Genomic DNA, 110180 nt, shown 5'->3' on the forward strand with positions numbered 1-110180 from the left:
CCCCCCCCCCCCCCCCCCCCCCCCCCCCCCCCCCCCCCCCCCCCCCCCCCCCCCCCCCCCCCCCCCCCCCCCCCCCCCCCCCCCCCCCACCCCCCCCACCCCCCCCCCCCCCCCCCCCCCCCCCCGGGCGCCGCCAGGCTGCGGCCCGGCGCAGTGTTTAGCACGTAGGGTGTGTGAAACGAGCGCCGGAAACCGACCCTAGGAGGAGAATGCGCGCCTACGTCCTCCTCCTGCTGGTGGTCATCTTCTATGCCGGCAATATCCTGACCGGCAAAGCGCTCAGCGACCTGCCACCTTTAACCATCGCGTTCTTCCGGGTCTTCATTGCCTTCCTGGTGCTGCTCCCGCTGGGATACCGCAGCGCCTGGCAGTCCCGTCGACTGTTCCTCCAGCATCGCAAACCGCTGCTGCTGCTGACGCTCACGGGAGTCGCCCTCTTTAATACGCTGATCTACAGCGCCCTCCAATTCACCTCGGCCACCAACGTTTCCGTGCTGGAGGCATCGGTTCCGGCGGCAACGGTGGCCCTGAGCTTCTGGCTGCTGCGCGAACGGCTAAGGGCGATCCAGTGGTTCGGCGTCGTGCTCTCCATGTGCGGGGCGCTGTGGGTGGTGACCAACGGGCAGCTGATGAGCCTCGCAGACCTGTCCTGGAACATCGGCGACGCCATCATGGCAGCGGCCGCGGTGTCCTGGGCGGTCTATTCGATCGCGGTGAAGAAGTATCTGCATCTGTTCCCGTCCTACGGGGCGGTCCTGGTCATGACCGGACTGTCGGTCATGATCCTGCTGCCCGTCATGGCGGCGGAGTGGCTGATCGTGGGAGTCCCGCAGATCGGCGGAGGCCACTGGTCCGGGCTGGTGTATCTCGGCGTCTTCCCGTCGGTGATTGCCCTGATGCTGTACAACCGGGCCGTTGCCGTGCTGGGGGCGTCCGAGACGTCCGTGTTCCTGAACTTCGTGCCGGTCTTCACCATGCTCGGTGCGTATCTGCTGCTGAACGAGAGCATCAGCGGCATGCAGCTGCTCGGCGCGGCCCTGGTGATGTGCGGCGTGTTTTTCACCACCCGGGACACGAGGACCGCCGGGCGCAAAGACTCGCGGCACACCCTCGAACCTCGCAAAGATTCGGCCGCCGAGGAGATTCCCTGAGCCGACATTTCGGCGGAAGCGCCCGCCGCCCATCGGCGTAGGGTGATTTTAAGGCGGCATGATGCGCTGTAAGGCGGCGCGTGCGGTGAGTGTGCGCATGAGCCTTGACGGTTAACCGAGGGAAGGATGGATATGGAACCCGAGGATTTCGACCTGCTGGTGATCGGCGGCGGGAAGGCCGGCAAGTCGCTGGCGATGGACCTGGCCAAGTCCGGCCAGAAGGTGGCGATGGTGGAGCGGGCGATGGTAGGCGGCACCTGCATCAATGTGGCGTGCATTCCCACCAAGACCCTCATCCAGTCCGGCCGGGTGCTGGACACCGTGCGCCGGGCGGCCGAGTTCGGCGTGGCAGGCGCGGAGCAGCCACGGATGGACCTCGAGCTGCTGCGCCGCCGCAAGGAGGACGTGGTGGACACGATGGTCGCCGGGCAGCAGAAGCTGTTCACGGGGTCGGGCATGGACTTTATCCTGGGCGAGGCCAAGTTCGTGGCCGAAAAAACCGTGGAAGTCGCACTGAACGACGGCGGCGCCCGGCTCCTGCGCGGCACCGACGTCGTTCTCAATCTGGGCACCGAGCCGGCCCTGCCCAACATCGACGGCTTGGCCGAATCCAGGGTGCAGACCAGCAACACCCTGCTGCACCTTGAGCAGCTGCCGACGAGCATGGTGATCCTGGGCGGCGGCTACATCGGCTGCGAGTTCGCCGACCTGCTGAACACCATCGGCGTGCAGGTCACGGTCATCCAGCGCGCCGGGCAGCTGCTGCCGCGGGAGGACGCCGACGTGGCCGAGCTGGTGGCCCGGAAGTTCGCCGACGCCGGGATCACGCTGAAGCTCGAGGCGTCCGCGGAGAAGATCGAGCGCGCCGCCGACGGGAGCGCGACCGTGACGCTGTCCACCGGGGAGACCGTCACCGCGGACGACGTGCTGGTGGCGCTGGGACGCCGGCCGATGACGGACGGGATGGGGCTGGAGAAGGCCGGGGTCGAGCTGACGGACAAGGGCTTCGTCCAGGTGGACACGCAGCTGCGCACCACGGCCGACGGCGTCTGGGCCGCCGGCGACGCGGCTGGCTCGCCGCAGTTCACCCACGCTTCCTACGACGACTACCGGATCCTGAAAACCAACCTGGCTGCCGCCCGGGGCGAGGGCGAGCCCCGGTCCGCCCAGGGACGGCTGATCCCCTACACCGTCTTTACGACGCCGGAGCTCGCCAGGGTGGGGATGACGGAGGCACAGGCCCGGGACGCCGGCCACGAGGTGCGTATCGCGAGGATGCCCGTGAGCGCGATCCCCCGCGCCCGGACCCTCGGTCAGCTGGACGGTGAATGGAAGGCCGTGCTGGACCGGAAGACCGGCAAGATCCTGGGTGCCGCGCTGCTGGGAACTGGGGCCAGCGAGGCGATCGCGGTGCTGCAGATGGCGATGATCGGCGGGATGGACTTCACCGCGGTGCGCGATGCCATCATCACGCACCCCACCATCTCCGAGGGGTTAAACCTGTTGTTCACACCTGCGTGGCTGGAGGACTAGGCGCCAAGGCGGCTTCCCCTGTCAGCGTCTTCCACGGCCGCGTCCCGGACCTCAAGCTCCGCGGTAAGTACGTAGTACTGGACCAGCGCGTCCCGTGCCGGATGTTCGCAGTCCAGCTGTTCGAAGCATTGGTTGCTGAGCGTCAGCAGCTGGTCCGTGGAAAGAACCGACAGATCGCGCGGAAACGGTGAAGGCTCGGACGTTGACTTGATGCTGTTCATGCCGCTCCTTGGAATCGTGCCCGGGCCATGGGCAAGGCGGGGCACTCGGGAAGATTTGCGGGGACGGCGATCGCCAACGTGCGGTGAAAGGCGCGGCCTGCGTCGCATCAACTGCTTCTCCGGCGCTGAACCGTTCGAGCATTTCCAGGCCGCGGCGCTCAATGTGCTGCGCCTCGGACAGATCGACCGTGACCACCATTCCGTGGGCCAGGCGATCCATGCGTTGGACAAGAGGTAAAAGCGCTGTGCAGCTGTCGGCGGTCAGGCAACCGCCCACCTCGATGACCGCTGAGACACGGTCCATATCAATCCTGACAAGCACACGCAGTTTGTGAACCAATGATCGGCGCTCCATAAGAGTGGATCGATGGCCAACTGCTTAACCGGACCCAACGGTACAAGAACATCACCCGCTGCTCAAGGGCTTGGGCGATGCGGTCGCCGGCTATTTATCGAAGTGGGTTTCGGCGGAGGGGGCTCCGGTAGAGGCTACGATGTCGGACGCCAGATCACGGAGTTTGATGTTGCGCGTATTGGAGGCAGACTTCAGCATCGCGAACGCCTCGTCCTGGCTGCAGCGGCTTTGGCCCATGATGATCCCGACGGCCACGGCAATGGTCGTTCGGGATTCCAGCGCCGCTTTCAGGTCCGCTTCGGTCTCGCGGTGGCGGGCCAGCCGGACGGCCAGGGACAGCGCCTGGGAGGCTTGGTGCGCGTACTGCTCGGCAGCCTTGAGGGCGTCCGCATCGAATCTCCGCGGCAGGTCGGAGTAGAGGTTCAGCCCGGCGCTGTCCCCGGTTTCGAGCGGGATCGGCACGGCCAGGATGGACCGAATGCCCTGGGCCAAAACGACCTTGGTGTACGCAGGCCAAGTGGTCTCTACCTGCAGGTCGGCGATATGGACAACCGTGTGCTCACGGGCTGCGCGCAGGCAGGGTCCGTCCGAATAGGCGTACTGGATTTCGTCCATCTTCTGCGCACGATCGCTGCTGCTGGCGACCGTGCCGGCCTTCTTGTGGCGCAGCAGCGTGATACCGCTCAGGAGCTCCTCGCCGGGTCGGGACAGATTGTGCACCGCCAAACGGGCGACTGCGTTCAGGAACGCCTCGATGTCCGCACTGTCGGCAGCCAGTCCGTGAAGAAAATCTTTGACCGTCGTCTCGGAATCATCATAAAATTCGCGTGCCATGATGCCCTCCACTGATGCTCCGGCGTACGCTCCACGCTACACCTCGTGAGGTGGGTCACAGCTAGGGCAGTATGCGATTCGGCTGCTGCTCGGGACGGCCGCCGGCGCCGGATCTGCTTCGCCCGGGCCTATGCCGCCGCCTGCCGCAGGGCGTCGCGCATTGCCACGGTCTCCGGATGCCGACGGGCGTACCACCACAGGCAGGCCAGCAGCACCAAATAGACCAGGACGAGGCCACCCGCCACACCAACCAGGAGGTCAGCCCAGTCCATTTCTGCTCCGTTCCCGGCACGGGCGCGCCGTCGTACTTTGCCTTGGCCGCGCTACGGCAACTGTAGGGCAGACAGGGACGTCGATGTGCGGTAGCGTCCAACCATCACAGCGGTCCGGGCGTGTGGGGCGGCTTCGGCAATCCTTCGGAGGGAGACTCATGCTGCGGGGAATGAGTACGGTCAGCTACTACACCCCCGACCTGCCGGCGGCGGTCGAGTGGTACTCCGACCTGCTGGGCAAGAAGCCCTACTTTGAGCAGCCGGGTTATGCGGAGTTCCGGGTCGGCGACTACGAGCATGAGCTGGGGCTGATCGACACCATGCACGCTCCGCCTGGACACGCCATCGACCCGGGCGGCGCGATCCTCTACTGGCATGTGGACGATGTGAGGGCCGTGCGGCAGCGCCTGCTGGAGAAGGGCGCAAAAGAGTTGGAGCCCGTCACGGAACGCGGACACGGATTTGTCACGGCCTCGGTCGTTGATCCGTTCGGCAACGTGCTCGGCATCATGCAGAACCCGCACTATCTGGAGATGCTGCACTCCTCCGCTCCGGAGGCCTGAAGCGTAGGCGCTGCCGCCAACGCTGCCCGGGTGGCTGGACCGCCCAGTTCACCGTGAGGGTGGTGGAAGCCCACCGGAAGCGCTTGGTGAACGCGGCCCTGCCGGCGAAGATCCGCCCGGCGGCGCCGACGCTCAGCCGCCGGTCGAACCGGATCCGCGCCCACGGCGCCAGCTGGAAGCTCAGGTCCAGGTCGTCGTGGATGTCCGGCCGGTCGCGGTGGATGCCTGCCTTCGCCCGTTCCCAGGCGGTCCGTCGCATGGCGAAGTTCGATCCCCATACCGGCAGGGCCGCCATCGCGAGGCCGGCGCCGAACCGATAGCCGGAGCCATAGGCGGCGGAGGCGAGCCGGGCCACCGGCCGCGGCAGGTCGTAGAACACGCCCGGCCCGGTCAGCGCGTCGAGGCCGGGATCGGCGTCGAAGGCCGCACCGATCCGCGCCAGCCAGTCGGCGGGGGGACGGGTGTCGGCGTCGCAGCGGACGATGACACCGTATGTGGCAGCGTCGTGGCCCGCGGTGGCGGCCTCGAAGCCCGCGGTGGCGGCGTCGTAGCCCGCAGCCGATGCGGCCGGGATGCCGGGACGTGGTTCGACGACGACGCGCGCCCCGGCCGCCCGTGCCACGTGGGCCGAGGAATCGGTGCAGTTGTTGTCCACGACGACGACCTCGAAGGCCGGACGAGTTTGCCGCCCCAGCAGCGCGAGGCATTCGGCGAGCGCCGCGGCGTCGTCGAGCACCGGGATCACCACGATCATGATGGTTTGATGGCGACCCTCGGGACGGACCTGAGCGGCGCCGTCGCCCCGCGGTCTCACCGGACTCCCGCGTACCAGATCAGCAGCATCGTGACCAGGAAACCGACCACGTAGTTCAGCCACAGGAACCGTTTCCACCCCGCGTTCGCGGCCGGCGAGCCGGCGTCGTCGATCCCGGCGAAGCGCAGCACGTTGCCCAGGTAGGGCAGGGCAAGGAGCCCGGCCAACGGGCCCGGCCAATCGGTGGCCAGCATCAGCAGTCCGGCGGCCGCATAGGCAGCGGCGGAGACCAGCACGGTACGGCGGGCACCCAGCACCGTGCCGATCGACCCGAGCCCGGCCTCGCGGTCCGGGACCACATCCTGCACCGCGCCGAAGGCATGGCTGGCCACGCCCCAGAGGAAGTACGCGGCCAACAGCGCCCACAGCCCCGGGGTGAAGCCGGCGCCGGCCAGGACCAGCCCGTAGACCGCGGGCGAGACGAAGTGCGTGCTGGAGGTCAGCGAATCCAGGAACGGCCGTTCCTTGAACCGCAGCCCCGGCGCACTGTACGCGTAGACCGCGGCCAGCGAGACCAGCAGCACCAGGTTGGACGCCACGCTGCCGGCTACCGCCAGGACCGCGATGAACGGCACTGTGGCCACGGCACTGGCCTGCAGGATCGCGCGGTGACGGGCCTTGTCCACCACCGCGCCCTCGGCCCCGCCCTTGCGCGGGTTGAGCAGGTCCGATTCGTAGTCGAAGACGTCGTTGATGCCGTACATCGCCAGGTTGTACGGGACCAGGAAGAAGACGGTGCCCACCAACAGCAGCCAGTCGATGCCGCCGGAGGCCAGCAGGTAGCCGGCGGCGAAGGGGTAGGCGGTGTTGACCCAAGACACCGGCCGGGAGGTGATGACCAGTTCGCGGATCACGGCGACTCCCCTCCCCCGTCGGCCCGGTCGGCTGCGCGGTCGGGACCGTGTCGGGTATCGAGACCGTTGGCGCGGTCGGCGCGGCCGCTGGCCCCGTCATCGGCACGACGGCGGCGATCCCCTCCGGTGAGCATCAGCCACAGCGCGGGCAGCAGCAGCGCCGCGCCCAGCGGATAGGCAAAGTCCTCGATCGGCGCCAGGCCGATCCGGAGTCCGGCCAGCGTGTGTCCGCCGTAGTCGAACAGCCCGGAGGCGATCATGACGTTGTCGAACACGGCGGTGAGCACCCACAGCGCCGCGACGGACAGGCCGGCCGCCGCCGCAGCCCCGCGGGGCACCCGCCTGGCCAGCACCGCGGCCACTGCCGCGGCAGCCGCGACGCCGAGGAAGACCCAGTTCAGCTCCAGAAAACTCACGCCGTACCACCGCCCGCCGACGTGCCGTCGTCGTGGCTGACCAATTGCGGTCCAGCCGTGCCGACACCCCGCCGGTGCCGGCCCCACGCCAGCAGACCGGTGAACAGGATCATGGTTTGGTAGCAGAGGAAGGCCAGGAAGAAGGCCTCCTCCAGCGGCAGTTCCGGGCCCAGCATGATGCCGGTCATCAGCGGCGAGTCGCGGTACACGAAGATTCCCAGCGCGATCGCCCAGACGTCCCAGGCCAGGAAGTAGGCCAGCCCGATGGTTAGGGTGACGGCGGCCGCGATCGGCCGGGCGAAGAAGAACAGCCTGTAGCGCGCGTCCAGCAGGGTCATGCAGCCCAGCAGCGCCACCAGCACGGCCAGGTAGATCATGCGCTCCTCCCCGCACCATCCGACGACGGCGCCTGGCCGGGCGCCGCCAGGTCCGGTTCCGGCAGTGCCCCGGGCGTCCCGATCCCCTGCACGGCCTTGAGCACCAGCTCGGCACTGATCAGGCACATGGGCACGCCGATGCCCGGCCGGACCGAACTGCCGGCGTAGTGCAGCCCGTCCACCAGGCGGCTCCTGTTGCCCGGCCGCAGGAAGGCGCTCTGCCGCAGGGTATGCGCCGGACCCAGCGCACCGCCGCGCCAGGCGTTGAAGCCGTCCGCGAAGTCCGCCGGGCCGTAGGTGCGGCGGACGACGATCCGGCCACGCAGGTCAGCCGCGCCCGTCCAGGCGGCCAGCTGGTCGATGGCAGCTTCCGCGACCGCTTCCACGACGGCCGCCCCGGAACCGTCGTCCCCGCCCGAGCCCCAGGCCGGCGCCGCCGGTGCGGGAACCAGGATGAACAGGTTCTCGTCCCCGGCCGGCGCCACGCCTGCGTCGGTGGTGCTGGGTTTGCAGACATAGATGGAGGTCTCCCGTGCCAACGCCCGCCCGGCGCGGATTCGGCTGAAGTTCTCCCTCCAGTCCCGGGTGAAGAGCAGGTTGTGGTGGGCCAGCTGCGGCAGCGCCCCGCGCACGCCCAGGCAGACCAGCACGGCGCTGGGTCCGGGGTCGCGGCGCCGCCACACCCGTTCCGGGTGGCTGCGCACGTGCGCCGGCAGCAGCGCGGTCTCCACGTGGTGCAGATCCGCCGCGGCGACGACGACGCCCGCCGCCGTCCGGTGTTCGGCGCCGTCGGCATCCGACCAGAGCACCGCCTCGCAGCGGGCCTTCGCGCCGGACTGCGCGGTGAGAATCCGCCGGGCGGTGGCCCGGGTTTCGATCCGGACGCCGGCCTCCCGCGCCAGCCGCTCCATCGCATCGACCAAGGCGGCGAACCCGCCCATCGGGTAGTACACGCCGTCGTCCAGGTCCAGGTGGCTCATCAGGTGGTACATCGCCGGCGCACGGTACGGGCTGGTTCCCAGGAACACCGCCGGGTACCCCAGCACCTGGTGCAGCCGCGGGTCCGTGAACCGTTCACGGACGTAGCGGTCCAGGCTCCAGCCCAGCAGCTTGGTCAGCCGGGGCGCCCGGCGCAGCACGTGCGGGTGGGCCAGGTTGCGCAGGCTGGCGAAGTCGTCGTACAGGAAGTGCTCCTTGGCCAGCCGGTACGTTTCCGCTGCCTCATCGAGGTAGCGGTGCAAGGCCGGCCCGGACCCCGGCTGCAGGCCTTCGAAGAGTCCCGCCACGTTGTCGCGGCCCGAGCGCACTTCCGTGGCCGCCGGATACCCCTCGAACCAGATGCGGTAGCCGGGGTCCAGTCTCACCAGCTCCAGCTGGTCCGCGGCGCTGGTGCCCATCAGCTTGAACCAGTGGTCGATCACCTCCGGCATCAGGTACCAGGACGGGCCGGTGTCGAAACGGAAGCCGTCACGCTCGTGCCGTCCCGCCCGGCCGCCCAGCCCGGAGCGTTGCTCCAGCAGGGTGACGCGGTGCCCGGCCCGGGCCAGCAGCCCGGCCGTTGCCAGTCCCGAGACCCCGCCGCCGATCACCACCACCGGTTGGCCTGCGGCGCCGCCGGCCTGCGGAGCCGTTCCCGCTGCCCGTGGGCGAGGGGTCAGCCTGTGCATGAACGACGCCGGGCCCATCAGGCGGCGCTCCTTCCGCGCAGCCGCTGGCGGGTAAGGATCCGCAGGGCGATCGCCGCCTTCTGCGGCGTGCCGACACGCACCCGGCGGGAGAGCATCTCGTCCGCCGGTATCCGCTCCAGCCGGTCCACCAGCGCGCTGAACAAGGCATGGGCCAGTGCGACGGCGGTGCAGGCGCCGGGCGGGAGCAGCCCGATGCCCCGCTGTGCGGCAGCAAGATCCGCGCGGATGTCGGCCACCAGCGCGAGCTTCCGTTCCTCGTCCAATGCCTCGGCGCCCGACAGCGGGAAGTAGCAGCGGCCCAGTTCGGCCCGGTCGGCGGCGAGGTCGCGCAGGAAGTTGACCTTCTGGAAGGCGGAGCCGAGCCGGCGGGCGGCGGCGGCGAGCTCGTCGTCCCGGCCGGGCATCGCACCCGGCATCGTTTGGAACACCCGCAGGCACATCAACCCCACCACTTCGGCGGAGCCGTAGATGTAGTCCACCAGCGAATCGGCGGTGTGTTCGGCCACCGTAATGTCCGCGCGCATCGAGGCGAAAAACGGCCGGGTCAGGTCGACGCCAATGCCGCAGGCGCGGGCCGTCCCCGCGAACGCGTGCACCACCATGTTGGTGCTGTAACCGGTCAGCAGCGCGGTTTCGGTCTCGTGTTCCAGCCGGTCCAGCTGGTCGCGCACGGCCACGGCGTCGAGCCCCGCCGCCGCAGCCGCACCGTCCACCGCTTCGTCGGCCACCCGGACCAGCGCATAGATGTTGGCGATGTGCCGGCGTTCCTCCGGCCCGAGCAGCCGGCACGCCAGGCCGAAGGACGTGGAATAGCGGGCAATCACGACGCCGGCACTCCGGCCGGCGGCGTCGGTATAGCGGAGCAGCGGGTTCGGTTCCATGGCCGCTAGTTCCCCCTCGTCAACACGTGGTTGCAGACCCGTGCCAGTTCGCTCCACGCGCCGGCGTCCAGCGGCAGGCTGCGGGACTCCTCGAGCGCTTCGTCCACCAGGCTGCGGGCCAGCCCCATTGCCTGCGTGTCGGCCCCGCAGTCCTTGAGCGCCGCGCGGACCTCGCCGACCCCCGCCGCGCCGCGCCGAAACGCAGCCAGCAGGCCGTCGAACCCATCCGCCTCTGCCGCATACGCGGTCAGCACGGTGCGTTTACCTTCGCGCAGGTCGGATTCGGCAGACTTGCCCGTGGTACCGAGCTCCCCGAATGTCCCCAGAACGTCGTCCACGATCTGGTAGGCCAGGCCGATGCGGCGACCCACCGCGGCGAGCGCTTCGGCCGGCTGCTCGTCGGCGCCGGCCAACAGCGCCCCGGCTTTCAGCGGCGCCTCGAACGAGTAGGCCGCCGTCTTCAAACTTTCCATGCCGAGGACGTCACCCAGGAGCGGGCTCCCCGTCGCGGCGGACAGCAGGACATCGTCGAGTTCGCCCGCCGCGGAGGCAAAGACGGCGTCGTGGACCGTATCCATCAGGACGTCGGCGCACGGCAGCCCCGCGCCGGAGCTGCCGGCCATCCGCAGGGCACCGGTCAGCAGGAGGTCGCCGGCAATGATCGACGCCGAGTGGCCCAGATGTTCGGCCTCGGCACGGGACAGCCCGAGACCCACGGCGTCGTCCCGGTAACGGGCTCCGATGGTCGGCAAGCCGCGGCGGAGGAAGTCCCTGTCAATGACGTCGTCGTGCACTACCAGCGCCGTGTGCAGCAGCTCGAACGCCGCCGCAAGCCTGGCACAGCGGCGCGGATCCTCGCCGCCGAAGGATCTATAGGCGAGGTGCACCATCCTGGGCCGCATCCGCTTGCCGCCACCCAGCGCAGCATTAATGCGGTCCCACAGCACGGGGAAGGAACGCGAAAGCGTGCCGGCCCGGGCGCGATTCCCTGCCGCGAAACGCTGAAGTTCCGACTCGACGAGGGGACCTAGGCGTTGCCAGTCACAGGAGTCCGACGCTGCCCCGGCGCTCGCGCGGCTTTCGGCGTCCAGAGTCATGACTGACCTTCTCCCCAAGGTGGGGACGCGATGGCTGCCCCCGTCAGTTCTGCAAATTCGTTGTTCCATAGTGTGCGTCACTCCGCCCCAGTACGCGACCATTGCCACCGGTTGGCGGGGCCCGGATCCCCAAGTAGCTGGTCGTTTTGGCGGGCCGGGCGCCAATGTCGGCCAAAGGCTTGCCAGCGGCTGTCCCATCATGGAAAGTGGTAAGCACACTTAGCATCGTTGGGGTATATCGTCCGGACCCCGGCGCCATGTGAGGCCGGTCAAGGCTTCCTCGCGAAAAGGAAAAAACCATGACACCGACACCGCAACAACCTGTCACCGACGACAGCATCAAGGTCCGCCAGCTCAGCCATTACCAGTTCACCTGGGTGGCCGGCGAGCCGGGCGCCCCGGGCACCTGGACCCTGCAGCTGGTCCTCGACCAGGGCGCGTGGGAAGAGGTGCTGACGCTGGACGCCGACGACGCCGACAACCTTCAGGACCTCCTCTCCACCGCGGAGACCGTGTACTACGACATCAAGCGCCGCACGCTGATGTTCGGCACCGCCAAGGCCGGCCACCACTAGCCGTCGCTGGTGGAACCAGCCGGGCACTAAGCCGACAACGGTTTCCGCGCGGGCGGCTGTGCTGCCATGCTGGTTGCGTGACAACAATCTCGACCGAACCGCCCCGGACCGCGCTGAGCTGGAAACTGGTGCCGGCGGTGTTCCTCTCGGCGTCTGGCGTGCTGCTTTTTGCCGTCGAGAACGGCCCCCTTGGCTACAGCCTGCTCGCGCTAAGCATTGCTACGGCGGCGCTGGTCGACCTGGAGTTTGTGCGGCACCTCGGGCTGATCGCCGCGGGAATGCTGATCATCAGCCTGGTCCCGCTGAACGCCGACCTGAGCATCGGGCACATGGCCCTGATGGGCGGCGCCCTCGCGTTGGCCGTCCTGGTGCCGTGGCTGGTGTCCAGGTTCGTCTACCGCGAGAAGATCATCAGATTCCCGATCAACACCGGCCGCAAATGGCCGCTGTCTGCCAAGCTGTACCTCATCGGCGTCGTGGCGCTCGGCTATTTCATCCTGCCGGTGTACCTCGTCAGCACGGGCGTTTACCAAAACTGGCCGGATGCCTCCGACCCCACGATCTTCTGGCGGCTCTTCCTCGGCGTGAACGCCGTGGGCATCTGGGACGAACTGTTCTTCATCTGCACCACCTTCACGCTGCTGCGCCGGCACTTTCCCGACTGGCTGGCCAACATCCTGCAGGCCGTCGTGTTCTCGTCCTTCCTGTGGGAAATCGGATACCAGGCCTGGGGGCCGCTGCTGACCTTCCCGTTCGCGCTGCTGCAGGGCTACACCTTCAAGCTGACGAAGTCGTTCACCTACGTGGTATCCGTGCACCTGATCTTCGACTTCGTGCTGTTCCTGGCGCTGGTCCACGCGCACAACCGCGACTGGCTGCCGATCTTCTTGTACTGACCCCTCTGCTCCCGCCCGCACCCAGGATGCAAAGGGCCCGGCGACACTCCCTGCAGTGGGAGTGTCGCCGGGCCCTGGTGCGGCTTGGCGCGCGGGTAGGCCGCCGCCGGGCTACTTCGTCTTCTTGGCCGCACCCTTTTCGGTCTTGGCGCCTTCGGTAGCAAGTTCACCGGCGCTGTTTTCCAAGTGTGCGCGCATGAACCACTGGAAAAGCTCTAGCTCGGCGGTCTGGCCGATCAGCATATCCTCCGTGACCGGATCGATCTCGCCGACGGTTTCGATGGCCTCGCGGTGGTCGGAGATCACGCCGTTGTACACGAGGTCCAGGGCGGCCAGATGCTCGGCAGTCCCGGCACGGTGGATGTCGTAGTCATCCCAGCTGCGTTCCTTGACCAGGGCGCCGGGCAAACCGTTCGGCGAGACGCCCAAGGTGGCGATGCGCTCGGCGGTCGCGTCGATCATGGCGCGGACCTTTTCGATCTGCGGGTCCAGCATTTCGTGGACGCCGATGAAGTCGCGGCCCACCACGTTCCAATGTGCGTGCTTGAGCGTCAGCTGCAGGTCATTGAGGGCGTGAAGCCGCATCTGCAAGAGGTCCGCGACCTTGACACCCTCTTCAATTTCGAGCCCCGGTACGGTGTAGCTTGCCTTCGATCGGTTCGTTTCCGCCATGAGAAACCTCCTTGTGTAGGTGCTGCCGCTTGTCGGCGTGCTGCTATTTCCAACCTAGCCACGGCCGGCGGTTTCGTCCCGTCGGAGCCGCTTCCGTCAGCCAAGGGCGAAATTCAGCACGCTTACTAATCTCCCGGGGCTCCCCTGGCAATGAACCGAATAACGACGGCGGAGACCAGCACCACCGCCGCGCAGATGCCGGCCGCAATCGCGGTGCCCTCGTCGACCAGCCCGCCATCCAGTCGTCCGACGGCGATCCACGCCAGGCCCCAGGTGGTGGCCAGGGCCGGGGCCATCCGGCCGCGGCTGTACAGGGCGGTTCCGACGCCGATCGCCGCCGCGACGGCGAGCACGATGGAAGATAGCAAGGTCACCGGCAGCTCCATGCCGTCCAGCCCGGACGCCGCGAGGACGGCCGAGGTGTTGGCGACCGTGGCCACCGTGACCCAGCCCAGGTACAGCCCGAAGGTGCCGTCGGTGATCAGGGTGTCCAGCCACGCGCCGGAAGTCGACCAGACCAGCAGCACGAGGATGCGCGCCAGCACCGCCAGCAGGACAACGATCACCGTCAGGCTGAACACCAACAGGCCCGCCTGCACCACCCAGATCCAGGCCGCGTTCAGGAGCATGGCCGCCACGGCCCAGGGCCGCAAGGCCGCGTGCCGTTCCGACTGCCGCTGCGCCGGCAGCAGTTGCCACACCGCGTAGGCCAGCAGGCCCAGGTAAATGACCGACCAGATACGGAAGGCCGCCGAGGCAGGGGCCAGCGGCGTCGAGTCTTCGTTCAACCAACCCCCTGCCGCCTCCTGAATCGGCGTCCCCAGGAGCGCCCCGCTGCCCAGGAAGGCGGCGGCTATGGCCACCAGGGAACTGACCAACACCAGGATCGGCACGGCCGGTCCGGTCCTCGTCTCCGTTTGCTGCTGCATGATTCCTCCGGCTGTCGACGAATGTTAGGTGCGCTGCGAGACTTTCCTGTCTTGACCGGAGGGACAGCTAGGTGTCGAGGGTGCCGCGGACGATGCTGACGCTGGAGTGCTCGGGGTTACCGTCCAACGGTTCGTCCGAAATATCGACGATGGGGAACTGCGACAGGTCCAGCCCTTCCGGGATGGCGAACCTACCGGTGTCCGACTCCATCACGCCGAGGCTGACCAGGGCGGACAAATCCGGCGCTATGAGCCACACCTCCTGATATCCCTGCGCCTCGTTCTCACTCAGCCGGATCTCAAGTTCCCTGATGCCGTTGGCTTCCACCACCCGGGCCGTTCCGGTGGCCGCGTATTGCTCCAGCGGCTCCAGCGCCGCCTGCGCCAGGGTGGCGGCGTCGCGGGTGACGCCCCAGGAGATGCCGATGGCGGCAATGATCGCCACCGCCGCCGCGGCGGCCAGCCAGGCGGGCAGGTGCCGGGAGGGCCGGCGCCGGGAGGAGGGAGGTCCGGCCGGGAGGCGTCGGGCAGCCTGGGGCTTGGCAGGCACCCCCTGGGATGACGGGGTCCGGAACGGCCGGCGCCCCGCCGGGGCGGTTTCTGCACGGCCCTGCAAAGGGTCCGCGGCCAGTTCGGGGGAAAGCGCCAGCTCCCGGTGAATGGTTTCCCAGACCGCCGGGCCGGGTGAGTCCAGGGTCGGTTCGGGGTCGGCCCTCACTGCCTCCACCGCCCGGCGGAGCGCCTGGTACTCGTCCGAGCACTGGCTGCAGTGGCGCAGATGGTCCCTGTCGGACTGGTTGCCGACGGCGTCGTCCAGCGCCAGCAGGCTGATCAGTTCCGGATCAAGATGCTGCATGGCCGACCTCCAAACGGCTCCTCAGGTGGTGCAAACTGCGATGAATATGGCTCTTGACGGTACCAACGGGAAGGTCCAGCCGGTGGGAGATCTGCTCGTGGGTCAGATCCTCGTAGAACGCCAAGCGCATGATGGAGCCCTTGGGTTCGCCCAGCCGCTCCAGCTCGTCGTCCAGCAGCAGGCGGTCTGCGAGGACTTCCGGCGACTGTGCGTCCCGGGCGAATTCGGGGTCAGGCATTACCGCCGAAACGGCCCGGAGTTTGTGCTGCTCCCGGGCGGCGGAGGAATACGCATCAGCGATGGCGCGGCGGGTGATTCCCACGATCCACGCCGGCAACCGGCCGAGCGCGGGATCAAATCCTTCCCGGGCTCGCCAGGCCCGGATAAATACTTCCTGCGTGATGTCGTCCGCCGAGGACTTGTCCCGCAGTGCCCTGGCGGCCAGCGTGTGGACGAGCGGGGCCAGGTGCCGGTAAGCATCGGCGATGGCAGACTCCTCGCCGGCAGCGAAGGCCGCATCGATGTCCGTGTCCCACGCATCGAAAGGATGAGGTACCAAGCCTGCGTCCTTCCTGGTGGTGGGAGGAAACGCCACGCAAACAGGTGTTGAAGGACCGGAGAAGTCAGTCAGGAACTGCCGTGACAACCACATTGTGGCTGTAATCCTTTCGTGCGTCCAGCCATTGGCCACCGCAGGTGACCAGCTTGAGCAGCGGTTTTCCATCACGGCGAAAGATCCCCTGTCCGTCGAAATCGTCCTTGTCCATCAGCGACACCTCGGTGACTCGGTAGGTAACGGGCTCGGCCGCCTCCCGTTCGACCGTGATGAGGGTGCCCGGCTCGAGCTGCCTCAGTTCGGAGAAGGGAGCCAGGCCCGTCAGGGTGTCGACATGGGCCGCCAGCACCGCGGTCCCCGTCCGGTCACCCGGCGCGGCACCGTAGCGGTACCAACCCGCCTGCTTAACCGACTCGGGGATTTCCATGGCGTTATCAGTATTGACGCCGACGTCGACGACGCTCACATCGATTGACGTACCGGCCACGAGCAGCCGGGTGGGCGGTGTCTCGTCGCTGGCGGTGGTCAGTGGTGCGGCGGGCTGCACCGGGATATCCGCAGGATCCGGGATCTTTTCGACCAGCGGGACCGCGGTATCCACGGGCCCGGCTGGGGTTTTTTCAGCTGCCGGGGAAGCGGCCGGTACCAGTTGCCGGCTCGCGGCCGGCTGCAGCGGTGCGGCACAGCCGGTAGCGGCGATCAAGACACCGCAGCACAGGAGCCCTGCGCGGGTGCCCATCGTCGTCGTCAGTACGGTCATGATTCTTTCCTCAAGGGGTGGTTGCCTGGTGCCGGAGCGATGGAAGCCGGCGGCGCCCCGGGCTGGCGCCGCCGGCTTCTTCAGACCCGTCGCAGTCAGTCGGTGGTGCGAACCGCCAGCCTGCGACGGGCGACTGCGCCGGTGCCGAGGAGCATCAGCACTGCTCCGCCGGCAACCGCGGCGATGGTGTAGTCCGGGCCGGCCTCCGCGGCGGCGCCCGACATGCCGCCCGGCACGGCGCCCGGCGCGGAATGCAGTCCTTCAATGTTCTGCACCGCAAGAGCCAGGTTGCCGTCCTCCAGGCTGCCCCAGGCGTAGACGACCGTGTGGGTGCCCTCCGCCACCGGCACGTCGGCCGGCCCGATCACCGGTTCGGTGGTGCCCGCCGCAGCCACAGCCGCGGAGATCGTGCCCGGGTCCAGGGTGAGGGTCTGTTCGTTCGGGTTGGACAGGCCTTCGATCACCGGTGATCCGCCCGCCAGCACATCGACGGCGGGGGCGGCGGCCGTGTGGCGCACGGTCAGCTTGCCCTTGCCGGCGTCGATGGCCGAGACGTCGTTGGCGAACAGGTTGGCGGTGGGATTGCCCTCGGCGTCCAGGTTGGCCACGGCCGTGTAGTTGCCGCCGCCCTCCAGTTGGACATCCACCGGGCCGATGGCGGGGCTGTCGGCGTTCTCGGCGTCCGAGGCGGTGATGGCCAGCGAGTACGCGCCGGCAGGCAGGGCCAGCGGGCCGGCCAGGTCGCCGGGAGCGAAATCATCCAGCGTCCGCTCGCCGTTGACCCACACGTCCACGGTCATATCCGGGACGCCGTGCAGGACCGAAAGCTGGGCTTCCTGTTCCGCTGCTTGGGCGGGACTTGCCGCGCCGAGTGCCAGAAGCCCCAGGGCTGAAACGGTAACGATGCTCTTGCGCATTTCCTTCTCCTTCAACGGCCCGGATGCTCCGGGCTGGTCGGTGCTTACATCCCTACTACTGTCCGGGCAGGGTATTTGGATGCACTTTCATGAAAGTTTTTTTTAGCCATCGCCAGCGGTGGCGAGCACCGCCGTCGTCGTCCGTTCCATGCAGAGCCGCGGAAGAGGCTAAGTTTTTCCTATGGCTACGGAAGATCGCGTTAACGAACACTCAAAAGGCCGGACCGAGACCTTCGAGGAGAAGCTGGACCGGAACTGGAACGAACTGCTGCAGGAACTGCGGGTGATGCAGACCGGCGCGCAGATCATCACGGCGTTCCTGATGACGCTTCCGTTCCAGAGCCGCTTCAGCGATCTGGCCCCGTACCAGGTGGGTCTGTACATTGCGCTGCTGGTGCTCGCGGCGCTCATGACCGGGGTGATCCTGACGCCGGTGGCGATCCACCGCAAGCTGTTCGGGCTGCACCTCAAAGACGCGACCGTGGCGCACGGGCACCGGATCGTGAAGGTCGCGGTGCTGGGCATCGGGCTGCTGGCCACCGGCTGCGTGGCGTTCATCGTGGACGTGGTCGCCGGGGACGTCCCTGCCCTGGCGGTGGGCGGCAGCGTCCTGGTGGCGATGTTCTTCCTGCTGTGGATCCTGCCGTACCTGCTGCAGCGCGGGCTGCGGGGTTCAGAGGCGCGCTCCAGCGACTGACGTGTTGCGGCGCTTTCCGGGCCATTGACCCCGTGACAGGGTCCGGCGCGAGTGGAAGCATGGCGGCATGGCCACTGAACCGGAACCGACGCCGCAGCTGGTGCTGGTCACCGGTGCCACCGGCTACATTGGCGGGCGGCTGGTTCCGCGCCTGCTGGCCCGCGGCTACGCCGTCCGCGTCCTGGTCCGCTCACCGGGCAAGCTCGCGGCGGTTCCGTGGCACGACGACGTGGACATCGTTGCCGGCGACCTCGCCGACCCCGACGATGCCAAGCGGGCCTGCGCCGGCGTGCAGACCGTGTTCTACCTGGTGCACTCCATGGCCTCCGGAACGGACTTCGAAGGACGCGAACTGGCCATAGCCCGCACGGTCGCCGCCGCCGCTGCGGCGGCCGGGGCGCAACGGGTCGTCTATCTGGGCGGGCTGCATCCGGAAAACGTCGAACTCTCCCGCCACATGCGCTCGCGGGCTGCCGTGGGCCGGGCCCTGCTGGAAGGCGAGGTGCCGGCGGCGGTCTTCCAGGCCGGCGTCGTGATCGGCTCCGGTTCCGCCTCCTTCGAGATGATCCGGCATCTGGCGGAGAACCTGCCGGTGATGCCGGCGCCCAGCTGGGTGGAGCGCATCGTGGAGCCGATCGCCATCAGCGACGTGCTGCACTACCTGGAACGGGCGCCGGAGCTGCCGGCCGGACTGAACCGCACGTTCGACATCGGCTCCCGGGAGCGGATCACCTACGCGGGACTGATGTACGGGTACGCGCGCGAGGCCGGACTGGCGCGGCGGCTGATTTATGCACTGCCGATTCCGGCTCCCGCGCTGGCCGGCTGGTGGGTGGCGCTGACAACCCCGATCCCGCACGCCATGGCCGTGCCGCTGGTGCAGTCCCTCCAGCACGACGCCGTCTCCGCGGAGCACGACATCGACCGCTATATTCCCCCGCCCGAGGGCGGGCTGACCGGCTATCGCCGCGCGGTGCAACTGGCTCTGGGCAAGATGGCCAGCGGCGAGGTGGAGACCAGCTGGACCAATGCTTCCAACAGCCCGCCGTCGGACCCGCTGCCCAGCGACCCGGAGTGGGCCGGCCGGACCGTCTTCGTGGACGCGCGGGAACGCGGGTCCACCGTTCCGGCCGAGGACGTCTGGCGGGTGATCCAGGGGATCGGCGGGGACAGCGGCTGGTACTCGTGGCCCGCCGCCTGGGCCATCCGCGGCGTGCTGGACAAGCTGGTGGGCGGCGCCGGGCTCAACCGCGGCCGCTGGCATGCCGACCGGCTCAGCGTCGGCGACGCGGTGGACTGGTGGCGGGTGGAGGCCATCGAGGACGCACCGGAGCGCCGGCTGCTGCGGCTGCACGCGGAGATGAAGGTGCCGGGCCAGGCCTGGCTGGAGCTGTCGGTGGTTCCCGAGGAAGGCGGCAGCGTGTACCGGCAGCGTGCGATCTACTTCCCTACCGGCCTTTCGGGCAAGCTCTACTGGTGGCTGGTGCTCCCCTTCCACGGGCTGATCTTCCCCTCCATGGCCCGCAACATCATCCGCCGGGCCGCCGGGCTCCGGACGGCCGGTGACGCGACCGTTGGTGACGCCGCCGGGCGCGGGGCTGCCGGTGACGCGATGGCCGGCAAGGGCTAGAGTGCCCAGCATGAACGAGCGACCGGACGACGGGCCCGCGGAAAAGTACCGACGCCCCGAGGGCCTCGACGACGCCACCCTTGAGGCCCTGGGCAAGATCTCCGAGGCGCTGGAGGCGGTGGAACACGCCCGCGGCCTGCTGTACGGCTTTCACCGGCTCACCGGTACGGCCGACCTGGCGCTGGGCGAGGCCGTGGAGCTGCTGCGCAAGGCAGGACACCATCAGCTGGCCGAGACGGTCGACCGGGAGATCGTGGGCCGCAACGTCATCGAGGGACATTGGACGTTCCAGATCATCGACGAGTACGACGAAATTTACTACGGCCCCTTCAAGGAGCTGGAGCGGCAAGCACGCGAGGCGCTGGCTGGCGGCCGCAAGCACCTGTTCGAGGCCGGTATGAAAGAGGACCGGCGCACTCACGGGCTCCGGAACCACGAGGCAAACGCCCCCGGCCAGCGGGACGCGGGCACGTGATCCCGGTCGGCGGGACCCCGGCGGCTGACCTTGGCCGGCGCGGTCCCGTCGCCTGATCCCGGCAAGCACGACCCCGGACCCCCGGCCTTCCCGGGAAGGTCTTCGAGCCAGGACCGCCTGCGGCGGTTCCGGGCCTAAGCCTGCGGGTAGACAACCGCCAGCGGCAGCCGGCCGCAGGCCAGCACGACGAGCTCCCGGCCGGCGTACCGGTCGCCGCGGGGCGCCACGGTCCGGGGCCGGGTCGGACGACCGGCCGGGCTTCCCGGCTCGCCGCCATCCCCTTCCTCCGGACCGGACGCTGACACGGCACCCGGTGCCAGCAGCGTGCCGGCGGCCAACTGGGCGTCGGCGGAGACCACCACGCGGCCGGCACGGTTGACCAGGGCCGCGGCCGGGTGCAGGCTCTTCAGCGCCGGCAGCAGCAGCGGTTCCAGCGATTCGACAAAGACGTCGGCTCCCGCCACGCCGACGCGCCGCTCCCCCGCTGCGACCGGGACCGTCATGGTCATGGTGTATTCGTCGGTGCAGAGGAAGTCCACGTAGGGTCCGGTGACATGCGGCAGGCCGGTTTCCATCGGCCGGCTGAACCACTCACGCCGCATGTAGGCGTCGGACGCCGATGCCAGGGCGGGCAAGACCAGCCGCTCCATGCTTTCGCCCTGCCACCACGCCATGTGCCAGGAAGCGTCGGCCACGACGTGGGCGGCGGCAACAAAGCCGGCGCCGACCACGGGCCATTCCGCCCTCCCCACCAGCTCAGCGGCCAGCGGCTGCATGGTCGTGGTGATCTGCCTGCCGCCCGGCGGCCTCGCCGGGTCCCCAAACAGCCCGGCCAGGACCGGTACCCAGGCGTTGACTTCGGCCAGGATGTCTTCGAAGAATCCGGTGACCTCGGCGAGCGGATCCGCGGCACGCGCCGCTTCCGGTTCGGTCATGGAACTCATCCCGTCCTCCTTTGGGCGGTAGCGGGCGTCGGGCCGGAGGGCCGGTCGGTCAGCCGGGCATGTTCATCGATCAGCGCCGCCAATCCGGCCTGGATCTGCGCGGTCACTGTTTCACGCGCCGTCGCGGCATCGGCTGCGGCAACCGCGTCGGCAATGTGGTCGCACAACTGCACCATCTTGGCGTCGAACTCTGCGTCCTCGTGCAGCAGCGACATCAACGGACCAAAGTCCTTGTAGAGCCGGACGAACTCACGCGTCAGCCGCGCGGACTGGCTCAACGCTGCCAGCTCCAACAGGAAATCACCGACGACGGCCCCGCCGGTGCCTGACGGACGGGAGCCCTGCAGGATCCGGCGCAGCATTTCGGCGTCGTCGGGGTCCGCAAAATCCGCCGCCAGTTCGGCGGCGGTTGCGGCAATGGCACGGTAATGGATGGCCAGGTCGCGCAGCTCCACCCGGCTCATCCGGCCCAAGCGGTCACGGACCAGTTCCGCACGCCGTCCGGTGGGGACGGTGACGAAGGTACCCCCTTCGCGGCCCCGCCGGGTGGCCACCAGCCCGCGGGAACGCAGGCCCACCAAGGCTTCCCGGGCCGTCACGGTAGCCACCCCCATCGAGGAAGCCAGCTCGGCCTCGCTGGGCAGCCGGTCGCCGTCGGCCAGCACACCCGCGGCGATCCCTTCCAGAATCCGGTCCTCCACGCGCTGCGCCTTGCCGCCCTCACCCAGCGGGGCGAAGACCGCGGCGAGCAAGCGCTGGCGTGGCGGGGAATCCGTGGGCATGCGTCGATCCTTCCAGACGGACCGCCCGCAGGACGGCAGGACGCGGCGGAGGGCCGCCACCGGAACAGCCCGTAACAAAAAATCTACACGATGTGACCCGCTTTACATTTAACCTCTGGTTTCATAGGTTAACGCATGACGATGTAGTCCACGCCACATCAGCCTCTTGAAAGGACCCAGCCGTGCACGCCACAGCCACCTCCGCATCCACTGCCCCGGACAGCGCGGCGGCCACCGCTACGCCTGCCATCTCCCTGCAGCAGGTCGTGAAGACCTTCGGCGACTTCACCGCCGTGAAGGGTCTGGACCTGGACATCCGCCAGGGCGAGTTCTTCTCGCTGCTCGGCCCCTCCGGCTCCGGCAAGACCACCGTGCTGCGGATGATCGCGGGCTTCGAGCTGCCCAGCTCCGGCCGCATCGACCTGGCCGGCCGCGACGTCACGTCCAAGGCGCCGTTCGAACGCGACGTCAACACCGTTTTCCAGGACTACGCCCTCTTCCCGCACCTCAGCGTGGCGCAGAACGTGGAGTACGGGCTCAAGCTGCGCAAGACGCCGCGGACCGAGCGCCGCAAGCTCGTGAACGAGGCACTGGAGATGATCCGCCTGCCCCAAGTGGCCGACCGGCTGCCCTCCCAGCTCTCCGGCGGCCAGCGCCAGCGCGTTGCCCTGGCCCGGGCGCTGGTTTTGCGTCCGCAGGTGCTGCTCCTGGACGAACCCCTCGGCGCACTGGACAAGCAGCTGCGCGAACAGATGCAGGTGGAGCTGAAGCAGATCCAGCGCACCGTGGGAATCACGTTCGTCTTCGTCACCCACGACCAGGAAGAAGCGCTCACGCTCTCGGACCGCGTCGCCGTGTTCAACGAAGGAGTGGTGGAGCAGGTGGGCACGCCGGAGGATCTGTACGAACGCCCCGGCAGCCGGTTCGTTGCGTCCTTCCTCGGCAACACCAACCTGGTGGAGGGCGCACTGGCCCAGCAGCTCACCGGTTCCGAGGCGCTGCTGAGCATTCGGCCGGAGCGAATCCACATCCGCCCCGCGGACGAGCCCGCGGCGGCCGATGGCCTCTCCACCGTGGATGCGGTGATCGAGGAGGTCATCTACACCGGTCCCGCCACCCGCTTCGTGGCGCGCACCGCCGTCGGCCAGACCCTGATTGTCCAGGAGCCGAACGATTCCCGTGCCTCCGGCGCCCGGCGCGGCGACCGGGTCCGGCTGCAGTGGTCCTCGCGCTTCAACTACACCGTCTAGTCCCGCACCAACTACATCACTACGCACCCGAAGGAAAGGCACCCCATGAAGATCACCAAGGCACTGCCGCTGGCGGCACTCGCCTCGCTCTCGCTGGTCCTGGCCGGCTGCGGCGGCTCCGCTCCCGCTTCGTCCGCCGGCGGCATCCAAGTCCCGGACTTACCTGTGGCCACCGAGGTGGGCGACTCCGAGGGCGAAGTCAACATCATCGCCTGGGCCGGCTTCGTCGAGGACGGCTCCACCAATCCCGACGCCGACTGGGTCACCGAGTTCGAAAAAGAGACCCAGTGCAAGGTCAACCGCAAGGTCGGCGCCACCAGCGACGAGATGGTCCAGCTGATGCGCACCGGCGAGTACGACCTGGTCTCGGCCTCCGGCGACGCCTCGCTGCGCCTGATTGCCGGCGGCGACGTGGCCCCGATCAACACCGACCTGATCCCGAACTTCGGCCACATCGTGGACGGCCTGAAGGGCCAGATCTACGACACGCTCAACGGCAAGACCTACGGCGTTCCCATCGGCCGCGGCGCCAACGTCCTGATGTACAACACCGAGGCGGTGCCCGAAGCCCCGGACTCGTGGGAAGCCACTTGGGACCCGAACAGCGAATACGCCGGCGAGATCATGGCCTACGATTCGCCGATCTTCATTGCCGACGCGGCCCTCTACCTGATGGCCACGCAGCCGGATCTGGGGATCACCAACCCCTACGCGCTGGATCAGGAGCAGCTTGCCGCAGCGGTGGAACTGCTCAAGGCCCAGAACGACATCGCCGGCGAGTACTGGAACGATGCGCTGAAGGCCGTCTCCTCCATCTCCTCCGGGACCGCGTCCCTGGGCACCGGCTGGCAGGTCATCGTGAACATCGCCCAGGCCGACGGCGGAAAGGTCGAGTCCGTGCTGCCGAAGGAAGGCGCCACCGGCTGGTCCGACACGTGGATGCTCTCCGCGCAGTCCAAGAACCCCAACTGCGCCTACCAGTGGATGGACTGGGCCTCCTCCGCCGAGGTGAACGCCAAGATGGCCCAGAACTTCGGCATGGCACCGGCCAACGCGCTGGCGTGCGAAGGCTCCAAGAAGAACGAGGAGCACTGCGCCACCTACCACGCCACGGACGAGGACTACTACAAGCAGGTGTGGATGTGGACCACCCCGGTGGAGCAGTGCATTGACGGCCGCACGGATGCCACCTGCACCAACTACCAGGAGTGGACCAAGGCCTGGACCGAGGTCAAGGGCTAACCCCTCCCTCCAGCACCCCTCCCCAGGCAGGGGTGCGGCGCGCGGTGAGCACCGTCGTCGTACCCCTGCCATGGAGGCACTCCCCCAGCACGACGCCGGTGCCCCGCCGGCCGTGCGCACCGCATCTTGATCAGCACCGCATCTGAAGGAGGAACGGCGGGCAAGCCCGCCGGAAACCACCATGGCAGCACCAACGATTGAACCGGAGGCCGCGGCCGGCACCGCCCCGGCGCCGGGCAGCCAGCGCGGCGGACTGGGCGACCGGATCTCCCGACTGCTGTACGGCCGCCCGAAACTGCGCTTGGCCGCACTCCTGACCCTGCCGCTGGCGTGGCTGGGCGTGCTGTACATCGGATCGCTGATCCTGTTGTTCATCACCGCGTTCTGGACCACCGACACCTTCACCTCCAAAGTGATCCCGGCGTTCACCGTGGAGAACTTCGTGGAGATCCTCACCGTGCCGGCCTACCAACTGACCGCGTTGCGGACCATCGGCATCGCACTGTCCGTGACGGTGCTGTGCGCCGTGCTGGCGCTGCCGCTGGGCCTCTACATGGCCAAGGTCGCCTCGCCGCGGATGCGGGCCGTGCTGGCCATCGGCATCACCTTGCCGCTGTGGGCCGGCTACCTGGTGAAGGTGTTCTCCTGGCGCATCACGTTCATGAGCGGCGGGCCGCTGGACTGGCTGCTGGCGCCGCTGGGCATGACCGGGCCGGGCTACGGCACCGCGACACTGATCATCACCCTGGCCTACCTGTGGTTCCCCTACATGGCCGTGCCGGTGTACTCGGCCTTCCGCCAAATCCCGGACAACCTGTTCGATGCCTCCTCGGACCTGGGCGCGAAGGCGTGGTCCACCGTGCGCACCGTGGCCGTCCCGCTGCTGAAGCCGGCGTTCATCGCCGGGTCCATCTTCACGTTCTCGCTGAGCCTGGGCGACTACATCGCCGCGCAGTTCGTGGGCGGCAAGACGCAGGTGATCGGCACCGTGATCGCCTCCAACATCAACCTCAATCCGCCGCTGGCCGCCGCATTCGGCACCGTGCCCATCGTGGTGGTTGTCCTGTATCTCTTCCTGGCCCGCAAGTCCGGCGCCCTCAAGCAGCTTTAGGAACAGACCGATGAGACTTTCCTCCTCCGCCAAGTTCACGCTGCGGCTTTTCGCCGGGCTGGTGATGGCCGCGATCTACCTGCCGTTGCTGCTGGTGATCCTCAACTCGTTCAACGCCACCACCTCCGGCGCCTTCCCCATCACGGAATTCACCACCCGCTGGTGGGAGGCCGCCTTCCACAATGAAGGCGTCCGCGAGGCCCTCTGGACGTCGCTTCGCGTGGCCGCGGTAGCCACGGTGATTGCGCTGCTGCTGGGCACGATGATCGCGTTCGCGCTTTCCCGGTACGACTTCTTCGGCAAGAACACCGTCAACCTGCTGGTGGTGCTGCCCATCGCCCTGCCCGGCATCGTCACCGGCGTGGCACTGAACAACACGTTCAAGACAGTGTTGGAGCCGCTCGGCATCGGCCTCGGGCTGTTCTCCGTGATCGTGGGTCACGCAACGTTCTGCATCGTCATGGTGTTCAACAACGTGCAGGCCAGGCTGGGCCGGATGAACAAGGGCCTGGAGGAGGCCGCGATGGACATGGGCGCCAACGTGGTCAGGACCTTCTTCCAGGTCACGTTCCCGGGTTTCCGCTCGGCGTTCGTGGCCGGCGGCCTCCTGGCCTTCGCGTTGAGCTTCGACGAGATCGTGGTGACCACGTTTACGGCACCGCCCGGAACGGAGACCCTGCCCATCTGGATCTTCAACAACATGGCCCGGCCCAACCAGGCACCGGTGGTAAACGTGATCGCCGCCGTGCTGATCATCGTGTCGATGATCCCTGTCTACCTCAGCCAGCGGATGACCGGAGACGACAAGAAATAGGCAACAGCAGGAACGGCGCGGGTTCCCGGTTTCCGGGGTCCGCGCCGTTCGTCTAGCTTCCCGCGGCGGGTTGTGCTTCCACGGATGCGGCCAGACCCAGTTCGTCCTCGCCGAGGTCCGCGAAGTAGGCCTCGACGGCGGCGCGGTCCACCTCCGCGAGCGTGGCCGGGTCCCAGCGCGGATTGCGGTCCTTGTCGATCACCTGGGCGCGCACGCCCTCGGCGAAGTCCGGAGCGGCGACCAGCCGGATGCCCAGGCGGTAGTCCTGGTCGAGCACCTCCTCCAGCGTCTCCATCCTGCCCGCCCGGCGGAGGGCCTCGAGCGTGAGCTTCACGGCCGTGGGCGACTTCATGGCGATCTCCTCGGCGGCGGCCCGCGCGGCCGGGACCGGAGAGTTCCGCAGGGCGGCGAGGATCTGCTCCGCGTCGTCGTACGCGTAGCACTCATCGATCCAGTGGCGTTCCTTTTCCAGGTCCGACGCCGGGATGTCCGTGTGGGAGAAGGCCGCCATGGCTTCGATGGCCGGGGCTTCGGCGAGCGCGGCCGCCAAGGCCGGGAGCTCGGCGCTGTCCACGAAATAGTCGGCCAGGCCCATCACGATGGCGTCTGCCCCGGTCCCGGTGCCTGCGGTCAGCGCGAGGTGGGTGCCCAGCTCCCCCGGTGCCCTCGAGTACAGGAAGCAGCCCCCGACGTCGGGGATGAAACCGATCCGGGTCTCCGGCATGCCCACGTTGGTCCGCTCGGTCACAACCCGGTGGGAGGCGTGTGCCGACACTCCGACGCCGCCGCCGAGCACCACGCCGTCCATGAACGCCACGATCGGCTTGGGGTAGCGGGAGATCAGCGAATTCATCCGGTACTCGTCTTCCCAGAAGACCTGGTCGCCGCCGTCCTTCATGTGCCGGTAGATGGCCACGATGTCGCCGCCGGCGCACAGTCCCCGTTCCCCGGCGCCGGAAATCAGGACGGTCTCCACGGCGTCGTCCTCGGCCCACTCGCGGAGGGCCGCCGTGATCGCCGTGATCATCGAGTCGTTGAGGGCGTTGATGGCCTTGGGGCGGTTCAGGACAATATGGCCCAGGCGGCCGGTGCGCTGCAGCAGTATCTCGTTGGTATTCATCGCAGGACAGCCTACCCGGCGGCGGCCGCCGCGTCAGCGGGCTTGGGGGCCGTTCGTCGGCGACAACCGGCCGGAGGCGGCAACCGTTGAAGGGCGGCCGTCGATGTTCAGCCTCTCGACGCCGGGAGGTGGGCGGCCTATCCTGCACGAATGACCCATCCCGACGCGGAACCGGGCACACAGCCGGCATCCGGACCATCGGAACCAAGCACGCAGCCGGCACCCGGACCTCCGGAACCGCCGCTGCGCCGGCTGCCGGTCTGGGCTGTTGCGGCCAGCTGCCTGCTGCTGGGGGCCGGGCTGTTGGCCGTGGGGCTTGCCGCCGGGGGCGCGGCGGCGCCGCCCTTGCGGGGTCTGCCCGCGGCGGGAGCAGTGACCGCTTGGGGACTGCCGGCGGCCACGCTGCTGGCCACCGTCAGCCTGGTCTTGGGTGCCGGCTTCGCCTGCGTGGCGCTGCTTAGCCTGCCTGCCGGGACGCAAGAGCTCTCAGTCGCCGGCCGGGGGCTGGTCGTCGTGGCGGCGGTCCTGGGAGCCGCCGCAGTGCCGGCCGTGTTGTTCCGCCTCTGGTTTACCGGGAGCGAACTGCTCGGCGTTCCCGTCGCCCAGTTGGACCCCGCGGAGTTGGTGCGGGTCGTTTTAGAGGTCAGGCCCGGCAGGGTCCTGCTCTTTCAGGCTGTACTGACGGTCGTGGCGGCGGTGACCGCATGGTTCTCGCGCACGGCCACGGGCGCGGGACTGGCGCTGATCCTCCTGGTGGCGGCCCTCGCCATGCCGCCGCTGACGGGCCATGCCTCCAGCCACGACGAACACTTCCTGGCGGTTGCCAGCCTGGGCGTCCATGTGTCGGCCGCGGGCCTCTGGGCGGGCGGATTGGCGGGCGTGGCGTATCTGGCGCGGCAGGCGCCCGACGACTTCCTGCGGACCATGCGGCGCTACAGCACGCTGGCGCTGGCCTGCGCCACCGCGGTGGCTGCCAGCGGCCTGGTCAATGCCCTGCTCCAGGTGCAGGCCCCGGCCGCGCTGGTGTCCGGCTACGGGCTCCTGGTGTTGGGCAAAGCGGCGGCGTTTGCGCTGTTGATCATCTGTGGCTGGCTGCACCGCCGCACGACGCTGCGCGCCATTGCTGCCCGGGGACGTGCTCCCGCCGGCCGCCAGGCCGCGGCGGCTCCCCGGCTGCCGGCCGAACCCGTGCCGCTGCGGCCGTTCCTGCGGCTGGCCGCCGCCGAGCTCATGGTCATGGCGGCGGCCTACGGCCTGGCGATAGCGCTGGCCCGCACACCCCTGCCCTAGCCGGTTCCGCCGCGCGGTCACGCGATGCGCGGGCGAGGGCTGGGAGCATACTTGGCTTAGGTCGTCCCGGGCGGGCGGGTCCATGGCTCCGGTCCCCCGTTGCCCGGCGGCGGTGTTCCCGGTGTCCCGGGTTCTTGCGGCCGGGCTGGCGGCACCTGCGGGTTGACGGGCCCTTGCCCCGGGGGCGCGGCCTCCGGGTTGACGGGCCCCTGCGCCGCGGCCGGGGCGGACGGGTCGACCGACCCTTGGTCCAGGCGGAAGGGCGGGTATTCGTCGCGCATCAGCAAAACGTAGGCCGCCACCCGGTAGGCCCAGCGGTTGATGCCGACGATCAGGGCGAACAGCTCCTGCCGGTATCGGCCGCTGAACAGCAGGATCACCGCGGTGATCAGCACGAGCAGGCCCAGCAGCGAGGGGCCCCACGTGGCGGGGGACGCATAGGCATCCTCACCCCAGCCTCTGCCCCAACCGCGGTCCCAGGCTGCACCGGTGCCGCTGGTGAAGATGCCGACGACGAGCAGGTGCGGGATGGCCAGCAGCCACCATTTCACTAGCACGAGCCAGTGCGAGAGGCGCTGAGGATAAGCCACGTCCAGGTCGGCCGGGTAGTCGGCGGTGGCCAGTGTAAACGGCGGATATCGATCGGTGCCCAGCGCGGAATACCCGTAGAAACCCACGCGCCAGGACCAGCGCAGCACACCGACGTTGTAGCGGAACCAGGACCTCGGATAGCGCCCGGTGAACAGGATCACGATCCCGGCCGCGATCGTGGTTACCAGCACGGCGAACCACAGCACGGCCAGGACGATGTAGTGCGGAATCGCCAACAACCACTTGACGAGCCACAGCCACCGGGACAACCGGTCGTCCAGGAAGCCGGTCACCAGCACCGGGTATACCTGCGTCGTCCTTCCCCACCCGGCGTTCCCGGCCGGCGCGGCTCCCGGGCCTTGGCCTGGGCGCCGGTACGGATCCAGGCCGTCCGGACCCGGACCCGGACCCTGGCCCGGACGGGAACGATCCTGATCGATGTCGCGGCCCAGGCCTGCGGAACCGAGCAACAGGAGGGGAATACCGATGACCAGGCCGATCAGCCCGGCGATCAACAGGCCGTTCCCGGCCGGTCCCAGCACATCGGATCGTGCCCCTGCCTGCGCCTCTACCCACACCGGGCGGGAAGCGTCCGCATTCATCACGACCAGTGACCATCGGCCGGGTTGCAGCTCCCAGGCAATTTGCTGCGGGCCGCTGCCGGAGGTCGATTCCGTCCAGAAGTCCTGCTCCCCGGGCGGGGCCGGAACGCGGTCCCCTTCCGAGGTCACCTCGTCGTCGTCATCGAACCACGACGAGCGCCCCGGCCGGTCCCCGGTGTCGAACCGGGAGGCCTCACCGAGCGAGGTGTAGGAAACGCCCTCCAGGTAGGCCGCCGCGTCGGACGCCTCGGCGATGCCCACGAACACCTCTTGGTCCGGAACCACCGGGGTGACGCGCACCTGGAAACTGGCCAGGTCCCCGAGCGCAGGAATATTGGGCATTCCGGCAGCCCCGGGGTCGACGTCCACGGAAGGGCCTACGAGGGCATACCCCGTGCTCTGGTACTGCTCCGTCGGCCCGGTCAGGTAGCGGCCGCCGCCCTGCACGGCGCTGGCACCAAGAATGACGGCGGCGCTGATGGTCAAGGCCAGCCCGGCGACGGTCAGCAGCACGCCGAGGACCAGCAGCACCCAGTGTCCGGGCTTCATGCGGGCCGCTGGAGGCGCCGGACCGGGCGCAGGAGGTGGGGCAGGTTGGGCGGTCATGACGGTCCTTTCGCGGCGCGTGCCGGAACCGTGCCCGGGCTAAGCGCCTACGGCTGGGTTGGCAGGATCCGGGCAGCCGCATCGGCGCCCAGCTACCGGGTTCTCTTGCGTCGGCGCGTGAGCGATCGGCTGAGCGGTCTCCGACGTCGCACCGTGGGGACTGGCAGAGGCAATCAAAACCCGCATCGTGCCACCTCCCCCTTGGTGCTTCCCCGTCACAGTGCACCTACAGCGCCCGGCCCTCGCTTCATGCAGCAGGAACGAGGCCCGTCTGGACGCAGCGCACTTCAGGCAGCCCCAGTCCGTTAAATGCCCGGCCGCGCTGGGCGCGTGGGGCTGCAGGCAACATGGTACTCAGCCCTCCCGACCGGCGATAGAGTCGCCAGCTCACCTGCCGGCCAAGGCCCGGCCGACAAGGCTTGGTTCGGGGTTCGTCAGGACCTCGCCGCCCAGCAGCACCGTGGGGACGGTTTCGTTTCCGTGGTTGTGCTGCCGGACGTACGCGGCGCCTTCCGGGTCCTGCCAGATGTTCACCCAGTGGGCGGCCCGGCCGCTGCGGCGCAGGCTCGCCCTGAGCCACAGACAGTAGACGCAGCCGGGCCGCCAGAAGATGACCACCCGGCCAGGGTCGTCGCCCTGGTCCCTTAGCGTGGTCCACGGGGTGGCCCGCCGGCTGCCAAAGAAAGGACTCACCGCCCACGCGCCGGCCAGCAGCAACGCGGCGTAGATGCTGCCGGGCAGCCAGTCGCCGTCCTGCCCCTTGAAGACCAGGGCAGCCACGGCCAGAGCGGCCAAGGCTGCTGCGGGAAACCAGCGCTCGAAGCGTTTCATGGACATAGCGTACGCGCGCCGTCCCCGCCGTCCGCCGCGGCCTCCCTCCGCTTTCGCCTAGGATTCTCCCAGCTTTCGCCACGGCAACACACATGGTTTCCCAGTAGTGTCGCTGACTTGTGCACCGAGATGGGAGAACAGTGTGACTAAGAAGTGGTTATTGAGCCTGGCCGTTGCCGGCTCCATCGCCGTCCTCACCGCCTGCGGAGGGGCGCCTGCGGAGAGCGGTTCGAGTCCGGCCGCTTCGGCGGAATCCAGCGCGGGCGCCGAAGGACAGGCCCAGCTGCCGGAGCCGGATCTCGAAGGCATCCCGGATGTGGTGGCCGAGGTCAACGGGACGGAGATCCCGAAGGACAAGTTCACCGCCGCTTACGAAGGGCAGTTCCAGCAGATGGCCATGCAGTCCCAGATGACGGGGCAGGAAGTGGACCAGGACGCGCTGAAGAAGCAGACGGCCGAGGCCATGGTCGGCACGCAGCTGCTGATCCAGGAAGCGGACAACCGCGGGATCAAGGCATCCGACAAGGACGTCCAGGCCTCACTGGAGGAGATGGCGAAGGCCAACCAGTTCAAGACCGTGGATGAGCTCATGGCCGCCATCAAGGAACAGGGCATGACCGAGGACGAGGTCAACGCCGAGATGGAGACCCAGGTCCGGGTGGACAAGCTGATTGCCGAGGAGACCGGCGACGCCAAGCCCACCGAGGACGAGCTGAAGGCCGCTTACGAGCAGGCCAAGAAGCAGCAGGAGCAGATGGGCGAACAGACCGGCCAGAAGGCCGAGGTCCCCTCGATGGAGGAAATGCGGCCGAACCTGGAACAGCAGATCCAGGCGCAGAAGGAGTCGGAAGCGACGCAGGCCCTGGTCACCGACCTGCGTGAGAAGGCGGACGTCAAGATCCACCTCTGATTTTCGCTGTCTCAAAACTACGACGACGGTGCCCGCCTCAGCGGGCACCGTCGTCGTTGTTGTGGGGCGGCTTACGAGACCGCCGCGCTACCCGCGCCTGACCTGTATTTTCTGCCGCGGCGTTTCCGTCCCTGACTGCGGAACCGGGGCCTTGATCTCAAGCACCCCGTCCCTGTAGGTGGCGGTGATGTCCTCGTCCTTGACGCCCTGGGGCAGCGGTACGCTGCGGGAGAAGGATCCGTAGCGGAACTCCGAGCGGTAGGTGCCCTTCTCCTTCTCCTCCTTCCGCTCGTGCCGCTCGGCGTGGATATGCAACTGCCCCTCGGAGACGGAAATCTCCGCATCCCTTTCCGGGTCGATGCCCGGCAGTTCAGCACGGATCGTCAGGACGTTGTCCTTGATCTCCTCCTCCACCCGGATCATGGATTTTTCGTGTTCACCTTCGAAGAAGCGGCGGAAAGGCTCCGCCAGTTCAAAGGGTGAGCGGCGCTCGAACGGCGACCACCTCGACACATCACTCATGGCTCACACTCCTGTGACAGAAACGGCAGGCTGGCGGCCAAGGGCCCCCGGCCCCAAATACCCTTCAGTTTTCCCAGGTGCAGGTCCTGGCATAACGCACCCGGTGCGTTCGGCACGGCAACATGGTATAGCTGCCCGGTATAAACAGGAATGGCTGCGAACCGCGGTCCGGGTATCCGGTTAGGTCCTTGGGCGGATCGCCGCATAGAGCAGCATGTCCCGGCGCACGCCACCAATGGTTTGATAGCTGCGCAGCAGGCCCTCGCGGCTGAAACCTGCGGACTCGGCGGTCCGGATCGAGGCGTTGTTCCAGGGCTCGATGTAAAGCTCCAGCCGGTGCAGTTCCGGGATGGTCCAGGCGAAGGCTGCGAGCGCCGCGAGCGCATCCGCTGCCCGGCCCTGCCCCCGGTGTGCCGGGGCCATCAGGTAGCCGGCGGTGGCCCGGCCTTCCGGCAGGTAGGTCAGCCACAGCCCGATCTGACCGACCGCCCGGTCCGATTCGGCGTCCGCCACCGCGAAGGAGTACCCCGCGCCGGAGGTGAAACGCCCGTTCTGGCGCAGGATCCACTCCACCGCATCGTCCTCCCGGCACGGCGCGGGAATGGAACTGATCAGCGGGATGTACGGATCCTGGGCCAGCTCGAGGGCCAGGTGGGCGTCTTCGCTGCGGAATTGGCGCAGCACCACGCTGCCCTGCGTCGGCGTGACTTCCGGCCATGCCAGCGGCAGGCGTGCATCCATGTCTGCGATTGTCCCAGTTGTCGTCCGCGTGGCCAGCACGGGCGGCGCCGAAGGGGGCTGCACCGGCGAAAAGTCCGGGCTCAAGTGGTTTCGGCCAGGACGTCCATGATGCCGGTGACGAACTGGTCCAGATCGCCCGGGTTGCGGGAAGTGACCAGGGTCCAGCCGTGTTCGCGGTCGATCACCACGGGCTCGTCGTCCCACTGGCCGCCGGAATTCATGATGTCCGCCTTGAGCGAGATGTAGGAGGTGAGGGTCTTGCCGCGGGTGCGCCCGGTTTCCACCAGGAGCCACGGGCCATGGCAGATGGCGGCGATCGGCCGGCCGGATTCCGAGAAGGACCGCACGATGCCCTGGGCGTCCGGGTCCAGTCGCAGCTGGTCTGCGTTCAGCGTCCCGCCCGGCAGGACCAGCAGGTCATAGTCGCCGTCGGAAACATCCGGCAAAGACTTGTCCACCGGAATCTTTTCGCCGCGGTCCCAGTCCCCGACCAGGGTTTCCACGTCGCCGGCTTCGGGCGCCGCGATCGTGACCTCGACGCCGGCCGCGCGCAGTTTTTCGACCGGGACTTTCAGTTCGTCCTGTTCAACACCGCGATTGCTCACCGCTACCAAGACCTTTTTGCCTGCGATTTCGGGCATGCTTTTTCCGTCCTTCCAGTGGAGATGTTCGGACAACTTCCACCTTGCCATTGCTGGGAAGCGAAGCCAAGGAGCTACCGGGCGGGGGCCCCCGCCGCCGGGCGCCTTGCGCTGCACCGACTCTTGACGTGTCCCGGGGGCCGGGGTCAACTGGAGATCACGAACCGGCGCGCCGTGCGCCGACCCAGTAAGGAGACGCCGTGAAGCTCCCCCACCCCCGGGGCCTTGTCAGCGAGACGTTGTTGGCCGCCCTGCCAAGCAGCCAGATTCCCGACGCGCTGCCGGAGCTGCAGGCCGCAGCCGAGAACAGGCTGGCAGTCACCGAGGACGTCCTGTTCGACGACGATCTGCAGCTTGCGCTGTTCTCCTTGTACGAACTTCACTACGGCGGGCTGGACGGCGTGGACGACCGGTGGGAGTGGAACCTGCCCCTCCTTCGGGTCCGCGCCCTGATCGAGCAGCGGATGGAGGCCCGGCTGCGGGAGTCCGTCTCCGTTCCGGTCCCGCAACAGCTTTCGCAGCAGGCGGTGGCGGACCGGCTCTTCGAGCTGGCGGCTGACGACGACGGGCCCAGCCTCGCCGCGTTCATGGCCCGCGAGGCCTCGCTGGAACAGGCCAAGGAATTTCTGGTCCTTCGCTCGGTGTACCAGCTGAAGGAAGCGGATCCGCACACCTGGGCCATCCCCCGGCTGGACGGCCGGGCCAAGTCGGCCATGGTCGAGATCCAGGCCGACGAATACGGCGGCGGAAAGCCCGGCCGGATGCACTCGGAGCTCTTCGCCCGCACCATGCGCGGACTGGGGCTGGACCCCTCGTTCGGAGCCTATGTGGACTCGGTCCCGGCCATCACGCTGGCGTCGGTGAACAGCATGTCGCTGTTCGGGCTGCAGCGGCGGCTGCGCGGAGCGATCTGCGGCCACCTGGCCATCTACGAGATGACCTCTTCGATTCCCAACGGCAAATACGCGCGCGGTTTCCGCCGGCTGGGGTTCGCCGGCGAGGTGACGGAGTACTTCGAGGAACACGTGGAGGCCGATGCTGTCCACGAACAGATCGCCGGACGGGACCTGGCCGGCGGACTGATCGCCGGGGATCCGACCTTGGCCGCCGATGTGTTCTTCGGTGCCGGCAGCGCGCTCTACCTGGACGGACTGGCCGGGGGCTGGCAGCTGGACGCCTGGACCTCCGGCCGTTCGGCGCTCCGCCAGCCGCTGGATGCGGGCCGGCAGGCACCGGTTGCCGCCGGCGCCTCGGTGTGAGGATCGAGTACGTCCTGCCGCTGAAATGGCAGGACAACGGCGGCGACGCCGAGCTCACCCGCTATCTGCTGTCTCTGCCGGAGTGGGTGGACGTGACGGTGGTGGACGGCTCCGCGGAGACTGTCTTCGCCGAGCATCACCGGCTCTGGCAGCGGCGCGTGCAGCATCTGCGCCCGGACGGACCGCCCACGCCCAACGGGAAGGTGCAGGGGGTGCTGACCGGATTGCGGCACGCGCGGCATGACCGGGTCATCATTGCCGACGACGACGTCCGTTACACCCCGGAGAACCTGTCCGCCGTGGCGGAATTGCTGGGGCATGCCGAACTGGTGCGCCCGCAGAACTACTTCGACCCGTTGCCGTGGCATGCCCGCTGGGACACCGCGCGGTCCCTGCTGAACCGGGCGTTCGCGTCCGACTACCCCGGCACGCTCGGCGTCCGCCGCTCGCTGCTGCTGAAGACCGGCGGTTACCGCGGCGACGTGTTGTTCGAGAACCTGGAACTGATCCGCACGGTCCGGGCCGCGGGCGGCCGCCAAGTCCGGGCCGACGGCATCTACGTCCGGCGGCTGCCGCCGACCTTCCGGCATTTCCTGGGCCAGCGGATTCGGCAGGCTTACGATTCCCAAACCCAGCCCGCGCGCTTGGCCGTCGAACTGCTGCTGGCCCCGCTCCTGCTGCTGCAGGCGCGCCGGCCCTCAGGCTATGGCGCGTGGGCCGCCGCCGCCGTCGTCCTTGCGGAAGCGGGGCGGCGGCGTGCCGGCGGTGCCCGGGTGTTCGGTGCGCGGGCCGCACTGTGGGCACCGCTGTGGGTGCTGGAGCGGGCCGTGACCTCATGGCTCGCCGTGGGCTGGCGCTGTACGGGCGGCATGCCGTATTCCGGCCGCCGCCTGCGGAGCGCGGCCAGCCGTCCGGCATCACTGCGGCGGCGGTTCAGCCACCTTAACGTCACGATAGGAGAAATTAATGACGAGCCAGGAACCGACCGAAATCGTCGTCTGCCCCGACGGGCCGCTGCTGGTACGCGGTGACTTTGACCTCGTGGACGGCGACGGCGAGGCGGTGCCCCGGACACGGGAGACCGTGGCCCTGTGCCGCTGCGGCGGATCGGGCATCAAACCGTACTGCGACGGAACCCACAAGCTGCTCGCGGCGAGGCGGAAGGCGGCGCAGTAGCGCGGCCGTACGGCGCAGTAGCGCGGCCGCACGGCCCGTGGCGCGGTTATGCGGCGCCAATGTTGAGGGGGCGCGGTGCCTGATGAATTGAACGACGACGACGCCGCGCCGTTCCGGCCGGGCGAGGGGACGAGTGAAGAGCGCTTCCTGGGCCGGCGGGACCTGACCCGGTGGCACACGCCACCGGGCAAATTCCTGGCGCAGTGCATGCACCGCCTCAGCAACATTCTGGGTCCACACGCCGCATTGATCCTCACCCTGGCCGCCGGAGCGCTGGTCGCGGTGTTGCTCACCGTCGCGTCGGCGGAGATCTATGAGGCGGTGACCGACGAAGACGGCGTAGCCGAATTCGATCAGCCGGTCCTGGATGCGGCGCAAACCGTCCGGTCCCCCTGGCTCAATACAACGGTTACCGCGTTTACGAACCTCGGCGGGCCCATCGGCATGCCGATCCTCGCGTTGCTGGTCATGGGTATACTGACCTTTCGCCGGCGGTCCTGGACACCGGCCATTCTCATCACCACCGCGGCTGCCGGGTCGCTGTTGATGACGGTTGCCGCCAAGCAGGTCATTGGACGGGCCCGCCCGGCGCTGCGGGAGGCAGTGCCGCCCTTCGAATATTCGGCGTCTTTTCCCAGCGGGCATTCCCTCAACGCGGTCGTCATCGCCGGCGTGGTCGCCTACCTGCTCATCCTCCGCCAGGCCAGGCGGCGATCCAAGATCCTCACGGTCACCGCCGCCGCCCTGTTTGCCGTGGCCATGGGATTAAGCAGGGTCTTCCTGGGTCATCACTGGTTTACCGACGTCCTGGTCGCGTGGACCCTTGGGGTCGCATGGCTGGCGCTGGTCATCACCGCCCACCGCCTGTACCTGACCGTCCGGCACCGCGGGGCCGGCCGGGTTCCCACCGAGAGGAGATCCCCGCCGGCGGCACCCTAGCCAGATGGTCTCAGGCGGGCTCGACCAGGACGCCGGCCAGGTTGTCCAGCGCCCCGGGGACCAACGAAAAGTACGCCCACACGCCGCGCTTTTCCCGGTGCAGGATCCCGGCGTCGACCAGGACCTTCAGATGGTGCGAGACGGTGGGCTGTCCCAACCCCAGCGGCTCGGTCAGATCGCAGACGCAGGCCTCAGATCCTTCGCTCGCGGAAATCATGGAGACCAGGCGCAGCCGGTTCGGGTCCGCCAGGGCCTTGAACTGGCCGGCCAGCGCGGCGGCTCGGTCGGCGCCCATGGGCGGCGCCCCGCTGGGCGTGCAGCACGAAACGAGATCGCCGTCGAGGTTGGTCGGCGCGAGGTCGGTAACGGACGTCATGTCATCCATTATGCCCAGAGATTGACAGTTGTCGATATGTCCACCCATACTCGGTATCGACGAACATCGATACGACTTCCGGCGGCGAAATCCCGCGCCAACGTCCCGTCACGAGGAGCCACGTGAGCACGCCCGTTGCAACACCCGACACCAGCCCGGTAGCCGCCCGGATGTCCACCCTCGACCGTTTCCTCCCGGTGTGGATTATCGCTGCCATGGTCGCCGGACTGCTGCTCGGGCGGTTCGTCCCGGGCATTGGGCCGGCGCTGGACTCGGTGCAGGTCGCCGACGTGTCGCTGCCCATCGCCGTCGGGCTCTTGGTGATGATGTACCCGGTGCTGGCCAAGGTCCGCTACGACGAGACCCACCGGGTGGTGGCGGACAAGAAGCTGATGGTCAGCTCGCTGGTGATCAACTGGCTGGCGGCGCCGGCGTTCATGTTCGCGCTGGCGTGGATCTTCCTGCCCGACCTGCCCGAATACCGCACGGGCCTGATCATCGTGGGGCTTGCCCGCTGCATCGCCATGGTGATGATCTGGAACGACCTGGCCTGCGGCGACCGCGAAGCCGCGGCGGTGCTGGTGGCCATCAACTCCGTGTTCCAGGTGATCGCGTTCGGCGCGCTGGGCTGGTTCTACCTGCAGCTGCTGCCGTCCATGCTCGGCCTGCCGACCACCAGCGCCGAGTTCTCCTTCTGGGCGATCACGGTCTCCGTGCTGGTGTTCCTCGGCATCCCGCTGCTGGCCGGATTCCTCACCCGCACACTCGGCGAAAAGGCCAAGGGGCGCGCCTGGTACGAGGGCAAGTTCCTGCCGAAGCTGGGGCCGTGGGCACTGTACGGCCTGCTGTTCACCATCGTGCTGTTGTTCGCGCTGCAGGGCGACGAAATTACCTCCAATCCGCTGGACGTGGCCCGCATTGCGCTGCCGCTGCTGATCTACTTCGTGGTGGTGTTCGTCGCCGGCATGGTGGTCGGCAAGCTGCTGCAGCTGGGCTACGAGCGCACCACCACGCTGGCGTTCACCGCCGCCGGCAACAACTTTGAACTGGCCATCGCCGTGGCGATCGGCACGTACGGCGTGACGTCGGGGCAGGCGCTGGCCGGCGTCGTCGGGCCTCTGATCGAGGTTCCGGTGCTCGTGGCCCTGGTCTACGTGGCCCTGTGGGCACGGCGGCGGTTCTTCACGGAGCCCGCGGAGGCGCCGCCGTCCGTCGTCTTCCGCTGATCCGACCCCGTCGGCACGCCGGCCCGACCCCACGGACAGGCCGACCCGACACCTAACCGACCCGAGCCGTACCGACTCTCTCAGCCAGCCCAGGAGCATTCCGCGCATGAGTACCGAAACCGCCAAGAAGCCCTCCGTCCTGTTCGTCTGCGTCCATAACGCCGGACGCTCGCAGATGGCCGCCGCCTTCCTCACGCACCTGGCGAAGGGCGCCATCGAGGTTCGCTCCGCCGGTTCCCAGCCCGCCGACCAGGTCAACCCGGCAGCCGTGGAGGCGATGCGGGAGGAGGGCATCGACATCTCCGCCGAGATGCCCAAGGTTCTCACCACCGAGGCCGTCAAGGATTCGGACGTGGTGGTGACCATGGGCTGCGGCGACGAGTGCCCGTTCTTCCCCGGCAAGCGCTACGAGGACTGGGTGCTGGAGGACCCGGCCGGCAAGGGCGTGGAGTCGGTACGACCGATCCGCGATGAGATCAAGGGCCGCATCCAGCAGTTGATCGCCGAGCTGCTGCCCGCGCGGCCCGGCGCGAACTGACCCGCCCTTCTACCGCGAGGAAGCCGACCATGAGCCAGGACAGGAACAGTGCGGGACTCCCCGTCGTCGTCATCGGTGCAGGGCCGGTCGGGCTGGCCGCGGCGGCCCACTTGTTGGAGCGCGGACTGACCCCGCGGGTCTTCGAAGCCGGAGAGGCTGCCGGTGCCGCGGTCGCCGACTGGGGCCACATCCGGCTGTTCTCCCCGTGGCGCTACAACATCGACGCCGCGTCCCGCCGGCTGCTGGAGGCTGCCGGCTGGGAAGAGCCGCGGCCGAGCGCACTCCCCTACGGTTCCGAACTGGTGGAGCGCTACATCCAGCCGCTGGCCGCCGTGCCGGCCCTCCGCAATGCCCTGCGCACCTCTTCACGGGTAGTGGCGGTCAGCCGCGCCGGCATGGACAAGACCCGTTCGCTGGGCCGGGCGGAGACGCCGTTCCTGGTCCGGGTGCAGGACGCTTCGGGGACGGTCACCGACCACCTCGCGTGCGCCGTGATCGATGCTTCCGGTACGTGGAGCCGGCCGAACCCGTTGGGCCAGGCCGGGCTGCCCGTTCCCGGTGAAGCCGCGGCCCTGGCCGCCGGCTTCATCACCGGGCCGCTGCCCGACGTCGTCGGCCGCGCCCGCGCGCGCTTTGCCGGCAAGCACATCCTGGTGGTCGGCGCCGGCCACTCGGCCGCCAACACCTTGCTCAACCTTGGCCAGCTGGCCAAGAACGAACCGGGCACGCGGGTCAGCTGGGCGGTCCGCGGTTCCAGTGTCACGCGGCTGTACGGCGGCGGGGAGCTGGACGGGCTGCCGGCGCGCGGCCAGCTGGGGACGCGGCTGCGCCGGCTGGTCGAGGACGGCCACGTGGACCTGTACACCTCGTTCACCATCACCGGCTTCAAGTGCGCGGACAGCCTCGCCGTCAGCGGCAGCACTCCCGACGGCGACGTGCAGCTCGACGTGGACCTGCTGGTTCCGGCCACCGGCTTCCGGCCCGACCTGGACATGCTGCGCGAGGTCCGGCTCGAGCTTGATCCGGCCGTGGAGGCGCCCCGCGTGCTTGGCCCGCTGATCGATCCGGAGTTCCACAGTTGCGGCACCGTTCCCCCGCACGGCGCCGGGCTGCTGGCCCACCCGGACCGCGACTTCTACCTGGCCGGCATGAAATCCTACGGCCGGGCACCGACCTTCCTGTTGGCCACCGGCTATGAGCAGGTTCGCTCGATCGCCGCCGCGTTGGCCGGGGACAGGGCGGCCGCCGACAACGTGGAACTGAACCTGCCGGAGACAGGCGTCTGCTCCACCGACATCGGCGCCGGCTGCGATGTCCCTGCGGCGGGAGCTGCGGGTGGGGTGGCGGCCGGCGAGGAATCCGCCGGTGGGGAAACGTCCGCACCCGAAGAAGCAGCCGAGCCGGAGCCAGCAGCCGCGAGCTGCTGTTCCGCGCCGGAGCCGGTCCAGCTGGGATTCCCCACCGGGTTCCGGCACGGCCGCTCGGGCGAGACCCTGGCGACGGGGCGGGGATAGGCTGGGAGTCCCGACGTCCAAGGAGATGCCCATGAGTTCTGTCCTCCCCACCCTGCTCACCAGCACCGGCCTGCTGGGCGGTTTTAAGACCGGCCAAGCGACCAAGAACCGTCCGCTGGCCGGCGCCGTGCTGGCCGCCGCGGGAGCCGGAGCCTTCGCGATGTGGCAGCGCAACGCCGGCACCGGCCGGGCGGCGGCGCTGACCGGTGGCTATCTGGCGGCCTTCGGCGTGTCCCATCCGCTGGCCAAGAAGATCGGCGCCTGGCCGGCGGTCTATACGGTGACGGCGGCGACGGCGCTGGCTTCGCTGGTTTTCGGCCGCAAGCGCTGACCGCTTACTGGGCGGCCGCGTCGCCGCGGGCTTGTTGCCGGGCGCCGCGGCGCGGTTCCCCCGGCGCCGCGGTCTATTGCGCGGCGACCCGGCTTGGTTCCCTGACGCTCCGGTTTACTTCGCGGGCGTCATGCCGCCGGCAGGTCCCAGTACAACCGGCCGGCTTCCGTTCTGGCACCTGCCGACGGCTCGTGCAATGATTTCTTGCCGCCGGGCAGCAGATGCACCACCTCAAAGGCGTGCAGCAACACCAGGACGTCCGAGATGAGCCGGCGGTGGCAGCGCCACCACACGCTCTCGCTGCACATGATCGCCACGTCGGCGGCCTCGGCGTCGGTCAGCAGGCGTCCCAGCCCGTTGGCGAATTCCGGGGTGCGCGTGTAGGCGGCATAGGCCCGGAACGCAGCGACTTGCCACCAGCTGTCGGGCTCGGGCTCGCCGGCGGGAATCCGCCGTCGTCCGCCCAGGTCTTCTTCCCAGCGGTAGCCGAGGCCGGCGGCGGGAAGCCATTCCGTGAGCGCCTCACGGCCCATGTCCGGGTGCTTGCGGCTGCCCGGGAAGCGGCGGACATCGACGACCTTCTGCACCCCGGCGCCATTGAGCAGTTCGGCCAGCTCTTCGGGCGTGCTGGTGCCGTGGCCTACGGTGAACAGCCGCCGGCGTACGTCCTGTGCCATCTGCGAACCCGAACTAACGCGGCGTCGAACCGTTCTTGCGGCTTACCCGTCCGCGGTAGCGCAACTGGATGATGCGGGCGGCCCCGGCGGCGGCGACGAAGATGCCGCCGGCGACCGACGCCACGAACAGCGCCAGCCCCAGTGCGACCTGCCCCTCGAAACCGAAATAGCGCAGCAGCACCTGGTCCTGGTTCTGCGCGATGAACACAATCAGCAGCACCAACAGGAGCAGCGCAACGACCACCGACGTCCAGATCATCCCCAGCCGGGTGCCTTGTTGCCTCGCGTCGTGCCCTTCTTGCGGGCCTGCCCCACCGGTTTTGGGTCCAAGGTCGTCGGATGCGCCCTGCCCGGACTTACCGGACGGCCCGGCTCCCGATCGGCCGGTGTTCGTGCCCCCGGTCTCGGCTCCGTCCCGTCCCGTGCTCTGCGGATTGGAAGTCATTGTTGTCCTGCCTTTCGCCGCTGCGCCGTTTCCCTCAGCGTAGACGATGCATCAGCGCAGGCATACCGATGCGCGAGCGGTCTGGTCGACGTCGTGCGCTACGACGTCATGCTCGAGGGGCCCTGCATCAGCCCGCGAGGTTGCTGCGCAGCAGCTTGAAGAAGCGCTTCTGGTATTCCGGCCATTCGTCGCCCGCCAGGACCCGTTCGATCCCCTGCCAAACCCACTCGGCGTCCCAGTAGCCCAGCTTGACCAGCTGGGGCAGCAGAACCGCCAGCTTGCGGTTCTCCCGGGGATTGCCCTCGTCGAACTGCATGGCGCTGGCGCCCTTGATCCCGGGTACGTGGAACAGTTCTTTCAGCGTCACGTCGATCAATCCCGGCCGCTGCCGCAGGAACTTCAGGAAGTCGATGCTTCCAACCTGCGTCTGGCTCAGCAACAGGAGCATGGCGCCGCGATGCGCCGGGGCGGGCACCAGTCCGTCGCGGACCCAGTCAAACATCGCGTCAGTGCCGCGGTTCCGGTCCCAGCCTTTGGGATTGCGCAGATAGCGGTCCGACCAGGACTCGACGAACAGCTCCAAGTGGCCGGGAAACAGCACCGGCGGCACGTCGCGCGCGACCTTGAAATCGGTGTAGGACAGGGCGGCGGACCGTTCCGCGCCGATGCAGGCCATGTGGGCGATGTCCGCCGCGGCCCAGTGGTCGGGCTGCAACGGGCCCCGCCACCACCCGTCCGGCGAGCGCTCACCGGTCGGCTCTGCCGAAACCACCATCCGTAACCGCCGGACCATCGACTTCTGGAGCCGCTTTTCGCTCTCCGGCATGGCTGCCCCGTAGGCAAGGACTCCGGCGCGATCACCAGCCGCCAGCAACGCGAACAGCGGATTGTCGGCGGCAGGCACCGGCCCGGGATCGGTCATACCGCCAATCTAACCCGCCGGGTTCCATCGGCTCGGCTTTCCGGCATGATCGGCGTCTCGGCGGCCCGGTCGCCGGGCGGTGCCTCTGGCCCCCGCTGGTTGTACGTTCCAGCCACCCCATAGGCTGGCATCATGGACTCCCCTATCCAAACCTATCTGCGCACCTTGCACGCCGAGCTCGCCGGCCTCAAGGACGGCAAGCCGTACGGCGGTATTCCCGCGATGGCCGGCGCGGACCCGGACAAGTTCGCCATCTGCCTTGCCACCGTGGACGGCTACGTGTACGAGGTCGGCGACTCAAGCGAAGAATTCACCATCCAGTCCATTTCCAAGCCCTTCACCTACGGACTCGCGCTCTCCGACCTGGGCCTCGACGCCGTGGACCAGAAGGTGGACGTGGAGCCATCGGGCAACGCCTTCAACGAAATTTCGCTGGCTCCGGGCACCGGCCGACCGGCCAACGCGATGATCAATGCCGGGGCGCTGACCGCCACCTCCCTGATCAAGGGCAGCGGCGGCAAGACCGGGTTCCGGCGCATCCTCGAGCACTATTCCGCCTTCGCTGGCCGCGACCTGTCGGTCAGCGAACGCACGTTCCAGTCGGAGGCGCGGCACGGGTACCGCAACCGGGCGCTGGCCCACCTGCTGCGCTCCTTCGAGGTCATCGAGCAGGATCCGGACCCGGTGGCCGAGGACTACTTCCGGCAATGCTCCGTGCTGGTCACCTGCCGCGACCTGTCGGTCATGGCGGCCACCCTGGCAAACGGCGGCACCAACCCGCTCACCGGCAAGCAGGTGCTGGACCTGGAGGTGGAGGAACGGGTCCTCTCCGTGATGGCTACCTGCGGAATGTACGACGACGCCGGCGCGTGGCTCTCGGACGTGGGCATGCCGGCAAAGTCCGGGGTCGGCGGCGGCCTGCTCGCGGTGCTGCCGGGTCAGTTGGGGCTGGCAGTTTATTCGCCGCCGCTGGACGACCACGGCAGCAGCGTGCGCGGGGTGGCGGCCAGCCGGCGGATCTCCCACGACATGGGGCTGCACTTCGTCCGGGCCGCGCGCACCGGCCGGAACGCCATCCGCGCCAGCTACGACATCACCGATGCCCCGTCCGGGATCCGCCGCAACGACGAGGCCGCAGAGGTGCTGCGCGCCAACGGGCACCGCGCCCGAGTCATCGAGCTGAACGGGGACCTGTTGTTCGCCGGCACGGAATCCATGGTGCGCGAGGTCAGCGACCTGGACGAGTCGGTGGAACTTGTCATCCTGGACATGCGCCGGGTGGATGAAACCGCCCCGGTCGCCCTGGACATGCTGGAGCAGCTTCGGGCCTCGCTCGCGGACGCCGGGCGCGAACTGGTGATGATCGACGGCGAGGGCGCCCTGGCGCAGCGGTTCGAAGACTCCGGGCGGCCGGTGCCGTCGTTCGCCACCCGCAGCACCGCCGTCGAATTCGCCGAAAACCGGTTGATCGCCGCCTATGGCGACGAGCTCTGCAGGCCCGCCACGGTGGACGTGGCCGATTCCCCTGCGCTCAGCCCGCTGGACCCCGAGGACTCCGCCGCGCTCGCGGAGTTGATGGAAGAACGCAGCTATGACGACGGCGAGCTCATTCGCCGGGTCGGCCAGCGCTTCGCCGGGGTCTATTTCATCCTGTCCGGCCGCGTTACCACCACCTCCACCGGGCCGGGGAACACCAGGGTCAAACTCACCACCCTCAGCGCCGGCATGACGTTCGGCGAAATGGCGCTGGGCAGCGCGGACCGGCAGGAAACCACCGTGCGCGCCGATGGTCCGGTTCGGGTCAGGCTCCTCCCGGCCGAAACCATGAGCCGCCTGGAGAGCGAAAACCCGCGCCTCGCCGTCGAACTTTGGAAAGCCCTGACCCGCGACGCCTACGCGCACGTGGACCGCTACATGCGCGAAACGGCCGTGCGCATCCGCGACTAAAGGCTCAGAACGGGTACTGCGCGTGCCCGTTCTGCTGGATGGTGATCCAGCGCTCCTCGGTGAACGAATTGATGCCGGCCTGCCCGCCGAACTTGCCGTAGCCCGACTCCTGGATGCCGCCGAACGGGGCCATCGGTTCATCCAGCACCGGTTGGTCGTTGACGTGGCCAATGCCGGTCTTGAGCCGCTGCGCCACCTCGATGCCCTCGGCCAGGTTCTCCGTGATGACACCGGAGGTCAGGCCGTAGTTCGTGTCGTTCGCCAGCTTCACCGCCTGTTCCGGGCCGTCCACCTCCATGATGGTGGTCGCGGAACCGAAGATCTCCTCGTCGTAGATCCGCATCTCCTCGGTGATCCCGGAGAGCACCGTCGCGGGCACCACGGCTTGGGCCGCCTTCCCGCCGCCGGCCAGCACCGTTGCGCCCTTGGACACGGCGTCGTCGATCAGTGCGTACTGCCGGTCCGCCGAGGCCTGGGTGACCTGCGGTCCGATCACCGTGTCCTGCTTCATCGGGTCCCCGGTGGGCAGCGTGGCGACTTTCTCCGCGAACCGGCTCGAGAACTCCTCGGAAATGCTGCGGTCCACAATCACGCGGTCCACCGACATGCAGATCTGCCCGGCGTTCATGAACGCGCCGAAGGTCGCCGCCTGCACGGCGTAGTCGACGTCCGCGTCTTTGAGCACCATCAGGGAGTTCTTGCCGCCGAGCTCAAGCACCGCAGGCTTCAGGTTCTGCGCCGCCAGCGTGCCGATGATGCGTCCCACCTTGGTGGAACCAGTGAAGTTCACGTTGCGCACGCGGGGGTCGGAGATCAGGGTGCTCACCACATCGTTCGCGTCCGCCCGGTCATTCGTGATGACGTTCAGCACCCCAGCGGGCAGGCCCGCGTCCAGCAATGCGTCCGCCAGGAACAGGCCGCAGGCCAGCGGCGCGTCCTCGCTGGGCTTGAGCACCACGGTGTTTCCGACGGCCATCGGGATGGCCATGGCCCGCATGCCCAGGATGAACGGCGCGTTCCACGGAGACAGCGCCGCCACCACGCCGTAGGGCTGCCGGACGGAGAACGAGAACTTGCCGGGCAGGTCGGTGGCCAGCACGTCGCCACGAGGTGCGGTGGTGGCTGCCGCTGCCGCGCGCAGGATGTTGGCGGCCAACTGGACGTTGAAACCGGCCCAGACCGCCACACCACCCACTTCGCCAGCCATCAACTCGATGCCCTGCTGCATCCGGTCTTCAAACAGGTCGGCAGCTTTCAGGAAGATCTTCGCCCGCTGGGTGGGAGGCGTCGCGGCCCACGCGTCGAAGGCCGCCGACGCCGCGTCGACCGCTCGCGTGACATCTTCCGGCCCGGCGGCCGCAACGGTGGCGAAGGCTTCGCCGTGTAGGGGTTGATGTCCTCGGTGGTCCTGCCGGAGGCTGCCGGGACGTGCTCGCCGTTGATGATCAACTCACGCGTGATGGGCATGGCGCTCATTCCTTTCCGAAGTGGCTGGGCCACGCCGCCGGCCACAGCCGAAGCGCCGGCCGTCCCCGCGGCCCGGATAAGGCGGAGCCTACTCCCGCCGTCGTGCTCGGACAATGGCCGCCCTGTTGCAGGGGAGAGCGGCCCGGATCAACGACGGCCGTGATGCTCCCCACTCTTCAAGGCGCCAGGGCACAAGAAAGCGGTGCGAACGAGGCCATTTTGTTCCCGCCGATGTACTCCCCACCGCCCTCGACTGCGCCTGAATCCGGAGCAGGAAGCCGGTGTCATTCGGTGACTCTCAGGTTATCCACAGGTAAATTTCAGGGCTTGGACAGTTATCGAACCGTTATGTACTGTTTTCAACACATCGGCGATCATCCGCTGATGTCCTCGGAGGGTATTGCCTAGCTCTGCCAGCCTTTCCGGGTTCGTTCGCTAGACATCTGGCAGAGGCGGGGGACCCACTTTCCGGGCCCCTCTTGGGGCTCTTGGGGTTAAGCCGTACGGAGTGCACACCGCGCTGCCGCACGGCCGGGTGACTCCCACCCGAACCCGACAGCTTACCTCGCAGGCATTGGGAGAGGTATCTTCTTGCTGCTCAAAAACAATCGCGCACGCCACCGTGCCACCCCGGTCCGCAACACCACCGTGGCCGGTCTGTCCCACGCCGTCTCATCCCGCGCCGGCACCGTCGGCCGCGGCGCCGCCGTGGTCACGGCCGCCGGTGGCCTGATGCTGGGTGCCGGCCTGCCGGCCAACGCTGCCGCCGATGTCACCGTCCCGACCTACGGTGCCGCCGACGCAACCGGCACCGTTGCCGCTCCGGCCAACGCCGGCTTCGAGGTGGAGCGCGCTTCGGTTACCAGCTCCACTGCCGACGCCGGTGCTGCTTCCGGTGCCACCACGCACACCGTGGTCGCGGGCGACACCGTCGGCACGATTGCCGCCCAGTACGGCAAAAATGTGCAGGACGTGCTGGCCATCAACGGCCTGGGCGTTTACTCCATCATTTACCCGGGCGACCAGATCGCGCTGACCGGATCCGCGCAGGGCACTCAGTCCGGTGGCGGCCAGGCAGCCCAGGGTAACGGCGGGGCCGCTACGACCCTGGCTGCGTCGACAGACGCCGCGACGGTCTCGCTGGCCAGCGCCGACATCAAGCCCGCCTCCACCAGCGGCAACCAGAGCATCGTGGACATCGCCATGTCCGGTCAGGGCACGCCGTACGTCTGGGGCGGCACCTCCACCGCCGGCTGGGACTGCTCCGGCTTCACCCAGTGGGTCTACGCCCAGGCTGGCGTCGACCTGCCCCGCCTCAGCCAGCACCAGGGCAGCGCCCTGACCCCGACCAGCAACCCGAAGCCGGGCGACCTGGTGGTGCAGAACGGCGGCGGCCACACGGGTATCTACTTGGGCGACGGCAAGATGATCAGCGCCCTGAACCCGAGCCAGGGCACCATGGTGCACGACGTGAACGCCATGCCCGTTACCGGTTACTACACGATGTAACCACCCCTCATGCCCCTGGAACGGCTATTCCCCCCAACGGCCGTTCCAGGATCACAGGGAAGCCTCGTCGGCCATGCGCCGGCGGGGCTTCTCCTCTCTTAACGCGCAGCAGGACTTCGCCTCCTCTCGTATCACGCGGCGGGGCTTCTCCTCTTTAAGGGGACCCGATTGAGAACTCTTCACGCTGCGCCCTCCCCCGCCGGTCGGAGGTTTTCTCCCGGCGGCGAGCATCGGCGTCGTTGTTTATTTGCGGTTGCCGCGCTCTGGGAATAGGAGTCAGCGGGGGCAGGTTAAGCTACTACTCTGCCGTAGACTCGGCGTTCTAGGGCTATTTTCGGCCGCCCGCAACAGCACGAACTCCCCCCGAGGATTCTCCCGTGAATAAAGAACCGTCGACGAAAAGAGCCTCGGCGCGGCCCGGATCCTCCAACGGCCGAGGGTTGACGGCTGATGAATCGCGCCGGAACCGCCGCGTGATTGGCATCCTGTTGGTCTCTGCGTTCGTGGTGATCCTGAACGAAACCATCATGTCTGTGGCGCTGACCGAGTTGATGGATGACCTCGGCATCAGCGCCCGCGCGGCCCAGTGGCTGACCACGGCGTTCATGCTGACAATGGCGGTGGTCATTCCGGTGACCGGATTCCTCCTGCAGCGTTTCACCACGCGTCAGGTTTTCACTGCTTCGATGGCGCTGTTCTCCGCGGGAACCCTGCTGGCCGCGCTGGCCCCGGGGTTCGAGGTGCTGCTGGTGGCCCGCGTGGTCCAGGCATCGGGCACGGCGATCATGATGCCGCTGCTGATGACCACGCTGATGAACCTGGTGCCGGCCGAAGACCGCGGCAAGACCATGGGCAACGTCTCGATTGTCATTTCGGTGGCGCCGGCCATCGGTCCAACCATTTCCGGCATCATCCTCAACACCCTGTCCTGGCGCTGGATGTTCTGGTTGGTGCTGCCGATCGCGCTGGGCATGCTGGCGGTCGGCAACCGGCGGATCCAGAACGTGACCGAGCCCCGGCCGGTGCCGCTGGACCTGCCGTCCGTGGCGCTCTCCGCCATCGGTTTCGGCGGGCTGATCTACGGCCTCAGCCAGGTCGGCTCCGGGCACGGAACAACGACGGCGGGGCCTGCTTCGGGTGCCGCCATGTGGGCTGCATTCGCGGTCGGCGGCGTGGGACTGCTCGTTTTCCTGCTGCGCCAGGTTCGCCTGCAGCGCTCGGACAAGGCGTTGCTGGACCTGCGGACGTTCCGCTCCGGCAACTTCTCCGTGTCCGTCGGGCTGATGGCTGTCAGCATGGCCGCACTGTTCGGCACCATCATTTTGCTCCCTATATATATGCAGCAGGTCCTGGGGCTCGAGCCGCTGCAGATCGGGTTGATGCTGCTGCCGGGCGGGCTGTTGATGGGCCTGCTGGCCCCGCCCGTTGGACGGCTCTATGACAGGTTCGGCCCCAGGGTGCTGCTGGTGCCGGGGACGACGGTGGTCAGCGCCGTGCTCTGGTTCTTGTCCACGGTCAGCGAGAACACCACCCCGCTGACACTGCTGGCGGCACACATCGTGCTCAGTGTGGGCCTGGCGCTGCTGTTCACGCCGCTGTTTTCCGCTGGTCTTGGGTCGGTGCGGCGGCAGCTGTACTCGCACGGAAGCGCCGTCATCGGCACCGTGCAGCAAGTGGCCGGGGCAGCAGGCACCGCCATGTTCGTCACCGTCATGTCCATGCAGGCAGGTGTTCTTTCCGCCGAAGGCGCGGCATCGACGACGGCGGTGGCGGGCGGAGTGCGGATGGCTTTCCTGACCGGCGCCTTCATCTCGATCGTGGCCGTGGTGGCCGCGTTCTTCATCCGGAAACCGGTGGAGGAGCCCGCCGAGGATGCGGCGGCCCTGGAAGGCGCGCCCGTCGCCGGCTGAAAGCGGAGGTTCTTCGGCCGGGATCTGAAGCGGGAGGCCCGCCGCGCTGGAGCGTGAGGCCCGGGCACGCCTTGAGAACGCCTGGTTCTCGACACCCTTGCCCGAGTGCCGTCCACTTCTTCTCCACAGAAAGCCCCACGAACTTTTCATCCACATACCGGCACCTGCTTCTCCTACCCTGTTCGGGGGCTTCATAGGCTGTATTTATGACGATCGACGCGCTCGATGAGGCTCCGGGAGCAGGGCAGGATGATTCCGTCCTGCTGGCCCGGATCCGCGCCGAGATCAGTGAACTGAATAATCGTCTGAGGAACGGCGGGCTGACACGCAGTACCAGGTCGGTGGCCCAGACGGCGGCACAGGTAGAAGAGCTGGCCAACATCGTTGGCCAAACCCAGCTGATCATGGCGGGCATCATCAAGGCGCAAAACATCGCCGCCGTCGGAGAGACGGACAAGCCGCATGACCCCGAAGAACCGAATCATCGTATGCGCGGCGCCTACAAAACGAACGAAGACTATCTGCGGGCGAAGCTCGGCATTCCACGGCAGGAGGCCGCTCGACGGTTCCAACTCGCGGAAGCCACCGAAGCCCGCCCGGCTCCTCAGGGCAAGCCTGTTGCGCCGCCCAGGCTGCCGGTGCTCGCACGTGCAATGGAGGAAGGAATGGTCTCCGGCCAGGCCGCAACTCTGATCCGGAAGGCTGTCGACGGGCTGCGTCGCACCGCCGACCCGGAACAGCTCCGCGAGATGGAAGAGGCACTGGTTCAGCATGCCTCCGATTACGACACCGATTCGCTGAGGCTGCTGATCCGGCACTGGGAGGGCGGCCTCAACCCAGCCGGAGCCGACCTCGGGCCTGCCGAGCTCAAAGCACGCCAGGGCCTGTTCTACCGCGGGCGGCGCAACGGCCTGCACTGCTACGAAATTAACGCCACCGATGAGCAGAACGAGGTTCTTGCAACCGTTTACAACACCGCCACAAACCCCCGCTTGAGGGAAGGGACGGCCACAGCCGGGACAGTAGGGTTTGAAGCGGTTGACGCACCCGGCACAGACTCTCAGTTGAACGGCGCCACCGATAACGCCGATGACTTCGTCACCACAGGCGCTCAGGACAACGGACCGGACGCTTTAGTTAGCCAGACGGCAGAGGACGGGCGTACCCGCCAGCAGAAGCAGCTCGACGGACTCATTGGTGCTTGCAAAGTCGCTCTCACCACGGACCTGCTGCCAGCCGCTGGCGGTCGCCGCCCACAGCTTCTGGTCACCATCGACTACAAGGACCTGGCAGCCGAAGTTGGACGTCCGGGCACCAGCACCTTCTCCGGACCGCTGAGCGCCAAGACCATTAGGCGGATAGCCTGCGATGCCGACATCATCCCGGTGATCCTCTCCGGCACGGGTGCGATTTTGGATGTTGGCCAATCCCAGCGGCTGTTTCCGAAGTACATGCGGCTGGCGATCACTGCCAGGGACGGAGGTTGTGCCTTCCCCGGCTGTACAGCGCCCTCTCCTTGGACGGAAGTGCATCACATCCAGTGGTTTGAGAAGGGTGGTCCGACCTCCGTCGACAATGGCGTCTTGGTCTGCGGGTACCACCATCATTTGCTGCATCAAGGAGATTGGCGGGTCGAGGTGAGCAAGGGCGTGGCTTGGTTCGTACCGCCGCTCAGTGTCGACCCGGCTCAAAAGCCGCTCCGCAACCACGTGTGGTTAAAGGACGCGCGGCTGCCCGAACGCCTGCCGGAGCCGGCGGCGGTGGGCTCAGGCTCCGGTCAGTGGAGCGGCCCTTCACCTGGTGGAGGCCTATTAGACTCTGACGCGGCGGTCCTCAGGACGCCGGTCCGCCCTTCGGGTCCGCTGAAGGTCCCGTTGCAGTCGGAACTCGATATCGGGATGGACAGCACCGCGGGAGCCATTGCGCCCGGCAGAAGTTCCAGTCCATTTGACGGTTGGCCGGCCCAGCCTGAAACTCCCCCGTTCTGATAGCTGGCGTTGTCGCCGGCCCCCGCGCCGCAGCCGGCCTAAGGCTTTCCCATTCCGCGCAAGAGCGGTTGGGAGTAGCCAGGCGGTTGTCTAACTACCCAGCGCCGTTGTTGTCGCAGGCTTGCTGCATGGAGGCCATGGCGTCTGCCGGGATCTGGTCGCCGGATTCGGCGATCTGCGACATCGGGCCGATGATCTCGGCGGGAACGCCGGCTGCTCCTGCTGCGGAAACCAGGCCCGCGAGCATCTCCTGTTCCTCTGCACCGATGCTGCCGTCCTGAATCGGGGCGCACACCTGCTTGACTGCTTCCCCGACCGCTGCGTTGGCCATGTTGGACGCGGCTTGGTTCACGGCCTCGGAAGCAGAGCTGGCGGCTTGGTCGATGGCGTCGGAGGCGGCCTGTTCGACCTGTGCACACCCGGTAGCAAGCAGAGCGACGAGTGGCAGCATGAGCAGTGCGGAGTTTCGACGAATCACCCTGCAACTTTACTATGCCGCGGTTGGGTTCCTGTGCGGGGTCAGGGCTGGGGGGTAGCCCCGTGCGGACAACACCGGGCGCAAACTTGGCGCGGGCAAGAGCGGGCGTGGACCGGGCGAGACGACTGACCACATAGCGCGGACTGCAGATCTGGCTCGTGCGTCGACGACGCGATCAGCGTCGCCGGGTTGCCCCCTAGCAGTCCGCCGTGTACTTGCCGGCGTGCTTAAACAGCTCCGCCGATCCGTGCCTAGCCCAAGCGATCATCTGCGGCGCGACCGCACTCACCGGGGCCTGCGTCAAGGGTAGTCAGCCAGCGGGGCCGTGGCTACGCTGGCAAAGAGGCACAACCTCACGGAGGAATCCAGATGGGCTTTGACCAGTATCACGAACCCGCCGCTGAGCTCTCCGCCGAGACGCGGACCTTTGCGCGGATGTGCGCCAACCTGACAGAGGAAGCCGAGGCCATCGGCTGGTACGAACAACGGATGTCGCTGGAGAAAGACCCGGAATCTGTCGCCATCATGGAGGATTCCCTGGCCGAGGAGTTCAAACATTTCAGCATGGACTTGGAGTTCCTGCTTCGGCGGAAGCCTAAATGGCGCCAAATTGCCCAGGGCACCTTGTTCCAAGGCGGCGATATCGTGACCAACGGCGGAGCGGCCGAGGCGGCAGCGGCGGCCGGTACAGGCCCGGAGCTGCCGATTCCAGTCTCTGCCCATGGGCCCGCTGGCCGCTCTCCGTCGGGGGCGGAAACTCGTACATACCCTCGCCGCGGGCCGGCCGGTTCTGATTCGTCGCTGGGAATCGGCAGCCTTAAGGAGGACTTCTCATGACCATCAATCACCTGCTGCGCGAGCATGCCCCAATTTCCGACGGTGGATGGACGCTGTTGGACCGGGAAGCCAAGGAGCGACTCACCGTGGCCCTCGGCGCCCGCAAGATGGTGGATTTCGCTGGTCCATTCGGCTGGGAGTATTCAGCCACAAACCTCGGACGCACCGAAAGCATCACGGGGCCGGCATTGGCCGACGGCGTGACGACGCGACGGCGCGGGGTGCTTCCCTTGGTAGAGGTGCGGGCACCTTTCAAGGTTTCCCGGTTGGAACTGCTTGACCATGACCGCGGTGCGGCCGATGTGGACCTGACGGACTTGGCCGAGGCGGCAATGCAAATTGCCATCGCAGAGAACGCGGCCGTATTTCACGGCTGGAGACAGGTGGGCATTGAGGGGGTCACGAGCGCCACCCCGCATTCGCCGGTGCCTCGCGTGGCTGACTTCAATGACTACCCCAAGCGCATTGCCAAGGCTGTCTCGGCCCTGCTCCAGGCCGGCATTGGAGGTCCGTTCGGCCTGGCACTCGGCCCCGGGCATTACACCGCCGTAGTAGAGGCGACCGAGCGCGGTGGCTATCTGCTGTCCGAGCACCTGCGCAAGTTGCTGGGTGGTCCGATTGTCTGGGCGCCCGGAGTCCGCGGGGCCATAGTGATGAGCCTGCGCGGCGGAGACTTCCTGTTTGAATCCGGCCAGGACCTCTCGGTTGGCTACGACCGGCACGATGAGGAGTTCGTCTACCTGTACATCGAGCAGTCCTTCAGTTTCCGGGTGGCCACGCCGGAAGCCGGGATCCATCTCACCGGCAGTGACGGCTAGGGCAGCGGAACCGGACCGCATTCCGCCGAGGCCTGAACGGGTGCACCCGCCCGACGGAACCGGGGCAAGGCCCTGCGGAGACCAGACCATCGCACGAGCCCTGCGGAAGGGCGTCCACAGGAGTCAGCGCAGCGACAAGCGGTCACCGAACAAGCGCGCAGCCAGCCGATGGGTTACGGCGGCCGTTGAAGATGCCAGCCATTGGCCGTCACCCGACTCCATGCCTAGATTGGGATGGACCACACCGAAAGGAACCCCATGTCACGCATTGCCATTTTCGGAGGCCACGGCAGGGTCGCGCTGCACCTGTCCCGCATCCTCACCGCGCAGGGCCACGAAGTCAGCTCCATCATCCGCAATCCGGACCACGTCTCCGACGTCCGGGACACTGGAGCGGTGCCGGTGATCGCCGACGTCGAGAAGACGACTACCGACGATCTAACAGACCAGCTGCGCGGCCACGACGCCTTCGTTTGGTCCGCGGGCGCAGGCGGAGGCAATCCTGCGCGGACTTATGCGGTGGACCGGGACGCGGCCATCCGGTCGATGGACGCAGCCGTGGCGGCCGGGGTGCAGCGCTACATCATGGTGTCTTATCTCGGCGCCGGCAAGAACCACGGAGTGCCGGAGGACCATGCGTTCTTCCCGTACGCAGATGCCAAGGCCGCCGCGGACGACTACCTGAAGTCCACGTCGCTGGATTGGACAATCCTGGGTCCGAGCTCGTTGACGTTGCAGCCCGCGACCGGGAAGATCCAAGCCGGACCGGGCACTCCTGGCGGTGAAGTGAGCCGCGAAGACGTGGCAATGGTGGCGGCCGAAGTACTGGCGGTGCCTGCGACGGCAGGCAAGGTAATCGAGTTCATTAACGGCGGCACGCCGATCAGCGAGGCCGTCCGAAGCGTGTGAATTAACCACAGAACCCCGCGCCGGTCTCGGCGCGGGGTTCGGAAGGTTGAGGATTTAGCCTTCGCAGTCGCGGCAGTACTTCTCGCCGTTCTTTTCGCGGGCTACTTGACTGCGGTGACGGACGAGGAAGCAGGAGCCACAGGTGAATTCGTCCTCACGGGGAGGAACAACCTGGACCACCAGTTCTTCACCGGAGAGGTCGGCACCGGGCAGATCGATGCCCTCGGCGGTGTCCGAATCTTCGACGTCGATCAGCGCCGTCTTCGCACCGCCGGAGCGCTGAGCCTGAAGGGCTTCGAGCGACTCATTATTGTTGTCGTCGTCCTTGTTGCGCGGTGCGTCGTAATCGGTTGCCATGCGGGTTTAAAACTCCTGAAGCTCTCGTTGTTTTGACCTATCTGCGAGCGCCCATCATAGCCGCTCTTCCAAAGATTTCAACATCGATCAACAACGTCTCACACACGGCCATAATTCCCGTTCCCCCGCGCCGTTGCTCGCGGGCCCCCGAGCCGAATGACACCGTTGTGAGTAAGGCCACTGCCTGAGGTCGAGGGGCGCCAATTGCGAGGGTATTAACCAGCCACCGGCAGTAGTCCGCTCAGTTACTGCCAGCAAGCCGCCCGCAAGGGGCAATCAGCCGGTGCCACAGATCCCTCATCAGGGACTGTCAAGGACTCCGTTAGAGAACCGCCAGCGGGCCAACAGCGGCCACGGTCGCCACGGCAGCCGCCCAGCAAAGCAGGATGACCACAGCGAACCCGGCCAGCCAGAGCGCGGCCGGCACGCCGGTCCGCCGCGCCATGATGAACGCGTCGGAATTGGCCAGTTGGTGCCGGCGCCGGGTGTGCACGCTCAGCAGATTCAGCCAGTCCCGCACAGCTCCCACCAGAAGCCCGACACCGATGGCGAGCGTCAGGTGCCCGAGCAATTCCACCGGTGCGAACCACACCAGCAGCTGAGCGCCCACCGCCAAGCCCACGGCGATGACGACCCCCTCGAGGTTCCGGATGAACAAGAGCGTGGCCAGCAGCAGCGCGCTGACGGACAGGGCGGCACCGGACCAACCGACGAACGCGGTCCACACCAACACCGCCCCGACCAGCGCGGGCACCGGGTATCCCCAGAAGCCGGTCCAGGCAGCCGATGCCCTGCCCGCCCCGCGGCTGATCATGGCGCCGGATTGGTCGAACCGCAAATGGATGCCGCGCACCAGCCGCCCCGTGGCCAGCGCCGCGAACGCGTGCCCCAACTCGTGGACCGCTGTGACAAACAACCCGAAATAGCGCCAGCTGGCCCGGGGCACTGACAACAGCAGCGCCACACCAAGGATGAGCGACAACTCCAGCACTCCGGTTTCGAGTGGTTCACCGCGCATGAAGCCGTCGGTGATCCGCGTCCACCATTCGGCGGCGAATTGCTGCAGCAAGGTTCCTCGTTTCATCCGTGACTACGCGATATAACTAGACCACATCGCCGACCACCGGAGAGCTCCCCCATGGACAAGCTGGATTTCAAGAAAGACCAGAAGGAGCTGTACGCCCCGGGCAAGGATTTCCAGCTGGTCACCGTGCCACCCATGCGCTTCCTGCAGGCGGACGGTCACGGCGATCCAAACACGACAGACGGGTACGTCCAGGCGGTCGAGGCCTTGTACGCAGTCTCCTACACGCTGAAGTTCGCCAGCAAGAAGCAGCTCGGTCGCGACTACGTTGTAGGTCCGCTGGAAGGCCTTTGGTGGGCGGAGGATATGACCGCCTTCACCCGACGGGCCAAGGACGAGTGGTCCTGGACACTGATGATCCGCCAGCCTGACTGGCTGGAACCGGAACACATTGAAAACGCACGGCGCCAGGCGGCAGCCAAAAAGGGTCTTCCGGCGGTGGAATCGCTCCGGCACGGGTGGCTGGACGAAGGGCTGAGCGTCCAGGTCATGCATGTTGGTTCGTACGACGACGAAGGACCGGTTTTGGCCCGGCTGAGGGATGAATTCCTGCCGGCCAACAAGTTGGAACCAAACGGGCACCACCACGAAATCTATCTCGGCGACCCGCGCAAGACCGAACCGGCCAAGCTCAAGACAATCCTGCGCCAACCGGTGCGGGGCACCTGAGCGGCCGCCAAACGGCATGCCCTGTGCGATCTGGGCTGGGGACGGACCGGACGGATTGCGCGGTTCCGGCCACCTAAATGGATCGCCATGGTACTGCCCGCCTGCTGCCCTCAGCCCGAGAGCCGAAAGTTGACACTTCAACATAATTGCTGGCAATATTTGATTGAAGCGTCAAGTTATTGATGCTTATCGCTCGTTCCAGACGGCCGATCCAATGACCATCGAAACGGTGAAAACATCATGACTAATTCCGCTTTGACCACCACTGCACGCACAGTTCTTCGCGTCGTCCTGGGCTTCCTCTTCGTCGCCCACGGCTGGCAGAAGTTCAACGAATGGACCATCGCCGGCACCCAGGCCTCCTTCGGCCAGATGGGCGTCCCGGCCGCCGACATCGCCGCACCGATCGTGGCCGGCCTGGAGCTCGGCGGCGGCATCGCCCTGATCCTCGGCCTGCTGACGCGGCTCGTGGCAGCCCTGTTGACGCTGGACATGCTCGGCGCCCTGGTGCTCGTCCACGCTCCCGCCGGCGTCTTCGTGGACGGCGGCGGCTACGAACTGGTGCTGCTGCTCGGCGCCGCATCGCTGGCGCTGGCGCTGGTTGGCCCCGGCCGGATCTCGGTGGACCGCGCCGTTTTCGGCAAGACCAAGCTGGCTCCCCTGGCCTAACCTCTCAGGTGGCCCGGCGTTAGCTCGCCGGGCAACCGCCGGAACGGGCGGACACCGAACGGGCAGGCGCAACCGAAAGGCTGCACCTGCCCGTTTCGCTGCCCCCGGCCGCAACCGTTCGCAGCACACCTCCCGCAAGTGCGGTGTGCGGCGAGCAGCGGCGGTGTTTTCGTTGGCCGAACAAATCCGGCCCCGTGGCCCACATGGCACGGCGGCTGGATGCCCTCAGCCCGTCCGCGCCGGGCATGCAGCGGTGTAACGTCAGGCGGCCATCAGAATGGGCGGCGGCCCGCCTTGAGCTCCCCCGCCCAGTTGCCTGCCCGCGTCCATCGGGGCATGCGGCACCAGATCCCGGTCGGCCAGGCCTACCGAACGCAGGCCGGCGTGGTCAGCACACAGCAGGCCCCGGTCGCTTAGGCCTACAGAACGCAGGCCGGTGGGGTCTGTACGTTGCAGGCGCCGGTCGGCGAGGTCTCCAGGGGTCATTTCCAGTGCCAGGGGTGGCAGCGCGGTCGCACTGTCTACAGAGCCGGAATTGCCTGGGTGGGACGGTGCCGTTTCCCGGCGGTTCGATTCCTGCTGCGCCTCTGCAGAGGGCCGCAGGGCCGGTGGCCTGGCCAGCACGGTCCTTCCTTCGAGCGCCGCCAGTTCACGATGCACTGCTGCCAGGAAGGCGGCCAGTCCCGAGCCCAGCGACGCACAGACCGCCGCAAGGATCTCGGAGGAGGCCTCCTTGCGTCCTCGTTCTATCTCCGACAGGTACTGAAGGGACACGCCGGCCCGGCTGGCCACGTCGTCGAGGGTGCGCTGCTGACGACGGCGCTCCTTGCGCAGGACCGCCCCGTAGATGTCGCGGAGCAATGGTGGTGGCCCTGAACCTGGCCCACGGTGAAGCTTTTGAAGTTCGAGCACGACGCGACTCCCTTCTGGCTGCTTCCATCGTAGGAAGCTGCTTGGCCGGCGTCAGCAGGGTCTGCTCAGGGCAGAAAGCGGCCACGTGGTGATTGCCGACCGCGCCACCGCGCGCACAGGTCGTATTGGCGTCAAGGTCCTAGTGGTCTTGGATCGGCGGCGTGTTCGGAAGTTTCGGCCGATCGGCGGCGTGCTCGCCAGTTCCAGCCGATCGCCGGCGTGCTCGCCAATTTCAGTCGATCGGCGGCGTGTTCTGCAGCTCCGGCCGATCAGCGGGCTGTTCGCCAGTTCCATCCGATCAGCGGCGCGTTCGCAAGTTTCAGTCGATCAGCCGCGCGGACCCTTGTAGGGTGGCGGCATGGCACCTCTACGACCCATCGGTTATTGGCTGAAGCTCGTTGACCGGCTGCTCGACGAGCAGTTTGTCGAGACCATGGAGGAACACGGCATCACCCGCCGGCAGTGGCAGATGATGAACCTGCTGGCGGACAAGCCGTCTACGGCCGCTGAACTCGCGGAAGCTCTGGGGCCTTTCATTCCCGAGGCCGAGGGCGAAGGACCCCAGGAACCGGTCGAAGAACTTGTGGAAAGCGGCTGGGTCAGCGCCGAGGACGGGCACTATGCGCTGACCGATACCGGGCGGGCAAGCCTTGCCTCACTCGGCGAGGTGGTCGACCGCACGCGCGCCCGCATGGCCGAGGGCATCAGTGAAGAAGAATATGCAGCCGCCCTTGACGTGCTGGAACGGATCGCCCGCAACCTCGGTTGGGAGGGTTAGGGAAGACGACGACGGCGGCCCGCTGGCACCGTCAAGGAGGACGACGCGGCCCGGCCGCAGAGCCACGGCAGACGACGGCAGTCCGGCCGTACCGCCAGGGAAGACGACGGCGGCAGCCCGGCTGCAAGCGGTTTGGGCGCTCCCCGCCCGCGGTCGCGGGACTCCCCGAGCCGACCGGCCGCTCCGCGGGATTAGCCAGCCCATCGCCGTCGTCGTTTCAGCGGAAGTTCGACTCGCCCAGGTAGGGCTTCAGGATCGCTCGCTGGCGCTCATTCAGGCGCAGCAGCCGGCCAGTGTCCGTGTGGAAGAAGGCGAGCGTGGTTTCCGCCAGCACGCATTGCTCGGCGGTTACCGGGTCCATGATCCGGTACGCGATGGTCAGGCTGGCGCCCTTGATCGCGCTGATCCAGACCTCCACGTGCGCCGGGATGTTGCGGTAACTGAGCGGCCGGACGTACTTCACCCGGTGCTCCGCCACCAGAGCCTGGGTGGATTCGGGCAGGTCGGAGAAGACCGGCAGGTCCACCTCGAGCCCGGGGCCGCCGGTGCCGGCGGGAGGCCCGAACGCGTGGATGCGCGCTTCCTCCAGGATCCGCAGGATTTCCACATTGTTGATGTGCCCGTAGGCATCCATGTCGCCCCAGCGCATCGGGACGTTGCAGGTGAGGCGCTGGGCGGAAGGTGTCTGAGTCATCGCCCGATTTACTTTACCGGCCGTTTACGCGGGGGAAACTGTTTGGCATTCCGGATCGTGGACCCTATAGTGGGAGGGCGCCACAGGGTGTGATGCGCAACACAGGTCTCATGATGAACACATATAAAACAGAAGATACAGCCAGCAACACTGTGGGATTCGACGTTTGGGTGGACGTCGAACTGCACGTAGATACCCAGCTGGGACTCATCCAGTTCTGCCTCGATGGTGAACGCGTTCTGGGTTGGTCCGACGACATTGACGCCATCGCTGCGGCTGCCGCGGATTCCGGCGGCGCCGCCCAGTGGTGCGAAAAATACTCCAAGCTGCTGGTGCCGAGTTCGCGCAAGGGGGCGGGCAACCGCTTCTTCACCGTGGCCCGCATGGATCAGGAGAACGACGACGACGAGGACCGGCCGGCAGCCTGACGCCTGGCCCGCATCGGGTTCATTTGCCTGCGCGTGGACATCAGGCCGTTCGGGGACGCATGCGCCAGCCCCGCTTGCCATGTGACGTCGCCGTCGCCGCGCCGACTGCGGACATGGTTACCATGAAGCCGTGCCTACTTCTTCACCCTCGCCCCGCCCGGAACGCAGCAAACTCGCCAGTAAACTGCTGCGCGGCGGCACCGAGCCCGACCCGCGGTTCACGCTGGCCAACGAGCGCACGTTCCTGGCGTGGATCCGCACGTCGCTGGCCCTCCTGGCGGGCGGCATCGCGGTTGAGGTTTTCACCGGCGGCGTCCTCGTCCCGGAAATCCGCAAGACCATCGCCATCATCCTCCTGGTCTTGGCCATGGCGATAGGCGGCGGCTCGTTCTTCCGCTGGCTCAACGTGGAGCGGGCCATGCGGCATAAGACTCCCCTGCCGCTGCCGCTGATTGCCCCGATCCTGGCCATTGGCGGCGGTGTGGTGGCGGCACTGCTGGTGGTCTTCGTCGTCCTGCGGCCGTCCTGATGCGACGCGCCCGTTCCGAGCCAGAACACCACGACGCCGGCCTGCAGCCCGAACGCACCTCCCTGGCCTGGAGCCGGACCACCCTGGCCATGATCGTGGCAACAGCCATGTTCCTGCGCTGGATGCCGGAATACGGCGGGTTCACCGGGACTCTTGTGGCCGTGGCGTTGTGCACGGCGTTCGGCATCTACATCACGCAGAAGCTCCGGTACCGGCGTGCGGTCTCCGGCGTGGCCGACGAGAGGATCCACGCCGACGCCGCCGCTGCCGCCTGGGTTGCCGGCAGCGTGGTGGTGCTCGGCGCGCTCGGCATCTATGCCGTCCTGTTTTTGGACTGAACCACGACGACGTTGCACGCGCGGCGTGACGTCTGGGGCGGCACTGGCGACTGGCGGCGCACTCCGGCTGAGGTGGTGAAAAGCGGCGGTCGGCGCCCTCCGGCCGCGGAGGTCGGCCGCAGTGGTTAGCAGCAGCGCGGCGCCGTCGTGAGCCGCGGCGGTGAGCACCGGGCGGCTGCGCCGGATTCAGGCCAAAGCGTCGCGGTAGACCCAGCGGCCGTCCTCGCGCACAAACGTGCTCTTTTCCTGTTGCGCCCGGTTCTGGCCGCCTTCGCGGTAGTTGGCGCGGAACTCCACGGTGCCCGCGCGGTCGGATTCGCCGCCGCGGACGGTCTTGAGGATCTCCAATCCGGTCCAGTGCAGGGCGGGGTCCAACTCAAGCTGGGCGGGCCGCGTCTCCGGATGCCAGGTGCGCAGCAGATAGGCGGCGTCACCGGCGGCGAACGCCGAGTAGCGCGACCGCATCAGGGCTTCCGCTGTCGGCGGCTCGGCATCGCCGCGGTGGAACGGCCCGCAGCACTCGCCGTACGGCCGGCCGCTCCGGCACGGACATGGCATCGTCGTCGTCAGGGGTGTCACCGCGGGCAGCTCGCCACCCCGGGTTCGTGCGTTCGGCATGGTCAGTGGGACAGCTGCAGGGCAGCCGCGTAAATGTCCGGCAGGTTGTCATTTCGGCCGGCCTCGCGCCGGGCCACCCAGACCTCGAACGCAACCCGGACCACCGCCGCGCAGGTCTCGAACGCGAGCCTGATCTGAAGGTCGCTGACCCCGTCACGGCCGAACCGGTCCGTCAGGGCGTCCACCAGCCCGGTTGTCCGGGTGGCGTTGTGCTTGAGCATGGCCGCTTTAAGCAGGGGCTCCTTGCGGATGAGCTGGTTGACCAGCAACATGCGGCGCGCTGCGGGAGCGTCGTTGTCCGCATACGCCTGCATCACCTCTTGGTAGACGCGCTCAAGCTCTTCGCGCGGGTTGCCGGCCGGATCGATCGTGAGCAGCCCGGCCTCGAGCGCGGCGTCGAAATCCTGGTGTGCCGGCAGCGCGGCTTCTTCCTTGCTGGTGAAGTACCGGAAGAACGTGCGCTGGGAAATCCCGGCGGCGTGGGCGATGCCGTCCACAGTGGTGGCATCCACGCCGTGTTCCTGGAACAAATGCAGCGCAGCCTCGCTGATTTCCGTCCGGGTCTGGCGCCGCCGTCGCTCCCTCAATCCGGGTGCAGCGACAGGGAGCTCAGCCGTGGTCGGGCCGGGCACATCGGTTCTGGAAGCGCCGCTGGTCGGCGTTTTCTGTGGCATAGCAGCTTCCAAGATACCCCATAATTTGAGTATTCACTGCCAATGTGGCAGTATCTGCCATAATGGCATGAAAGGGCATCAATGAACATTAAAGTTGGCGACACCCTCGTCTATCCCCCACACGGCGCTGTTACCGTGACCGATCTCCGGACCCGTCCGTTCAAGGACTGCCAGACCAAGTTCGTGCAGTTCCGCGCACACCATGACGGACTGCTCATCGAACTGCCGCTGGGCAACGCGGAAACGGTCGGCGTACGCAAGGCCATCAGCAAAAAAGGCGTCAAGGATGTCTTTGCGATCCTGAAGGCGAAGGTGCCGGAGGATCAGGAAAACTGGTCACGCCGGTTCAAGGCCAACCAGGAAAAGATCAACAGCGGCGACATCTACCGGGTCAGCGAAGTGGTCCGCGATCTCTCGCTGCGGGCAATCGAACGCGGCTCCTCGGCGGGTGAAAAGCACCAGCTTGAACAGGCCATGCGGATCCTGTCCTCGGAGCTTGCCCTGGCCGAAAAGACTGACAACGAAACGGCGCGGGCCATGATCGAAGCTGTTTTCGGTCCGCTTGAGGCCACCGTATAACAGGCGGCCTCAAGAGGAATAACGTCCCGGCGCTGCCCAGTGACGAAACGACGGCGCCCCGCTCCACCAGGAGTGGGGCGCCGTATGTGTTACAGGATTCCCAGCTGCTGAAGCTGGTTCGCCAGGCCTTTCCCGTCGGAAGCGTAGATCCACGGGATGCTGCGCGCGGGTCCCACCGGGCCGTCCTGTGAACGGCCACCGGCCAGCACCGCCTCGCTAACCGACAGTTGGCGGATGGCGATGGCCGCCACATGGTCGGGATAACGCAGCGCAAAGCCGGCGTAGATGGCTTCGTCGTGCTGGCCGTCGTCGCCGATCAGCAGCCACTTGATGTTCGGGAATTCTTCGGCCAGCCGCCGTAACTGGTCCACCTTGTGCATCTGGCCGCTGCGGAACCAGCGGTCCTTCGTCGGCCCCCAGTCGGTGAGCAGCAGCGCGCCGTCCGGATACATGTTCCGGGAGAGGAACCGCGTCAGCGTCTGCGCAACGTTCCAGGCGCCGGTGGACAGGTACAACACCGGGCTGCCCGGATGCTCACGCGTCACCCGCTCCAGCATCACGGCCATGCCCGGCGTGGCGTTGCGCGCATGTTCATCCAGCACGAACGTGTTCCACGCCGCGAGCATCGGACGGGGCAGCGCCGTGACCATGACCGTGTCATCGACGTCGGACACCACGCCGAAGCGCGCCTCCGGCGGCACCACATAGACCGCCGCTTCCACGGGTTCCGAGTCCTCGCAGCGCAGCGTGACGGTGTGCCAGCCGGGAGCCAGGTGCACGGAAACCTTGGCGTCCACCACGCCGCCGCGGTCCGCCACCACCTGGTGCTCGGTGCCTTCGGCGTGGATCGTCACCCGCGCATTGGCCACGGGCGGGCTGATGAAATTCCGCCAGCCGCGGATGCCGTCGGCCACCAGCTTGGAGGGCATGCGGCCGTTGTCGAACGCACCTGGCCGGGCCATCACTACCCGGGCAAGCACGCGGATCCAGCCGTCGGTGCCGTAGCCGGTAAACGGCATCACGGTGGCTACGTCGCCGCGCTGCCGTGCCCGCCGTTCCCGGACCGCCTGCCAGCGGTCTTCAAGGCGCATGCCGATGTGGGCTGCCTTCTCCTGGAGATCGTCGCCGTTGCCGATAATGGATGCCATGGTCCAAGTCTGTCATGCACACGCTTTCCGGCCCGAACCGGCACCAGCGCGCCGCCTCGGCGTCAACCATGGGCCCGCCCGACGGCGCGGCTTCCACGCGGACTCTTCCGACCGGCGCCCGCTTCCCCGACGGCGCTGACTCCCCCGCGCGGCCCTCGCGACGGCCTCGATATCCCGCGGATCCTCTCGACGACGCCGACCGCTCCGCAGGTCTTGCCCGCGTCGAAGTGAACCTGAAGACTGGCCACATGACGTTTGCATCGCGGCACATCAGCATCGCCATCAACCGCCCCGTTCGGGAGGTCTACGAGTTCGCCGCCAAACCCGAGAACATGCCGCAATGGGCCGCCGGACTCAGCTCCTCCATCGGTGTGGTCGACGATGCCTGGGTCGCCGAGACCGACAACGGACCGGTGCGGGTCACGTTTACCGAGCGCAATGAGTTCGGTGTGCTGGACCATTACGTGACCTTGCCGTCGGGCGAATCGGTCTACAACCCGCTGCGTGTGCTCGGCAACGGCGACGGGACAGAGGTGGTGTTCACCCTGTACCACCGTGACGGAATGGACGAGGCCGCGTTCGAAGCCGATGCCGCAGCCGTGGACCGGGACCTGCGCACGCTCAAGAGGCTGCTCGAGGCCTAACCGGCCCCCGGTTTGGGAGGAGCTACGCCAGCCCTGCCACCGCCGTTTACCCTGCCGCAGCGGGCCAGGCGGACGTAAACTGAAAGCGCTGGTTCTGACGTCAGATGCGCCCCTACCAACAGCCGAGTTGCTACTCGACGAAGTTTCGAAACTCACTTGTATGGGAGGAGAAATGACGACCGCATCACCGCATGCCCATCACGCACACGTCTCGCGCGGGAACGTGCGTAATGCCGCGATGACTTCGGGAATTGTTCTCTTTGTGATCGGTGTCCTGGGCTTCATTCCCGGCATCACCATGGACTACGGAGAAATGGCTTTCGCCAGCGGCTCCGGCGCCATGTTGATTAACGCGTTCCAAGTGTCCATGCTGCTCAACATCGTCTACCTGGTGGTAGGCGTGGTGGGCTACATCATGAGCCGCACCGCCAGTGGTGCCCGGGACTTCCTCATGGGAGCGGGCATCCTGTACCTGGTGATGTGGCTGTACGGCCTGATTGTCGGCCCCGGCGAATCCGCGGCCAACTTCCTGTCCACCAATACAGCCACCAACTGGCTCAACTTCGTCCTTGGCGCCGTGATGCTGGCCCTGGCCATCGCCTACATGGTGCGCCACCGGGACGAGGCGCGCGAAGCACGCTAAATACAGCCGTCCCGCCGGGTTATCGGTGGGACGGTTCGCTGCCGGACCCCAGTCGAAATGACTGGGGTTCGCTCGCCTCCGGGACCGTCGGATACTGGCCCCGTGATACTCATGATCCTGTGCGGCCTGCTGGTGGCCGGCGGACTGGCTGTGGTGGCCTTCCGGGGCGGGGAGCGGTTCCAGCCTCCGTCGGGCCATGACGAGGGCCTACGTCGTGACGACGGCGGGCCCCACGGGAAGGGCGACGGCGCCGGGAACGGCGACGGTGCGCTCGTACTGGACGACGGCACCCGCGCGAATGACGACGGAGCCCTCGTGCACTACGGCGGCACAGTCGTGGACGACGACGGTGTGCACGTGCTCGACGGCGGCACCCACGGGAACGAAGACGGAGCGCTTCTGCGCGGCGGAAGCGCCCTGCCGAACGGCGGCGGTGCACTCCTGGCGCACGTTGCGCGCAGGGTGCTGTGGTTGGCAACAGTGCTTCTGGTCGGCGGCGGGGTGGCCGGGCTGTGCATGGCGGGCGCCGGCGGCCGGTTGATCATGCGCCTGCTGGCGGTGACGTCTCCGGAAGACGACGGAAGGCTGACCGATAACAACCAAACCATCGGGGAGATCAGCCTGGAAGGGACCGCCGGCTTCGTCTTGTTCGGCGTTGCCATCGGCTGCGGGACGGCGCTCCTTTACGGCTCGGTGCGGCGGTGGCTGCCGGCCGGCCGAACCGGCGGAGCGGCTTTCGGACTGCTGTTGTTGCTGGGACTCGGCACAGTGTTTGGCCCGTTGCAGCCGGACAGCCGGGACTTTCAGGTCGTGGGCCCGGGCTGGCTCTCAATCACGGCCTTCTCGGCGCTGGCCATTGCCCACGGCATGCTCATCGCGGTGGCCACCGCTTGGCTGTCCCGTCGCGTCCCGCTGCTTCGGACGGCCAAGGACCTGCAGTGGTACCTTCCGCTGCTGCTCCTAGCGGTCCCGCTGGGCGGTGCCAGCGTGGTGGTCGCGGCCTGGATCGTTGCCGCCATCGGCGTGGGCTGGGCACTGGCGGCTCTCAGGTTGAAGTACTTCGCAGACCGGCCGGCTGGGCTGCATGCGGAATCGGGGCCGCGGGGTGAGCTGTTGCAGCGGCGGGTAATGCTGGGCGGACGCGTTGCTTTGGTCATGCTGGCGGTAGCCTGCGCGCCCGGTTTCGCCATGTCCATGGCCACCATTCTGGCGGCCGACGGCGGGTAGCGCACTGACGACCTCGGCGGAATCAGCCTACGGAATCGTGCCGTGGTCCCTTAATATCGTGCCGCAGTCCCTTAAACAACACCGCCCCGCCGGATGGGATACGGCGGAGGCGGTGCTGGCCGGCAGGAATGCCGGCGGCAGGACAGCCCGCCGAACGGAGACGGCGGGCGGACCGGGCTTGGGGTTCTAAGCGGCGGCGTCCTGCGGAGTGCGGATGGTGGCGAAGCCTTGTGCCCACAGCACGAGCTGGTCGATCATCGGGGCGAGCGTTCCGGCATTCTGCTCGGTCGGCTTGAACTCGGAGAAGTTTTCGAAGTCGGTGAACAGCGAGAACATCACCTGGTTGCGGACCACGGCCACCTGCAGCTCGGCCAGCATGTTGCGCAGGTGTTCGGCAGCACGGACGCCGCCCATCGAGCCGTAGGAAACGATGCCGGCGGCCTTGTTGTTGAACTCAACGTTCAGGTAGGACAGCGCGTTGGCCAGTGCGGACGAGACGGTGTGGTTGTATTCGTTGGCCACGAAGATGTAGCCGTCAAACTCGCTGATCTTGGCCGACCAGGCCTTGGTGTGGTCGGCCTGGTAGTTCTGGTACGCGGCCGGGTAGGCCTCGTCCAGCAGCGGCAGGTTGAAGTCGGCGATGTCGACGACCTCAAAGGTGGCGTCCGTCCGACCGGCCAGTTCGGCGGCGACCCAGTTGGCGACGGAGTCATTGACCCGGCCCGGGCGCGTGCTGCCGGTGATGATGGCGATCTTGGGGAGAACGGCGCGGGCTTCGCTGACAGCGGCCTCGACCGGCTGGGTGACGGTTGCATCCGTGCGGGGCTCGGCCGCGGCGGCCGCAGGGTTGGCGGCAGACCGTCGGGCGCTGGACTTGCTGAGAAGATTCTTAAACCAGGACATTGCAGCCTTCGATTGATTGCTTGAGCTTTCAACTATCCTAGCGGCACGAATAATGACATGTCAACAAAGGGCCGGGCCGCCGGCAACAGCCGAGGCCCGCGCATGGGAGCACGCCGGGCGAGGGTCTGAGGCCCAGGCATGGGAAAGGCGGACTTCCGGGCTGGATCCGGTCCGGCGCACCCCGCTCCCATCACGGAGCGAGCGAACTGCCGGGCGGGCGGACGTGTTCGAAGATGACGGTGGTATTGGTGCCGGCAACCTCCGGGCGGACGCTTAGGTTGTTCGCGACCAGGTCACGCAGCGCGTTGGAGTCCGCCACAGCGACATGGATCAGGAAGTCGCGGTCACCGGTCACAAAGAAGATTCCCTCTACCGCCGGCAGGCCCGACAGAAAGTCCTTGAACTGGCTCAGGTTCGACCGCGCGTGCGCCTGCAGGCGGATGGAGATCAGCGCCTGCAGGCCGCGGCCCACGGCCGCAGGGTCCACGTCGGCGTGGAAGCCGCGAATGACGCCGCGTTCGCGCAGGGAGCGGATCCGGCTCAAGCACGTCGAGGGGGCAATGCCGGCGGCCGCCGCGATCGCGTTATTGGGGGTTCGGGCGTCGGCTTGGAGCATCTCTACGATCAACCGGTCGATGTGGTCCAGCCCCGACCCCGCGGGAGCCCCGAACGGGCGTCGAAGATCATTCGATTCGGCCATGTGATCGTCACCACTTTCTGAACTTATTGTCACCGTTCCTCACTCTTACAGAATCTTCTCCTAATCGCTTGAGAAACGGGTAAACATTCTTCAGGATGGGTGCCGAGAGCAGAGTCGACCCGAGGAGCATACGATGTACTCTCGTGCGCACGCCCCGAGCACCGCCGTCGTCGTAGGTGCCGGCATGGTTGGCCTGGCCACCGCTTGGCATCTGCAGGAACGCGGCGTGGAAGTCACCGTACTGGACCGATCGGGCGTCGCCGCTGGCGCCTCTTGGGGCAATGCCGGCTGGCTAACGCCCGGCATGGCCATGCCGTTGTCGGACCCGACCGTCTGGACCTACGGGCCCAAGGCGCTGATGGACCCGACGGCGCCGCTGCACATTCCGGCCCGCTTGGACCAGCAGCTCTGGAAGTTCCTGGCCCGCTTCGCGCTGCACGGCACGCAGAAGGCCTGGGACCGGACCATGGCTGCGCTGACGCCGATCGACAAGATGGCGCTGGAGAGCTTCGATGAGCTGACCGACAACGGCGTCGAGTCGTGGACCCGCAAGGGACCCTTCATCGTCGGTTTCGAGGAGGAGAAGGAAAGCCGCCACTTTGTCCACGAGCTGGCCAGCGTGGAGAAGGCCGGCCAGTCCGTCCCGCTGAACCGCCTGGACAACCCCCAGGCCAAGGTGCCGCAGCTGTCCGCGGGCGTCTCCACGGTGTTCGAGCTCGAAGGGCAGCGGTTCCTCGAGCCCGGCCCGTTCGTGGAGGCCCTCGCTGCCTCCGTGGTGGCACGCGGCGGGCAGATCATTTCCGGCGCCGAGGTCCGCTCCCTGCGCCACGGCCCCACCGGGATCTCGGTGGAGACCTACGCGCAGGAGCCGTTCCACGCCGACGTCGTTATCCTGGCCACCGGCGCCTGGCTGCCCGATCTCGCCAAGCCGCTGGGTGTTCGCACCATGGTGCAGGCCGGGCGGGGATACTCCTTCAGCGTGGCCACCGACCAGCCGGCCGAGTTCCCCATTTACTTCCCCGCCCGCCGCGTCGCCTGCACTCCGTACCAGGGACGGCTGCGCATCGCCGGAACCATGGAGTTCCGCGGCCCGGACGAACCGCTGCAGACCGGGCGGATCGACGCCATCCTCGCCGCCGTGCGGCCGTTGTTCACCAACATGGATCTGGAGAACCTCGAGGACATCTGGGTTGGCCCGCGCCCGGTCACGCCCGACGGGCTGCCGCTCATCGGCGCCACCCGCTCCCCCGGCGTGTACGTTGCCGGCGGGCACGGAATGTGGGGCATCGTGCTGGGCCCGGCGACCGGCAAGCTGCTGGCCGAACAGATTGTCACCGGCCGGGTGCCCGAGGCGATCCGGCCGTTCGACCCGCTGCGCTGACGACCCGCTGACAGCTCGTCGGGGCGGGACTATCATGGGCGGCATTCGGGGCGCAGCGCACCCCGAGGAAAGAAGGCTGCCATGGAATCACTCACGGTGCCGGATCTGGATTCGCGGACCATGGAAGGACTCCGGATCCTCGCCGATACGCACCACCGCTCACCCGAAGCTGAAGCCCGGGCGATCCTCGTCCAAGCAGTCCGCGGGCTGGGCGAAGCCGACGAACTCCTGGCCTCGATCGTCGGCGACGACGATTCAGCAGAGGACGCGAAACGCCGGACCGGCCGGCAGTAGGCGGGCGGTCGTGCCGGACCGGCCCGCAGTAGGCGTGCAGCCGCGCCGGACCGGCCCGTAGTAGGCGTGGCGCCCGGCACCGCCGCCGGGCGGTTTGGCCCGCGCCGCCGCGCGCCGCCGTCGTCGTTTGTTAAACAGCGCTGCCCCGCACCGAAAACGGTACGGGGCAGCAGAGCGTGCAGGAAATCAGCCGCCGAAGAGCGGCGAGATGGAGTTCCACAGCTGGTAGACACCGAGGACCACAAACAGCAGGGCGCAGAAGCCCAGCGCGATGTTCGTGTGCAGGCGGTTGGCCCATTCCTTCGGGATCCGCTTGCCATTGAGCAGGCCCAGCAGCGTCAGTGCCAGGAACGGCATGAACAACGATCCCAACGCGCCGTACAGCAGGATCAGCGCGATCGGCTTGCCCAGCATGAACAGCAGCATGGGCGGGAACGTCAGCCAGAGGACGTAGAACTTGAAGTACTTGCCGCCCACGCGGGTGTCCGGGTGGCCTGACTCCTTCTTGCGCATGTTGCCCCAGAAGTCGGCGAACATCAGGGACACGCCGTTCCAGACGCCGATGATGGAGGAGAACGACGCGGCCCAGAAACCGACCAGGAAGCCGGTGCCTACCACGTCTCCGTACTCATCCTTGAGTACCTCGTACAGATCCAGCAGTCCTTCGTCGCCGGCGCTCAGGGATACGCCCGCGGTGCGGACCACCTCGGCGCCGACAATCAGCATGGCGATCACGAAGATGCCGGTCATGACGTAGGCAACGGAGTTGTCGATCCGCATCACGCGCATCCACTTGGGCGTGTGCCAGCCCTTCTCGCGCAGCCAGTAGCCGTAGGCCGCCAGCGTGATGGTGCCGCCCACGCCGCCCGCGAGCGCCAGGGTGTAGAACACCGCGCCCTCTTCCTGCGGGATCATCGGCACCAGGCCGCCGATCATCTCCGGGACGTTGGGCACGGCGATGATGGCCAACCCGACGACGGTGACGAACATCAGCCCGACGAACACGGCGGTGATCTTCTCGAAGGTGGCGTACTTGCCAAACCAGACCATGACAAATCCGGCCAGACCCATCAGGATCGCCCAGGCCCACAGCGGCAGGACCGGGAACATCGCGGCCAACGGCAGCGCTGCCGATGACATTGCCGTGGCACCGTAGACGAAGCCCCAAATCATGATGTACGGACCGAAGTACCAGGTGGTCCAGCGGCCCAGCGAGCGCCAGCCCTCGAAGATCGTCTTGCCGGTCGCCAGGGAGAACCGTCCGGCGCCTTCAACCAGGATGATCTTCAGGATGACGCCGACGATCACCGCCCAGAACAGCCCGTAGCCGTAGCGTGACCCGGCGACCAAGGTGGCCACCATGTCCGCGGCGCCGACGCCTGTGGCGGCGACAACGAGACCGGGACCGACGATCTTCCACTTGGCGGGAGCGCCGCCGTCGTTATCCACCCGTGCGGCGGCATCGAGCGCGCCCGGGGCATTGTTCTCAGTGGCCATGAGCCATGTATTCCTTACCGTGATGGGGCTTGTCCGCAAAAAAGCGGGCGGCAAGAGTGCCGCCCGTCACCGGACCCCGTCTAGTTTCTCACGCGTTCCGAACGCCCGGTCGGTAAATGGGCGAATGGGCCACCCGCAGGACCGTTCGGCGCAGCGCGGGCACCCTTCGGCGGGAAAGTCGCCGGCGAGTGTGTGCGTTCGCATAGGCCCTGCGGCTGGTCCTAGGGGTTGGTGATCGCGCCACGGTGTGCTCCCCGGCGGGCTGCCGCATGCCCGACGGCGAACCCGACGGCGCCTGTGCCTGGCCTTCCATGACACGGGTCTTCCCGCACCGCGAACCGTCCTGCACCGCGGCGCGCTACTTAGCGGTCCTGGGCCGGCGCACGCCTTACTTGTCCCGGGCCGGCGCCCAGGGGTCGCAGGCTTCTACCGCCAACCGCCGGTACCCCTCGGCATTGCCGGACACCACGGTCAGGCAGTGTCGGGAGGCCGTTGCGGCGATCAGCGACTCGACGGCCGGCACGTCCTGGATGGCCAGCGGCGCCCAAGCCTCGGCCACCTGCTGATCCACCGGCAGGATAAATGCCGAGAACCGCGCTGTCAGCTCGACCAGCCACGCGTCGGCCTGCCCGGTCAGAGCCTCGTCCTGGGTGCTCAGCGCGCGCAGCTCCCCCAGCGTCAGCGCGGAGATGTAGACCCGGGAGCGGCGGCGCCGCTGCAGGAAGTCGACGACGGCGGGGTCCGGGCTTTCGCGCCTGAGCTCGACCACGACGTCGGTGTCCAACAGCAGCCCACGGGCGCGCCGCGGTTTGGAAGCCGCGGCAGGCGCCTGCGCAGGGGCCGTCGGCGTGGGCCCGATCGGTGTGCTTCCGGGGTTGTTCGGTGTGGGCCCGATCGGCGTGCTTCCGGGGTTGTTCGGTGTGGGCCCGGTCCGCGTGCTTGCGGGGGTGTTCGGTGTGGGCCCGGTCCGCGTGGTCATTGTGCCGCGGCGATGTCGCTCTGCTGCCCGCGGGCCTGCCGCGCGGCATCCAGCAGGAAGTCCACGAAGGCCTCCCGTGCTGCGGAGACCTGTTCATAGTCGGCCAGGCTCAGGACCTGGAGTTGCGGGGAGTGGGGGATGTCCATGGCAGCCGGCGCCGGGCGCCGCGTCCTTTCGCGTGCTCTTGCCCGCACCGGTAGCCAAGGGCTGATGCGGGCCGCTTCGTCATCCGAACCACCCAACGAGCGTGGGGTTGGTATGTGGCCAAGTCGGAGCTTGGCGGCCACAGTTCTTGAAGCTTTTGGAAGTATAACCAGAGCGGCCGCCGAGCCGTCGGAGACCGCGGTCACATCGCGTAACAGGAACCGAGGGCCGGACGGCGATGCCCTTTCGCGAAAATGTCGGTGCCGGACGGTAGACCTTTAAGTGCCGGCAGGCACCGGCTGGCGGCGGGTTATCGTTGGGGGGACCCGCCGCCGGCCGGGTTGGCACCTGCGCACCTGCTTGAAGGAGGCACCGTGTTTCTGCTCGACTCCGAAGTCGACGGGGCTGACCGCGACCTGGTCTACACAGCCAGCGACCTCGTCATCGCTGCGCAGTGCGAGTACCAACTGCTGCGCAAGCTGGACGAGAAGCTGGGGCGCTCCCCCGTGGCGGATTTTGGCCGCGACGAGATGCTCGAGCGCACGGCGGAGTTGGGCGATCTGCACGAACACCGGGTACTGCAGCACTTCCGTGACACCTTCGGCGCCGGCGTGGTGGAGATCGCCGAGACCCGTAGCTACACCCGGAAGGACCTGCAGGCCAAGCACGCCGAGTCGATCGCGGCGCTGCGCTCCGGCGCAGACGTGGTGTTCCAGGCCTCCTTCTTCGACGGCCGGTTCCATGGGCGTTCGGATTTCCTGGTTAAGACCCATGACGACGGCGGAGCTGCCGCCTACGCCGTCTATGACACGAAGCTCGCTCGCCACGCCAAGGTCACCGCGCTGCTGCAGCTGGCCGCGTACGGCGACCAACTCCTCCAGGCCGGCATCGCGGCGGCTCCCACCGTGACGCTGGTGCTGGGCGACCGGCGGCACAGCGACCACAGCCTCACCGACCTGCTGCCGGTCTTCCGCGAACGCCGCACCAGGTTCCTGGTCCTGGTCGCCACGCACCGCGAACAGCCGGAACCGGTCCGTTGGGGAGACGAAGGGGTCGGCGCCTGCGGCCGCTGCAACTACTGTTCCGAACAGGTTGAACTGCACCGGGACCTGCTGCTGGTGGCGAATATGAGCACGCTGCGCCGCCGTAAGCTCCGCGCGGCCGGAATCTTCACCATCGACCAGTTGGCCGCCCTGGAACTTCCCGCGGGCGAAGCGCCCGACGGCGCGCTGGCCCGGCTCCGCGACCAAGCGCGGATGCAGACCGGCTCCATCGAGCCGGACGGCCGGATGACTTACCGGAAGGACGGCGTAGAACACGAGGTTTCGTACCGCGTGCTGGAACAGCACACGTTGTTCCGCCTGCCTGCGCCAAACCCCGGCGACATCTTCTTCGACTTCGAGGGCGACCCGCTCTGGCAGGACGAGGACGGCGTGTGGGGGCTGGAGTACCTTTTCGGCGTGGTCGAGAATCCGCCGGCTGCCGGCGCGGCTCCGCCGTTCAAACCCTTCTGGGCGCACAGCCGCTCCGGCGAACGGCAGGCGCTGGCGGACTTCCTGGATTATGTCGCCGATCGGCGACGCCGGTATCCGGGGATGCACATCTACCACTACGCCAACTACGAGAAGGCCGCGTTGCGCCGGCTGTCGCTGCAGCACCTGGTGGGCGAGGAAACCGTGGATGACCTGCTGCGCGAGGGCATCCTGGTGGACCTGTACGACACGGTCCGGCACAGCCTGCGGATCTCGGAAAACTCCTACAGCATCAAAAAGCTCGAGCCCTTGTATATGGGAGGCAACCTGCGCTCCGGCGACGTCAAAGACGCAGGAGCCTCGGTGGTCGCGTACGCCCGCTACTGTGCGGCCAGGGACGCCGGCAGCGACGCCGAGGCAGACACGGTCCTGAAAAGCATTGCCGACTACAACGAATACGACTGCCTCTCCACGCTGGAGCTGCGCAACTGGCTCCTGCGGCTGGCGGCCGAGCGCGGCGTTGTGCCGGGACGCATGGCCGCCCCCGCGGCGGTTGCTGCGTCCTCGGCGAGTGGGACGTCGGCTGCTGACGAGGAGCCGTTGCCGCCAGAGGAACGGCGGCTGCAGGACTACGTCGCGGCGGCGGCCGAGAGCGCCGCCCGACGAAACCAAACGCTGTCCGCCGACGAACAGGCCGTCGCCATGGTCGCTGCCGCGGTCGGCTACCACCGGCGGGAAGACAAGCAGTACTGGTGGGCGCATTTCGACCGGCTCGATGCCCCGGTTGAGGACTGGGCGGATACCCGCGACGTCTTCACCGTGGATTCGGCCCGCGTGGTTTCGGAGTGGGAGAAGCCGACGTCGCGCAGCAACCCGGTCCGCGTGCTGCGGCTCACCGGCAGGCTGGCCCCGGGATCCACCATCAAAGAAGGCAGCCTGCTCTGCCGGCTCTACGACCAGCCCTTCCCGGCGTTTCTCTGCGACCAGAACGACGGCGTCAATCACCGTGCGTTCTGCTTCGGCGCCGAAGTGCTGGAACTGGGTGCGGAAGGCGAAAAGGACACGCTCCTGGTGAAGGAGCGGCTGCCGCGCGGCGCCGACGAGTACATCGAGCCGCCGGTGGCGCTCACGCCGGACCAGCCGCTGCGCACCACCTCCATCCGCCAGGCCCTCGCGGACCTCGCCGCCGCGGTCGCCGGCACGCTGCCCGGCTTCCCGTCCGAACCGGCGCTGGACCTGCTGCGCCGGCGGCCGCCGCGACTGGCCACCCTGCCACGGCTGCCCGAGGTCCAGGACCATCCGGACGGCTATGTTGACGCGATCACTGCCGCCGTCGCAGATCTCAACGATTCGTACCTGGCGGTCCAGGGGCCGCCGGGTACCGGCAAGACGTACGTCGGGTCCCACGCCGTGGCCCGGTTGGTGGCCCGGGGGTGGAAGGTCGGCGTCGTGGGCCAGTCACATGCCGTGGTGGACAACATGCTGCGCGCCGCCATCGAAAAGGCCGGCGTGCCGCCGGAGGTCGTTGCCAAGAAGCCCAACGGCGACCATGATCTTCCCTGGCCCAACCGGAGTACTGACGATGTGGCCCGGTTGCTCGCGTCCCCGGGAGGCGCGCTGGTCGGCGGCACGGCATGGACCATGACTGGTTCTGCTGTCCCGCCGAAGTCGCTGGACCTGCTGGTCATCGACGAAGCCGGCCAGTTCTCGCTGGCGAATACCCTGGCCGTTTCCCTTGCCGCCAAGCGCCTGCTGCTGTTGGGTGATCCGCAGCAACTGCCCCAGGTGACCCAGGGCACGCATCCCGAACCGGTCGACGAGTCGGCACTCGGGTGGCTCTCTGACGGCCATGCCACGCTGCCGCCCGAGCTGGGCTATTTCCTCGCCCTGAGCTGGCGCATGCACCCGGACCTATGCCGGGCCGTCTCGGTCCTGGCCTACGAGGGGCGGCTCAAGTCGGCGCCGGCCGCTGCCCTGCGGCAGCTGGAAGGAGCGCCGCCCGGGGTGGAATGCGTTTACGTTGACCACCACGGCAACGCCACGTCGTCGCCCGAAGAAGCCGCCGAAGTGCTGGCCCAGATCCGCCGGCACGTGGGCCTGCCCTGGCGGGAAGACGGCACGGCCCGCCCCCGCCCCCTGGGCGGATCGGACATTCTCGTGGTGGCACCCTACAACGCCCAGGTCCAGCTGATCCGTTCCGTGCTGGACGGCGCCGGACTGGCGGAGGTCCGGGTGGGCACGGTCGACAAGTTCCAGGGCCAGGAAGCCCCGGTCGTGATCGTGTCCACCGCCGTGTCCGCCGCGGCAGAGGCGCCGCGCGGCATGGATTTCGTGCTGAACCGGAACCGCAACAACGTCGCCGTCTCGCGCGGACAATGGCGGGCCGTCATCGTGCGCTCGCGCGCCCTGACCGACTATTTGCCCGCCCGGCCCGCCGGCCTGGAGGAGCTTGGGGCCTTCGCGGGGCTTTGCGGCTGCGCGGATGGGCCTCACTTAAGCTCCTAGCGATGGTCCGGCTACAGTGCCGGGCGCAGACATGTTTGAATGTGAAGAGGCAGCCCCGCGGGCCACCCCGGCCCGCGCCGGGCGGAAGTGTGCACTGAGTAGTTTTCCGCACAGTAATTCCGACGAGAGGAAGAACATGAGCAAGTACGAACTGCCCCAGCTCGACTACGATTACGCGGCCCTGGAGCCGCACATTTCGGCGAGGATCATGGAGCTGCACCACTCCAAGCACCACGCCACCTACGTGGCCGGCGCGAACACCGCGCTGGAGCAGCTGGCCGAGGCCCGCTCCAAGGGCGAATTCGGCAACGTGCCGAAGCTGTCCAAGGACCTGGCCTTCCACCTGGGCGGCCACACCAACCACTCGATCTTCTGGAAGAACCTCTCCCCGGAAGGCGGCGACAAGCCGACCGGCGAGCTGGCCTCCGCCATCGATGAGTACTTCGGCTCCTTCGACGCGTTCCGCGGCCACTTCGGCGCTGCCGCGCTGAGCCTGCAGGGCTCGGGCTGGGCCGTGCTGGCCTACGAACCCCTCGGCGGCAACCTGGTCATCGAGCAGCTCTACGACCAGCAGGGCAACATTCCGGTGGGCACCATCCCGCTGCTCATGCTGGACATGTGGGAGCACGCCTTCTACCTTGACTACGTCAACGTCAAGGCCGACTACGTCAAGGCGTTCTGGAACATCGTCAACTGGGCCGACGTCGCCGCCCGCTTCGACGCCGCCCGCGCCGGCGCCTCCGCGCTGATCACCCCGGCCAAGTAACACCGGCCAGCCGTGCTCGGGCACGGAGCTTGACTTAGGCACCGCCGTTGCGCCGGACAACCGGCCCAACGGCGGTGCCTGGTCGTTAAGAATTCCTCGGCGAGGCACCGCGGGGGCAGCCCATGCCCGGACAAAGATCCCGAACGCTTTTAGCCACGGCAAAGGCCCGGTCCGGGTGGTTGCGCTGCGCTGGTGCGCAGCGCTAAGCCACTCCCGACCGGGCCTTCGTCATGCTCAGCGGTGGACGTTCATTCAGTGACCGACGCTGGCGAGGATCTCCTCGAAGCTTTTGGATTCGACGCCGCCACGGCCGCGCTCGGTCACCGGAGCGCCCTCCACCAGGTCGACCAGTTCTGCGGCCGCCCGGTCCGCGCGCTCGGACAACCCGCCGGTTCCGGCCTCGCCGGCACCCCAGTCCTCCGGTGCGGCAAAGACTGTGGTCTGCACCGTGCGGGCCCTGAGGTAGCTGAACAGCGGACGGACGGCGTAGTCCAGCGCCAGCGAGTGGCGGGCGCTGCCGCCGGTGGCGCCCATCAGCACCGGTTTGCCGGCGAGCGCGCGTGGCTCGACCACATCGAAGAAGGACTTGAACAGCCCGCTGTAGGAGGCGCTGAAGACCGGGGTCACCACGATCAGCGCATCGGCTGCCACCGTTGCCTTGAGGACTTCGTCCAGCTTCGGCGCGGCGTAGCCGGTCACCATGTTGTTGGCGATATCAACAGCGTAATCACGCAGTTCCACGATTCGGACCTCGGCCTCGATGCCCTTCAGTCGGAACTGGTCCACGGCAGAGGCAGCCAGTTGGTCGGCCAGCATCCGGCTGGAGGACGGTACGCCTAGTCCGGCGGATATAACAACGATCTTGCGCTCTGACACTGAGGCCCTCCTTGTTTGTTCATGCAATCGCATCTACATAGGCCAACGAACGCACCGTCAGGATTATTCCGAGGGCGTGACGACGGCGGACGGCGCGCGGTACTCCGGGACATGCCGGCGGCGGACGGCGAGGTATGCCGGGACAGGCGGACGGCGAGGTCACCACGCTTGGCGCGGCCGGCGTCGTGCATCGATGGAAGATCCACACTGGCCGCATTCTGTTTCCACCGCCGAGCCTTTGCCCGCACGACTTGCTGAGCGCACGCCGGGCCACAAAAGGTGCGGGGCGGCAGGGGCAAGAGGCCCCGACCCTAGCCAGCCCCCGGCCAAGAGGGCTACCGTGGCACCCACCACCCTTGACTCCGGATCAGAGAGAATCCCCATGAGCAGCAACGGAGCAGTGGCTTACAAGGAAGCGCTGGGCATCCCGGGGCTGTACGTCACGGGTGACCCGGGCGGGATCGATGAGGCCGCGCAGAAGGGCTCGCTCTCGCTGGGCACCGGCTGGGCCAAGTCGCTCTCCTTCACCACCGGACAGTGCCCGGTGATGAAGTGCCACCGCGGCCTGATGATGGCAATCCTGCATGACAAGGTGCAGATCGCGAAGGCCGTGAACGCCACGGCCATCCCATTGGAGGACGCGCCCAAGGGCTATGCGGAGTTCGACGCCGGTGCCGCCACCAAATACGTGCTCAATCCCAACGGTTACATCTACTAGGCTCCGCAACGGGGCCATGGATCTAGGAGCAAACATGGACACCGTCACTCTGGAAGACGCCCGCCGGGTCATTGCCGCCGCGGAAGCCAAGGCCGCCGACATCGGCCAGCCGATGAACATCGCCGTGGCCGACGCCGGCGGAAACCTGGTCTCCCATGTGCGGATGGACGGGGCGTGGCTGGGCAGCGTCGACATCTCGATCAACAAGGCGTTTACCTCCCGGGCGTTCGACATCCAGACCAAGGACCTGGGCGACAACTCGCAACCGGGCAGCCAGTTCTACGGTATCCATGCCAGCAACCACGGCCGGATCATGATCTTCGCCGGCGGCATCCCGCTCTCCCGCGACGGCCAGGTGATCGGTTCGATCGGCGTCAGCGGCGGCTCCGGGGAGCAGGACCAGTCCGTGGCGGAGGCCGGAGCGGCCGCGCTCTAGCTTGGGATTTTCGGTCCGGTCTGCCTTGGATCGTCGGCACCGGGGTCGCCGGCCTGGATCGGCACCTGCTCGCCGGGCGCGGCCTGCTGCGCCAGCGGGCCTAACCGGTGCGGGGCTGGAACGGGCCGCCTGCCCTGCTTGTTACGTTCATCACGGCAGTTCTTCACCGCTCCCGCGGTGAAGGACTGCCGTGATCCACTGCGTCATTTTCCAGGGAGCAGGGTCGTGAAGGCTTGGTGCCCGCCGGGCGGCTAATGCTAACTGGAGGTTGCCCGGCGGCGCGGTTACTTCCCGGCAGGGTTCCAGTAACGGCCCGGCAGCGCCATGAGGTCTCCGGTTACTTCCCGGCCCCCGGCTCTGGATTCCGGTAACGGCCCGGGAACGCCACGAGGCCTCCGATCACTTCCCGGCCGGGGTTCCGGTAACGGTCGGGGAGCGCCCTGCCTGGTTGAAGGAATTACCTTGCCCCGACGCGCTTCTGGTGATGAGGAACACGGATAACGAATTTGTAACGCCGCGTGTCGTTCCGGTAATTTTGAATTTGTTCTTATCTATCTAGGTAGGCACCTGGTCCCGCCCGTCGAACCCTGCCAGCGGGCCAGAAGTATTCGAGCTTTACATCGAAGGCAGGGGCGGAGGAACCACTTACGGTGCTTGGGGGCACCTTGGGGTGAAGTCCTCACCGGCACAGTCCGACGCTGAAATCCGACTGCCGGCAGGACCGAGTGAACTCTCGCTCGAATCCGACAGCTAACTTCGCAGACGCAAGAGAGGAAACCCCTGTGAAAAACCCTGTGCGCGGTCGTCGCCGTTCCGACACCCCCACGAAGTCCCTGTCCAAGATCTACCGTTCTACCCTGGCGAAGATCACCCGTTCCAACGAGGGCGCCCCTGCCCGCCGCGAAGGGGAAGCATCCCCGGCGGCATACTCCCTCGCCCGCAAGACCGGCCTGGCTGCGGTTGCCGCCGGCATCCTGGCCGCGGCAGTGGTACCGGTGGCCCAGGCCGGCGGCACCGCCGGTGTGGGCTCCGACCGAGCCTCGGAGCAAAGCCCCGTGCAGATTCAGGCCGCCAAGGAGGCCGAACTCAGGTTTGACCGGGCCAAGGTAGCCAGCAAGGCTGCCCAGGAGGAAGCCCAGGTTGCCGCCGCATCCGCCGAAAAGAAGAAGGCCGACGAAAAGGCAGCGGCCGCCAAGAAGGCCGAGGCGGAGAAGAAGGCCAAGGCCGAAGCTGCGGCCAAGGAAGCTGCCGCCAAGAAGGCCGCGGCGGAGAAGAAGGCGAAGGCCGCAGCCGCGGCCAAGAAGGCCGCCGAAGCCAAGGCGAAGACCGCCGGCTTTGCGACCGGCAAGCTGGCCGCTCCGATCCCAAACATGAACCAGACCTCCGGCTTCGGCTACCGCCAGAACCCGATCACCGGGGCTGCCGGCGAGTTGCACACCGGCATTGACTACGCGATGGCCTGCGGGACCCCGGTCCATGCGGCCGACGGCGGCAAGGTCGTTGAGGCCGGCTGGCAGGTGGGCGGCGGCGGAAACCGCATTGTGGTTGAGCACAGCAGCGGCCTGAAGACCACCTACAACCACCTGCAGTCGATCGGCGTTTCGCTGGGCCAGAAGGTCGCCCAGGGCCAGGCCATCGGCCAGCTGGGCACCACCGGCAACTCCACCGGCTGCCACCTGCACTTTGAGGTTGTCAAGGACGGTCAGCTCGTGGATCCGGCCGGCTGGCTGTAACCCACCATTGGCCACGGCGGAGCTTCCGCCACCGACGACGGCGATGCCCACGGGCGTCGCCGTCGTCGTTAAACGCCGGTCAGGCGAAGGGGCGCGACGCCTGGTCCAAGGCGGCAACTTCCTCGGCGGTCAGCTCCACATCCATGGCGGCCATCAGGTCCGGCAGCTGTTCGGGCGTGCGTGCGCTGGCCAGCGGCGCGGTAATGCCGGGCTTGGTCAGCAGCCAGGCGAGCGCCGTCGTCGTGAGGGAAATGCCGCGTGACTGGGCGACCGCCTCCAAGGCGTCCACCACCGCGAAGCCCTCGGCCGTGAGGTAATCACGAAGCATGCCGCCGCGCTCGCTGCTGTCGGCGTCATCCGCCGAGTGGTACTTGCCGGCCAGGAAACCCGCTGCCAGCGAGAGATACGGGAACACCGAGAGGTTGTGTTCCCGGGCCAACGGAGCATAGCCCTGTTCGTAGTCTTTGCGGGCCACCAGGTTGTAGTGCGGCTGCAGCGCCACCGGCAGCGCAAAGCCGTTCTGGTGTGCGATGTTCATCCACTCGGCGATCCGCTCCGGGGACAGGTTGGACAACCCGATCTGGCGGACCTTGCCCTCGCGCACCAGGGCGTCGAAGGCGGCGGCCGCCTCAATCAACGGGGTGCCCTCGTCGTCGTAATGGGCGTAGTACAAGTCGATGTAATCGGTGCCCAGCCGCTGCAGCGAAGCGTCGGCGGCAGCGGCCACGTTCACCGCCGAGAGCCCCTGGAGCTCCGGATGCCCGCCGACCTTCGTGGCTATGACCACCGATTCGCGGTTTTTCCGGTCCGCCATCCAGCGGCCGATGATCTCCTCGGACTCGCCCCCGCGGTTTCCCGGAACCCATGCGGAGTAGCTGTCCGCGGTGTCGATGAAGTTGCCGCCGGCCTCGGTGAAGGCATCCAGCACCTGCTGCGAACCGGACACGTCGGAGGTCCAGCCGAAGGTGTTGCCGCCCAGAGCGAGCGGGAAGATCTTGATGTCCGAAGTGCCGATCAAGCGCATCGAAGGTCCTTTCGAAGGTAAGGGGCGGCCTTCGCATGCCGCTTACGTTTAACCTAGCAGCGGCAGCCGTGTTCCCAGGACGCGGGAACGGCGTAGCCTGGCGGCTGGCGGCCAGCCGGGCAGTACAGCCGTTCCCCTAAACTTTGAATATGGCCGACTCGCTGACCCCGCCGCAGCGCAGCGCCAACATGGCCAAGATCCGCGGCAAGAACACCAAACCCGAACTGGTGGTCCGCAAACTGCTGCATGCCAAGGGATACCGCTACCGCCTGCATGGCAGCTCGGGCGGCGCTAAGCTGCCGGGCAAACCGGATCTGGTCTTCGCCGGACGGCGGAAGGTGATCTTCGTCAACGGCTGCTTCTGGCATGCCCATGACTGCAAGGTCGGCCGGCATGCGCCGAAATCCAACGCCGGATTTTGGGAAGCCAAACGGTCGCGTTCGGCTGCCCGCGACGAAGCCCAGAGGTCGGCGCTGCAGGCGGCGGGCTGGCAGGTCCTCACCGTCTGGGAGTGCGAGTTCAAGAAGACCGGCGATCTGGCTGCGCTCGAGGACAAGCTGGTCGCTTTCCTGGCCTGAGCCGGCCCGCCGATGACTAGCCGAGGAATCGGGCAGTCGCCGGCTCGGCACCGCGACGGCCGACGACCCCGATCACGGACAGGATCCGTCGGCCGTGTCCGAACTTCTCAGGCGCCGGCCAATATTCCCACCTCGGCGTGGGCGCGGATGCCCGTCCGACGCCGAGACTTGGATTCGAGGACACAGATTCAGCCTGGTTCCGGACTATTCGGCCCCGTGTGTAGTTGAGTGCCGAGTTTCCTATTCGACGGGGCGCCCGAGCGACTCCAGGTCGTGGTCTGACCTGGAAACCACTGCGCGCTCTTTTTCGAAGTCCTGGCTTCGGCAGAGAAGCCAGTAGATCAGGCAGCCGACCGGAATGCCAACGAAGAAGGCGATATCGACGCCGCCAAGGGCCTCAGCCACTGGCCCCTGGTAAAAGCCGACGTTCATGAAAGGCACCATGATTAGCAAGGTCACGAGGTACGCGCTGATCCCCCGCCAGTTCCACAGTCCATACACGCCGTCCTGCTTGAACATTTCGGTCACAGAGTAGAACCCGCGTCTTACTACGAAGAAATCCGTCAGGTTTACCGAAGTCCACGGGGCCATCAGGTACCCGACTACCATCAGGACCGTCGCGAAACTGGTGTTGAGGAAGTCCTCCGGAATCAGGATGGCGGCGAACGTGCCGGTCACACCGATGACGAGGATCGTGACCACCCGCAGCTTGCGCGTCAGACGGATCCGGCGAATGCTATCCAGAGCCGTGATGAGCGTGAGCGAGCCGCCGTAAGCACACATGGCCATCAGCCCGAGAAGGCCGAGCCCTCCGCTGATGAGCATGAGCTCGCCGAGCCCGGGGAACACGTATCCGCCGGTGATCACGAGGCCGCTGACGATTCCCTCCGCGGGAAGGAGGGCTGCGCACACCGCTCCGACGCTCATGAAGGCGAACAGACCAAAGAAGAGTCCCGTCGACGTGACCGCGATGATGGCCGGTTTGCTCGTCGACGCCGGCATGTAGCGCGAGTAGTCGGAGACAAAGAACGCCCAGGTCAGCTGGTACCCGGTGGCGGCGGAAACCACGACCAGGAAGGGCCCGACGGTGAAGGACTGGGAAAGGTCGAACAGCTCAGCCGGGATACTCCCGCTCGCTGCCAGCCCGATGACGTAGACAAGGATGACCGCGACCAGGAACCACGTGATGACCCGCTGGGCTGTATGAAGCCAGTGGTAGCCGAAGACGGCCAAAAGAATCGCGGCGAGGCACACGATAACGGCCCAGAACTGCGGAACGCCGCCGGCGAGCTGAGCGGCGGTGGCGCCGAGCAGGTTGCCGCCTAGTACGATGTACCCCCAGTAGACGATGATCGCCATTACCCAGATGAGTAGCGCTCCGTAGCGCCCGAACTGCGGGCGGGACTGGATCATCTGCGGCAACCCGAGATGAGGGCCCTGTGTCGCGTGGGCCGATACCGGGATGGTGCCCAGGAACGTACCGATAGCCAGGGCAATGAGCGTCCATCCCAGATTCAAGCCAAGTGCGATGCCGATGGCGCCCGTGGCCAGGGACAGCAGTTGGGCGCTGCCCGCAAACCAGATTGTCGCTTGGTCGGACAGCCGCCCCCGTCGTTCGCCCAGCGGGACGTAGTCGATCGACCTCGTCTCGACCCGGGAGAGGACGCTTGGCTGCCTATTGGAAGTAGTATCGATCATTTCTGCAACTCCTTTGTTGTTTTGTTGACGGGTCGGGCCCGTCGGACCTGCTACCGATCCAATTGGCTCCGTGTTCAACTCGCTCGGGCATCGGGGTATGGGAACCACCAGAAGTCCTGTTCGGAAGAGTTCGGATCAACCATGACGAGCTTGGCGTGTCGGAAGGTGTCCAAGCCTTCGGCGCCGAGTTGCCGACCGATACCCGAGAGCTTCCGCCCTCCGAAGGGGCCGGCGTCGTTGTCTAGTAGCGGGGCATTAACCCAGACCATGCCGGTTACGAGCTCCCGTTGTGCGCGATGAATTTCCACGATGTCGGTTGAGTAGAGCGTCGCTCCTAAACCAAAAGGTGAAGCATTAGTCAGGTTGAGCGCCTCGTCGAAGCTCGAGACCTTATAGACGGGCGCGATCGGGCCGAACACTTCCTGCCCATACAGGTCCATGTCGGAGCTGCAGTTCTCGATGATTGTGGGGGTGAAGAAGAAGCCGCCCGCGAGGGCAGGATCCATCTGCGGCCGAGCGCCGCCCGTGACTAAGTGAGCTCCCTGCTCGATGGCTCTCGCCAGCAGACGCTCGACTCGGTCCCGCTCCCGAGCGTTCTCCATGGGGCCGATATCGACATGATCGAGGCCATGGCCTACCCGAAGCTCCTTGACGTTGCGGACGAACGCCTCCATAAACTCGTCATAGACTTCCTGGTGCACAAGGATCTTCTCCGCCGAGGTGCAGACCTGACCGCAGTTGATGAACGCTGCGAAAGCGGCTGCACGAGCAGCCACGTCAACTGGTGCCGATGGCATGACGATAAAGGAGTCGCTACCGGAAGCTTCGATTAAAAAAGGCTTGAATTTGTCAGCGCAGGTCTTCGCCACGGTCCGGCCGGTTGCGACACTCCCGGTAAACGCGACCATGTGCGTTTCAGGGTGCGCCACCAACTGTTGCGCGGCGGCCGGTCCACCAGGCACACATTGCACGAGCCCCGGATCGAGATTTTCGAAGACCTCCATGAACGTCAGCGTGGTCAGAGACGCGTTCTCCGAAGGCTTGATGATGACTGCGTTCCCTGCCGCAAGGGCAGCGGCCGCAGACCACATCATCAGCAGGACAGGGAAGTTCGCGGGAAGAATGATGACGGCCGTTCCCATAGCCTCCTTGACGGTGAAATGTGACTGCCCGTCAACGGTGCTGCCATGGATCGAACCGATCGAATGGCGGCCTATCTCGGCGTAATAGCTGAGCGCCGACGCACCCCAACCCATCTCATCAAGGGACTCCTTGAACGGTTTGCCCGTCTCAACGGTCATAACCTCGGCGACGAGTTCGGAGCGCTCGCGGATCCTGGCGGCCGTCTCATGCAGCATCTCAGCGCGGACGAGCGCCGTGCGCGCGTTCCAGCTCCTCTGGGCCGCATTGGCAGCAACGACAACTGACTCGACCTGTTCCTCCGTCGGGTCTGTGAAGCTGCCGATCTGACGTGCCGTCGCAGGATCGAGAACCCGCTCGCGGCGCCCACCTTGAGCCGGGAGCAGACCTTGGGCCCCGAAGATCTGGTCAGAAACGCGGTGAAGAGTCTGAGTTGCTTCAGCAGAGGGAGTCCTCTGGGGCGCGATGACCGGATTAACGGACGTCATTTGTCGTCTCCTTCAGTTGCACTGCATGTGTCCTAACTCATGCAACTCGAGGGAGGTGCGGCCACTCAACTGTACTTCAAGCCAAAATCATGCTTCCGGCTGTTTGGGAGGCTAGTTCCGGAGGTGGAGCACACGGTTCTCGCCAACGCGTGCCGGTGGATGAAGCAGTCGGGCATCGAGACGAGCCGCCCTGAGACCTGCGGCCTCGTTTCATGGATAGTCCACCAGCGCCGGCTTGACCGGCTTTGAGCGAAGGGGCGCGCGTGAAGGCTTTTCGTCCAATGATCTAAAACAGATCCTGTGGCTGTATTAGGATCCAGTGCTATGGCTGCGACAGAGACCGTCCTGAAAGTTCAAGACCTGGTATCGACCACCAGCCTGGGGATCAATGTCCTGGCGGGTGAAACAGGCTTGGACCGGGAAGTGCTTTGGGCGCACAGTTGCGAAATGCAGGCTCCGGAGCAATGGCTCGGTCCGCACGAACTTCTCATGACCGTCGGCCTCTGCATTCCCGTCGACCCGGGCAATCAGGTCGACTTCATCGGGCGACTCGACGATGCTGGCCTCGCCGGCCTCATGATCGGTGACCATGAGACTGCACCAGTCGTGTCAGAAGCGATGCTTGAGGAAGCAAATCAGAGGAAATTTCCCGTCCTGCTTGCCGCCGCGCAAACGCCCTACGCTGTCGTTGCGCGCCATGTCGCAGCTGCGACTTCCTCATCACAGATTCTGCAGGTACTCAAGCTCAGCAAGCTCTACCAGATCGCCGCGACGGCTGATGATGATGCAGGCAAGTTAGTACAAGACCTGGCATCCTTCCTGCGCATCGGCCTCCGCGTCAACGATGGCCTCACCGGGATGACCGTTCTTGAAGCGGACGTGGCACAAAATATGGAAGTGGACCGGTCGCAGCGGAAGTATCCGCTGCGTGGCACCCACGCGGCCGAACTCCTGATATTCGAGTATCCACGAGAGGCGCTGGAGAGTTTCATCCTGGTACATCTCATGAAGGTCCTCGAAATCAGCGTTGATCGGGTCCTCGCCGCAGTTAACCATCGTGCTGAAGCATCTGCGCGCGCCTTGGGTCAGTTACTGACTGGTGCGTTCACTTCCGAGGTTGAGGCTTTTTTGGGCGAGCACCAAGCATTAAGCGGATTTCAAGTGGCAGCCTTTTGCTCCGGAGAAGGAGAGCGCATCGCTCGGGGAGTAGCACTGCGGCAACTACCAGTTCTTGTGGGGGCCGGACCAACGGACCACCTTGCCCTCATTCCCTATGAGAACATCGAGGACTTTCAGCGATTTGTGGAGCCGACGCACGTTCGCTTCGGTGTGTCTTCGACTTTTACGGATCATCGGGACGTCAGGACGTTTGCAGACGAAGCGATTCGAGTGCTTGCCGCCGCTCAGTACAGCGACCGGCTGTGGATCGAATTCGAAGGGACTACTATCGCAGTTCTCTCCAGGTCGCGCCGCGAAGCGGATGAGATTATCGCCGGTGTACTGGGCTCACTTGCCGAATCATCTGCCACTGCCACCAAGCTCAGAGACACGCTTTTTGCTTATCTGCGGAACGACCGGCATTGGCAGAAAACCGCCGATGAACTTGATATTCATCGGCAAACCCTCGCCTACCGACTTAACCGCATCGAGCAAGAATCCGGACTGAGTGTGACCCGTTCGGCTGACCTATCCGCGTTTTGGATTGCTTACCAGGCGTGGGAGGCAACCAGGGACCGCTAGTGGTTGTGTCGTCCTGCGCAGTGGTTGGACGCCCGATATGTGCGGGGATCCCGGTCACGGAGCAGACCGTTTTATTCCGGGTGCACCGCTGAGGCGCGGGCTTCAGGTCGTCTCGTGTTGGACGTGGGAATAGTTTTGCGCGCGCATTCATACAATAAACGGATCCGGCTGGCCCCGGAGCGGGACTAGGCTCGGCTGAAATACCACCGTTACAGCGAGGAGATGGGCCAGATATGGTGCTGCAGGCCGACTACAATCCAGGTTTTGTCAACGGAGAGGTCTCATTCTGGATGCGGAGCATCGGCCTCCCGGAGAGACGGCCCTCACTCGACGGGGATACGGCGGTCGACGTGGCGGTCATCGGTGGAGGCCTCACCGGCCTCTGGACCGCCTACTACCTCAAGAAAGCACAACCGGAGCTGGAAATCGCCATCCTCGAACGGGAATTCGTCGGTTTCGGAGCTTCCGGACGCAACGGTGGCTGGATGAGCGCTGAGCCTGCCGGGCAATTTAGGCGCTATGCGAAATCGGGCGGCGTTGAGGCCGCTCATAGCTTGCAACAAGAGATGTTTGGTGCGGTGCGGGAATCGGTCAAGGTCGCCCAAGACGAGGGATTTTCCGCTGACCTGGTGCACGACGGGCTGATCCATGTCGCAACTAACGCCGCCCAGCTGTCCCGGGCACGCCACCACATCGACGAGATGAGAACGCAGGGGTGGGGTAACGAGGACGTCTTCGAACTCGGCCCCAACGAACTTGATGGGCGAGTCGGGGTGTCCGGCGCGCGAGGCGGGTACTGGACGCCTCATTGTGCGCGCGTCCATCCTGCTAAGTACACCCGTGGACTCGCCAATGTCGTCGAATCGCTGGGAGTCCGGATCTACGAGTCGACGACGGCTCTCAGCACTGGGGCGCACCGTGTACAGACAAACTGCGGAGTGGTGAACGCAAAGTTCATTGTCGAGGCGCTGGAGGGTTACACCCTGTCGCTGAAGGGCAAGGCGCGGAAACTGTTGCCGATGAACAGCAGCATGGTCGTCACGGAGCCGCTCGACGCGCAACAGCTTGAAGCGATTAACTGGGCTGGCGGAGAACTCGTTGGTGACGTCGCCCATAGCTTCACCTACATGCACCGGACCCAAGACGGGCGTATCGCCATCGGTGGCCGGGGCGTACCGTACAACTTCCGATCGAGCTTCGACCGAAACGGGCGAACAGCCGATGCGGCGGTAGCCCAGCTGAGGCACAGGCTCATGGAGCTTTTCCCCGCGCTGGCGAACGTCCGCCTCGAGCAGTCATGGTCTGGCGTCTTGGGCGCGCCCCGGGACTGGTGCGCTTCCGTGAACTTCGACCGCGCTACAGGCATCCTCTCCGCCGGAGGGTACGTGGGGCATGGTCTCAGCGGCACTAACCTCGCAGCGAGGACACTCCGCGACCTCATCCTCGGCGAAGACACGAAACTGACCAGGCTTCCCTGGGTGGGCCGGCAAGCTCGCAACTGGGAGGTCGAACCGATCCGTTGGATCGGCGCGACGGCGCTCTACGCGGCCTACAGGCATGCGGACCGTCGTGAATACGCCACTGACGCTCCCACCACCCACTGGCTCGCACGTACCGCGAACCTCGTCAGTGGCCGCTAAAATCGTCCACTTCCCCCGCCGGGCGGCCCCCTCTGCTGGGCGGAGGCGAGAAGGCGGAGGTCCGCCGGCGACGGTCACGCAGCATCTTGCTGAAGACCGTCGCCGCCGCCGACTTGACCAGACGGTTGGACGCCGCTTTAAGAGTCAGCCGACCAGGTGCGTGGGTGCGAACATCTTGAGCAGGGTCTCCACGACGACGACGTTCGGTCCCTCGGCGGCAAAGCTTTCCTCAAGCGCGGGGCCGACGTCCTCCGGTGCCACCCGGCGTGCGGGCACGCCAAAGGCCTGCGCCAGGGCAACAAAATCCGGCCGGGCCAGTTCCGTGGCCGTCGCCCGGCCGAACGCGCCTTCCATATATTCGCGCAGGATGCCGTAGCCGCCGTCGTCCACAATCAGCCAGGTGACCGGCAGGTTGTGCTGGCGGACGGTGGCCAGCTCGCTGATCGAATACATGGCCGAGCCGTCGCCGGAGACGGCCAGCACGCGCGCCGGCTTTCCTTGGCTGGCCAGGCCGACGCTGCCGCCGATGGCGCCGGGAAAACCGTAGCCCAGGCCGCCGGCGCCCTGGGCCGAGTGGAACTCCCCGTCCCGCGAGTCCCAGCAGCTCCAGGCCCAGTAGGCGGAGATGGTCATGTCCCAGAAGGTTTGCATGTCGTCCGGCACGGCCTCGCGGATATCGGCCATGAAGGTCCGCTCCTTGGCCAGATCCTGGCTGTCCAGGCGGGCCTGCACCTTGGCCAGCGTGTCCTTGACCAGCTGCTCGGGCGTTTGGCCGTGCCAGTCGGGTCCGTTGCCCGGATCGCCGGAGACGGCTGCGTCCAGCGCCTGCAGGGCCTGGCCGGCGTCTGCGCGGATGCCCAGGGCGGGGCCGTTGGATTCGAGGACCCGGGGTTCGGCGTCGATCTGGATGATCCGTCCCCGCGGTTCCATCGTGAAATAGTTGCTCGTCACTTCGCCCAGCGACGAGCCCACGACCACCAGGACGTCGGCATCTTCGAGGACGTCGGTGACGTATCGGTCCTCGACCCAGGACTGCAGCGAGAGCTCGTGGTTCCATGGGAACGCGCCGTTGCCGCCCGGCGAACAGACCACCGGGGCACGCAGCTTTTCCGCGATGGAGCGCAGCCACGGTTCGGCCTTGCCCCGGCGGGCTCCGCCGCCGGCGATGATGGCCGGCCGCTTGGCCTCGGAGAGCCAGTGGACGGCTTCCTTGACCAGCTCGGTCCGCGGCGGATTGTCGAATGCCTCGGCCAGCGCGTCCTCCACCGGCGGCACCATGATCGGGTCCAGCAGCACGTTCTGCGGAACCTCCACCCAGACCGGACCCTGCGGCGACGAGATCGCTTCGGTCCACGCGTCCTGGATGGCCGACGGAATGCCGGAAGCGTGCTGGATCAACCGCTGGCTCTTGGTGACGTTGGCCGCCGAGGCCTTCTGGTCGTCAAGCTGGTGCAGCATGCCCTTGCGGCGCGCGCCCAAGCCTTCCAGCGGAATCTGGCTGGCAATGACCACCATCGGCACGCCGGTGGCGTAGGCCTCCTGCAGCCCGGCCAACGAGGTCAGGGCGCCGGGGCCGGTGGAGAGGAACAGCACGCCGACCTCGCCGGTGGCACGCGAGAACCCGTCGGCCGCGAAGGCGGAGTTGTTCTCCACCCGGGAGGAGACGAAGCGCAACGACGACCGGGACAAGGCGTCGAACAAGCCCAGGGCATGCTGTCCCGGGATACCGAACACCGTGGTCGCACCCAAGGCGCTGAGGGTTTCTACGACGAGGTCCCCGCCATTGCGGACGGTCGGTTCGGCTGAGGCCGCTTCGGTGGAGGGGGCTTTTCCTGCTGCTGTCATTCGAAGGACTCCTGATCCAATCCGTTGCCGCTGCCTACGGCGGCGCCCGCGCCCTTCAGCGCCTGGGCACTGTAGCCGTTGCCGGACCCACCGCCGGACGCGTTGTCGGCCATCAACGAGACGAGTTCGTAGGCCACATGGCTGCCGGCCACTCCTGTCATCTCCGCGTGGTCGTAGGCCGGGGCCACTTCCACCACGTCGGCGCCGACGAGGTTCATGCCGCGGAACCCGCGGATGATTTCCAGCAGCTCCCGGCTGGTGATGCCGCCGGCCTCCGGGGTTCCGGTGCCGGGTGCGTGGGCGGGATCCAGCACGTCGATGTCGACCGAAATGTAGAGCGGGGTGTTGCCGATCCGGTCACGCAGCTTGGCCACCACGTCACGGACGCCCTCGTAGTAGACGTCGGAGCTGGTGACAATGCCGAAACCGAAACGATGGTCGTCGTCGAGGTCCTTCTTGCCGTAGAGCGGGCCGCGGGTGCCCACGTGGCAAATGGCCTCGGTGTCCAGGATGCCTTCCTCCACCGCGCGGCGGAACGGAGTGCCGTGCGTGTACTCGGCGCCGAAGTAGGTGTCCCAGGTATCGAGGTGCGCGTCGAAATGCAGCATGGCGACCGGGCCGCCGGCACGCTCGGCGGCCGCGCGGAGCAGCGGCAGCGCGATGGTGTGGTCGCCGCCGAGGGTGACCAGCTTGGTGCCGGAGTCGGTCAGGTCGAGGGCGTTCTGCTGGATGGTCTCGATGGCTTCGTTGATGTTGAACGGGTTCACTGCCATGTCCCCGGCGTCGGCCACCTGGACCTCTTCGAACGGGCTGAGGTCCCAGGCGGGATTGTACGGTCGCAGCAGCCGCGAGGCCTCGCGCACGTGGTTGGCCCCGAAGCGGGCGCCGGGACGGTAGGAAACCCCGGAATCGAAGGGGACTCCGACGACGGCGATGTCCGCCTGCTGCACCTGGTCCAAGCGGGGCAGCCGGGCGAAGGTGGCGGCTCCGGCGTAACGCGGGATGCGGGACGAATCGATCGGGCCAAGATGGCCGTTGGCTTCCACACGAAGCTCTTCCATGGTTCTCCTCTGAGGGGCGCGGGCGGGCAGCGGGTCAGTTGCGGTTTGCGGGCGGCGCGAGGTCAGCTGCGACCGACTCGGGTGGTTGCCTTATGTGCAACATCTGTTGCCTGTGATGTTATTTGTGGTGGGGGTAACAGTCAAGACCGCGGGGTGCGGCACGAGCGCTCGCGCGGTCCGGGCACGCTAGCGCGCGGCAGCCGGGACCAACGTCCAGGTGACGATGGCCTCTTCGTCGCTCTCGTTGATCCAGGTGTGCGGCTCCCGCCCGGAGAAGGAAATGGTGTCGCCGGCGCCGAGTTCATAGCGTTCAGAGGTGAAGACCAGGGTGATGCTGCCGGCGATCACATGCAGGACATCCACGTCGCAGTCCACCGAGTAGAGATCGGCTTCCCCGCGGCCGTGCGGTTCGATCACGGCACGGATGATCTGCAGCCGGCGCTCGTGCCGGGCGGTCAGCAACTCCTCCTTGATGCCTTCGCCGCCCAGGTTGATCCGCGGCCCCTCCCCCGCGCGCGAGACGTGTGTTTCCGGCATCGAGAAGAGGTCCCCGATGGAGATCGACAGCACCTGGCACAGGGTGACCAGCGATGCCACCGACGGCGAGGTCAGGTCACGCTCCACCCGGCTAAGGAATCCTTTGGTGAGCCCCGTCGAATCCGCCACCTGTTCGATGGTCATGCGCTGGCCCTGGCGTGCGGCGCGGATCCGCGAGCCTATGGCCACCGGGTCATTGCTGGGTTCGACTGGCAGTGCCTTCACTAATCATCCTTCTCGGTGCAGAGTTGACGGACACGGCGTGCAGGGCACTACTCTCGTCGAGACCCCGGCAGCCTGGCCGAGTTGACGTGTGCCCCGTGCCACATTTAGCTTAACACTCAACACTTGTTGCCTCACAGGCAATTTCCGGCATGTCGTCCCGCGCTATTCTCGCTTGGAGTCCCCCATGGACAGTCAAATCGTCAACGTCGTGATTGTGGTGGCCTATCTGGCCGCCATGCTGCTCTTCGGGTGGTGGGGCAAAACCCGCACCAAGAACACCAGCGACTATCTGGTGGCCGGCCGCCGCCTCGGCCCCGTCCTCTACACCGGCACGATGGCCGCCGTCGTCCTGGGTGGAGCCTCCACCGTCGGCGGGGTGGGCCTCGGCTACAAGTGGGGCATCTCCGGGATGTGGCTGGTGGTCGCGATCGGCTCCGGCGTGCTGCTGCTGAGCCTGCTCTTTGCCCCGACCCTGCAGAAGCTGAAGATCTACACCGTGGCACAGATGCTTACGCTGCGGTACGGCGTGCACGCCACGAAGGTGTCGGGCATCGTCATGCTGGCGTACACGCTCATGCTCTGCGCCACGTCCACCGGGGCGTACGCCACCATCATGGTGGTGCTCTTCGGCTGGGAGCGCTGGCTGTCCATCGCCGTCGGCGGCGCCATTGTGCTGATTTACTCCACGGTCGGCGGCATGTGGTCCATCACACTGGCCGATATGGCCCAGTTCATCATCAAGACCGTCGGCGTCTTCCTGCTGATGCTGCCGTTCACATGGTCGGCCGCTGGCGGGCTGGACGGCATCCGCGGGCGCGTTGATGCGGAATTCTTCTCGCTGACCGGCATCGGCGTGCAGACCATCATCACCTACTTCGTGGTCTACACACTGGGCCTGCTGATCGGCCAGGACATCTGGCAGCGCGTCTTCACCGCCCGCAATCCCGGCGTCGCCCGCTGGGGCGGCGCAACGGCCGGCATCTACTGCATCCTCTACGGAGCCGCCGGTGCCCTGATCGGCATGGCAGCCTCCGTGGCACTGCCCGCCATCGAAGTCGAGGACGACGTCTACGCGGACGTGGCCATGAACCTGCTGCCCATCGGCATCGGCGGCATTGTGCTGGCCGCGGCCGTGGCCGCGATGATGTCGACGGCGTCCGGCTGCCTGATTGCCGCGGCGACCGTGGCACGCGCCGACGTGGTGCCGTTCGTCGCTTCCTGGTTCGGCAAGCACGTCCACTACGACCACGAGAACACCGAACACGACGTGGCCGGCAACCGGTGGTGGGTCTTCGGATTGGGTGCGGTCTCGATCCTGCTGGCCATCGTGGTGCAGGACGTGGTCGCTGCGCTGACCATTGCCTACGACATTTTGGTGGGCGGCCTGCTGGTCGCAATCTTGGGCGGGCTCGTCTGGAAGCGCGGCACCGGCCTGGGCGCCGCGTGGTCCATGGCGGCCGGCACCATCGTCACGCTGACCACCATGATCGTGCTGGAAGTCAACGCCGAGGAACAATATGCCGGCGTTTACGCCAACGAACCCATCTACTACGGCCTGATCGCCTCCGCGCTGGTCTACGTGGGAGTATCGCTGCTCACGAAGCCCACTGATGCCGCCGTGCGCCAGGCGTGGGACCGCCGGGTGGCGGGGCAGGCGACGGAGGAAATCCCGGTCGAAGGTCCCGACGAGGTCATCACGCGCTGAGGCTCCTGCCCATGTCGCGTTAGGAGACGCCGACGGTCGGGGCGGTCTCAAGGGACCGCCCCGACCGGCTACAATGGAGGTTGCGAAGGGGAGTAGCTCCACCGCCGCGCGCGTAACGCGCACCGGGCGTGGAGGCCTGTCGACATACTGGCCAGCGTGTGCGGCCCGGCAGTCCACCTGAGCGCAGGGCAGGTACCGCCTGATCCGCTGCGCCCGGGCGAGCGAGACCTTCGGTCAGTTGATGGTTAACTGACCGGAGATCGTCGAATCGTCTCCGGTCCGACTCAGGAGCAGCGTGACTACGAGCCCCGATCCAGCCGGCCCCGACCCTATGGACTCCCAACCCGACGGCAAAGCATCGCCGTCAAAATCCGACATCCGGCTGTGGCGCCGCTATCTGGCCGACGAACGCGCCGAAGCCGCCATCTACCGCGATTTGGCAAGGCGCCGCGACGGCGAGGAACGCGAGATCCTGCTGGCCCTGGCCGACGCGGAGGGCCGGCACGAAAAACACTGGCGCGACCTGCTGGGCGAGCACGCCGGGCAAGGGCTGCGGCCGTCGTTGCGCCGCACCGTGCTGCGGTTCCTGGCCCGCAGCTTCGGCTCGGTGTTCGTGCTGGCTTTGGCGCAGCGGGCCGAGAGCCGCTCCCCCTACGGCAGTGAGCCTGCGGCGACCGAGGCGATGGCCGCCGATGAACTGATTCACGAAGAGGTCATCCGCGGCTTGGCCACCCGCGGCCGCGCCCGGCTCTCCGGCAACTTCCGCGCGGCGGTCTTCGGCGCGAACGACGGGCTGGTCTCGAACCTGGCGCTGATCATGGGCATCGGTGCCACCGGGGTCTCCAGCGGATTCATCCTGTTCGCTGGCTTTGCGGGCCTCCTCGCCGGGGCACTGTCCATGGGCGCCGGCGAATATGTTTCCGTTCGCTCCCAGCGCGAATTGCTCTCTGCCACCCGCCCCACCCAGATCACCCTGCACGCAGCACCGGACCTGGACCTGAACGCGAACGAACTGGTGCTCGTATACCGCGCGCGGGGCATGACCCCGGAAGCTGCCGAACACCGTGCCGCCGAACGGATGGGCTATCTGGACTGCGACTGCGATCCGAGCTTCTCCCTGCAGCCGCCGGAAACGTACATCAACGACTACCAGGAGATCGGCACCGGCTGGAACGCTGCCCTCTCCAGTTTCCTGTTCTTCTCCAGCGGAGCGCTGATTCCGATCCTGCCCTACATCTTCGGTATGCAGGGCACCGCGGCCGTCGTGGTCGCACTGGTGCTGGTCGGCTTGGCACTGCTGGTGACCGGCGGAATCGTGGGGCTGCTGTCCGGGGCCTCGCCGCTCAAGCGTGCCCTGCGGCAGCTGGCGATAGGCTTCGGTGCGGCCCTGGCCACCTACCTGTTGGGTTCCTTGTTCGGCACCACGGCGGTCTGATCCCGCGGCGGTGGCCGGCTTGTTCACCTGCCGGCCATTGTGCAGACATCTACCGTTTGTCTCACGCTTTGGTTACTCTGAGGCAAGCGGGGCAAGGGTGCACCGCCGTCCGCCACGCCTAGGGGGACCATGAGTTGGCCACCGACCGAGGGCCCGGGCCATGCACCGGGCGGGGGCCGGCTTGTGCCGGGGTCCGGGACGGGCCAGGCACCGCAGGTGGTCCCGGCCGGCTCCGCCGAGCGCCCGCGTGCGCACCCGGGCCAGGGGCAGGTCTGGATCAACCCGACGGCGCGGCAGGGGCGCGTTCCCGGGCAGCAGTCCATACCGGCCTGGCAAGCCCCGGCCCCCGGGGCCGAACCGAACCTGCGCGGCGGCCCGTCACCGTTTGGCAAGTTCCTCCTGCTGGCCGCCGCTGCGGCGCTGGCCGCGTGGGCCTTCGTCTGGATGGCACAACCACGGCTCGCCTCAGCGGTGCCACCCGGCGGGGCCGCCGCCCTTGAGGGTGTTCCGTTCGACGCCGGATCCGCTGTCAAGGGTCCGGGCCACGGCGGGTTTCCGCCGTCGGGAGTCGACGTCGCGGACGAACCGCTGGGGGTGCCCGCGCCGGTCTACGAGGAGAACGACTCCTACCGTTTCCTGGCCTCGCCGTCCAACAGGCAGGACTACATCGCCTACGACCCGTGCCGCCCGGTCCGCTATGTGGTCCGTACGGCAGGCTCCCCCGCGGGCAGCACCGAGTTGGTCCATGAGGCGGTGGAACACGTCTCGGAGGCCACCGGGCTGCAGTTCATTTACGAAGGGACCACCACCGAACAGCCCGCCGAGCGGCGCCGGTCCTACCAGCCCGAACGCTACGGCGAGCGCTGGGCACCGGTGCTGATCGCCTGGTCCGACCCGGAGCAAAGCCCCTCCTTGGCCGGCCCGACCATCGGCTTGGGCGGCAGCGGCTGGGCATCACGCGGCGGGGTTTCCGCTTACGTGTCAGGTCAGGTCGAACTGGACACCCCGCAGTTCCGCCAGCTGCTCGGTTCGCCCGGGGGCAACGACGCCGCGCGGGCCATCATCATGCACGAGCTGGGCCACCTGCTCGGCCTGGACCACGTTGATGATCCCACCCAGCTGATGTACGCCCAGGCCTCGCGCGACATCCTCACCTTTGCCGACGGCGACCTCACCGGCTTGTCGTTACTGGGCCAAGGCGAGTGCGTGCCCGAGCTATAGAACGTCCAGGGCCTGCTCCACGGTGTCCACCAGATGCACCGCGCCCTCCATGGACCGCCCGCGCGCCAGCGCCTGGAGCAACGGCCAGGCCGGCAGCTCCTCGGTCCAGTACGTGCGCCCGACCAAGACCATCGGCGAGAGCGCTTCCGGGGTGGCGTAGTAGTTTTCGCAGGCGTCCTGGAAAATCTCCTGCACCGTGCCGCCGGCGCCGGGCAGGAACACGATGCCGCCGTCGCAGCGCTGCAGCAACACCGCCTCGCGCAGGGCGTTGCCGAAGTACTTGGCAATGTGGGTGGCAAACAGGTTCGGCGGCTCGTGCCCGTAGTGCCAGGTGGGAATGCCCAGATTCGCGACGCCGGGTCCGGCCTCGGCGAGCACGTCGGCCGCGGCGCGGGCCCAGTCGGTGATGGACGGCCGGAAGCCGGGGACGCCGGCCAGCCGTTCCAGCGCGCCGGCAAACTCGTCATCGCCGGCCGCGGAGAGGCGGGCGCCCAGGTTGGCGGCTTCCATCGCGCCCGGGCCTCCGCCGGTCGCCACGGCAAACCCCTCCCTGGCTAGAAGCCTGCCCAGCCGGGCGGCGCCGTCGTAAATTGCGCTGCCCCGCGCGGCGGCGTGCCCGCCCATCACCCCCACCATCCTCCGACCCGCGAACACGGTGGGGAACAGCGCCTCCATGGCGTCGCCGATGGCATGGTCGTGCAGGCTTGCCGCCAGGGTGGAGTCCAGGTCGTGGCGGGTGGCGGAGCGCGACGACCATGCGTAGACCTGCGCGTCCAGCGTCCCCTCGTATGGTCCGGTGTCCAGCCCGCTGTAGAGTTCCACGGCGGTGTAGACCTGGCCGCGGTACGGGTCGAACGGGACGCCGGGCAGCGTGGGGAAGATCAGCGCACCGTTGCGGTGCAGCCACTCCTCGGTGGCGGCCTCGAACGCGCAGCCCAGGAACATCGCGCCTGCCGGGTCCATGCTGCGCAGGGCCGCCGTGCGCCCCGTGAGATCCACCGACTGGAAGTGCCAGCCGTTCATCGACGGCGGTCCCCCGCCGGGCACCGGTGCCCCGGTTGGCTGCGGACCGCCGGATGGCCGCCGCTCGCCGTCCTCCGTTGCCCTGGCCCGCGGCGCCCGGGCGACGAGCCGGTCGAAGTGCTCGAGCGACTCAATCTCGATGACACGCGGTTCCTTGTGCAGTGCCGCTGACGCTCCCATGCAGCCAGCATAACCGCGGGCTCCGGGCTGCCCGGGCGCGCTACCTGTTGCTGGCTTCGGCCTGGCGCAGGTCCGTGTTCGCCGGCCGGTTGCCCTCGGTCGCGGAGGTGATCGCGATATTCCCCTCCGCGGCTGCCTCGGCCAGGACGTCCGGCTCCAGCGCAGTGGCCAACGGCTTTTCCACTACGAACATGCACAGCACGGTGGCGACAACGGCCATCGGCACCATGAACAGGAAGAGCGGCATCAGGGCTTCGTTGTAGGACTCGATGATGACATCGTGCACCGGTGCGGGCAGGCCTGCGACCATGTCCGGCGTCAGCGAGTTGCCGCCTCCGGTGGCCGCGACGGCGGCGGCCGGCAGGCGGTCGTTGAGGAGGTCGACCAGGCGGTGGGCGAACAGGCTTCCCACGACGGCCGAGCCGAGCGTGGCGCCGATCTGGCGGAAGAAGTTGTTGGCCGCCGTCGCCGTGCCCACCTGCCGCAGCGGGAAGGAGTTCTGCACGATCAGCACCAGGATCTGCATGTTCAGGCCCAGGCCAAGGCCCAGCAGGCCCAGGTAAACGCAGAGCACCCAGACGGGCGTGTCCGCGCGCACAAAGTACATCAGCAGCAGGGCTACCGCCATGACCGCCGAACCGGCCACCGGCATCCATTTGTAACGGCCGGTCCTGGAGACCAGGATTCCGGAGATCATTGACGACGCGAGCAGCGCGGCCATCATGGGAATCATCAGCATCCCGGCGGCTGTGGCCGATACTCCGGTAGCCATCTGGAAGTAGGTGGGCATGTAGCCGAGGGCGCCGAACATGGCCACCGAGATCAACAGGCCCGCAATGGTGGTCATGATGAAGTTGCGGTCGCGGAACATGGACATGGGGATGATGGGTTCGGCGGTCTTTCGCTCCACCAGCACGAACCCGACGGCGGCCAGCACGGTGCCCGCTATGAGGGCGATGAGCACCGGATCGGACCAGGCGAAGGTGCTGCCGCCCCAGCTGCTCACCAGGACCAGGCCGGTGGTCGCGACCGCCATCAGCAGCATGCCCCAGAGATCGAGCTTCGGCCGCACCTTGACCGGCCGGGACTTCAGGAAGAACAGCGCGCCGATCAAGGCCAAGACGCCCACCGGAATGTTAAACCAGAAGGCCCAGCGCCAGCCCGGTCCCTCGGTAAACCAGCCGCCCAGCAGCGGTCCGACCACGGAGGAGAACGCAAAGACTCCGCCCATGGCGCCCATATACTTGCCGCGTTCCCGGGCGGGAACCACATCGGCAATGATGGCCTGCGAGAGGATCATCAGTCCGCCGCCGCCCAGCCCCTGCACCACACGGGAGGCAATGAGCCAGCCCATGTCCGGTGCCAGGGCGCCGATGACCGAGCCGATCAAGAACATGATGATCGCGGCGACCAGCAGGTATTTGCGGCCGATCTGGTCGCCCAGCTTGCCGTAGATGGGCATCATGACCGTTGCGGCCAGGATATAGGCGGTGATCACCCAGAGCATCAGGTTGGCGCCGTTGAGCTCGCCCACGATGGTGGGCAGTGCGGTCGCCAGGATGGTCTGGTTCAGGGCGGCCAGCAACATGGCCATCATCAGCGCAACGAACACCAGCAGCAGGTTGCCATGGCTGTGGCCATGCTGCCCCGGCCGGGACGTCGCGGATGCCGGTGGGCGCTGTAGCGCCGGTCGGCTTTCGTTCTTCATTCGGATTCCTTCAGAACTGCACGCAGCAAGGCCAGGCTGTGCTCAAGGGCCTCGGTCTGCGATTCCAGGGTGGGTTGGGACATGGTTTTTTGCATGGCAAAGCGGAGTGCTGCGCCTGCCGTCATGACCAGCATGCGGGCGGCGTCTTCGGCGGTGTACTGCCCGCCGACAGGATGTGTGGCCAGGATTCGTTCAGCGTCCGCGAGCCGGTCGGAGCCGGCGAGCAGTTCGGAGACCGCTGCCGTGACCAACTGCTCCACCTTGACGACGTACTGGACGCGGCGGTGCAGCAGGTGCGGGTACTTGCGCAGGATCCGGTGGCGGGTGGCGTCGTCTCCGCCTTGGATGGAACGGGTGACCGCCAGCATCAACTTGCCGACTTCATCCAGCAGATTGGCATGGACGTCGAATTTGGCCAGCATGGCATCGTCAAGCACCGGTTCGCGCAGGCCCAGCACCGCGTCTTCCTTGCACGTGAAGTAGTTGAAGAAGGTGCGCGGGGAAACCCCCGCGGAGAGCGCGACCGCATCCACCGTGACGGCCTCGATTCCCTCTTCCAGAGCCGCTTCCGCCGCGGCATCATGCAGGGCTGCCCAGCACTCGGCGCGCTTGCGCTCACGCAGGGAATTTAGTTGACTCACCGAACCAGTGTGCCAGCCCGGCCGCTCCTTGCACAAGTGCAAACATTCATTCCTGCAAGAATTTGAGGAACGTCACACCGGTGGGTGACGTCGGGACCAGAGGGATTTGGATGGCCGCTGTCCGCGCGGAAACCATCCAACCCGCCGCTCTTAGCGCAGCACCACGGTGCGGTTTCCGTGCAGGATGACCCGGCCTTCGCAGTGCCACTTGACCGCGTTGGTCAGGGCCTTGCACTCGGTGTCGCGGCCGGCGGCGACCAGGTCCTCCGGCCCGAAGGTGTGGTCGACTTCCACCGTCTGCTGGGCGATGATCGGGCCTTCATCGAGCTCGGCGTTAACGTAGTGAGCGGTGGCCCCCACGGTTTTCACTCCCTTATCGTAGGCCTGGTGATAGGGCTTGGCCCCCTTGAAGCTGGGCAGGAAGGAGTGGTGGATGTTGATGGTGCGGCCGGTCAGCTCCCGGCTCAGGTGGTCACTGAGTACCTGCATGTAGCGGGCCAGCACTACCAGCTCCACGTTGTGGGCGTCGATCAGTTGCAGCAGCTCGGCTTCGGCGGCCGGTTTCGTCTCCGGCGTGACCGGCACGTGGTAGTACGGGACCTCATGCCATTCCACCAACCCCTTGTGGTCCAGATGGTTGGACACGACCGCGACGATCTCCACAGGCAGCTCCCCCATCCGGGAGCGGAAGAGCAGGTCGTTCAGGCAGTGTCCGAACTTGGACACCATCACCAGCACCCGCCGCCGGCGGCCCTTGGGTTCCAGCTGCCACGCCATGCCGTACTGCTCGGCCAACGGCGCAAACGCCTCGCGCAGCCGCTCCGTGGAGTTGGTTCCGCCGTTCTCCCCGGCGAAGTCCGTGCGCATGAAAAAATGCCCGTCCCGCCGGTCGTCGAACTGCTTGAGCTCCTGGATGCTCTGGCGGTGCTCCACCAGGAAACCGGAGACCGCGTGGACAATCCCCAACCGCTCCGGGCAGTCGAGGGTCAGGATGTGCTCGTGGTGGATCGGCATGTTGCTACCCCGTTTTCGGTCTAACTTTTCGTTTGGCAGTCTTGGCGGGACTGCCGTCCGGCTGGAGGTTCAGCGCTGGCTGTTCAGCGTTGGCTGTTCAGCCCTGGCAATTCAGCGCTGGCTGTTCAGCATTCGACGACGTTGACGGCCAGTCCGCCGCGCGACGTCTCCTTGTACTTGGACATCATGTCCGCGCCGGTATCCCGCATGGTTTTGATGGCCATATCCAGGGACACCCGGTGGTCGCCGTCGCCGGCCAGCGCCAGCCGGGCGGCGTTGATCGCCTTGACGCTGGCAATGGCGTTGCGTTCGATGCAGGGAATCTGCACCAGGCCGCCCACCGGATCACAGGTCAGGCCCAAATTGTGCTCGATTCCGACCTCGGCGGCGTTTTCCACCTGCTCCGGTGTCCCGCCGAGCACCGCGCACAATGCACCGGCCGCCATCGAACAGGCTGATCCGACCTCGCCCTGGCAGCCGACCTCGGCCCCGGAGATCGAGGCGTTGGTCTTGAACAGGATGCCGATGGCCGCCGCGGTGAGCAGAAAATCCACCACCGCATCGTCGTCCGCGCCGGGCACGAACCTCATGTAGTAGTGCAGCACGGCGGGCAGGATGCCGGCCGCGCCGTTGGTGGGCGCCGTGACAATCCGCCCGCCGGAGGCGTTTTCCTCGTTAACCGCCAACGCGTACAGGTTCACCCACTCCATCGCCCACAGCGGGTCGGCGTTGGGCGTGCCTTCCGCTGCCAGCGCCGCCTCGGCGGCGCGCAGCCTGCGCCGCAGCCCCGGGGCACGACGGCGGACCAGCAGTGAACCGGGCAGGGTCTCCTCGGTGCGGGTACAGCCGTTTTCCACACACTCCTGCATCACGGCCCAGATCCGCAGGAGGTCCGCCCGCAGTTCGGCTTCACTGCGCCAGGTGAGCTCGTTGGCCAGCATCACGCCGGCGATCGACGTTCCGGCCTCCCGGCAGCGGGAGAGCAGTTCCGCGGCGGTGGAAAACGGGTACGGGAGCCGCTCCCCGTCCGCGGGAGAGCCCGCCGCACCGGCGTCGCGCTCCCCCGCGCCGGCGTCGCGCGCTGCATCGCTCCCGTGCGCAGCCTCTTCCGCCGCGCCCTCGGCCTCTTCGGCAGTGACCACGAACCCGCCGCCCACCGAGTAATAGGAGGATGCGCGCAGCGGTGAGCCACCGGCGTCGTACGCGGTGAAGGTCATCCCGTTGGGGTGCGCCGGCAGCGAACGGCGGCGGTGCAGCACCACGTCGGCCGCCCGGTCGAACTCCACCAAATGCGTGCCCGCCAGGCGCAGCTTCCGCCCGGCCACTGCCGCCTCCACCTGCGCGTCAGCGGCATCCGGATCAACGGTTTCCGGGTCCTCGCCCTGCAGGCCCAAAATCACGGCCTTGTCCGATCCGTGGCCGGCCCCGGTGGCACCGAGCGAGCCGAACAGCTCCGACTTCACCCGGGCCACCGCCTCCAGCAGCCCGTCGGCCGCCAGCGACTCGGCAAACTGCCGGGCGGCCCGCATGGGCCCCACCGTGTGCGACGACGACGGTCCGATGCCGATCGAGAACAGGTCCAGCGCGCTCAGTGCCATCTCAATCGACCTCGGGCGAGGCGAACTCCGTCATGGCGTCCAGCAGCCAGCGGGCGGTGTAGTCGGCGAACGAGGCCCGCGGCATGATCCGGTAGACCTGGCCGCCGTCCTGCTCCGCGGTCTGCCACAGCAGCACCGGCACCGGGCCCAGCTGCGTGGTGATCGCCGTGCCGGGACGGAACATCCGCGGGTGCAGGTCCGCGTGGCAGCCCTTCTCCAGCACCAGCCGGGCCGAGGGTCCGGAGAGTTCCAGCGTGGTGCGGTTGGCGGACAGATCGACGACGGCGCCCGGTTCTCCCCCGAGGGCGGCGGTCAGGTCCGCCGTGGCATCCGTACCCTCGGGACCGACCAGCAGGAACTCGTCCGGCCCCAGCCACAGGATGGCGGTCGAGTCCGCGCCGCCGGCAACCTGGCCGTGGGCGGACGGCAGCGGCAGCCCGGCGGCGGCCTCCAGCGCCTTGGCGCCGGCCGATCCCGGCTCGGCCCGCAGGCCGACCATGTTCAGGAACGGGATTTCACGCAGGCTGACGCCACGTTCGCCGGCCACGGCGCCCTGGCTGATTGCCTCGGTCAAGTGCGCCAGCGGGCTGCGGCGCAGTGCTGCAATGTTGGTCATGACCTGTTCAGCCATCACGACGGCTCCCTTCGGGGTCGTAGAGTACGGGTTCTGCGATGACGACGTCCACCAGCTGCCCGTTGACGGGTGCCTGCAGCGTCTCGCCGATGCGGTTGCGGCCGTTCCTGATCAGGGCCAGGCCGAAACTGCGGCCCAGCGCGGCGCTGTGGTAGCTGGAGGTCACGTGCCCCTCCATCGGCACCGGCGCCTCGGCCGGCGCGATCCGGGTTCCGTGGTTGACCAGCTGCGCGCCCTCGGGCAGGCGGAACGACTTGTCCACCGGCAGGACCCCGACCAGCTGCTTGCGGTCCTCGCGCAGGTTATCGGCGCGGGTGTAGGAGCGCTTGCCCACGAAGTCCTTGGCCTTGGACACCACCCATTCCATGCCTGCGTCCTGCGGGGTCACCGTGCCGTCCGTGTCCTGGCCGACGATGATGAAGCCCTTCTCGGCGCGCAGCACGTGCATGGTCTCGGTGCCGTACGGGGTGATGTTGAACTCCGCACCGGCCTCGGCCACGTCTTCCCAGACCTTCAGTCCGTACCAGGAGGACACGTTGATCTCGAACGCCAGTTCGCCGGAGAACGAGATCCGGCAGACTCGGGCCGGGATGCCGGAGGCGAGCGTGGTTTCCTTGAACGCCATGAACGGGAAAGCGTCGTTGTCCAGGTCCAATTCGGGCGCCAGCTTGGCGATGACCGCGCGGGACTTCGGGCCAACGACGGCGACGGTGGTGTACTGCTCCGTGACCGAGTTGCACACGACGTCCAGCTCCGGCCATTCGGTCTGCAGCCATTCCTCCAGCCAGTCCAGCACCTTGGCCGCACCGCCGGTGGTGGTCGTCATGAAGTACCGGTCTTCGTCCAGACGCAGCGTCACGCCGTCGTCGAAGATCATGCCGTCCGGGGTGCACATCAGCCCGTAGCGGGCCAGGCCCGGCTTCAGCTTCTTGAACGCGTTGGTGTACATCCGGTTCAGGAATTCGCCGGCGTCCTTGCCGCGGATCTCGATCTTGCCCAGCGTGGTCGCATCCATGAAGCCGACGGATTCGCGGACGGCGGCGCATTCGCGCAGCACCGCGGCGTCCATGTCCTCGCCCGGCTGCGGGAAGTACCAGGGCCGCTTCCACTGTCCGACGTCCTCGAACAGCGCACCGTGGGCGACGTGCCACGGGTGGATGGAGGTGAGCCGCGCCGGGTCGAAGAGCTCCCCGCGCTGCCGGCCGGCCAGGGCGGCGAACGCCACCGGAGTATAGGGGGCGCGGTAGGCGGTGGTGCCGATGCTTCCGACGTCGGGATTGTTCAGCGCCGCGGCGATGACGCCGATGGCGTTGACCCCGGAGGTCTTGCCCTGGTCGTTCGCGGTGCTGATCGAGGTGTAGCGCTTCACATGCTCCACGCTGCGCATGCCGGCCCCGGTCGAACGCAGCACGTCGGCGACCGTCTGGTCGCGCTGGAAGTCCACGAAGTGGTTCTTCCAGCCGGCGGCCTCGCCGTCGGGGGCGGGAACCAGCCACAGCGGCCGGATCGGGGAGACGGTCTCGGCGGCGGCCGCGGGAACCTCCGGGTCCATGCTGAAGCCGGCGCGGGTGGCCGCCGCGGCGCCGGCGGCGGCACCCTCCTGCAGGCTGCCGGCCAGATCCAGGGTTCCGTTGCAGGCGCCGGCCGTCTGCTGGTCCTTGATCGCGGGGCCGGGCACGAAGGCCGCCAGCTCGTCGTTCCAGGCCAGGCGGCGCTCCCGCTGGCTGTGCAGGTGCACCACCGGGTTCCAGCCGCCGGAGACCGCCAGCAGGTCCGCCTCGATGGTTTCCGGTTCCCCGGTCAGCTGGCCTTCGGCATCCAGACCGCTGACGACGACGGCGCTGATCCTTCCGCCGTCGTTCTGGCCGTCGGTGTCCACCACGGCACTGCCGGTGATCAGGCGGGTGCCGGCCGCGCGGACCATCTCGGCGGCGTCGCCGCTGATTTCGGTACGCGCCTCCACCACGGCGGCGACCTTGATGCCCGCCGCAGACAGGTCGGCGACCAGTTTGTAGGCCGAGTCGTTGTTGGTGGCGACGACCACTCGGTTGCCGGCGGCCACCGCGTACCGGTTGAGGTAGCTGCGGACGGCGGAGGCCAGCATGATGCCGGGGCGGTCGTTGTTCGCGAAGACGATGGGACGTTCGTGCGCGCCGGTGGCGAGCACCATCTGGTGGGCCCGGACGTGCCAGATGCGTTCGCGGGAGACACCGGCTCCCAGCTCCCCGGCCAGGTGGTCGGTGCGGCGCTGGACGGCCACTATGAAGTTGCTGTCGTAGCTGCCGAACGCCGTGGTGCGGGGCAGATAGGTCAGCTCGTCGGCGGCGGACAACTCGGCGACGGTCCGGTCGACCCACTCCTGCGCGGGGCGGCCGTCGACCATCTCGCCGCGGCCCGACAGCAGGGAGCCGCCGGCCTCCGGCTGCTCGTCCATCAGGATCACGCGCGCACCGCTCTTGGCTGCCTCGCGGGCTGCGGCGAGGCCGGCCGGGCCGGCGCCGACCACCAGCACGTCGGTGTGCACGTATTTGCGGTCGTAGACGGCCTCGTCCGTCCGGGGGTCCAACTGGCCCAGGCCGCTCAGCAGCCTGGCGTCCATGCCGTCCGTCAGCTCCAAGGCGGTCGCCGGCAGCATGGACTCGTCAACATGCCCGGCGTAACGGGCACTGACCTTGACCAGGGCGTTGGGCTCTTCCACGCCGGCTGACATGATGCCGCGCGGACGGCCGAGGTAAAGCGAGTCGCCCGCGGTGACCTTCCCGGCCGCAAGAAGCGCGGAGGCCAGCGTGTCCCCGGCGTAGCCGGTGTAGGTGTGGCCGTCGAGCGTGAAGTTCAGCGGCTTGGTCCGGTCGATCCGGGCAGCGGCGCCGGCGGATGCGGCAAGCCGCTGCGACTGGTCGGCGAGGTTGCTGGGGGCGGTCATTTCGCTCCTCCTTCGGCTGGCTGGGCCTTGTCACCCGCGAGGCTGCCGAGGTCGATCGGTGGTTTCTCGCCGGGCTTGTACACGGCCTTGAATTCATAGCTGACGGTGTCGCGCACCGCATTGAACCAGCGCCTGCAGCCGGTGCTGTGCACCCAGCGTTCGGCGAATAGGCCTTTGGGGTTGGCGCGGTAGAAGAGGAACTTGGCCCATTCCGCGTCGCTCAGCTGGTTCGGATCCGCCGGGTAGGCCACGTGGGCCTGGCCGCCGTAGTGGTATTCGGTCTCGTCGCGCGGCCCGCACCAGGGGCATTCGATCAGAAGCATCTCGGTCTTCCTTCCTAGTGGGCCACGGCGGCGGCGCCGTGTTCGTCGATGAGGTGTCCGGTCTCGAACCGGTCCAGGGCAAACGGGGCGTTCAGCGGGTGCGGCTCGTCCGTGGCAATGGTGTGGGCGAAGGTGTAGCCGGCGCCGGGCGTCCCCTTGAAACCGCCGGTCCCCCAGCCGCAGTTCACGTAGAGCTGGTCGATCGGCGTCTTGGACACGATCGGCGAGGCGTCCATCGTGGTGTCGACGATGCCGCCCCAGGTCCGCAGCACGTGGGCGCGGGCGAAGATCGGGAAGAGCTCGACGGCGGCGGCCATCTGTTCCTCGATGACGTGGAAGGCGCCGCGCTGGCCGTAGCCGTTGTAGGTGTCGATGCCCGCGCCCATGACCAGTTCGCCCTTGTGTGCCTGGGAGACGTAAACGTGGACATGGTTGGACATGACCACCGTGGGGTGGACCGGCTCGTGCAGCTCGGAGACCAACGCCTGCAGCGGGTGCGACTGGATGGGCAGCTCGAAGCCGGCCAGTTCGGCCAGCACCGAGCTGTGTCCCGCACCGGCCAGGCCGACCTTGCCCGCGTTGATCCGGCCGCGGCTGGTTTCGACGCCGACAACCCGGTCGCCGTCCTTGATGAATCCGGTGACCTCGCAGTTCTGGATGATGTCCACGCCCATCTCGTCGCACTTGCGGGCGAAGGCCCAGGCCACGTGGTCGTGCTTGGCGATGCCGGCGCGGGGCTGGTAGGTCGCCCCCATCACCGGGTAGCGGATGTCGTCCCCGGTGTTGATGATGGGGCACAGTTCCTTGATCTGGTCCGGGGTGATCCACTCGGCGTCCACGCCGTTGAGCTGGTTGGCGTTCACCCGGCGGATGCTCTCGCGCACGTCCTGCAGCGTGTGCGCCAGGTTCATCACGCCGCGCTGGGAAAAGAGGAAATCGTATTCGAGTTCCTCCGGCAGCTGCTCCCAGAGTTTGAGCGAGTGCTCGTAGATTCCCGCGCTCTCGTCCCAGAGGTAGTTGGAGCGGATGATCGTGGTGTTGCGGGCCATATTGCCGCCGGCCAGCCAGCCGCGCTCCAGCACCGCGATGTTGGTCATGCCGTGGTTCTTGGCCAGATAGTAGGCGGTGGCCAGGCCGTGGCCGCCGCCGCCGACGATCACGGCGTCGTAAGAGGATTTCGGCTCCGGATTCCGCCAGAGGAAGTCCGGGTGCTCGGGCAGCAGGTCGGCCATTTATTCGGCTCCGTTCGGCTCGGCGTTCAGGTTGGGGTAGAGCGGGAACTTCTCCGCCAGCAGGGCCACGCGGCCGCGCAGCTCGGTGAGCAGCTCCGCGTCTGGTGCACGGGTCAGTGCGGCGGCAATGATGTCTGCCACCTCGGTGAATTCGGCGGCGCCGAAGCCGCGGGTGGCCAAGGCAGGGGTTCCGATCCGCAGGCCGGAGGAGATCATCGGCGGGCGCGGATCGAACGGCACGGCGTTGCGGTTGACGGTGATGCCGATGGAGTGCAGCCGGTCCTCGGCCTGCTGGCCGTCCAGTTCCGAGTTGCGCAGGTCCACCAAGACCAGGTGCACGTCGGTGCCGCCGCTGACCAGGCTGATGCCGGCGGCCGCAACGTCGTCGGCCAGCAGCCGCTGGGCCAGCGTTTGCGAGCCCTCGAGGGTGCGTTGCTGGCGGTCCGCGAACTCCTCGGAGGCGGCAAACTTGAAGGCCACCGCCTTGGCGGCCACCACGTGTTCCAGCGGGCCGCCCTGCTGGCCGGGGAACACCGCGGAGTTGATCTTCTTGGCCAGCTCCTGCTTGGACAGGATCACGCCACCGCGCGGACCGCCCAGCGTCTTGTGCGTGGTGGTGGTGACGACGTCGGCGTACGGCACCGGATTCGGGTGCAGCCCGGCGGCCACCAGGCCGGCGAAGTGGGCCATGTCCACCATCAGGTAGGCGCCGACCTTGTCCGCGATGCGGCGGAACTCCGCAAAGTCCAGCTGGCGGGTGTAGGCGGACCAGCCGGCCACGATCAGCTTGGGCTTGTGCTCGACGGCGAGGCGTTCCACCTCTGCCATGTCGATCCTGTGGTCGGACTCGGAGACCCCGTAGGGCACGACGTTGTAGAGCTTGCCGGAGA

General features: G+C 67.3%; 109 protein-coding genes, 2 pseudogenes and 3 riboswitches (1 of these 114 running past the window's edge). Of the genes and pseudogenes, 52 read left to right on the forward strand and 59 right to left on the reverse strand.

The genetic code is table 11. The features are described 5' to 3' along the window. Window positions 1-209: 209 nt before the first annotated feature. A complete protein-coding gene (locus tag AC5RUK_RS16125) occupies window positions 210-1151 on the forward strand; it encodes a DMT family transporter (RefSeq protein WP_494152805.1) in 942 nt (313 codons plus the stop codon). A 132-nt stretch (window positions 1152-1283) separates the two neighbouring features. Further along, window positions 1284-2684: a dihydrolipoyl dehydrogenase family protein gene (locus AC5RUK_RS16130; protein ID WP_494152806.1), complete on the forward strand. Its 1401-nt coding sequence runs from the start codon at window positions 1284-1286 to the stop codon at window positions 2682-2684. Here AC5RUK_RS16130 and AC5RUK_RS16135 read toward each other — a convergent pair. The 3 genes from AC5RUK_RS16135 to AC5RUK_RS16145 form a co-directional block, all read right to left on the reverse strand. Then, a complete protein-coding gene (locus tag AC5RUK_RS16135; RefSeq protein ID WP_494152807.1) occupies window positions 2681-2905 on the reverse strand; it encodes a hypothetical protein in 225 nt (74 codons plus the stop codon). The genes AC5RUK_RS16130 and AC5RUK_RS16135 overlap by 4 nt on opposite strands. A 445-nt stretch (window positions 2906-3350) precedes the next feature. After that, window positions 3351-4094: an ANTAR domain-containing protein gene (locus AC5RUK_RS16140; RefSeq protein WP_494152808.1), complete on the reverse strand. Its 744-nt coding sequence runs from the start codon at window positions 4092-4094 to the stop codon at window positions 3351-3353. A 128-nt stretch (window positions 4095-4222) separates the two neighbouring features. Next, window positions 4223-4366 (reverse strand): hypothetical protein, encoded by a 144-nt coding sequence (locus AC5RUK_RS16145; protein ID WP_494152809.1) that lies wholly within the window; start codon window positions 4364-4366, stop codon window positions 4223-4225. A 170-nt stretch (window positions 4367-4536) separates the two neighbouring features. On the opposite strand from AC5RUK_RS16145, the gene AC5RUK_RS16150 reads away from it, so the two are divergent. Then, window positions 4537-4929: a VOC family protein gene (locus AC5RUK_RS16150; RefSeq protein ID WP_494023495.1), complete on the forward strand. Its 393-nt coding sequence runs from the start codon at window positions 4537-4539 to the stop codon at window positions 4927-4929. Here AC5RUK_RS16150 and AC5RUK_RS16155 read toward each other — a convergent pair. Genes AC5RUK_RS16155 through AC5RUK_RS16185 form a run of 7 tightly spaced genes read right to left on the reverse strand, consistent with a single transcriptional unit; the run spans window position 4874 to window position 11056 of the window. After that, complete coding sequence (locus AC5RUK_RS16155) at window positions 4874-5683, reverse strand: glycosyltransferase family 2 protein (protein WP_494152810.1); 810 nt, start codon at window positions 5681-5683, stop codon at window positions 4874-4876. The genes AC5RUK_RS16150 and AC5RUK_RS16155 overlap by 56 nt on opposite strands. A 56-nt stretch (window positions 5684-5739) precedes the next feature. Further along, entirely contained in the window at window positions 5740-6597 is an 858-nt protein-coding gene (locus AC5RUK_RS16160) for a prenyltransferase (protein ID WP_494152811.1), read from the reverse strand. After that, window positions 6594-7013, reverse strand: a complete 420-nt coding sequence (locus AC5RUK_RS16165) for a lycopene cyclase domain-containing protein (RefSeq protein WP_494152812.1) — start codon at window positions 7011-7013, stop codon at window positions 6594-6596. The genes AC5RUK_RS16160 and AC5RUK_RS16165 overlap by 4 nt, the downstream gene beginning before the upstream one ends. Beyond that, complete coding sequence (locus AC5RUK_RS16170) at window positions 7010-7390, reverse strand: lycopene cyclase domain-containing protein (protein WP_494152813.1); 381 nt, start codon at window positions 7388-7390, stop codon at window positions 7010-7012. Before AC5RUK_RS16170 ends, AC5RUK_RS16165 begins: the two co-directional genes overlap by 4 nt. Continuing rightward, a complete protein-coding gene (gene crtI / locus AC5RUK_RS16175) occupies window positions 7387-9075 on the reverse strand; it encodes a phytoene desaturase family protein (RefSeq protein WP_494152814.1) in 1689 nt (562 codons plus the stop codon). The genes AC5RUK_RS16170 and crtI overlap by 4 nt, the downstream gene beginning before the upstream one ends. Beyond that, the gene (locus tag AC5RUK_RS16180) at window positions 9075-9959 is read right to left on the reverse strand and encodes a phytoene/squalene synthase family protein (protein WP_494152815.1); all 885 of its coding nucleotides are present in this window, start codon (window positions 9957-9959) and stop codon (window positions 9075-9077) included. Before AC5RUK_RS16180 ends, crtI begins: the two co-directional genes overlap by 1 nt. Window positions 9960-9964: 5 nt before the next feature. Then, on the reverse strand, window positions 9965-11056 hold the full coding sequence (locus AC5RUK_RS16185) for a polyprenyl synthetase family protein (protein WP_494152816.1): 1092 nt from the start codon (window positions 11054-11056) through the stop codon (window positions 9965-9967). A 299-nt stretch (window positions 11057-11355) separates the two neighbouring features. On the opposite strand from AC5RUK_RS16185, the gene AC5RUK_RS16190 reads away from it, so the two are divergent. Both AC5RUK_RS16190 and AC5RUK_RS16195 read left to right on the forward strand, forming a co-directional pair. Beyond that, entirely contained in the window at window positions 11356-11631 is a 276-nt protein-coding gene (locus tag AC5RUK_RS16190) for a hypothetical protein (RefSeq protein ID WP_494108244.1), read from the forward strand. A gap of 77 nt (window positions 11632-11708) precedes the next feature. Beyond that, a complete protein-coding gene (locus AC5RUK_RS16195; protein ID WP_494152817.1) occupies window positions 11709-12527 on the forward strand; it encodes a CPBP family intramembrane glutamic endopeptidase in 819 nt (272 codons plus the stop codon). A gap of 111 nt (window positions 12528-12638) precedes the next feature. On the opposite strand, the gene AC5RUK_RS16200 is transcribed toward AC5RUK_RS16195, so the two are convergent. The 6 genes from AC5RUK_RS16200 to AC5RUK_RS16225 all read right to left on the reverse strand — a co-directional run bounded on the left by AC5RUK_RS16200 (window position 12639) and on the right by AC5RUK_RS16225 (window position 17217). Continuing rightward, on the reverse strand, window positions 12639-13199 hold the full coding sequence (locus AC5RUK_RS16200) for a Dps family protein (protein ID WP_494152818.1): 561 nt from the start codon (window positions 13197-13199) through the stop codon (window positions 12639-12641). A 125-nt stretch (window positions 13200-13324) separates the two neighbouring features. Next, window positions 13325-14128: a TspO-related membrane protein gene (locus AC5RUK_RS16205; RefSeq protein WP_494152819.1), complete on the reverse strand. Its 804-nt coding sequence runs from the start codon at window positions 14126-14128 to the stop codon at window positions 13325-13327. A 67-nt stretch (window positions 14129-14195) separates the two neighbouring features. Beyond that, window positions 14196-14984, reverse strand: coding sequence for an anti-sigma factor domain-containing protein (locus tag AC5RUK_RS16210; protein WP_494152820.1), 789 nt, complete (start codon window positions 14982-14984; stop codon window positions 14196-14198). Beyond that, window positions 14971-15543, reverse strand: coding sequence for an RNA polymerase sigma factor (locus AC5RUK_RS16215; protein WP_493987736.1), 573 nt, complete (start codon window positions 15541-15543; stop codon window positions 14971-14973). The genes AC5RUK_RS16210 and AC5RUK_RS16215 overlap by 14 nt, the downstream gene beginning before the upstream one ends. A gap of 64 nt (window positions 15544-15607) precedes the next feature. Beyond that, window positions 15608-16300, reverse strand: coding sequence for a class F sortase (locus AC5RUK_RS16220; protein ID WP_493987735.1), 693 nt, complete (start codon window positions 16298-16300; stop codon window positions 15608-15610). 95 nt (window positions 16301-16395) lie between these two features. Then, window positions 16396-17217: a DUF4397 domain-containing protein gene (locus AC5RUK_RS16225; protein WP_494152821.1), complete on the reverse strand. Its 822-nt coding sequence runs from the start codon at window positions 17215-17217 to the stop codon at window positions 16396-16398. 181 nt (window positions 17218-17398) lie between these two features. Here AC5RUK_RS16225 and AC5RUK_RS16230 point away from each other — a divergent pair, with 181 nt between their 5' ends. The 3 genes from AC5RUK_RS16230 to AC5RUK_RS16240 all read left to right on the forward strand — a co-directional run bounded on the left by AC5RUK_RS16230 (window position 17399) and on the right by AC5RUK_RS16240 (window position 20019). After that, on the forward strand, window positions 17399-17914 hold the full coding sequence (locus tag AC5RUK_RS16230; RefSeq protein ID WP_493987733.1) for a DUF6328 family protein: 516 nt from the start codon (window positions 17399-17401) through the stop codon (window positions 17912-17914). Window positions 17915-17981: 67 nt separating this feature from the next. Further along, window positions 17982-19544: an SDR family oxidoreductase gene (locus AC5RUK_RS16235; protein ID WP_494152822.1), complete on the forward strand. Its 1563-nt coding sequence runs from the start codon at window positions 17982-17984 to the stop codon at window positions 19542-19544. 10 nt (window positions 19545-19554) lie between these two features. Next, window positions 19555-20019, forward strand: coding sequence for a hypothetical protein (locus AC5RUK_RS16240; RefSeq protein WP_494122455.1), 465 nt, complete (start codon window positions 19555-19557; stop codon window positions 20017-20019). Between the two features lie 134 nt (window positions 20020-20153). On the opposite strand, the gene AC5RUK_RS16245 is transcribed toward AC5RUK_RS16240, so the two are convergent. Together AC5RUK_RS16245 and AC5RUK_RS16250 are read right to left on the reverse strand one after the other, a co-directional pair. Further along, on the reverse strand, window positions 20154-20963 hold the full coding sequence (locus tag AC5RUK_RS16245; RefSeq protein ID WP_494152823.1) for a cache domain-containing protein: 810 nt from the start codon (window positions 20961-20963) through the stop codon (window positions 20154-20156). Continuing rightward, a complete protein-coding gene (locus AC5RUK_RS16250; RefSeq protein WP_494152824.1) occupies window positions 20960-21745 on the reverse strand; it encodes a winged helix-turn-helix domain-containing protein in 786 nt (261 codons plus the stop codon). Before AC5RUK_RS16250 ends, AC5RUK_RS16245 begins: the two co-directional genes overlap by 4 nt. A 182-nt stretch (window positions 21746-21927) precedes the next feature. On the opposite strand from AC5RUK_RS16250, the gene AC5RUK_RS16255 reads away from it, so the two are divergent. The 4 genes from AC5RUK_RS16255 to AC5RUK_RS16270 all read left to right on the forward strand — a co-directional run bounded on the left by AC5RUK_RS16255 (window position 21928) and on the right by AC5RUK_RS16270 (window position 26162). After that, window positions 21928-22995, forward strand: a complete 1068-nt coding sequence (locus tag AC5RUK_RS16255) for an ABC transporter ATP-binding protein (RefSeq protein WP_494152825.1) — start codon at window positions 21928-21930, stop codon at window positions 22993-22995. A 45-nt stretch (window positions 22996-23040) separates the two neighbouring features. After that, window positions 23041-24237, forward strand: a complete 1197-nt coding sequence (locus AC5RUK_RS16260; RefSeq protein WP_494152826.1) for an ABC transporter substrate-binding protein — start codon at window positions 23041-23043, stop codon at window positions 24235-24237. Between the two features lie 181 nt (window positions 24238-24418). Then, entirely contained in the window at window positions 24419-25348 is a 930-nt protein-coding gene (locus AC5RUK_RS16265; RefSeq protein ID WP_494108255.1) for an ABC transporter permease, read from the forward strand. 10 nt (window positions 25349-25358) lie between these two features. Then, window positions 25359-26162, forward strand: coding sequence for an ABC transporter permease (locus AC5RUK_RS16270; RefSeq protein ID WP_494152827.1), 804 nt, complete (start codon window positions 25359-25361; stop codon window positions 26160-26162). 52 nt (window positions 26163-26214) lie between these two features. Here AC5RUK_RS16270 and AC5RUK_RS16275 read toward each other — a convergent pair whose 3' ends face one another. Continuing rightward, a complete protein-coding gene (locus AC5RUK_RS16275; protein ID WP_494152828.1) occupies window positions 26215-27282 on the reverse strand; it encodes an enoyl-CoA hydratase/isomerase family protein in 1068 nt (355 codons plus the stop codon). Between the two features lie 150 nt (window positions 27283-27432). Here AC5RUK_RS16275 and AC5RUK_RS16280 point away from each other — a divergent pair, with 150 nt between their 5' ends. Then, the gene (locus tag AC5RUK_RS16280; protein WP_494152829.1) at window positions 27433-28572 is read left to right on the forward strand and encodes a copper resistance D family protein; all 1140 of its coding nucleotides are present in this window, start codon (window positions 27433-27435) and stop codon (window positions 28570-28572) included. 56 nt (window positions 28573-28628) lie between these two features. Here AC5RUK_RS16280 and AC5RUK_RS16285 read toward each other — a convergent pair whose 3' ends face one another. Continuing rightward, window positions 28629-30314 (reverse strand): DUF4389 domain-containing protein, encoded by a 1686-nt coding sequence (locus AC5RUK_RS16285; protein WP_494152830.1) that lies wholly within the window; start codon window positions 30312-30314, stop codon window positions 28629-28631. Between the two features lie 444 nt (window positions 30315-30758). Further along, the gene (locus AC5RUK_RS16290; RefSeq protein ID WP_494108260.1) at window positions 30759-31202 is read right to left on the reverse strand and encodes a glutaredoxin domain-containing protein; all 444 of its coding nucleotides are present in this window, start codon (window positions 31200-31202) and stop codon (window positions 30759-30761) included. A 142-nt stretch (window positions 31203-31344) separates the two neighbouring features. Here AC5RUK_RS16290 and AC5RUK_RS16295 point away from each other — a divergent pair, with 142 nt between their 5' ends. After that, the gene (locus AC5RUK_RS16295) at window positions 31345-32112 is read left to right on the forward strand and encodes a SurA N-terminal domain-containing protein (RefSeq protein WP_494152831.1); all 768 of its coding nucleotides are present in this window, start codon (window positions 31345-31347) and stop codon (window positions 32110-32112) included. A gap of 87 nt (window positions 32113-32199) precedes the next feature. Here the strand turns inward: AC5RUK_RS16295 and AC5RUK_RS16300 are convergent, their stop codons facing one another. The 3 genes from AC5RUK_RS16300 to AC5RUK_RS16310 form a co-directional block, all read right to left on the reverse strand. Continuing rightward, the gene (locus tag AC5RUK_RS16300) at window positions 32200-32634 is read right to left on the reverse strand and encodes an Hsp20/alpha crystallin family protein (protein ID WP_493987719.1); all 435 of its coding nucleotides are present in this window, start codon (window positions 32632-32634) and stop codon (window positions 32200-32202) included. 180 nt (window positions 32635-32814) lie between these two features. Continuing rightward, window positions 32815-33375, reverse strand: coding sequence for a GNAT family N-acetyltransferase (locus AC5RUK_RS16305; RefSeq protein ID WP_494152832.1), 561 nt, complete (start codon window positions 33373-33375; stop codon window positions 32815-32817). Between the two features lie 80 nt (window positions 33376-33455). Further along, window positions 33456-34016, reverse strand: a complete 561-nt coding sequence (locus tag AC5RUK_RS16310) for a type 1 glutamine amidotransferase domain-containing protein (RefSeq protein WP_493987717.1) — start codon at window positions 34014-34016, stop codon at window positions 33456-33458. Window positions 34017-34216: 200 nt separating this feature from the next. Between AC5RUK_RS16310 and AC5RUK_RS16315 the strand changes: the two genes are divergently transcribed. The 4 genes from AC5RUK_RS16315 to AC5RUK_RS16330 all read left to right on the forward strand — a co-directional run bounded on the left by AC5RUK_RS16315 (window position 34217) and on the right by AC5RUK_RS16330 (window position 37390). Next, window positions 34217-35275 (forward strand): iron-containing redox enzyme family protein, encoded by a 1059-nt coding sequence (locus tag AC5RUK_RS16315; protein ID WP_494152833.1) that lies wholly within the window; start codon window positions 34217-34219, stop codon window positions 35273-35275. After that, complete coding sequence (locus AC5RUK_RS16320; RefSeq protein WP_494152834.1) at window positions 35272-36306, forward strand: glycosyltransferase family 2 protein; 1035 nt, start codon at window positions 35272-35274, stop codon at window positions 36304-36306. The genes AC5RUK_RS16315 and AC5RUK_RS16320 overlap by 4 nt, the downstream gene beginning before the upstream one ends. Continuing rightward, window positions 36242-36451, forward strand: coding sequence for a CDGSH iron-sulfur domain-containing protein (locus tag AC5RUK_RS16325; protein WP_493987714.1), 210 nt, complete (start codon window positions 36242-36244; stop codon window positions 36449-36451). Before AC5RUK_RS16320 ends, AC5RUK_RS16325 begins: the two co-directional genes overlap by 65 nt. A gap of 75 nt (window positions 36452-36526) precedes the next feature. Next, complete coding sequence (locus AC5RUK_RS16330) at window positions 36527-37390, forward strand: phosphatase PAP2 family protein (protein WP_494152835.1); 864 nt, start codon at window positions 36527-36529, stop codon at window positions 37388-37390. A gap of 10 nt (window positions 37391-37400) precedes the next feature. Here AC5RUK_RS16330 and AC5RUK_RS16335 read toward each other — a convergent pair whose 3' ends face one another. Continuing rightward, window positions 37401-37766, reverse strand: coding sequence for an ArsR/SmtB family transcription factor (locus tag AC5RUK_RS16335; RefSeq protein ID WP_494152836.1), 366 nt, complete (start codon window positions 37764-37766; stop codon window positions 37401-37403). A 122-nt stretch (window positions 37767-37888) separates the two neighbouring features. Between AC5RUK_RS16335 and arsB the strand changes: the two genes are divergently transcribed. The 4 genes from arsB (at window position 37889) to AC5RUK_RS16355 (ending at window position 41375) form a co-directional block, all read left to right on the forward strand. Next, window positions 37889-38992, forward strand: coding sequence for an ACR3 family arsenite efflux transporter (gene arsB, locus AC5RUK_RS16340; RefSeq protein ID WP_494152837.1), 1104 nt, complete (start codon window positions 37889-37891; stop codon window positions 38990-38992). Between the two features lie 106 nt (window positions 38993-39098). Then, window positions 39099-39530, forward strand: a complete 432-nt coding sequence (locus tag AC5RUK_RS16345) for an arsenate reductase ArsC (protein ID WP_494152838.1) — start codon at window positions 39099-39101, stop codon at window positions 39528-39530. Window positions 39531-39559: 29 nt separating this feature from the next. Next, complete coding sequence (locus AC5RUK_RS16350; RefSeq protein WP_494152839.1) at window positions 39560-41044, forward strand: FAD-dependent oxidoreductase; 1485 nt, start codon at window positions 39560-39562, stop codon at window positions 41042-41044. A 31-nt stretch (window positions 41045-41075) separates the two neighbouring features. Next, a complete protein-coding gene (locus AC5RUK_RS16355; protein WP_493987708.1) occupies window positions 41076-41375 on the forward strand; it encodes a hypothetical protein in 300 nt (99 codons plus the stop codon). Window positions 41376-41503: 128 nt separating this feature from the next. Here AC5RUK_RS16355 and AC5RUK_RS16360 read toward each other — a convergent pair whose 3' ends face one another. From AC5RUK_RS16360 to AC5RUK_RS16370, 3 genes are all read right to left on the reverse strand, one after another. Next, window positions 41504-42052 carry a DUF488 domain-containing protein gene (locus AC5RUK_RS16360; RefSeq protein WP_494152840.1) on the reverse strand — a complete coding sequence of 183 codons (549 nt, stop codon included), beginning with the start codon at window positions 42050-42052 and terminating at the stop codon, window positions 41504-41506. Between the two features lie 13 nt (window positions 42053-42065). Continuing rightward, window positions 42066-42497, reverse strand: a complete 432-nt coding sequence (locus AC5RUK_RS16365) for a LapA family protein (RefSeq protein ID WP_494152841.1) — start codon at window positions 42495-42497, stop codon at window positions 42066-42068. 127 nt (window positions 42498-42624) lie between these two features. Then, the gene (locus AC5RUK_RS16370) at window positions 42625-43419 is read right to left on the reverse strand and encodes a hypothetical protein (RefSeq protein ID WP_494152842.1); all 795 of its coding nucleotides are present in this window, start codon (window positions 43417-43419) and stop codon (window positions 42625-42627) included. A 132-nt stretch (window positions 43420-43551) separates the two neighbouring features. Here AC5RUK_RS16370 and glsA point away from each other — a divergent pair, with 132 nt between their 5' ends. Beyond that, entirely contained in the window at window positions 43552-45366 is a 1815-nt protein-coding gene (gene glsA, locus AC5RUK_RS16375) for a glutaminase A (RefSeq protein WP_494152843.1), read from the forward strand. Window positions 45367-45370: 4 nt separating this feature from the next. Here the strand turns inward: glsA and AC5RUK_RS16380 are convergent. Then, a pseudogene (locus AC5RUK_RS16380) lies at window positions 45371-46702 on the reverse strand (aldehyde dehydrogenase family protein); the annotation flags it as partial. Window positions 46703-47256: 554 nt separating this feature from the next. Beyond that, window positions 47257-47421, forward strand: a riboswitch (cyclic di-AMP (ydaO/yuaA leader). Window positions 47422-47424: 3 nt separating this feature from the next. Between AC5RUK_RS16380 and AC5RUK_RS16385 the strand changes: the two are divergent. From AC5RUK_RS16385 to AC5RUK_RS16395, 3 genes are all read left to right on the forward strand, one after another. Continuing rightward, window positions 47425-48342: a C40 family peptidase gene (locus AC5RUK_RS16385; RefSeq protein WP_494152844.1), complete on the forward strand. Its 918-nt coding sequence runs from the start codon at window positions 47425-47427 to the stop codon at window positions 48340-48342. A 377-nt stretch (window positions 48343-48719) separates the two neighbouring features. Next, complete coding sequence (locus tag AC5RUK_RS16390; protein ID WP_494152845.1) at window positions 48720-50252, forward strand: MDR family MFS transporter; 1533 nt, start codon at window positions 48720-48722, stop codon at window positions 50250-50252. Between the two features lie 206 nt (window positions 50253-50458). Continuing rightward, a complete protein-coding gene (locus AC5RUK_RS16395) occupies window positions 50459-52240 on the forward strand; it encodes an HNH endonuclease signature motif containing protein (protein ID WP_494152846.1) in 1782 nt (593 codons plus the stop codon). Between the two features lie 94 nt (window positions 52241-52334). Here the strand turns inward: AC5RUK_RS16395 and AC5RUK_RS16400 are convergent, their stop codons facing one another. Next, entirely contained in the window at window positions 52335-52718 is a 384-nt protein-coding gene (locus AC5RUK_RS16400) for a hypothetical protein (RefSeq protein WP_494152847.1), read from the reverse strand. A gap of 369 nt (window positions 52719-53087) precedes the next feature. Between AC5RUK_RS16400 and AC5RUK_RS16405 the strand changes: the two genes are divergently transcribed. The 3 genes from AC5RUK_RS16405 (at window position 53088) to AC5RUK_RS16415 (ending at window position 55282) form a co-directional block, all read left to right on the forward strand. Continuing rightward, on the forward strand, window positions 53088-53555 hold the full coding sequence (locus tag AC5RUK_RS16405) for a ferritin family protein (protein WP_494152848.1): 468 nt from the start codon (window positions 53088-53090) through the stop codon (window positions 53553-53555). Next, window positions 53552-54373, forward strand: a complete 822-nt coding sequence (locus AC5RUK_RS16410; protein WP_493987698.1) for a family 1 encapsulin nanocompartment shell protein — start codon at window positions 53552-53554, stop codon at window positions 54371-54373. The genes AC5RUK_RS16405 and AC5RUK_RS16410 overlap by 4 nt, the downstream gene beginning before the upstream one ends. 258 nt (window positions 54374-54631) lie before the next feature. Next, window positions 54632-55282, forward strand: a complete 651-nt coding sequence (locus tag AC5RUK_RS16415; RefSeq protein WP_494152849.1) for an SDR family oxidoreductase — start codon at window positions 54632-54634, stop codon at window positions 55280-55282. Between the two features lie 54 nt (window positions 55283-55336). On the opposite strand, the gene AC5RUK_RS16420 is transcribed toward AC5RUK_RS16415, so the two are convergent. Beyond that, on the reverse strand, window positions 55337-55639 hold the full coding sequence (locus AC5RUK_RS16420) for a DUF4193 domain-containing protein (protein WP_493979582.1): 303 nt from the start codon (window positions 55637-55639) through the stop codon (window positions 55337-55339). Window positions 55640-55961: 322 nt separating this feature from the next. Next, the gene (locus AC5RUK_RS16425; RefSeq protein ID WP_494152850.1) at window positions 55962-56708 is read right to left on the reverse strand and encodes a M50 family metallopeptidase; all 747 of its coding nucleotides are present in this window, start codon (window positions 56706-56708) and stop codon (window positions 55962-55964) included. A 69-nt stretch (window positions 56709-56777) separates the two neighbouring features. Between AC5RUK_RS16425 and AC5RUK_RS16430 the strand changes: the two genes are divergently transcribed. Together AC5RUK_RS16430 and AC5RUK_RS16435 are read left to right on the forward strand one after the other, a co-directional pair. Next, a complete protein-coding gene (locus AC5RUK_RS16430) occupies window positions 56778-57392 on the forward strand; it encodes a GyrI-like domain-containing protein (protein WP_494152851.1) in 615 nt (204 codons plus the stop codon). A gap of 240 nt (window positions 57393-57632) precedes the next feature. Next, window positions 57633-58061: a DoxX family protein gene (locus AC5RUK_RS16435; protein WP_493987694.1), complete on the forward strand. Its 429-nt coding sequence runs from the start codon at window positions 57633-57635 to the stop codon at window positions 58059-58061. Window positions 58062-58322: 261 nt separating this feature from the next. Here AC5RUK_RS16435 and AC5RUK_RS16440 read toward each other — a convergent pair whose 3' ends face one another. After that, window positions 58323-58922 (reverse strand): helix-turn-helix domain-containing protein, encoded by a 600-nt coding sequence (locus AC5RUK_RS16440; RefSeq protein WP_493987693.1) that lies wholly within the window; start codon window positions 58920-58922, stop codon window positions 58323-58325. Between the two features lie 409 nt (window positions 58923-59331). On the opposite strand from AC5RUK_RS16440, the gene AC5RUK_RS16445 reads away from it, so the two are divergent. Further along, window positions 59332-59751: a MarR family winged helix-turn-helix transcriptional regulator gene (locus tag AC5RUK_RS16445; protein WP_494108288.1), complete on the forward strand. Its 420-nt coding sequence runs from the start codon at window positions 59332-59334 to the stop codon at window positions 59749-59751. 217 nt (window positions 59752-59968) lie between these two features. Here AC5RUK_RS16445 and AC5RUK_RS16450 read toward each other — a convergent pair whose 3' ends face one another. Further along, entirely contained in the window at window positions 59969-60445 is a 477-nt protein-coding gene (locus tag AC5RUK_RS16450) for an acyl-CoA thioesterase (RefSeq protein ID WP_493987691.1), read from the reverse strand. 110 nt (window positions 60446-60555) lie between these two features. On the opposite strand from AC5RUK_RS16450, the gene AC5RUK_RS16455 reads away from it, so the two are divergent. The 3 genes from AC5RUK_RS16455 to AC5RUK_RS16465 all read left to right on the forward strand — a co-directional run bounded on the left by AC5RUK_RS16455 (window position 60556) and on the right by AC5RUK_RS16465 (window position 61740). Next, window positions 60556-60873 carry a hypothetical protein gene (locus AC5RUK_RS16455; RefSeq protein ID WP_494152852.1) on the forward strand — a complete coding sequence of 106 codons (318 nt, stop codon included), beginning with the start codon at window positions 60556-60558 and terminating at the stop codon, window positions 60871-60873. Window positions 60874-61003: 130 nt separating this feature from the next. After that, entirely contained in the window at window positions 61004-61402 is a 399-nt protein-coding gene (locus tag AC5RUK_RS16460) for a YidH family protein (protein WP_493987689.1), read from the forward strand. Then, window positions 61402-61740, forward strand: a complete 339-nt coding sequence (locus tag AC5RUK_RS16465) for a DUF202 domain-containing protein (protein ID WP_493987688.1) — start codon at window positions 61402-61404, stop codon at window positions 61738-61740. The genes AC5RUK_RS16460 and AC5RUK_RS16465 overlap by 1 nt, the downstream gene beginning before the upstream one ends. A 186-nt stretch (window positions 61741-61926) precedes the next feature. Here the strand turns inward: AC5RUK_RS16465 and AC5RUK_RS16470 are convergent, their stop codons facing one another. Together AC5RUK_RS16470 and AC5RUK_RS16475 are read right to left on the reverse strand one after the other, a co-directional pair. Next, window positions 61927-62205: a YchJ family protein gene (locus AC5RUK_RS16470; RefSeq protein WP_494152853.1), complete on the reverse strand. Its 279-nt coding sequence runs from the start codon at window positions 62203-62205 to the stop codon at window positions 61927-61929. Window positions 62206-62360: 155 nt separating this feature from the next. Then, window positions 62361-63032, reverse strand: coding sequence for a TetR family transcriptional regulator (locus tag AC5RUK_RS16475; protein WP_493987687.1), 672 nt, complete (start codon window positions 63030-63032; stop codon window positions 62361-62363). An 81-nt stretch (window positions 63033-63113) separates the two neighbouring features. Here AC5RUK_RS16475 and AC5RUK_RS16480 point away from each other — a divergent pair, with 81 nt between their 5' ends. Beyond that, window positions 63114-63611, forward strand: a complete 498-nt coding sequence (locus AC5RUK_RS16480; protein ID WP_493987686.1) for a CarD family transcriptional regulator — start codon at window positions 63114-63116, stop codon at window positions 63609-63611. A gap of 89 nt (window positions 63612-63700) precedes the next feature. Here the strand turns inward: AC5RUK_RS16480 and AC5RUK_RS16485 are convergent, their stop codons facing one another. Beyond that, entirely contained in the window at window positions 63701-64759 is a 1059-nt protein-coding gene (locus AC5RUK_RS16485) for an App1 family protein phosphatidate phosphatase (protein WP_494152854.1), read from the reverse strand. Window positions 64760-65007: 248 nt separating this feature from the next. Here AC5RUK_RS16485 and AC5RUK_RS16490 point away from each other — a divergent pair, with 248 nt between their 5' ends. The 3 genes from AC5RUK_RS16490 to AC5RUK_RS16500 all read left to right on the forward strand — a co-directional run bounded on the left by AC5RUK_RS16490 (window position 65008) and on the right by AC5RUK_RS16500 (window position 67273). Then, a complete protein-coding gene (locus AC5RUK_RS16490) occupies window positions 65008-65403 on the forward strand; it encodes an SRPBCC family protein (RefSeq protein WP_493987684.1) in 396 nt (131 codons plus the stop codon). 172 nt (window positions 65404-65575) lie between these two features. Further along, a complete protein-coding gene (locus tag AC5RUK_RS16495; protein WP_494129244.1) occupies window positions 65576-66046 on the forward strand; it encodes a DUF4383 domain-containing protein in 471 nt (156 codons plus the stop codon). A gap of 102 nt (window positions 66047-66148) precedes the next feature. After that, window positions 66149-67273, forward strand: a complete 1125-nt coding sequence (locus AC5RUK_RS16500; RefSeq protein WP_494152855.1) for a hypothetical protein — start codon at window positions 66149-66151, stop codon at window positions 67271-67273. A gap of 186 nt (window positions 67274-67459) precedes the next feature. On the opposite strand, the gene AC5RUK_RS16505 is transcribed toward AC5RUK_RS16500, so the two are convergent. Continuing rightward, window positions 67460-68176 carry an NADPH-dependent FMN reductase gene (locus AC5RUK_RS16505; protein WP_494152856.1) on the reverse strand — a complete coding sequence of 239 codons (717 nt, stop codon included), beginning with the start codon at window positions 68174-68176 and terminating at the stop codon, window positions 67460-67462. Window positions 68177-68366: 190 nt separating this feature from the next. Beyond that, window positions 68367-68876 (reverse strand): Lrp/AsnC family transcriptional regulator, encoded by a 510-nt coding sequence (locus tag AC5RUK_RS16510; protein WP_494152857.1) that lies wholly within the window; start codon window positions 68874-68876, stop codon window positions 68367-68369. Between the two features lie 133 nt (window positions 68877-69009). Here AC5RUK_RS16510 and AC5RUK_RS16515 point away from each other — a divergent pair, with 133 nt between their 5' ends. Next, window positions 69010-70257, forward strand: a complete 1248-nt coding sequence (locus AC5RUK_RS16515) for an NAD(P)/FAD-dependent oxidoreductase (RefSeq protein WP_494152858.1) — start codon at window positions 69010-69012, stop codon at window positions 70255-70257. 81 nt (window positions 70258-70338) lie between these two features. After that, complete coding sequence (locus tag AC5RUK_RS16520) at window positions 70339-70551, forward strand: FitA-like ribbon-helix-helix domain-containing protein (protein ID WP_494152859.1); 213 nt, start codon at window positions 70339-70341, stop codon at window positions 70549-70551. Between the two features lie 186 nt (window positions 70552-70737). On the opposite strand, the gene AC5RUK_RS16525 is transcribed toward AC5RUK_RS16520, so the two are convergent. From AC5RUK_RS16525 to AC5RUK_RS16535, 3 genes are all read right to left on the reverse strand, one after another. Next, on the reverse strand, window positions 70738-72048 hold the full coding sequence (locus AC5RUK_RS16525; protein ID WP_493987677.1) for an Nramp family divalent metal transporter: 1311 nt from the start codon (window positions 72046-72048) through the stop codon (window positions 70738-70740). A 388-nt stretch (window positions 72049-72436) separates the two neighbouring features. Next, entirely contained in the window at window positions 72437-73027 is a 591-nt protein-coding gene (locus AC5RUK_RS16530; RefSeq protein WP_494152860.1) for a PIN domain-containing protein, read from the reverse strand. Continuing rightward, window positions 73024-73173, reverse strand: a complete 150-nt coding sequence (locus AC5RUK_RS16535) for a hypothetical protein (protein WP_493987675.1) — start codon at window positions 73171-73173, stop codon at window positions 73024-73026. The genes AC5RUK_RS16530 and AC5RUK_RS16535 overlap by 4 nt, the downstream gene beginning before the upstream one ends. A 29-nt stretch (window positions 73174-73202) precedes the next feature. Continuing rightward, window positions 73203-73325, reverse strand: a riboswitch (SAM riboswitch). Window positions 73326-73545: 220 nt separating this feature from the next. Here AC5RUK_RS16535 and AC5RUK_RS16540 point away from each other — a divergent pair. Together AC5RUK_RS16540 and AC5RUK_RS16545 are read left to right on the forward strand one after the other, a co-directional pair. Then, a complete protein-coding gene (locus tag AC5RUK_RS16540; RefSeq protein WP_494152861.1) occupies window positions 73546-77148 on the forward strand; it encodes a TM0106 family RecB-like putative nuclease in 3603 nt (1200 codons plus the stop codon). A gap of 136 nt (window positions 77149-77284) precedes the next feature. Continuing rightward, a complete protein-coding gene (locus tag AC5RUK_RS16545; protein ID WP_493979557.1) occupies window positions 77285-77914 on the forward strand; it encodes a superoxide dismutase in 630 nt (209 codons plus the stop codon). A 252-nt stretch (window positions 77915-78166) separates the two neighbouring features. Here AC5RUK_RS16545 and AC5RUK_RS16550 read toward each other — a convergent pair whose 3' ends face one another. After that, window positions 78167-78790 (reverse strand): FMN reductase, encoded by a 624-nt coding sequence (locus tag AC5RUK_RS16550; protein ID WP_494152862.1) that lies wholly within the window; start codon window positions 78788-78790, stop codon window positions 78167-78169. Window positions 78791-79205: 415 nt separating this feature from the next. On the opposite strand from AC5RUK_RS16550, the pseudogene AC5RUK_RS16555 reads away from it, so the two are divergent. The 3 genes and pseudogenes from AC5RUK_RS16555 to AC5RUK_RS16565 all read left to right on the forward strand — a co-directional run. Next, a pseudogene (locus AC5RUK_RS16555) lies at window positions 79206-79508 on the forward strand (formaldehyde dehydrogenase, glutathione-independent); the annotation flags it as partial. A 34-nt stretch (window positions 79509-79542) separates the two neighbouring features. After that, the gene (locus AC5RUK_RS16560) at window positions 79543-79944 is read left to right on the forward strand and encodes a GlcG/HbpS family heme-binding protein (protein WP_493987671.1); all 402 of its coding nucleotides are present in this window, start codon (window positions 79543-79545) and stop codon (window positions 79942-79944) included. A gap of 608 nt (window positions 79945-80552) precedes the next feature. Further along, window positions 80553-80724: riboswitch (cyclic di-AMP (ydaO/yuaA leader) on the forward strand. A 2-nt stretch (window positions 80725-80726) separates the two neighbouring features. Beyond that, the gene (locus tag AC5RUK_RS16565; RefSeq protein WP_494152863.1) at window positions 80727-81677 is read left to right on the forward strand and encodes a M23 family metallopeptidase; all 951 of its coding nucleotides are present in this window, start codon (window positions 80727-80729) and stop codon (window positions 81675-81677) included. Window positions 81678-81756: 79 nt separating this feature from the next. On the opposite strand, the gene AC5RUK_RS16570 is transcribed toward AC5RUK_RS16565, so the two are convergent. Beyond that, window positions 81757-82701 (reverse strand): aldo/keto reductase, encoded by a 945-nt coding sequence (locus AC5RUK_RS16570; protein ID WP_494152864.1) that lies wholly within the window; start codon window positions 82699-82701, stop codon window positions 81757-81759. A gap of 149 nt (window positions 82702-82850) precedes the next feature. Between AC5RUK_RS16570 and AC5RUK_RS16575 the strand changes: the two genes are divergently transcribed. Next, window positions 82851-83279, forward strand: coding sequence for a very short patch repair endonuclease (locus tag AC5RUK_RS16575; RefSeq protein WP_494152865.1), 429 nt, complete (start codon window positions 82851-82853; stop codon window positions 83277-83279). A gap of 240 nt (window positions 83280-83519) precedes the next feature. Here the strand turns inward: AC5RUK_RS16575 and AC5RUK_RS16580 are convergent, their stop codons facing one another. Beyond that, window positions 83520-84977 (reverse strand): purine-cytosine permease family protein, encoded by a 1458-nt coding sequence (locus tag AC5RUK_RS16580; protein WP_494152866.1) that lies wholly within the window; start codon window positions 84975-84977, stop codon window positions 83520-83522. Between the two features lie 74 nt (window positions 84978-85051). Continuing rightward, on the reverse strand, window positions 85052-86605 hold the full coding sequence (locus AC5RUK_RS16585) for an aldehyde dehydrogenase family protein (protein ID WP_494152867.1): 1554 nt from the start codon (window positions 86603-86605) through the stop codon (window positions 85052-85054). A 324-nt stretch (window positions 86606-86929) separates the two neighbouring features. Here AC5RUK_RS16585 and AC5RUK_RS16590 point away from each other — a divergent pair, with 324 nt between their 5' ends. Beyond that, entirely contained in the window at window positions 86930-88345 is a 1416-nt protein-coding gene (locus AC5RUK_RS16590; protein ID WP_494152868.1) for a PucR family transcriptional regulator, read from the forward strand. A 233-nt stretch (window positions 88346-88578) separates the two neighbouring features. Next, window positions 88579-89985 carry an NAD(P)/FAD-dependent oxidoreductase gene (locus AC5RUK_RS16595; protein ID WP_494152869.1) on the forward strand — a complete coding sequence of 469 codons (1407 nt, stop codon included), beginning with the start codon at window positions 88579-88581 and terminating at the stop codon, window positions 89983-89985. Between the two features lie 144 nt (window positions 89986-90129). Here the strand turns inward: AC5RUK_RS16595 and AC5RUK_RS16600 are convergent, their stop codons facing one another. From AC5RUK_RS16600 to AC5RUK_RS16610, 3 genes are all read right to left on the reverse strand, one after another. Continuing rightward, complete coding sequence (locus AC5RUK_RS16600; RefSeq protein ID WP_494152870.1) at window positions 90130-91830, reverse strand: thiamine pyrophosphate-binding protein; 1701 nt, start codon at window positions 91828-91830, stop codon at window positions 90130-90132. After that, window positions 91827-92891, reverse strand: a complete 1065-nt coding sequence (gene speB, locus AC5RUK_RS16605) for an agmatinase (RefSeq protein ID WP_494152871.1) — start codon at window positions 92889-92891, stop codon at window positions 91827-91829. Before speB ends, AC5RUK_RS16600 begins: the two co-directional genes overlap by 4 nt. Window positions 92892-93077: 186 nt before the next feature. Then, window positions 93078-93653, reverse strand: coding sequence for a helix-turn-helix domain-containing protein (locus AC5RUK_RS16610; protein WP_494152872.1), 576 nt, complete (start codon window positions 93651-93653; stop codon window positions 93078-93080). A 184-nt stretch (window positions 93654-93837) separates the two neighbouring features. Here AC5RUK_RS16610 and AC5RUK_RS16615 point away from each other — a divergent pair, with 184 nt between their 5' ends. From AC5RUK_RS16615 to AC5RUK_RS16625, 3 genes are all read left to right on the forward strand, one after another. After that, entirely contained in the window at window positions 93838-95358 is a 1521-nt protein-coding gene (locus tag AC5RUK_RS16615) for a sodium:solute symporter family protein (RefSeq protein ID WP_494152873.1), read from the forward strand. 331 nt (window positions 95359-95689) lie between these two features. Beyond that, window positions 95690-96793, forward strand: coding sequence for a VIT1/CCC1 transporter family protein (locus AC5RUK_RS16620; RefSeq protein ID WP_494152953.1), 1104 nt, complete (start codon window positions 95690-95692; stop codon window positions 96791-96793). 129 nt (window positions 96794-96922) lie between these two features. Continuing rightward, on the forward strand, window positions 96923-98014 hold the full coding sequence (locus AC5RUK_RS16625) for a matrixin family metalloprotease (RefSeq protein WP_494152874.1): 1092 nt from the start codon (window positions 96923-96925) through the stop codon (window positions 98012-98014). On the opposite strand, the gene AC5RUK_RS16630 is transcribed toward AC5RUK_RS16625, so the two are convergent. The 10 genes from AC5RUK_RS16630 to glyA all read right to left on the reverse strand — a co-directional run. Continuing rightward, complete coding sequence (locus AC5RUK_RS16630; protein WP_494152875.1) at window positions 98009-99217, reverse strand: LOG family protein; 1209 nt, start codon at window positions 99215-99217, stop codon at window positions 98009-98011. The two genes, AC5RUK_RS16625 and AC5RUK_RS16630, sit on opposite strands and share 6 nt — an antisense overlap. A gap of 40 nt (window positions 99218-99257) precedes the next feature. Beyond that, window positions 99258-100925 carry an MDR family MFS transporter gene (locus tag AC5RUK_RS16635; RefSeq protein WP_494152876.1) on the reverse strand — a complete coding sequence of 556 codons (1668 nt, stop codon included), beginning with the start codon at window positions 100923-100925 and terminating at the stop codon, window positions 99258-99260. Continuing rightward, window positions 100922-101566, reverse strand: coding sequence for a TetR family transcriptional regulator (locus AC5RUK_RS16640; protein ID WP_493987660.1), 645 nt, complete (start codon window positions 101564-101566; stop codon window positions 100922-100924). Before AC5RUK_RS16640 ends, AC5RUK_RS16635 begins: the two co-directional genes overlap by 4 nt. A 150-nt stretch (window positions 101567-101716) precedes the next feature. After that, window positions 101717-102580 carry a formyltetrahydrofolate deformylase gene (gene purU / locus AC5RUK_RS16645; protein WP_494152877.1) on the reverse strand — a complete coding sequence of 288 codons (864 nt, stop codon included), beginning with the start codon at window positions 102578-102580 and terminating at the stop codon, window positions 101717-101719. A gap of 125 nt (window positions 102581-102705) precedes the next feature. Beyond that, entirely contained in the window at window positions 102706-104178 is a 1473-nt protein-coding gene (locus AC5RUK_RS16650; protein WP_494152878.1) for an L-serine ammonia-lyase, read from the reverse strand. A gap of 1 nt (window position 104179) precedes the next feature. Then, window positions 104180-104809: a sarcosine oxidase subunit gamma gene (locus AC5RUK_RS16655; RefSeq protein WP_494152879.1), complete on the reverse strand. Its 630-nt coding sequence runs from the start codon at window positions 104807-104809 to the stop codon at window positions 104180-104182. After that, window positions 104802-107735 carry a sarcosine oxidase subunit alpha family protein gene (locus AC5RUK_RS16660; protein WP_494152880.1) on the reverse strand — a complete coding sequence of 978 codons (2934 nt, stop codon included), beginning with the start codon at window positions 107733-107735 and terminating at the stop codon, window positions 104802-104804. Before AC5RUK_RS16660 ends, AC5RUK_RS16655 begins: the two co-directional genes overlap by 8 nt. Beyond that, window positions 107732-108058: a sarcosine oxidase subunit delta gene (locus AC5RUK_RS16665; protein ID WP_494152881.1), complete on the reverse strand. Its 327-nt coding sequence runs from the start codon at window positions 108056-108058 to the stop codon at window positions 107732-107734. Before AC5RUK_RS16665 ends, AC5RUK_RS16660 begins: the two co-directional genes overlap by 4 nt. A gap of 14 nt (window positions 108059-108072) precedes the next feature. Next, window positions 108073-109290: a sarcosine oxidase subunit beta family protein gene (locus AC5RUK_RS16670; protein ID WP_493987654.1), complete on the reverse strand. Its 1218-nt coding sequence runs from the start codon at window positions 109288-109290 to the stop codon at window positions 108073-108075. Next, window positions 109291-110180, reverse strand: the 3' portion of a protein-coding gene (gene glyA / locus AC5RUK_RS16675) for a serine hydroxymethyltransferase (protein WP_494152882.1). The gene runs 406 nt beyond the window's last position; the window shows 890 of its 1296 coding nt (coding positions 407-1296); its start codon lies off the right edge, out of view; the stop codon is at window positions 109291-109293. It abuts the gene before it with no gap.

Source organism: Arthrobacter sp. Y3223065 (assembly GCF_059090885.1).

Bases quoted from the DNA above. Each gene is read 5' to 3' on its own strand.
- AC5RUK_RS16125 (WP_494152805.1), top strand. From the start codon at position 210: ATGCGCGCCTACGTCCTCCTCCTGCTGGTGGTCATCTTCTATGCCGGC.
- AC5RUK_RS16130 (WP_494152806.1), top strand. From the start codon at position 1,284: ATGGAACCCGAGGATTTCGACCTGCTGGTGATCGGCGGCGGGAAGGCC.
- AC5RUK_RS16135 (WP_494152807.1), bottom strand. From the start codon at position 2,905: ATGAACAGCATCAAGTCAACGTCCGAGCCTTCACCGTTTCCGCGCGAT.
- AC5RUK_RS16140 (WP_494152808.1), bottom strand. From the start codon at position 4,094: ATGGCACGCGAATTTTATGATGATTCCGAGACGACGGTCAAAGATTTT.
- AC5RUK_RS16145 (WP_494152809.1), bottom strand. From the start codon at position 4,366: ATGGACTGGGCTGACCTCCTGGTTGGTGTGGCGGGTGGCCTCGTCCTG.
- AC5RUK_RS16150 (WP_494023495.1), top strand. From the start codon at position 4,537: ATGAGTACGGTCAGCTACTACACCCCCGACCTGCCGGCGGCGGTCGAG.
- AC5RUK_RS16155 (WP_494152810.1), bottom strand. From the start codon at position 5,683: ATGATCGTGGTGATCCCGGTGCTCGACGACGCCGCGGCGCTCGCCGAA.
- AC5RUK_RS16170 (WP_494152813.1), bottom strand. From the start codon at position 7,390: ATGATCTACCTGGCCGTGCTGGTGGCGCTGCTGGGCTGCATGACCCTG.
- crtI (WP_494152814.1), bottom strand. From the start codon at position 9,075: ATGGGCCCGGCGTCGTTCATGCACAGGCTGACCCCTCGCCCACGGGCA.
- AC5RUK_RS16180 (WP_494152815.1), bottom strand. From the start codon at position 9,959: ATGGAACCGAACCCGCTGCTCCGCTATACCGACGCCGCCGGCCGGAGT.
- AC5RUK_RS16185 (WP_494152816.1), bottom strand. From the start codon at position 11,056: ATGACTCTGGACGCCGAAAGCCGCGCGAGCGCCGGGGCAGCGTCGGAC.
- AC5RUK_RS16190 (WP_494108244.1), top strand. From the start codon at position 11,356: ATGACACCGACACCGCAACAACCTGTCACCGACGACAGCATCAAGGTC.
- AC5RUK_RS16200 (WP_494152818.1), bottom strand. From the start codon at position 13,199: ATGGCGGAAACGAACCGATCGAAGGCAAGCTACACCGTACCGGGGCTC.
- AC5RUK_RS16205 (WP_494152819.1), bottom strand. From the start codon at position 14,128: ATGCAGCAGCAAACGGAGACGAGGACCGGACCGGCCGTGCCGATCCTG.
- AC5RUK_RS16210 (WP_494152820.1), bottom strand. From the start codon at position 14,984: ATGCAGCATCTTGATCCGGAACTGATCAGCCTGCTGGCGCTGGACGAC.
- AC5RUK_RS16220 (WP_493987735.1), bottom strand. From the start codon at position 16,300: ATGACCGTACTGACGACGACGATGGGCACCCGCGCAGGGCTCCTGTGC.
- AC5RUK_RS16225 (WP_494152821.1), bottom strand. From the start codon at position 17,217: ATGCGCAAGAGCATCGTTACCGTTTCAGCCCTGGGGCTTCTGGCACTC.
- AC5RUK_RS16230 (WP_493987733.1), top strand. From the start codon at position 17,399: ATGGCTACGGAAGATCGCGTTAACGAACACTCAAAAGGCCGGACCGAG.
- AC5RUK_RS16235 (WP_494152822.1), top strand. From the start codon at position 17,982: ATGGCCACTGAACCGGAACCGACGCCGCAGCTGGTGCTGGTCACCGGT.
- AC5RUK_RS16240 (WP_494122455.1), top strand. From the start codon at position 19,555: ATGAACGAGCGACCGGACGACGGGCCCGCGGAAAAGTACCGACGCCCC.
- AC5RUK_RS16245 (WP_494152823.1), bottom strand. From the start codon at position 20,963: ATGAGTTCCATGACCGAACCGGAAGCGGCGCGTGCCGCGGATCCGCTC.
- AC5RUK_RS16250 (WP_494152824.1), bottom strand. From the start codon at position 21,745: ATGCCCACGGATTCCCCGCCACGCCAGCGCTTGCTCGCCGCGGTCTTC.
- AC5RUK_RS16260 (WP_494152826.1), top strand. From the start codon at position 23,041: ATGAAGATCACCAAGGCACTGCCGCTGGCGGCACTCGCCTCGCTCTCG.
- AC5RUK_RS16265 (WP_494108255.1), top strand. From the start codon at position 24,419: ATGGCAGCACCAACGATTGAACCGGAGGCCGCGGCCGGCACCGCCCCG.
- AC5RUK_RS16270 (WP_494152827.1), top strand. From the start codon at position 25,359: ATGAGACTTTCCTCCTCCGCCAAGTTCACGCTGCGGCTTTTCGCCGGG.
- AC5RUK_RS16275 (WP_494152828.1), bottom strand. From the start codon at position 27,282: ATGAATACCAACGAGATACTGCTGCAGCGCACCGGCCGCCTGGGCCAT.
- AC5RUK_RS16280 (WP_494152829.1), top strand. From the start codon at position 27,433: ATGACCCATCCCGACGCGGAACCGGGCACACAGCCGGCATCCGGACCA.
- AC5RUK_RS16285 (WP_494152830.1), bottom strand. From the start codon at position 30,314: ATGAAGCCCGGACACTGGGTGCTGCTGGTCCTCGGCGTGCTGCTGACC.
- AC5RUK_RS16290 (WP_494108260.1), bottom strand. From the start codon at position 31,202: ATGAAACGCTTCGAGCGCTGGTTTCCCGCAGCAGCCTTGGCCGCTCTG.
- AC5RUK_RS16300 (WP_493987719.1), bottom strand. From the start codon at position 32,634: ATGAGTGATGTGTCGAGGTGGTCGCCGTTCGAGCGCCGCTCACCCTTT.
- AC5RUK_RS16305 (WP_494152832.1), bottom strand. From the start codon at position 33,375: ATGGATGCACGCCTGCCGCTGGCATGGCCGGAAGTCACGCCGACGCAG.
- AC5RUK_RS16310 (WP_493987717.1), bottom strand. From the start codon at position 34,016: ATGCCCGAAATCGCAGGCAAAAAGGTCTTGGTAGCGGTGAGCAATCGC.
- AC5RUK_RS16325 (WP_493987714.1), top strand. From the start codon at position 36,242: ATGACGAGCCAGGAACCGACCGAAATCGTCGTCTGCCCCGACGGGCCG.
- AC5RUK_RS16335 (WP_494152836.1), bottom strand. From the start codon at position 37,766: ATGACGTCCGTTACCGACCTCGCGCCGACCAACCTCGACGGCGATCTC.
- AC5RUK_RS16345 (WP_494152838.1), top strand. From the start codon at position 39,099: ATGAGTACCGAAACCGCCAAGAAGCCCTCCGTCCTGTTCGTCTGCGTC.
- AC5RUK_RS16350 (WP_494152839.1), top strand. From the start codon at position 39,560: ATGAGCCAGGACAGGAACAGTGCGGGACTCCCCGTCGTCGTCATCGGT.
- AC5RUK_RS16355 (WP_493987708.1), top strand. From the start codon at position 41,076: ATGAGTTCTGTCCTCCCCACCCTGCTCACCAGCACCGGCCTGCTGGGC.
- AC5RUK_RS16360 (WP_494152840.1), bottom strand. From the start codon at position 42,052: ATGGCACAGGACGTACGCCGGCGGCTGTTCACCGTAGGCCACGGCACC.
- AC5RUK_RS16365 (WP_494152841.1), bottom strand. From the start codon at position 42,497: ATGACTTCCAATCCGCAGAGCACGGGACGGGACGGAGCCGAGACCGGG.
- AC5RUK_RS16370 (WP_494152842.1), bottom strand. From the start codon at position 43,419: ATGACCGATCCCGGGCCGGTGCCTGCCGCCGACAATCCGCTGTTCGCG.
- glsA (WP_494152843.1), top strand. From the start codon at position 43,552: ATGGACTCCCCTATCCAAACCTATCTGCGCACCTTGCACGCCGAGCTC.
- AC5RUK_RS16395 (WP_494152846.1), top strand. From the start codon at position 50,459: ATGACGATCGACGCGCTCGATGAGGCTCCGGGAGCAGGGCAGGATGAT.
- AC5RUK_RS16405 (WP_494152848.1), top strand. From the start codon at position 53,088: ATGGGCTTTGACCAGTATCACGAACCCGCCGCTGAGCTCTCCGCCGAG.
- AC5RUK_RS16410 (WP_493987698.1), top strand. From the start codon at position 53,552: ATGACCATCAATCACCTGCTGCGCGAGCATGCCCCAATTTCCGACGGT.
- AC5RUK_RS16415 (WP_494152849.1), top strand. From the start codon at position 54,632: ATGTCACGCATTGCCATTTTCGGAGGCCACGGCAGGGTCGCGCTGCAC.
- AC5RUK_RS16420 (WP_493979582.1), bottom strand. From the start codon at position 55,639: ATGGCAACCGATTACGACGCACCGCGCAACAAGGACGACGACAACAAT.
- AC5RUK_RS16430 (WP_494152851.1), top strand. From the start codon at position 56,778: ATGGACAAGCTGGATTTCAAGAAAGACCAGAAGGAGCTGTACGCCCCG.
- AC5RUK_RS16435 (WP_493987694.1), top strand. From the start codon at position 57,633: ATGACTAATTCCGCTTTGACCACCACTGCACGCACAGTTCTTCGCGTC.
- AC5RUK_RS16445 (WP_494108288.1), top strand. From the start codon at position 59,332: ATGGCACCTCTACGACCCATCGGTTATTGGCTGAAGCTCGTTGACCGG.
- AC5RUK_RS16450 (WP_493987691.1), bottom strand. From the start codon at position 60,445: ATGACTCAGACACCTTCCGCCCAGCGCCTCACCTGCAACGTCCCGATG.
- AC5RUK_RS16455 (WP_494152852.1), top strand. From the start codon at position 60,556: ATGATGAACACATATAAAACAGAAGATACAGCCAGCAACACTGTGGGA.
- AC5RUK_RS16465 (WP_493987688.1), top strand. From the start codon at position 61,402: ATGCGACGCGCCCGTTCCGAGCCAGAACACCACGACGCCGGCCTGCAG.
- AC5RUK_RS16470 (WP_494152853.1), bottom strand. From the start codon at position 62,205: ATGCGGTCGCGCTACTCGGCGTTCGCCGCCGGTGACGCCGCCTATCTG.
- AC5RUK_RS16475 (WP_493987687.1), bottom strand. From the start codon at position 63,032: ATGCCACAGAAAACGCCGACCAGCGGCGCTTCCAGAACCGATGTGCCC.
- AC5RUK_RS16480 (WP_493987686.1), top strand. From the start codon at position 63,114: ATGAACATTAAAGTTGGCGACACCCTCGTCTATCCCCCACACGGCGCT.
- AC5RUK_RS16485 (WP_494152854.1), bottom strand. From the start codon at position 64,759: ATGGCATCCATTATCGGCAACGGCGACGATCTCCAGGAGAAGGCAGCC.
- AC5RUK_RS16490 (WP_493987684.1), top strand. From the start codon at position 65,008: ATGACGTTTGCATCGCGGCACATCAGCATCGCCATCAACCGCCCCGTT.
- AC5RUK_RS16495 (WP_494129244.1), top strand. From the start codon at position 65,576: ATGACGACCGCATCACCGCATGCCCATCACGCACACGTCTCGCGCGGG.
- AC5RUK_RS16505 (WP_494152856.1), bottom strand. From the start codon at position 68,176: ATGTCCTGGTTTAAGAATCTTCTCAGCAAGTCCAGCGCCCGACGGTCT.
- AC5RUK_RS16510 (WP_494152857.1), bottom strand. From the start codon at position 68,876: ATGGCCGAATCGAATGATCTTCGACGCCCGTTCGGGGCTCCCGCGGGG.
- AC5RUK_RS16515 (WP_494152858.1), top strand. From the start codon at position 69,010: ATGTACTCTCGTGCGCACGCCCCGAGCACCGCCGTCGTCGTAGGTGCC.
- AC5RUK_RS16520 (WP_494152859.1), top strand. From the start codon at position 70,339: ATGGAATCACTCACGGTGCCGGATCTGGATTCGCGGACCATGGAAGGA.
- AC5RUK_RS16525 (WP_493987677.1), bottom strand. From the start codon at position 72,048: ATGGCCACTGAGAACAATGCCCCGGGCGCGCTCGATGCCGCCGCACGG.
- AC5RUK_RS16530 (WP_494152860.1), bottom strand. From the start codon at position 73,027: ATGACCACGCGGACCGGGCCCACACCGAACACCCCCGCAAGCACGCGG.
- AC5RUK_RS16535 (WP_493987675.1), bottom strand. From the start codon at position 73,173: ATGGACATCCCCCACTCCCCGCAACTCCAGGTCCTGAGCCTGGCCGAC.
- AC5RUK_RS16545 (WP_493979557.1), top strand. From the start codon at position 77,285: ATGAGCAAGTACGAACTGCCCCAGCTCGACTACGATTACGCGGCCCTG.
- AC5RUK_RS16560 (WP_493987671.1), top strand. From the start codon at position 79,543: ATGGACACCGTCACTCTGGAAGACGCCCGCCGGGTCATTGCCGCCGCG.
- AC5RUK_RS16570 (WP_494152864.1), bottom strand. From the start codon at position 82,701: ATGCGCTTGATCGGCACTTCGGACATCAAGATCTTCCCGCTCGCTCTG.
- AC5RUK_RS16575 (WP_494152865.1), top strand. From the start codon at position 82,851: ATGGCCGACTCGCTGACCCCGCCGCAGCGCAGCGCCAACATGGCCAAG.
- AC5RUK_RS16580 (WP_494152866.1), bottom strand. From the start codon at position 84,977: ATGATCGATACTACTTCCAATAGGCAGCCAAGCGTCCTCTCCCGGGTC.
- AC5RUK_RS16585 (WP_494152867.1), bottom strand. From the start codon at position 86,605: ATGACGTCCGTTAATCCGGTCATCGCGCCCCAGAGGACTCCCTCTGCT.
- AC5RUK_RS16590 (WP_494152868.1), top strand. From the start codon at position 86,930: ATGGCTGCGACAGAGACCGTCCTGAAAGTTCAAGACCTGGTATCGACC.
- AC5RUK_RS16595 (WP_494152869.1), top strand. From the start codon at position 88,579: ATGGTGCTGCAGGCCGACTACAATCCAGGTTTTGTCAACGGAGAGGTC.
- AC5RUK_RS16600 (WP_494152870.1), bottom strand. From the start codon at position 91,830: ATGACAGCAGCAGGAAAAGCCCCCTCCACCGAAGCGGCCTCAGCCGAA.
- speB (WP_494152871.1), bottom strand. From the start codon at position 92,891: ATGGAAGAGCTTCGTGTGGAAGCCAACGGCCATCTTGGCCCGATCGAT.
- AC5RUK_RS16615 (WP_494152873.1), top strand. From the start codon at position 93,838: ATGGACAGTCAAATCGTCAACGTCGTGATTGTGGTGGCCTATCTGGCC.
- AC5RUK_RS16620 (WP_494152953.1), top strand. From the start codon at position 95,690: ATGGACTCCCAACCCGACGGCAAAGCATCGCCGTCAAAATCCGACATC.
- AC5RUK_RS16625 (WP_494152874.1), top strand. From the start codon at position 96,923: ATGAGTTGGCCACCGACCGAGGGCCCGGGCCATGCACCGGGCGGGGGC.
- AC5RUK_RS16630 (WP_494152875.1), bottom strand. From the start codon at position 99,217: ATGGGAGCGTCAGCGGCACTGCACAAGGAACCGCGTGTCATCGAGATT.
- AC5RUK_RS16635 (WP_494152876.1), bottom strand. From the start codon at position 100,925: ATGAAGAACGAAAGCCGACCGGCGCTACAGCGCCCACCGGCATCCGCG.
- purU (WP_494152877.1), bottom strand. From the start codon at position 102,580: ATGCCGATCCACCACGAGCACATCCTGACCCTCGACTGCCCGGAGCGG.
- AC5RUK_RS16650 (WP_494152878.1), bottom strand. From the start codon at position 104,178: ATGGCACTGAGCGCGCTGGACCTGTTCTCGATCGGCATCGGACCGTCG.
- AC5RUK_RS16655 (WP_494152879.1), bottom strand. From the start codon at position 104,809: ATGGCTGAACAGGTCATGACCAACATTGCAGCACTGCGCCGCAGCCCG.
- AC5RUK_RS16660 (WP_494152880.1), bottom strand. From the start codon at position 107,735: ATGACCGCCCCCAGCAACCTCGCCGACCAGTCGCAGCGGCTTGCCGCA.
- AC5RUK_RS16665 (WP_494152881.1), bottom strand. From the start codon at position 108,058: ATGCTTCTGATCGAATGCCCCTGGTGCGGGCCGCGCGACGAGACCGAA.
- AC5RUK_RS16670 (WP_493987654.1), bottom strand. From the start codon at position 109,290: ATGGCCGACCTGCTGCCCGAGCACCCGGACTTCCTCTGGCGGAATCCG.